Here is an 81,116-nt window from a genome sequence, read left to right as displayed (position 1 = left end):
GGCCCGTACGGCGCACCGCCCAGCTACCCGGCAACACCCCCACAGGGAAACCCGGGCAGCCCGGGCCCGTACGGCCCGTACGGCTCGGCAGACCAGTACGGCCACTACGGCCCAGGCGGTCCGCCCGGCCCAGGCGGTCCGCCCGGCCCAGGCGGTCCGCCCGGCCCAGGCGGTCCGCCCGGCCCAGGCGGTCCGCCCGGCGGGGGCGGCCAGTACGGCCCCAACGGCCCCAACGGCCCCAACGGCCGGAAGCTCACCCCGAAGGCGCTCGGGATCGTAGCGGCGGTGGTCGCCGTCCTCCTGATAGCCGGCGGCATCTTCCTCTTCACCGGCGACGACGGAGGCGGCGGAGCCGGCGAGGACGAGGCCGGCGGAGGCTCCGGCGGCAGGGCCGCCGAACAGCTCTTCACGATCAAGAAGACCGACGCTCCGGCCAAGGACGTCCAGGGCGCAGACGGCAGCTGGTTCACGGAGAAGATCTACGCGAAGTCCACGATCAACGCGATCGAGGGCCACCGCGTCAACGGCGGCGAGCGCGCCTGGCGCATCCCGCTCGACGGCCCCGTGTGCGCCGCCTCGCCGCACATGACCGACGACAACCGCACAGCTGTCGCCTTCGAGAAGGGCAGCGACGGCTGCAACACCGTCGCCGTCTTCAACGTCGAGACCGGCAAGAAGCTGTGGCAGAAGCCCATCCCGAAGGGCGAGCAGATCTTCGGCGGCGGGATGACGAACCTGACCGTCGCCGAGAACACCGTGGCCATCTCGTGGAACGGCGGCTTCGTCGCGTACGGCATCGACGGCGGACCGCCGGTGTGGAAGAGCAAGGCGTCGGGGGAGACCTGCGAGCACTCGCGCTACGGGGGCGGCGCCAAGCTGCTCGTCGTCCTGGAGTGCGGCAACGAGTCGCTGACGCTCAACAGGCTCGACCCGAAGACCGGTCACAACACCTGGGACGTACGCCTCCCCGCCGGTCTGGACAGCGGCCACTCGGTCCGCGTCATCGACACCGACCCCGTCGTGCTCGTGCTGGGCACGGGCGACGAGTCGGCCTCGGAGATCATGACGATCGACGACAGCGGCAAGATCGAGACCACCATCGGCCTCGGCAAGAGGTACGAACCCGGCTGCGGCATCGGCAACGTGGGCAGCGAGGCATGCTTCAACGTCGTCGCCACCGACGACAACGTCTTCGTCTCCACGAAGGAGCACGGCAGCGCCCTGGAGGAGACCAACGAGGTCATGGCCTTCGACTTCCACACGGGCAAGCCACGGTGGAAGTCGGACGCCGGAGCGAAGCGCACCCTCTTCCCCATCACCACGGTCGGCAAGGACGCCATCGCCTACAGCCCGCCGTCCCTCGACAAGGGCGGCGAGGTCTCCCGGATCGAGCCGACCCGGGGCAAGCGGACCACCGTGATGCGGCTCCCCGACAAGAGCCGGGACCAGCAGAGCAAGTTCCTCGTACCAGGCATGGGATCAACGGCGCCGGCCACCTACAACAACGGCCGCCTGTTCCTCCAGACCGGCCTGGTCTCCGGCGAGGACTCAGCAGACACCCTGCTGGCCATGGGCTTCGCGGCTCCCTGAGCACGGGGGCGGCCTGGAGACGGCTCGGCACTGCGGCCGTCACGGCGGGGTCCCGGCTTGGCGGCCGTCGGGAACCAGACATGTGATGGCTTGTGTCCGATGGTAGAAAGAACTTCCGCTCAGTTGTCTGCCATCGGCGGGCCATACGTCCGATTCGCTCGGCCCTACGGGGGTTTGGGGGTGCCGGGCCTCGGTCTGCCCGTAACGAGGGATAGTTCATGTCGCAGCCGCCTCCGCCGCCCGGTCACCCGCCTCCCGGAGGCTTCGGCGCCCCACAGGAACCGCCGCGGGGTGAGCCGTCCTACGGCTATCCCCAGCAGCCGGGCGGGCCTCCCCCACAGCCGCCGCAGGCCCCCAGCTCCCCGCCGAACACCCCTCCGCCGCCCGGCGGTTACGGTTACCCGCCCCAGCAGCCGCCCGGTGGTTACGGCTACCCCCAGCAGCCTCCGCCTCCGGGCGGATACGGGTACCCGCAGCAGCAGCCGGGCCCGCCCGGCGCGCAGCCCGGTGGGTTCGGGGCTCCGACGCCGCCGCCGCAAGGTCCGTACGGTCAGCAGCAGATGCCCGGCGGATACGGAACGCCACCGCCGGGACCCGGCGGCCCCGGCGGCCCCGGCGGTCCCGGCGGCACAGGGGGGAAGAACAGCAAGGTCGTCATCATCGTCGCGGCCGTCGTCGCCGTGCTGCTCCTCGCGGGCGGCGGCGTCTTCTTCCTCACCAAGGACGACGGGAAGAGCGACGAGTCCAAGGGCGGCGACAAGAAGACGGGTCAGAGCGGGGACGGTCCGGAGACCAAGCCCAAGAGCACCAAGGGCGCGGAGCTGTTCAGCATCGACGCGCCGACGGTGAAGGACTACACCAAGGTCCCGGGCGCCTGGGCGACCGGCAGCGTCTTCGCCAAGACGGCCGTCGAGAAGCTTCTGGTCACGGACCTCAAGACCAACAAGCAGAAGGCTCCCGTTCCGCTCAAGGGCGAGGTCTGCTCGGCCTCGAACGGCATGACCAAGGGCCATGAAGTGGCCATGGTGGTCCGCGAGACGGTCTCCAGCGAGGCCGACTGCACCCGCATGGTCGTGGTGGACCTGGACGACTCCAAGATCGTCATGGACAAGACGATGCCGAACAGCAGGGGCGAGACCCTCAACGAGAACGTGGTCATCAGCGGCACCACCGCGGCCTCGACGTGGACGCACGGTTCCGCCGCCTACGACATCAGGACCGGCAAGAAGCTGTGGTCGGCCAAGCCGAGCACCTGCCGCGACATGGGCTACGCGGGCGGCAAGAACCTCTACGCGGTGGTCGAGTGCGGCGACTACGACGCTCCCCAGATCACCGTCCAGCGCCTCGACCCGGCCCAGAAGGGCAAGGCGGTCTGGAAGTTCGAGGTGCCCAAGGGCGCGAAGGACGTACGCGTGGCCTCCACCGATCCCCTGGTGCTGGTCTCCGGCGCCGGCGACGAACTGACCAGCGATGTCATGACGGTGGGCGAGGACAAGAAGCTCAAGGCCAAGATCACCCTGGGCGACAGGTACGAGCGGCCGTGCGACACGGAGGTCGACTCGTGCTTCAACATCGCCGCGAGCAAGGACTCCGTCTTCCTCACCACCAAGGAGCACCAGGGCACGTCGGAAGAGGCCGGGCGTACGAACGAGATCATGGCGCTCGACTTCGCCACGGGTAGCCCCAAGTGGAAGTCGGACGCGGGCGACGACCACTCCATCATGCCGATCCGGATGGACGGCGCGAACCTCCTCGCCTACAAGCTGCCGACGTACGAGGGCCATGGCGAGGTCGTCAGCATCGAACCCGCCAAGGGCAAGCAGACGCGCTTCCTCAGGCTCCCGGCCTCGGAACAGGGCCAGGGCGAGCAGGCGTTCAACATCAGCTCCTCCGACACGGAGGCCCCGCTGCTCTTCGAGAGCGGCAGGCTCTTTCTGCACACGGTGAGCCTCTCGGAGTCGGATTCCGACTACGACGACCCCTTCGACCAGTTGGCAGCCGCCTTCGGCCCGAAGTAACAGCTTGTCCCGGTTGGCCCGGCCCGGCACTGCCCCGGCCGGGCCAACTGCCGTGTGGTGACGTTGTGTTCAGGCCCTCTCGTGGGGATTTCGCCTCGTAAGGGGCGCGGAACCGCGAGTGAACGTGTAGCTTCCGACAGCAGGAGAAGGGCTGCGCCTGGGGGGTGCCGGCCCTTCGGGAGTGCGTGTGGGGGGAGCTCTATGAGCGTGCGGCTCATGGTGGTCGACGACCATCGTCTGCTCGCCGAGGCTTTGGCCTCGGCGCTGAAGTTACGCGGCCACCGCGTCCTCGCCGCAGCGGCGCCCAGCGGAGGCGCGGCCGAGCTGGTGATCAGCCGCGCACCCGAGGTGTGCCTGATGGGGACGGCAACACCGGCGGAACCAGGCGTTTTCGATCCCGTCGTGCGCATAAAGCGGGAGAAACCACAGATCGCCGTGGTCGTGCTCGGGCCCGTGCCCAGCCCGCGTGGAATCGCCTCCGCCTTTGCCGCGGGGGCGTCCGGCTATGTACGGCACGACGAGCGGATCGAGGGCGTCGAGCGCGCGATGGTGAAGGCACGCGCCGGTGAGGCCGCCGTCGCACCGCAGCTGCTCCAGCAGTCCTTCGCCGAACTGCTGAACCCGGCGGCCGAGCCGGACGACGAGGGCGCGCGGCTGTTGCAGATGCTGACACCGCGCGAGGTCGAGGTGCTCGTACGGGTCGCCGAGGGCGAGGACACCCGGCTGATCGCCGCGGGCATGGGCATCGCGCCGAGCACGGCCCGTACCCATGTGCAGCGCGTCCTCATGAAACTGGGCGTCGGCTCCCGCCTGGAGGCCGCCGCACTCGCGGCCCGCACAGGGCTGTTGGACCGGGCAGCGGGACCGGTGACCCGCGAGTGACCCCCGGGGCCCGGCGCGGCCCCCGTACGCACGAGGGCCGGACCCGACCCACGTACGAACGGGAGCCGGAGACGGGGCCCGCGTACGAACGGGCCGGCGACCGGGCGCCGGGCGGGGTCAGTCCGACTCCCGCTGTTCTCCGGAGGCTTCCGCCTCCTCCAGTGGCGGGGGCGGGATCGTCGGGCTCAGCCGGAGCCAGAGGAGGAAGGCCAGGCCCAGGATGAGCATGGCGATGCCCGTCCACAGGTTGATGTTGATGTCCTGGGCCTTCTTGAGGTCGGCGTCCGAGGTGAACAACCCCGCGATGGTGACGATCACGCCGTAGAGCACGAACAGGCCGCCGATGATCCGGCGTACGTCGAAGAGGCGGGCCGCGGTCTGCGACCGCTTCTCCAGTGTGTCGACGTGCTGTGCGGTCTCGCCGAGCGTGCTGTCGGCGCCGTCGGCGCCCTGCGGTGCGTTGCTGTTGTCGGTCATTGCGCTTCAGCTTCCTTCGCTGTTCAGAAGGAGAAGGGGACGTAGCAGACGGCGGCGAGGATGATCGCGCCCCAGCCCAGCACAGCGGGCTTGCGGTACCACGCGTCGTCACCCTTCGCGGGCGGCTCCTCCACTCCGGGCGAGGTCGTTCCGTAGACGAGACCGGCGAGTTGCTCGACCGGCTTCGGCTTGGTGAAGACCGTCACCACCACCATGACGACCGAGCCCACGACGAACGCCACGATCGAGGAGACGAAGTTGGCGCCCTGGTCGCTGGGGATCTCGACGATGCCCTGCTGGTAGAACCAGAAGTAGTTGATCATCGCGGCCACCGTGCCGGACAGCAGCCCCCAGAAACCGGCCGCCGGGGTGGTCCGCTTCCAGAACATGCCGATGATGAAGACCACGAAGAGCGGCACGTTGAAGAAGGAGAACAGCGTCTGGAGGTAGTTCATGATGTTGCTGAACGACGAGGCGATGAACGCGGTACCCATGCCGATCAGCACGCCGATCACGGTGACCCAGCGGGCCGTCTTCACGTAGTAGGCGTCGGGCATGTTCTTCTTCAGGTACGGCGCCCAGATGTCGTTGGTGAACACGGTGTTGAACGACGAGATGTTCGCCGCCATGCCCGCCATGAAGGCGGCCAGCAGGCCGGTGACCGCGATGCCCAGCACGCCGTTCGGCAGCAGGTCACGCATGAGGACGGGGATCGCGTGGTTGTAGTCGAGCCCGCTGCCCGGCTTGCCGATGGTCGGCTCCATGATCAGCGCGATCAGCCCCGGAACGACCACGACGGCGGGGATGAGGATCTTGGGGAACGCCGCGATGAGCGGGGTGCGCTGGGCCGCCGAGAGGTTCTTGGCCGACAGTGCGCGCTGCACCTCGGCGAAGTTGGTGGTCCAGTAGCCGAAGCCCATGACGAAGCCCAGACCGAGAACGATGGTCAGCCAGTTGGCGCCCAGGGGGTTGCCCGTACCGATGCCGGTACCGTCCCAGGCGGTCATGAACGCCTCGCCCTTCTTGCCCGACAGGGTGTCACTGACACCGCTCCAGCCGCCGACCCGCTTGAGGCCGAGGATGGTGAGCGGGATCAGCGCGGCGAGGATGACGAAGAACTGGAGCACCTCGGTGTAGATGGCCGAGGACAGCCCGCCCAGCGTGATGTACGCGAGGACGAAGAATCCCGCGACCACGATCGAGACCCACAGCTGCCAGCCGAGCAGCGCTTCGAGCACGATCGCCAGCGCGTAGAGGTTCACACCGGCGATGAGCACGGCGGAGACCGCGAAGATGACCGAGCTGAGCAGGTGCGAGGAGGGCCCGAACCTGTGGAGCAGGAACTCCGGTACGGAGCGGACCTTCGAGCGGTAGTAGAACGGCATCATCACCAGGCCGAGGAAGACCATGGCGGGCACGGCGCCGACCCAGTACCAGTGCACCGTGTAGACCCCGTACTGGGCGCCGTTGGCGGCCATGCCCAGGATCTCGGTGGCGCCGAGGTTGGCGGCCACGAAGGCCAGACCGGTGATCCACGCGGGGAGGGACCGGCCGGAGAGGAAGAAGTCGAGACTGGTCTTCACGCTTCGCTTGGCGGCGAAGCCGATGCCGAGCACGACGGCGAAGTAGATGCCGAGAAGTGTGTAATCGAGTCCGTTGGTGGGGAGTCGTAGCCCTTCGGCCAGGTGCAACATGGGGTTACTCGCTTCATTGCGCGAACGGAACGGTCGAGAACGTACCCGCAACAGTTCACATTCTGAAAGGACATGTTGCTGGAGTTTGTTTGATTGTGATGATTACGGCCGGGCGTGGTGGACGATCCATCCAAGATGTCCGTTTTGTAGCTTGGGGTCCACGGACCACGCTGCGCCAGCTGATCTGTTGGCTCATGGTTCCTTGTGTGTGATTATGTTGAGGTCCAGGAACGAGGAGCCCGCCAGGTGAAGAAGACGTCGAACCGCCTTGCCGACGGCCGCGAGATCATCTATTACGACCTGCGTGACGACGCCCTCCGTACGGCCACCGACCAGCGGCCGTTGCCGCCGATCGAGGCCCACTCGGAGATCCGTTACGACCCCCTGCTCGCCGAGTGGGTCGGCATCACGGCGCACCGCAACGCCCGCACCTACCACCCCCCGGCCGACGAATGCCCCCTGTGCCCCTCCAGGGAGGGGCGCATGAGCGAGATCCCGGAACCCGACTACGACGTCGCGGTCTTCGAGAACCGCTTCCCCTCCTTCCGGGGCGGCCCCGACAAGGCGACCTCCGAGACCGCCGTGAACGCGAACGAACTCTTCACCCACCGGCACGGCGCCGGGCGTTGCGAGGTCGTCAGCTTCACCTCCGACCACAACGCCTCCTTCGCCGACCTCAGTGAGGAACAGGCCCGCCTCGTCCTCGACGTGTGGACCGACCGCACGTCCGAGCTGTCCCAGGCACCCGGCGTCGAACAGGTCTACTGCTTCGAGAACAGGGGCGAGGAGATCGGCGTGACCCTCTCCCACCCCCACGGGCAGATCTACGCCTATCCCTTCACCACGCCCCGCACCGCGCGCATGCTGCGTTCCGTCGCCGCGTACGGCGAAGGGCCCGGCGGCGACAACCTCTTCGACGACCTCGTCGCGGCCGAAATCGCCGACGGCGAGCGGATCGTGCTCGACGGCGAGCACTGGACGGCCTTCGTCCCCTACGCCGCGCACTGGCCGTACGAGGTGCACCTGTACCCCAAGCCCCGTGTCCCCGACCTGCTCGCGCTCGACGAGCCGGCACGCGCCGAGTTCCCCGCGATCTACCTGGAGCTGCTGCGGCGCTTCGATCGCGTCTTCGGCGAGGGCGAGCCCCGCACCCCGTACATCGCCGCCTGGCACCAGGCGCCGTTCGTCCGCGGCCGGGGTCACGACTTCGCCGTCCGCGAGGAGTTCGCCCTCCACCTGGAGCTCTTCACCATCCGCCGGGCTCCCGGCAAGCTGAAGTTCCTCGCGGGTTCGGAGTCGGGCATGAACGTGTTCATCAACGACGTGCCGCCCGAGGTTGCGGCGCAGCGACTGCGAGAGGTGGCGTCCCCTTGAGTAAGTATCTGGTGACCGGTGGTGCGGGGTACGTCGGGAGCGTGGTCGCCGCACATCTGCTGGAGGCGGGGCACGCGGTGACCGTGCTCGACGATCTCGACACCGGGTTCGACGCCGGCGTACCCGGGGGAGCCGAGTTCGTGCGCGGCCGTATCCAGGACGCGGGGCGCGTGCTCGACCCCTCGTACGACGGTGTGCTGCACTTCGCGGCGCACTCGAAGGTGGGGGAGTCCGTCGAGAACCCCGAGAAGTACTGGCGCAACAACGTCGGGGGCACCACCGAACTGCTCGCCGCCATGCGGGAGTCGGGCGTGCGCAAGCTCGTCTTCTCCTCCACGGCCGCCGTCTACGGCGAGCCCGGGCGCAGCCCCATCGTGGAGAGCGACCCCACGGCGCCCACCAGCCCCTACGGCGCGTCCAAGCTGGCCGTCGACCACATGATCGGCGGCGAGTGCGTGGCGCACGGCCTCGCGGCGGCCTCCCTGCGCTACTTCAACGTCGCCGGGGCCTACGCGGCGGCCGACGGCGTCACCTACGGCGAGCGGCACGACCCCGAGTCCCATCTGATCCCGCTCGTCCTCCAGGTCGCACAGGGCAGGCGCGAGGCCATCTCCGTCTACGGCGACGACTACCCCACCCCCGACGGCACCTGCGTACGCGACTACATCCATGTCGCCGACCTCGCCCGCGCCCACCTGCTCGCACTGGACGCCGTCACCCCCGGCGAGCACCTGGTGTGCAACCTCGGCAACGGCAACGGCTTTTCCGTACGCGAGGTCATCGAGACCGTCCGCAAGGTCACAGGACACCCGATCCCCGAGACCGTCGCACCCCGCAGAGGCGGCGACCCCGCCGTGCTCGTCGCCTCGGCCGAACGCGCCCGCACCGCACTCGGCTGGAGCCCCGAACGCGCGGCGCTCCCCGGCATCGTCGAGGACGCCTGGCGCTTCGCACAGGAGACGGCGGGCGGACGATGAACTTCGAGGAGATCTACGACGCCACACCCGACGGCACCTGGGAGGCACCCGGACGCGTCAACCTCATCGGGGAACACACGGACTACAACGAGGGGTTCGTGATGCCCCTCGCCCTCCCGCACACCTGCCGCGTCGAGGCGGCACGCCGCGAGGACGGCGTACTGCGGCTGCACTCGGCCGACATCGGCAAGGGCGTCGTCCAGCTCCGCCTCGACGCGCTCGCGCCCGGCAGCCCCGAGGCCGGCAACTGGGCGGCCTACCCCGCCGGAGTCGCCTGGGCCCTGCGCGAGGCGGGACTCGGTGTCGGCGGCGCCGACCTGCACTTCACCTCCACGGTGCCCGTCGGCGCCGGCCTCTCCTCCTCCGCCGCGCTGGAGGTCTCCACGGCCCTCGCCCTCAACGACCTCTACGGGCTCGCGCTCAGGCCCGAGCAGCTCGCGCGCATCTCCCAGCGTGCCGAGAACGCCTTCGTCGGTGTACCCAGCGGGATCATGGACCAGATGGCCTCGGCGTGCTGCACCGCAGGTCACGCACTGCACCTGGACACCCGCGACCTCACCCAGCGCCAAGTGCCCTTCGACCTCGCGGCGCAAGGGCTGCGCCTCCTCGTCGTCGACACCCGCGTCAGCCACGCGCTCGGTGACGGCGAGTACGCCGCACGCCGCGCCGGCTGCGAGGAGGGGGCACGCGCGCTGGGCGTACAGGCGCTCCGTGACGTTTCCTTCGAAGGGCTGGACGCCGCGCTGGAACGCCTCGACGACCCCGTGGTACGCGGCTACGTACGGCACGTGGTGACCGAGGACCGCCGTGTCGAACGGGCCATCGGGCTCCTGGACGCGGGCGAGACGCGCGCCGTCGGGCCCGTCCTCACCGAGGGCCATGTCTCGCTGCGCGACGACTTCCAGGTCTCCAGCCCCGAACTCGACCTCGCCGTCGACACCGCCAACGGCGCGGGTGCCCTGGGGGCCAGGATGACGGGCGGCGGCTTCGGCGGCTCGGCCATCGTGCTGCTGGAGGAGTCGGAGACGGACAAGATCGGTGAGGCGGTCAACTCGGCCTTCGCCGCCGCCGGTTACCTCGCCCCGCACCTCTTCGAGGCCGTACCGAGCGCCGGCGCGCGACCGCTCTGAGCACGGCCAGGAGGCGGGCGCCGGGCGCCCGCAGGGCGGATCGGGTGCCGCCCGCGCGACAGCGCGAGCGGCGCCACAGGACAGGGCGAGCGCCGTCGTGAGGCGGCTTTGAGGCGGGAAGCGGCGGTTTGTGCCGTGGCGGGAAAACAGTTTCGTCATTTGTCTTCCGTTGACACACCCCAGCCGTACTCTGAACCTGATGCACAGCACCGGTGGGGGCCGGTGCTGATCAGGGGGCGAGACAGCCGGGTACGACGCCAGGGGCGGGGCAAGCAGCAACACGGCGGCGGTCGTGCGGCTGTGCGACCCCCGTGCCGGGCGCCGTGCTCGCACTGCCAGGGGGTGCCATGCAACGTATTCGTGTGCTGGTGGTCGACGACCACCGCATTTTCGCCGAGTCCTTGGCCGCCGCGCTCGCGGCGGAGCAGGACGTGGAGGTCGCCGCGGCAGGCAGCGGCGCTGCCGCACTGCGGCACCTGGAACGCGCCGCCGCCGAGGGGCGGCGCTTCGACGTACTCCTTGTCGACGCCGACCTCGGTGCGCCCCTGCACATGGGCACGGCGCCCGTGGGCTCCGTCGCGCCCTTCGGCGCCGGCGCGACCAACGGCGAGACACCCGCCAAGGCGACCGGAGCACACGACGACAACGGCTCCGGCGCCGCTGACCCCACGGGCGGACTGCCACTGGTGGCACGTGTGCGCTCGGACTACGCCCAGGTGCGCACCGTCGTCCTCGCCGAGCGCGACGACCCCCGGCACGCCGCAGCCGCGCTCCAGGCGGGCGCGGGCGGCTGGGTCGCCAAGGACTGCTCGCTCTCGCGGCTGCTCCAGGTCATCCGGGGCGTGCTCAAGGACGAGACGCACCTGCCGCCCGCACTGCTGACCGGCGTACTCAAGGAACTCACCGCCACGCGCAAGCACCGCACCGAGAGCGAGCGGCTGGTGGAGTCGCTGACCCCGCGCGAGCGCGAGGTCCTGCGCTGCATGGTGGCGGGCCTCGGCCGCAAGGCCGTGGCCGAACGCCTGTATCTCTCCCCGCACACCGTGCGGACCCATATGCAGAACGTTCTCGGCAAGCTCGGCGTCCACTCCACCCTCGCGGCCGTCGCCCTGGCCCGCCGCGCGGGCGTGGGCCCCGCCGAGCTGGAACCCGTCGGCGCGCGGTGAAGCACCGGAGGAGACCGGAGGAAGAGGCCCGGACCACAGCGCCGGGGCACGGGCGGAAGCGCACGCGGCGATGCGCCACGGGCCAGGCCGACGGGTAAGGCCACGACGGCCGTCACAGCCGGGACGGCCGGCCCGGCCAGGACGACCGGGCCGGCTAGGACGACTGCTTGTAGACGCTCCAGCCGCCGTCCACGACCAGGTTGGAGCCGGTCACGTACGAGGCGTCGTCGGAGAGCAGGAACGCGACCGAGGCGGCGACCTCTTCCGGGGTGCCGTGCCGCCGCGCGACGGTCTGTTCGGCGCTCCGCCTCACGTCGTCCTCCGCGATGCCCTCCCAGGCGCGCGTCATGATCGGCCCCGGCAGTACACAGTTGACGCGCACCTCCGGCCCGTAGTCGACGGCCAGTTGGCGCCCCAGGCCCGTGAGCCCGGCCTTGCTCGCCGCGTAGGCGGGGCGCCCCGGCAGGCCGACGAGCGCGTGCACGGACGAGGTCAGCACGATGGAGCCGCCCTGTTCGCGCAGGTCGTCGACGCAGGCGCGGACGCCGAGGAACGTACCGGTGAGGTTGACGGCGAGCTGCGACTCCCAGTCGCTGAGCGAAATCGCGTCGGCGGGGCCGCACTTGACGAGCGCCGCGTTGCTGACCAGCCCGTCGACGGGCCCGAATCCGGAACGCGCGGTCGCCACCGCTCTCGCCCACGCCGGTTCGTCGGTCACGTCCCCCAGAACGAAGGCGGCCCTGCCCCCTGAAGCGGTGATCTCGCGGGCCGTACGGTGCGCCCCGGCCTCCTCGTTGTCGAGGATCACCACCGCCGCGCCCTCGTCGGCCAGGCGGTGCGCTGTGGCGGCGCCGATGCCCGTCCCGCCACCGGTGACGATGACGGTACGTCCTACGAAGCGTGCACCCATGGCCATGCGCGTGATGGTACGGGCAGCGCGACACCACCTGCCAGGTCACCCACGGAGGGCGCCCCGGAGTGCCATGGGGTGCCATGCGGTGCCTTGCCATGCCACGGGGAGGGCGGGCATCACAAGAGGGCTGCCGTCAGGGGATGTTGTCGAACGGTGCGGTCAACTGCCGCAGCAGCGAGGCCAGTTCACCCCGTTGCAGAGGGGACAGCTCAACGAGGATCGCGCGTTCCTGGTCCAGGAGCCCGGCGAGCGCGCTGTCGCCCCTGTCACGCCCCTCCTCGGTCAGCCGTACGAGGACACCCCGCCGGTCACTGGGGTCGGGGAGGCGCTCGACGAGGCCCTTCTTGGCGAGCCTGTCGATGCGGTTGGTCATCGTGCCCGAGGTGACCAGCGTCTGCGTGAGAAGCTGGCCCGGCGAGAGCTGGTACGGCGTCCCCGCGCGCCGTAGCGCGGTCAGTACGTCGAACTCCCACGGTTCGAGACCGTGCTCGGTGAACGCGATGCGCCGCGCGCGGTCCAGGTGCCTGGCCAGTCTGCTGACCCGGCTGAGTACCTCCAAGGGCTCCACGTCGAGGTCAGGGCGCTCGCGGCGCCATGCTGTCACCAAACGGTCGACCTCGTCCTCCATGGGGTCAGTGTAGAGGTTGTGTCGACGTGAAGTCTCTTGACGTCAAGAGACTATGCGGGCAGGCTGCCTCCATGTGGAACCCGCAGCAGTATCTCCGTCACGCGGGGCACCGCCTCCGCCCCCTCCATGACCTCCTCGCCCATGTGCCGGCCGACCTCCCCGGTCAGCCGGGGCGGCCCCGCATCGCGGACCTCGGCTGCGGCCCCGGCGGGCCCAGTACCGTGCTCGCCGAGCGCTGGCCCGGTGCGCACATCACCGGTTACGACAACTCGGCCGCGATGCTCAAGGAGGCCGGCGCCCTGGCCCGCGAAGGGCTCGACTTCGCCCACGCCGACCTCGCCACCTGGCGCCCCGACCCCGCCGAAGAGTTCGGCCTCCTCTTCTCCAACGCGGCCCTCCACTGGGTGCCGGGGCACGCCGGGGCGTTCCCCGCCTGGATCGACGCGCTCCCCCCGGGCGGTGTCCTCGCCTTCCAGGTGCCCGGCAACTTCGGGGCGCCCAGCCACACACTCCTCGCCGAACTGCGCAACTCCCCGCGCTGGCGCGCCCGCCTGGGCACCGAGCCCCGCCCCGAACCGGTCCTCGACCCGGCCGGATACGCCGCCGTCCTGCGCCCCCTCGGCTGCGAGACCGACACCTGGGAGACCACCTACCTCCACCTCCTCACCGGCCCCGACCCCGTCCTCGACTGGGTCAAGGGCACGACCCTCCGCCCCGTCCTCACCCTCCTCAACGGCGACCCCGAGGCCCGCGACGCCTTCCTCGCCGACTACGCGGCGACCCTCCGCGCGGCCTACCCACCCGGCGACGACGGGGTGACGGCCTTCCCCTTCCGCCGCGTCTTCGCCGTGGCGACCAAGCGCTGAGTGGGCCGTCGGCAACACCCAACTCCGCTGCCCCCAGGGGGCGTTGGCGCGCGCATCGTAGTGCCACCCCCTGACAAGGTGCCGGTCACTCCGCCCCGTTCACACGTGTGGGTGTACGAGTGATGTGCGTCACGCTGCCCCTCCGTGATCCGTGTGAGCAGGCAGGATTCCCTCTGATTCCGTGTGGTGACGGTGACGAACCGGCATCTGGGCCCTCGCCAGAACCCCGGGGAGCAGGCAAAATGGAGCCGCTGTCGGCACGGTGGGGACCGTAAGCTGCGTCTTGGGTCACTCTGAGTGCCATGTGCACGGCACAACGTGCACAGCAGCGTGCGACAGCAGAGAGAGCCCCACCCTCGCCGTCTGGTGGACTTGAAGGTGAGGCTCCCGTGCCGCATCACAGGGTCTCGGCCGTTCCAGCGGCCGGGACTTCCTGTTTACAGGGGCGAGAACACCTCGCACACGATCTTGTAGATCGCGTAAAGCAGACTGAGGTGACCCAGCAGGTCCTCGATCCGCTTTCGCCTGTTGCGGCCTCCCTCGGGGTCGAGGTCGGCCGTCATGTCGCACCTTCTTTCCCGGGGTGCCTTACGTGGCTCCTGAACCCCGCGCGGAGGTCCCGAACCGCGGGCGGTGGGGAAGGACGTGCGACAGGCGAGCAGATTACAGGTACTTGTGTCCGACTCGGTGTCCGAACTGACCTATTGCGTCCGGGCGTTATGGCACTGCGTGCAGCGGCCTTTCTGATCGTTCCGCGAGCGCGCGTACGCACAGGCTGGTGACCAGCGGCCTTGTAAACGAAGGCCGTTGCATGGAGTGCCCGCACCTTTGTGTTCGCGTGCCGCAACTCACATGAAGAGATATGCCAACTCGGCGTCGTACGCAGGAAGTTTTCCGCTGTCGGAACTTCCATTCAAGATCCTTCGTTGCCCCGCATTCGAAGGCGGGCCACGCAACCGGCGGCCCTCGGAGCCCCGAAAATTACTTTCCGGTATCCGCGTCCCCGCCTTGAGCCTTGGAAACGAAGGGCCGGGTGCCGGGTCCGGGTCGTCGCCGGCCGCCCGGAGCCTATGCGGGTCGGGGGTGCCAACGGGCGAAGCCCGCCTCGGTGTTGAGGACCTGCCCGGTGATCCACCGAGCCTCGTCGGTGACCAGCCAGCCGATCAGGCGGGCGGGGTCGTCGGGCTCACCGTAGCGCCCAGCGGGGAACAGGGGGGCGACGGTCTCCCACATGCCCTCGGTGAGGTAACCGGTGTTCACCGGGCCCGGGTTGACGGCGTTGAGCCGGATCGCCTGATCGGCGAGCTGGTCGGCCAGTGTCGTCGTGATACCGGCCAGTGCGGCCTTGGCGGCGGCATAGGCCACCTCTCCCGGCAGCGGGCCGAGATGCTGGCCCGACGTCATGAAGATCACCGCACCGCCGGGGCGCCCGTCGTGCTGGTTGGCGAACGCCTGGGTGAGCAGGATGCAGGAGCGCGCGTCGACGGCCCAGTGACGGTCGAGTTCGGCCACGGTCAGTTCCCCCAGCGGGCCATCCTGTCCGCTCACCGCGTGGTTGCAGACCAGGATGTCGACGTGCCCGAACTCCGCGACGGCGGCGTCGAGTACACGCCGTGGGGCGTCCGGCTCGGCGAGGTCGGCATGGGCATCGGCGACTCTCGCCCCCGGGACGGCTCACCCCGGTGACGAGCGCGACCCGGCCACGCAGCGGATACGGGTCCCGCGCCAGGTGATCACCGGTTTCCTCGCCCATCCAGCGTGACATGCCCGCCGGCGGCCCCGGCACCCGGATTAGGGTGGGTGGGCGGGCGACCCGGTGTCGGGGGAGCCCCGTGGCACATATCCGACCGGGAAGGAATCCCGATGAGCACGCCGCCCCCGGCCTCCCCGTACGGGCCGTACAACCCGGATCCGAACACGCCCTACGGGCAGCAGCTCGCGCGGCGCAGGCGGCAGGGGGCCGGTGGGGTCGAGGGTGAGGCGGAGGCCGTCGCGGAGGCGGCGATGGGCCGGCCCGTGCCGCCGGGGAGCAGCCATCTCGTGGACGCGGGGCAGGACTTCTTCGGGAAGCTGGAGCGGGGCGTACGCGAGATCGTCGACGAGACGGAACGGTCGACCCGGGGATTCGGGCGCCGTAAGCGGGACGCGCGGAAGCTGCGGAAGAAGGGGCAGCAGTGAGGGCACGGCGGCTGGTCCGCGCCGTCAGGCGGGCCGCAGCTCACCTTCCAGCAGGCCCATCGTGAACATGTCGTACCACTGGCCATCCCGGCGGAAGACCTGGCGCAGGCGGCCCTCTTCCACGAAGCCGGCCTTCTGGTAGAGGTGGTGCGCGGCGTGGTTCTCCGTGACGACCGTCAGGGAGATCTTGTGCAGGCGCAGGGTGTCGAAGCCGTAGCGGCACATCGTGCGCAGCGCGTCGGTGGCGTAGCAGTGGTCCTTCTCGCCGATATAGAGGTCCAACTCCGCGCATCCGGTCTCGGGTTCGGCGTCACGCAGGCGTACGAGGCCGATGAGCGCGCCGCCCTCCCGGGTCTCGATGCCGTACAGCGTGTCCCCGTAGGTGTTGCGCGCCCGCTCCTCCAGGCGCCGGCGCACTCCGGCGAGGCTCTGGACGTAGTAGGTGTCCATCCAGCGCATGACGTCCGGGTCGTTGTTCCACCGCCACAGCGACTCCGCGTCGCACGGCTCCAACGCCCGCAGTTGCACCAGCTCTCCGAGGACCGTGCGGGCAGTCCTAGCACGCGAAGCGCCGGCCGCTCCACCGGAATTCGGGGGAGCGGCCGGCGTCGGGCGAGCTCTGTACGGGGCCCGTTCAGAGGGCGCGCAGGGCGTCCAGGGTGATGTCGATGCCCAGGTCGAACGGGACGGGGACCTTGAGCTGGTCGTGGTGGATGCCCGTGAGCGCGTACACGTGATTCACGGGGTCCAGCTCGTAGACACGGACCATGGGGTGCGCGTCGCCGTCGCCCATCTCCACGAGCCAGAAGTGAGGGATGCCGGCGGCGGCGTACTTGCGGGGCTTGGCATCACGGTCGCGAGCCTCGGAGTCCGGCGAGATGACCTCGACGACCAGCACAACGTCCTCGGCGGCGTACCGGGTCTGGTCGAGCCCACCGACGGCGTCGGCGCGGACGACACAGATGTCCGGTTCCGGAGCGTTACGCCGGTCGAGGACCACCGTCATCTCGCGGCGGACCTTCATCGACGTGGGCGCCGCACCGCGGAGTCCCGTTGCCAGAAGGTCAATCATTGTGCTGTGGAAATCCCGTTGCGGACTCACGAAGACCAAGCTCCCGTCGAGCAGTTCAGTGTGCGGCGGGAGGTCGGGCAGCGTGTACAGGTCGTCCACGGTGAACCCTTCCCGGGGCGGCACCGGCCAGCGGAAACCGGGCTGGGGCGCAGGCTTGGGCTCCGGGTCCGGCTCGTGCGCTGAGAGCGGCTCGGCGGTCATAGTTCCTCCCATGGGCGGGATTCTCGTCCTGCGCTTCCACGGTAGCCGCCGGATTCGGCGACGGTCATCACATCGGGTGACCGGCGGGGTGAGGGCTCAGCTGCGGCGGTGTCCTATGAGGCGGGGCTTCTGCTCCAGGCCGTCCAGGCCGTGCCAGGCGAGGTTGACGAGATGCGCGGCGACCTCGGCCTTCTTCGGCTTGCGGACGTTGAGCCACCACTGGCCGGTGAGGGCGACCATGCCGACCAGGGCCTGCGCGTAGAGCGGGGAGAGCTTGGGGTCGAAGCCGCGGGACTTGAACTCGCGGCCGAGGATGTCCTCGACCTGGGTGGCGATGTCGGAGATCAGCGAGGCGAACGTGCCCGTCGACTGGGCGACGGGCGAGTCACGGACGAGGATGCGGAAGCCGTCCGTGTACTGCTCGATGTAGTCGAGCAGGGCGAACGCGGCCTGTTCGAGCAGCTCACGCGGGTGGCCGCCGGTGAGCGCGCCGGTGACCATGTCGAGGAGACGGCGCATCTCCCGGTCGACCACCACGGCGTAGAGACCTTCCTTGCCGCCGAAGTGCTCGTAGACCACGGGCTTGGAGACCCCTGCCTTGTGCGCGATCTCCTCCACCGAGGTGCCCTCGAAGCCGCGTTCGGCGAAGAGGGTGCGGCCGATGTCCAGCAGTTGCTCGCGGCGTTCCTTGCCGGTCATCCGGCGGCGTGTGCGCTTCTTGGTGCTGCTGGCGGGGGGCGGCTCCGCACTGAATGCGGAGGCGCTCTCGTCGGTCGGCACGGGGTCCGGGGCCCTTCCCTCTTGTCTCACTGGCAGAACAGCATCATGCCGCCTGCGCCGGCTCCTTCTCGCGGCGGGATTCCTTCTGTCCCTTGGCGTCGGGGCGGCGCGGGGTGTCGCCGTCGGAACGGCGCGAGTCCAGCCGGTCCTGCTTGGGCCAGCGCACGTCGTACGCCCAGCCGGCCTTCTCGAACCAGCGGATGATGCGCGCGCTGGAGTCGATCTGCCAGCGCTCGACGCCGTGCCGGGCACAGGTCGGGTCCGCGTGGTGCAGGTTGTGCCACGACTCGCCGCAGGACAGGACCGCGAGCCACCACACGTTCCCGGACTTGTCACGGGACTTGAAGGGGCGCTTGCCGACGGCGTGACAGATCGAGTTGATCGACCACGTCACATGGTGCAGCAGGGCGACCCGCACCAGCGAGCCCCAGAAGAACGCGGTCGCCGCACCCTGCCACGACCAGGTCGCCAGGCCGCCGACCAGCGGCGGGATCAACAGCGAGATGACCGTCCACAGCACGAACTGCCGCGAGACGGCACGCAGCGCCGAGTCCTTGATCAGGTCGGGTGCGTACTTGTGCTGCGGCGTCTGCTCCTCGTCGAACATCCACGCCATGTGCGCCCACCACAGGCCCTTCATCAGGGCCGGGACCGTCTCCCCGTACTTCCACGGCGAGTGCGGGTCGCCGTCGGCGTCGGAGTACTTGTGGTGCTTGCGGTGGTCGGCGACCCAGCGCACCAGGGGTCCTTCGACCGCCATGGAACCCATGATCGCCAAAGCGATGCGCAACGGCCGCTTCGCCTTGAAGGCGCCGTGCGTGAAGTAACGGTGGAACCCGATGGTGATGCCGTGGCAGCCGATGTAATACATCGCGACCAGCAGACCCAGATCCAGCCAGCTCACACCCCAGCCCCACGCCAGCGGCACCGCGGCGACCAGCGCGATGAACGGGACGGCGATGAACGCGAGCAGCGCGATCTGCTCAACCGACCGCCGCTGCTCACCGCCCAGCGTGGCGGACGGGAGAGGGTTTCCGGATGTGTCTGCGCCTGCGGCCGAGCCGTCGGTGGTGGCAGCCTTCGGCGAACTGTCGAGCACGTCGGGGCTTGTCGTCATAGATGTCCCTCATTGGAACGATGGTTGGCTACGGTTCCGTAACCTACGGCGTCGTAAGTATGGCAGCCGTCCCGTACGGAACAAGAGGGGTACGGACCGCTCAGGGGTCAGCGCCCACCCTTCGGACTGAGTGCTGTACCACGCACAGCCCGACCTATCCTTGAAAGGTCGGACAGCGCGGTCCGCCACCTGCCCAGAAGCAAAGCCGCAAGGGAGCCGCACCTGTGAGCAGTGCCGACAGCAACCAGCATCAGACCGAGATCGCCACGGAAGAGGCCAGTACCGCCCTCCGCGCCGACATCCGACGCCTCGGCGACCTCCTCGGCGAGGCGCTGGTACGCCAGGAAGGTGCCGAGCTCCTCGACCTCGTGGAACGCGTACGCGCCCTGACCCGCAGCGACGGCGAAGCAGCGGCAGCCCTGCTCGGCAGGACCGACCTGGTCACCGCCACCAAGCTCGTACGCGCCTTCTCCACCTACTTCCACCTGGCCAACGTCACCGAGCAGGTCCACAGGGGCCGCGAGCTGCGGGCACGCCGCGCCACCGACGGCGGCATCCTGGCCCGCACTGCCGACATGCTCAAGGACGCCGACCCCACGCACCTCGCCGAGACCACCCGCAACCTGTCCGTGCGCCCCGTCTTCACCGCGCACCCCACCGAGGCGGCCCGCCGCTCGGTCCTCACCAAGCTCCGCCGGATCGCCGAGCTGCTGGAGGACACCGACCCGAGCGAGCGCCGCCGCACCGACCTGCGCCTCGCCGAGAACGTCGACCTCATCTGGCAGACCGACGAGCTGCGCGTCGCCCGCCCCGAGCCCGCCGACGAGGCGCGCAACGCCATCTACTACCTCGACGAGCTGCACCGCGGCGCCGTGGGCGACGTCCTCGAAGACCTCGCGGCCGAACTCGAACGCGCCGGAGCCCCGCTCCCCGCAGGCACCCGCCCCCTCACCTTCGGCACCTGGATCGGCGGCGACCGCGACGGCAACCCCAACGTCACCCCCGAGGTGACCTGGGACGTGCTGATCCTCCAGCACGAGCACGGCATCACCGACGCGCTCGCGCACATTGACGAGCTGCGCGGAGCCCTCTCCAACTCGATCCGCAACTGCGGCGCCACGCAGGAACTGCTGGACTCACTCGAAAGAGATCTGGCCCGCCTCCCCGACATCAGCCCCCGCTACAAGCGCCTCAACGCGGAAGAGCCCTACCGGCTCAAGGCCACATGTATCCGCCAGAAGCTGCTCAACACCCGCGCCCGGCTGGCCGACGGGCTTCCCCACGCCGAGGGCTGGGACTACCTCGGCACCGGCGAACTCCTCGACGACCTCGCCCTCATCCAGGAGTCGCTCCGCGAACACCGGGGCAGCCTCGTCGCCGACGGCCGCGTCGAGCGCGCTGTGCGTACGACGGCCGCCTTCGGCCTCCAGCTCGCGACCATGGACGTACGCGAACACGCCGAGGCGCACCACCACGCGCTCGGACAGCTCTTCGACCGGCTCGGCGAGGAGTCCTGGCGCTACGCCGACATGCCGCGCGAGTACCGCCAGCGCCTCCTCACCAAGGAACTGCGCTCCCGCCGGCCCCTCTCACCCAGCCCCGCGCCCCTGGACGCGGCGGGCGCCAAGACGCTCGGCGTCTTCGGCACCGTACGCAAGGCCCTGGAGACCTTCGGGCCGGAGGTCGTCGAGTCCTACATCATCTCCATGTGCCAGGGCGCCGACGACGTCTTCGCCGCCGCCGTCCTCGCCCGCGAGGCCGGGCTCATCGACCTGCACGCCGGCTGGGCCAAGATCGGCATCGTTCCGCTGCTGGAGACCACCGACGAGCTGCGCATCGCCGACAAGCTCCTCGACGCGATGCTCTCCGACCCCTCCTACCGCAAGCTCGTCGCACTGCGCGGCGACCTCCAGGAGGTCATGCTCGGCTACTCCGACTCCTCCAAGTTCGGCGGCATCACCACCAGCCAGTGGGAGATCCACCGCGCCCAGCGCCGCCTGCGCGACGTCGCACACCGCCACGGCGTACGGCTGCGGCTCTTCCACGGCAGGGGCGGCACCGTCGGCCGCGGCGGCGGCCCCACGCACGACGCGATCCTCGCCCAGCCCTGGGGCACCCTGGAGGGCGAGATCAAGGTGACCGAACAGGGCGAGGTCATCTCCGACAAGTACCTGGTCCCGTCGCTGGCGCGCGAGAACCTCGAACTCACCGTCTCCGCCACCCTCCAGGCATCGGCGCTGCACACCTCGCCCCGCCAGTCCGACGAGGCGCTCGCGCGCTGGGACGCGGCCATGGACACCGTCTCCGACGCGGCACACGGCGCCTACCGGCAGCTCGTCGAAGACCCCGACCTGCCCGCCTACTTCTTCGCCTCCACACCCGTCGACCAGCTCGCCGAACTCCACCTCGGCTCGCGGCCTTCCCGCCGCCCCGACACCGGCGCGGGACTCGACGGACTGCGCGCCATCCCCTGGGTGTTCGGCTGGACCCAGTCCCGCCAGATCGTCCCCGGCTGGTACGGCGTCGGAACCGGCCTGAAGGCCGCACGCGAGGCAGGGCTCGACGGCGTACTGGAAGAGGCACACGCGCACTGGCACTTCTTCCGCAACTTCCTCTCCAACGTGGAGATGACCCTCGCCAAGACGGACCTGCGGATCGCCAGGCACTACGTCGACACCCTCGTGCCCGAGAACCTCAAGCACGTCTTCTCCACCATCGAGGCCGAACACGCCCTCACCGTGGCGGAGATCCTGCGTATAACGGGAGAGGAGGAGCTGCTGGAGGCCGACCCCGTCCTCAAGCAGACCCTCAAGATCCGCGACGCCTACCTCGACCCGATCTCCTACCTCCAGGTCTCCCTTCTGCACCGCCAGCGGCAGGCGGCCGAAGCGGGCGAGGAGCCCGACGAGAACCTCGGCCGCGCCCTCCTGCTCACCGTCAACGGAGTGGCAGCAGGGCTGCGCAACACCGGCTGAGCAGGGCGCAGACCCGCAGGGCCCGGGAGGCCGCGGGGCCCGGGAGGCCGCAGCGGGGCCACGGGGTCACGGGGCCGCACGGCCCAGAGGCTCACGGTCAGCCCCGGGCCCGGCCCCCGGCACTCCGGCACGCGTGGGCGCCGCTCGCCGCTCAGAAGGCGAGCAGCGCCCACGCGCCGCCCATCACCAGCACCCCGGCCAGCCCCATCCCCACCGCCGTACGCCGCATCCGCAGGCCGCCCGCCACCACCAGCGACGCCAGCAGCAGCGCGCCGCCCAACGGCACCCAGGCATAAAGAATCCCGGCAGGCCCCGTCCTCACGACGTGGTCCGTACCGGGCTTCACCGCGACATCCAGCGTCTCGCCCCTCCCCCCGGAGACGGATCTCGCCAGCAGCACCTTCTCGGGCGCCGACGGCCCAGCGGGTCTGAACGTGCCCTCGCACTCGTCGTCACCGCACGTACGCACGGTCACCGTGCCCCGCTCCTTGCCCGTCATCGCGGGCCCCGCCGTCCCCCACGACGTCCACACCCCCGCCACCACCAGCACCAGCGCGATCAGCGCCATCAACCCCGTACGTGCCAGCAGCAGAACGCCGTACGCGCTCTCGCCCAAGCGGCGCGTACGGCTGCGTTTCGTACTTGTGCGGGTCCTGGGCGACATGGCGGCGATCCTTGGCCACGGAACGGCAGCCGGTCAACCTCTGAATCCCGCTTGTGTGCTTAGGAGTTGTATGCGCTCTGCGTCCGCTCCAGCCCGTCCACCAGAAGTGACTCAACGGAATCGGCCGCGCGGTCGACCAGATAGCCGAGCTCCTTGCGCTCCACCGTGGAGAAGTCCTTCAGCACGTAATCGGCCACCTGCATACGGCCCGGAGGGCGGCCCACACCGAAACGGACCCGGTGGTAGTCGGGACCGAGGGCCCTGGTGAGGGACTTGAGGCCGTTGTGGCCGTTGTCGCCACCACCCAGCTTCAGGCGCAGAGCACCGTAGTCGATGTCCAGTTCGTCGTGCACGGCCACCAGGCGCTCCACGGGAATCCCGTAGAAATCCAGCAGGGCCTTCACCGGGCCGCCCGAGACATTCATGAAAGACATCGGCTTCGCCAGCACCACCCGGTGACCTGAGACACCCGGAACCCCGATCCGGCCCTCCAGCACCTGGGCGCGGGCCGCCTTGTGCGTCTTGAACCTCGCGCCCATACGCGACGCGAGAAGGTCGGCGACCATGAAGCCGACATTGTGCCGGTTACCGGCATAACCGGGACCCGGGTTACCGAGCCCCGCGACGAGCCACACATCCTGGCCGGCCGACATGTCAGAATCCTCCGGTTCATCGGACACCGGGCGCCAGGCAGGCCACGACGACCCACCCGGCGCCCGGGAACAGCGAAAACAGCGTGCCGGCAACGGCAGGACGCTGCGGAGTACGGACCTACTCGGCCGCGCCCTCGGTACCGGCCGACTCGCCCTCACCCTCGGCAGCCGGCTCCTCCGCCTGCGCGGACAGGATCTGGACGACCGTCTCGTCGCCGTCGATCGCCAGCGACGTGCCCGTGGGCAGCTTGATGTCCTTCGCGGCGATCTGGTCGCCCGCGACCAGACCCTCGACCGAAACGGTCACGCTCTCCGGAATGTGCGTGGCCTCGGCCTCGACAGGCAGCGCGTTGTACACGTGCTCCACCAGGTGCTGGCCAGGGCCCAGCTCGCCGTCGACGTGGATCGGCACATCCACGTTGACCTTCTCGCCCTTGATCACCGTCAGCAGGTCGATGTGGACCAGGAAGCCACGGATCGCCTCACGCTGCACGGCCTTCGGGATGACCAGCTCGCGCTTGCCCTCGACATCCAGGTTGATCAGAACGTTCGAGTTCTTCAGCGCCATCATCATGTCGTAGCTCGGAAGCACGACATGGACGGGCTCGGCACCGTGGCCGTAGATGACCGCCGGAACCTTCTCCACCGCGCGCAGACGGCGCGAAGCGCCCTTGCCGAACTCGGTACGGATAGTGGCGGAAACGTTGACTTCAGCCATGACGGCGCTCCTCGTAGACGAAAGCGGAACAGAAACATGCGATGCCACTCGGTCCCGACGGACCTGCTACGGAGAGCGCGCGTCGATAACGGAACCCCCGAGCCTGAAAACGGCTCCGGCCTCCCTCGCCGAGCGACTCGCAGAGTCTACTCGTCAAGAGAGGCCGGTCGGAAATCGATCAGCGTGCCGATCGCACCACGCCGCCGTACGCCGTACCTACGCCTGCTCGTCGAACAGGCTGGTCACCGAGCCGTCCTCGAACACCTCACGCACCGCGCGGGCGATCGTCGGCGCCATCGACAGCACCGTGATCTTGTCCAGCTCCAGCTCACCCGGAGTCGGCAGCGTATTCGTGAACACGAACTCGCTCACCTTCGAATTCTTCAGACGGTCGGCCGCAGGACCCGACAGCACACCGTGCGTCGCCGTCACGATGACGTCCTCGGCACCGTTCGCGAACAGCGCGTCCGCCGCGGCACAGATCGTGCCACCCGTGTCGATCATGTCGTCGACCAGGACACACACGCGGCCCTCCACCACACCGACGACCTCATGCACGGTCACCTGGTTCGCCACATCCGGATCACGCCGCTTGTGCACGATCGCCAGCGGAGCACCCAGCCGGTCCGCCCAGCGGTCCGCCACCCGCACCCGGCCCGCGTCAGGAGACACGATCGTCAGCTTGTCCCGGTCCACCTTCGCGCCCACATAGTCCGCCAGCAGCGGCAGCGCGAACAAATGGTCCACAGGGCCGTCGAAGAACCCCTGGATCTGATCCGTGTGCAGATCCACGGTCAGGATGCGGTCAGCACCCGCCGTCTGGAACAGATCCGCCACCAAACGCGCCGAGATGGGTTCACGGCCCCGATGCTTCTTGTCCTGCCGCGCGTAACCGTAGAACGGCACGATGACAGTGATGCTCCGCGCGGACGCACGCTTCAGCGCATCGATCATGATGAGCTGCTCCATGACCCACTTGTTGATGGGAGCCGTGTGGCTCTGCATCAAAAAGCAGTCAGCGCCCCGCGCCGACTCCTGGAAACGGACGTAGATCTCGCCGTTGGCGAAGTCGAAAGCCTTGGTCGGGACCACGCCGATACCGAGCTGCTTCGCGACCTCTTCGGCGAGTTCGGGGTGGGCGCGGCCGGAGAAGAGCATGAGCTTCTTCTCGCCGGTCGTCTTGATCCCGGTCACTGCTGTTGTCTCCCTGTGTGGTGCGCCGCACAGCGGCTCGTCGGCGGCTCAGCGGCTCGTCGGGTTTCGGCCTGGTGGCCAGTCCGGCTCACCCCAACCGTACGCCTGGTCTCATACGACCGTGTACCCGGTCAACCGTTCCCCGGTGCCGCCCCACCGGGCGTTCCGGACTCCCCGCCCTCACCCTCAGTGGCCTCCGCCGCCTGCGCTGCCTGCGCCGCCGCACTGCCCGGACGCTTCCTCGCCACCCAGCCCGCGATGTTCCGCTGCTGGCCACGCGCCACCGCGAGCGAACCAGGCGGCACATCCTTCGTGATCACAGAACCGGCAGCCGTATAAGCACCGTCACCGACCGTGACAGGCGCCACAAACATGTTGTCCGCACCCGTACGGCAGTGGGACCCCACCGTCGTGCGGTGCTTGGCCTCACCGTCGTAGTTGACGAAAACACTGGCCGCACCGATGTTGCTGTGCTCACCGATCTCCGCATCACCCACATACGACAGATGCGGAACCTTCGTCCCCTCACCGATCTCCGAGTTCTTCATCTCCACGAAGCTGCCCGCCTTCACCCCGGCGCCCAGCCGCGTACCCGGACGCAGATACGTGTACGGACCGACAGAGGCACCCGCACCGATCTCCACACCCTTCGTGACGCTGTTGCTCACCGCCGCACCCTCACCGACCCGGGTGTCCGTGAGCCGCGAATTCGGGCCCACCTCACAACCGCCGGCGAGATGAGTGGCGCCCAGCAACTGCGAGTTGGGATGCACCATCGCATCCGGCTCATACGTCACACCCACGTCGAACCACGTCGTCGCCGGATCCACGACGGTGACACCCGCGAGCATCGCGTCCTCCACCAGCCTCGCGTTGAGCATCCCGCGCGCCTCGGACAACTGCACCCGGTTGTTGATCCCCGCGATCTCCCGGTGATCCGCCGCGACCGAAGCACCCACCCGATGCCCCGCCTCCCGCAGAATGCCGAGCACGTCCGTCAGATACTCCTCGCCCTGGCTGTTGTCCGTACGGACCTTGCCCAGCGCCTCCGTCAGCAGTCGCGCGTCGAACGCGAACACCCCCGAGTTGATCTCCCGGATCGCACGCTGCGCCTCGCTCGCGTCCTTGTGCTCGACGATCCCCGTCACCGCGCCGCCGTCGGCACGCGCACGCACGATCCGCCCGTAACCCGTCGCGTCGGGCACCTCGGCCGTCAGCACCGTCACGGCGTTGCCATCCGCCACATGCGTCTCGGCCAGCCGCTGGAGCGTGCCGCCCGTCAGCAGCGGGGTGTCACCGCACGTCACCAGGACGGTGCCGTCGAGCGCGACCCCGCTCCCCGACAGCTCCTCCAGGCCCATGCGGACGGCGTGCCCCGTCCCGTTCTGTTCGTACTGGATCGCGGTACGGGCCTCGCCCGCGCTCTCCGCGAGATGCGCGGTGACCTTCTCCCGCGCGTGCCCGACGACCACGACCAGATGCTCGGGATCGACGGCCCGCGCGGCGTTCACGACGTGACCGACCAAGGATCGGCCGCAGATCTCGTGCAGGACCTTCGGTGTCGCCGACTTCATGCGGGTGCCCTCACCCGCTGCGAGAACGACGACGGCTGCCGGGCGATTGGCGCTCACGGGGGTGCCCTTCGGCTTCGGGGGTGGGGTGCTGCTCGCAGAATACCGGGGGGTTTTCGCCCGGACATGAGCGCGGGTCCTGACCTGCGCGGTCAGGACCCGAATTGAGGTTCTGAGTGCTGTGAGCTCCCGGGGAGGGATTCGAACCCCCATCGACGGCACCAAAAACCGCTGACTTGCCCTTAGTCGACCCGGGATTACCCTTACGTCCGATTTGCCTCTTCGGCTGATCGGGCACCACATACTATGCCGTACCACCAGCCCTCGATGCGACGGTAAAGCTCGGCGCCTTGCAGGACGCGGACGGTCAGGCAGCCACGGTAGTCGTCTCCTACATTCTTGCGGGCGGTCTTGGGGTTGTGCTTCTTCAGGACCGTCTTCATCAGGGCACTCCTCGGCACCCCGGCGAGGTCTGCCCAGTAGTTCTCGGCAGCTTCCACGTCAGCGGACTCGTGGATCATGACGTGGAAGCGCCGGCGTTTGCTCTCCACCTCCAGCAGGTCCAGCCAGGCGAGATGGAGCCTGATCATGTCCGGGTCGCTGTTGACGAAGCTGACGTTCTCGGAGCGCCGATACGGCTTGCTCTTGGTCCCCTCAGCCCAGTACAGCCCCACCCCGATCAGGAACAGCTCGCGGTCGCTGACGGTGCCGATCTCGGCGGTCGCTGCGGACCTCGTGCGGTGGCGTTGCTCGTCGCGGAGTTCGAGCGTGCGCTCCCAGCCGCGGCGGGCGATGGCGGAGGCTTCCTCGGGGGTGCGGGGCGCGGGTTTCGGGAGGTCGCGGACCCAGAGGGAGATCGAGCTCTTGGAGACGCCGAGTTCCAGTTCGATCTGGTCGTAGGTCATGCCCGCGCGGCGCAGTTCGCGGGCTCGGGCGCGCTGGTCGTCCTTGGCGTTGGGGCGGCGGGTCCAGGCGGGGGCCGGCTCGCCGGTGACGAGGCGGTTGAGGAGGTCGTTGTTGCGGACTCCGAGGCGGTCGCGGATCTGGCGGCGGCTGAGGCCCTCGCGGCGGAGGGCCACGGCCTGGGCGCGTAGGTGTTCGTAGGTTTCGCTCATGGGGGCGAGTCTTCGGGGCGGGTCCGTACCGGTGTGGGGGAAGTCCTGTTCGTTCAGCAGATCGGGTGGGCGAACCCTCGTTTCCCTGCGGGGAGGAGCCCGCATGGGCAAGTGGCACGGAATGAGGGATTCCGTGGGTCTGGGGCCCGGGGTTCAGGCGCCCATGCTGAGGCCGCCGTCGACGGGGAGGACGGCGCCGGTGATGTAGCCGGCGGACTCGCCCGTGAGCAGGAGGGCGGCTGCGGTGAGGTCGTCGCAGGTTCCGATGCGGGGGACGGGGAGTGCGGCGGTGAGTTCCTCGCGGTGCCGGGGGCTGAGGTCGGCGGTCATGTCGGTGTCGATGAGGCCGGGTGCCAGGGTGTTGACGGTGACGCCGCGGCGGCCGAACTCCCGGGCGAGTGAGCGGGCCATGCCGACAAGGCCCGCCTTGCTGGCCGCGTAGTTGGCCTGTCCCGCGTTGCCTGTCAGGCCCGTGACGGAGCCGACGAACAGGATGCGGCCCCAGCGTCCGCGCAGCATGCGGGGTGCGGCGCGGGCGGCGCAGCGGTAGGCGCCGGTGAGGTTGGTGTCGAGGACGGCGGTGAACTGGTCCTCGGTCATGCCGATGAGGGGCCGGTCGTGCACGATTCCCGCCGAGGCGACCAGGATCTCGACGGTTCCGAGTTCCTCCTCGGTCCTGCGGAAGGCGTCGTCGATGTCGGCGGCCGAGGTGACGTCGCACCGCACGGGGTGGAGGCCGGTGGCGTCCTTCGGGGGCGAGTCACGGTATGTGACTGCTACTTGGTGGCCTGAGTCGGCGAGTGACTGGGCTATCGCCCTGCCTATGCCTCGATTTCCACCTGTGACAAGAGCGGTTCGTGCCGGGGTCATGACTGAACGATACTAGACTTGACTAAAGTTGACTCCTTGCTAGGGGGATCCCCATGACCCGTTCAGGAAGACTCCTCGACCCGGCGGAGGCGCCCGGCGCCGTCGGCATCACGCACCGCGTACTGAGCACGGCCGACGCGCTGCACGGCCTCGGCGTCCGCTCCTCGGACCGGGTGCTGATCCAGGGCGACAACTCGGCGCCCTACCTCGTCACCCTTCTGGCGCTGATGCGCCTGGGCACCTCGCTCGTGCCCGTCGACCACCGCCAGACCGTCCCCGCCGACCTGGAGCTGTCCGCGCGCCAGGCAGGTGCGGGCTGGCTGCTGACCAGTGGTGCGGTGGCGGATCTGCCCGGCGTCAAGACCGTCGACTACCGCGCGCTGCCCACCACCGACGCCGGGGCCGGTGCGGGAGCGGCACGGGGCGCCGGGGCCGACGCTCAGCTCGACCTCTCGGAGTGGTTCGCGCGCGACGACGCCGTGATCCTCTGGTCCTCGGGAACGACCGGGCGCCCCAAGGGAGTCGTCAGGTCGGGCCGGGCCGTGCGCGGCAACACGCTGCGCACGATCGAGGCGATGGGCTACGGCCCCGACGACGTACTCGCGCCGCTGCTGCCCTTCTCGCACCAGTACGGGCTGTCCGTCGTCCTGCTGTGGTGGATGGCGGGCTGCACGCTCCTGGTGACCCCGTATCAGCACATCGGTACCGCGGTGGAGCAGGCGGCCGAGTACGGGGCGACGGCCGTGGACGCGGCGCCCGTGACGTACCACACGCTGCTCGGGGTGCTGCGCCGCCGCCCCGCGCTGCGCGGGCCTCTCGCGAACGTGCGGATCTGGGGCGTGGGCGGTGCGCCGCTGGCAGCGCCGCTCGCGCGCGAGTTCGAGGAGACGCTGGGCAGGCCGCTGCTCGACGGCTACGGGATGACGGAGCTGGGCAACATCGCGCTGGCCACGCCCGGCGACCCGGTGCACTGCGGGCGTCCGCTGCCCGGTGTCCGGGTGCGCGTCGTCCGGGACGGAGCGGAGGCCGTCCCGGGGGAGAGCGGGCATGTCGAGGTCAGCTCGCCGGATCTGATGGAGGGGTACCTCCTGCCTGACGGCACGCTCGATCCGGCGCCGGCGGGGGAGTGGTACGCGACGGGTGACCTGGGTCTGCTGGATGCCGGGGGCAGGCTGACGGTGCTGGGGCGGGACCGCGCGGTCGACCGTATGGGGTTCACGCTGTATCCCGAGCGGCTGGAGCGCAAGGCGGAGGCGTGCGGGCGCGGTGTCAAGGTCGTCGCCGTGGAGGACGAACGGCGCGGCCACTCGCTGCACTTCGTCGTCGAGGACCCCGGGGGTGGGCTGCCGGAGGAGTGGCGGGCGCGGATCGTGGCGCATCTGGCGGAGTACGAGTGGCCCAACACGGTGCATGTCGTACGGGAGTTCCCGACGCGGGGGCCGGGGAAGGTCGATGTGGCGGCGCTTCGGGCGCTGCTCGGCTGAGGCCGGGCCCCGGTTGAGGGGCGGGGGCTGGGGCGGGGAGCCGGCGGGGTCCCGGCCCAGCCCCCGCCCCATCCCGCCCGGCACGGCGTGCGGCGCGTCACGCGTGAGGTGGGCCCGCGCATGGCGGAGGGCCGGGTGCGGGAGTCGTGGCCATCCCGTGTCCCGGCCCTCCTGTCGTGGTGCCCGCTCGCCACAGGACCCCGCGTGACAGGGCCCCGCGTGGTGCCCGCTCGCACAGGAGCGCGCGTCCGTGTGGTGCTCGCGCCTCACGTGCCGCGCGGTACCAGTTTCAGCGGCAGCTCCGGGTATCCGCGCAGCGCGGTGAGCCAACTGCGGGGCTGGGCGGGCCCGTTCGCGTGGACGATGTCCTCGAACCGTTCCAGGAGCCGGGGGAAGGCGATCTGCGCCTCCATCCGGGCCAGCGCGGCGCCGAGGCAGAAGTGCGCCCCGGCGCCGAACGTCAGCGAGGAGCCCTCGGACCTGCCGGGTACGAAGCTCTCCGGGTCGTCGAACCGCCTGGGGTCGCGGTTCCCGCTGGCGAGCAGCGCGATCACATAGGTGCCCTCGCCGACGGGCTCGCCGCCCAGTTCGGTGTCGGTTCCGGCCCAGCGTGAGGCGATCTGGACGGGCGGGTCGAAGCGCAGCATCTCCTCGATCCACGCGTCGATGCCGTCCGGTTCGGCCCGCAGCCGCGCCAGCAGCTCGGGCCGTTCCAGGAGCGCGACGAGTCCGTTGCCGATCAGGTTGCTCGTCGTCTCGTATCCGGCGGAGTACAACAGGACGAGGTTGGCGAGCAGTTCGCGTTCGCTGAGCCGGTCCCCGTCCTCGTCGCGTGCCTTGATGAGCGTGCTGAGCATGTCGTCGCGCGGTGCCGCGCGGCGGTCGGCCGCCAGCTTGCCCAGCCTGTCCCACAGTTCCCGCATGGCGGTGTCGCTCGCGGCGAGGTACGGCTCTGACAGGTCGCGTTCGATGGCGGCCGTCACCGTCTCGACCCGGGGGCCGAACCAGGCGCGTTCGTTCTCGGGGATGCCGAGCAGTTCGCCGATGACGGTCACCGGGAGCGGCAGCGCGAAGCGGGACATCAGGTCGACGGGTCCCTCGGCTGCCTCGGCCTGCATGCCGTCGAGGAGCTGGTCGACGAGGCGTTCGACGGCGGGCCTGAGCCCGGCGACACGGCGGGGTGTGAACGCCTTGCTGACCAGCCTGCGCAGCCGTTCGTGGTGCGGCGAGTTCTTGTTGACCATCTCGCCCATGAGGGAGACGACGGTGATGTTGTCCTTGCGCTCCGGGAGCGTACGGGCGACGAAGTCCTCGTCCTCGACGCGGAAGGTGGAGTCGCGCAGCACCCTGTCGCACTCGGTGAACCGGCTGACGATGACGGTGCCTTCGGGGGTGCGGTAGACGGGTGCCTCGTCCCGCAGCAGCGCGTAGAGCGGGTACGGGTCGGGGCAGCCGCGCGGGTCGAACAGGGTGAGTACGGCCCTGCGCAGCTCGGCGGCCGTGGCCGTCACGCCGCGGCGCCCAGTTGGCTCTCGACCTTGTCCACGATGTCGCCGACGGTGCGCAGGCTCTTCAGCTCGTCGTCGGGCAGGCTGATCGAGAAGACCTTCTCGATGGAGACGATGATCTCGATCATCGCGAGTGAGTCGACGTCGAGTTCGGCGAGTGTCTTCTCGTAGGCCACGTCGGAGGGTTCGACGTCGGCGACCTCGTTGAGGATGTCGGCGAGCGAGGAGACGATCGATTCCCGTGTCATGAGTGTGTGTTCCTCTCGGTTCCGTTGTCTTCGGTGGTGTGTGCCGGGGTGCCGGCGGGCGCGTTCTTGGTGGCGAGGCCGACGACGTGGTCGCCGAAGCTGCGCTCGATGCCGACCTGGCGCAGCTGGCGGTGCAGGCTGGCGATGCTGAGGTCGTGCAGGGACAGTCCGCGGGGTCCTTCGGCGGTGCCGCCGCCTTCGCCGATGCGCAGGGCGATGGGGCCCGCCTGTTCGACGATGTCGCGGATGTCGTCGCCGTATCCCTCGGCCACGCCCTGGCGCAGCGCGTGCAGGCCGTAGCTGACGTGGCGTGACTCGTCCCTGCACATGGCGGTGAAGCCGGCCTTGACGCCGGAGAGCAGCGGGATGTCGTAGAGCGCGTTGATGATGGCGCGCTGGCCGACGAGTGCGAGGACGCCCTCGGTGATGAGGTGGAAGAGGGCGACGGCGCGCAGCCAGCGGCGGTAGTCGGAGGGGTGTTCCTGGAGGTCGCGGATGACCTCGGTCTCCAGCCTGCTGAGGTCGCGGTGCGGCGGGGTCACCATGTTCCACGCCTGGACCAGCATGCGCTGCGGGTCGGGGTCCAGGCCGAGCAGTTCCTCGCCCAGGCGCAGCATCAGGCGGGTGTGGCGGGTCTCGTCGGCGACCTGGGTGCCGAGGTAGAGGTGGCCCTCTTCGTCGGGTGCGCCGGTGAGGATGGGCGCGAGCAGGTCGAGCCCGGTGTACTCGCCGATGATGAAGGTGGCGATGGCCTCTTCCACGAGCTTGCGGGCGTCTGTGGGCAGCCGGCGCTCGAAGTCTTCGCGGTCGGGGCCCAGTTCGATGGCCTGGGCCGACCACTGCTGGTCCTCCCAGCGCTCGTAGAGCGCCTTGGGGTGCGGCTTCTGCTCGGTGACGAGGTCCGCGTGGCGCAGTACGTCCGCCACCGGGAGCCGGGGCATCTCGCTCAGCGACGCGTCATCGAGCAGCAAGGTACTCCAACGACCCATGTCAATGCTCCATTACCAGCACGGGGTCTATATGACTGTTCATGACACTGACTCAACCGCACTATTGCCGGTTCGTCAATCTAAGATGGGGAGGGCGGCAGCGGTTGGTCGAAAGATGTCGGGTCAAGTTTCTTGACTATGATGTTGCGACCGTGTCAGGCTCTGGTTGTCCCCGCCGACGGAGCTGAGAACAGGAGGAACGTCATGCAGAACGCCAACGGCCCCCGCGTGGTGGTCACCGGCTGCGGGCTGATCTCTCCGCTCGGCTCCGGTGTCACCGACTTCTGGGCGGCGGCCACAGCGGGCCGCAGCGGCATCGACCGCATCTCGCGGTTCGGCACCGACGCGCTGCCCGTCAGGTTCGCCGGCGAGATCAAGGAGTTCGACGCGCGGGCCTACATGCCCAACAAGTTCGCCCGCAGGATCGACAGGCACGCCCAGTTCGCCATCGCGGCGGCGCAGCAGGCGGTCGACCAGGCGGGGCTCAAGGTGGATGAGGAACTGGCGCCGCGTACGGCGGTGCTGGTCGGATCCGGCTACGGCGCCGGGCAGTTCACCCACCAGGCGGTCCTGGACCTGCGCGACCACGGGGTGCGCGGCATGACCCCGTACCTCGCCTCCGGCGGCGGGCTCGACAGCTCCTCCACCGAGATCGCCACCCGGTTCGGCACCCGCGGCCTGTCGGCCGGTGTCGCCACCGCCTGCGCCACGGGTTCGACCTGTATCGGCGACGGCATGCGGCTGATCCGGCACGGATACGCCGATGTCGTCATCGCGGGCGGCGCCGACGACGCGGTCAACCCGGTCGATGTCGCGGCAGCCGCCAACGCCGGGGCTCTCTCCCGCCAGGAGGGGCCTGCCTCGTCCCGCCCGTTCGACAAGGACAGGGACGGCTTCGTCATCGCCTCGGGCGCCGGCGTCGTGGTCCTCGAATCCGCCGGACACGCCCGCAGGCGCGGTGCCGTCCCGCTCGCCGAGATCGCCGGATACGGGGCGACGACCGACGCGTTCCACGCCACGCAGCCGCACCCCGAAGGGCTCGGCGCCCGCGAGGCGATGGCGGGCGCGCTGGCCGACGCGGGGATCACACCCGCGGACGTCGACTACATCTGCGCACACGGTACGAGCACCCGGCTCAACGATGCCGTGGAGAGCCGCGCCATCCGCACCGTCTTCGGCGACCTGGCACCCCGCGTGCCCATCAGCTCCCTCAAGTCGATGACCGGCCACATGATCGGCGCCGCGGGCGCCGTGGAGGCCATCGCCTCCATCCAGGCCATCCGCACGGGAATCCTCCCGCCGACCGTCAACTGCGACGAACCCGAGGACACCGGCCTGGACTTCGTCCCGCACACCGCGCGCCACCGCTCCACCCGCACGGTGCTCAGCAACTCCTTCGGCTTCGGCGGGCACAACGCCGTACTGGTCATCCGGGCTGCCGACGCCGCCACCGGTACGGACGCTGCCGGCGCCGGTACGGGAACGGAGGTGCGGCGATGAGCGAGAGACCACCCGCCGAGCCCTACTGCCACGCCGACCCCGTCTTCTACGACCTGCCCGCCGGGGACAGCGCGAGCGAGTTCGCGCAGACCCGCGCCGAGGCCGCCGAGGGCTGGCGCCGCCGCGAGAACGACGTATGGATCGTGCACGTGCCCGAGGACCACCGCATGGCGGACCAGGGCTGGAAGATCCACATATCCGGCACCCCCGCCAACGCACGCCGGCTCGTCGGGACGGCCTGGGAGTACTGCGTACGGCACCGCGTCCCGTTCAAGTTCCTGCGCGGAACCGACGTACTGACGGCCCACAGCCTCAAGTACGCGCCCCGCTCCTCCAGCGGCAAGCTCGTCACGCTCTACCCCGAACCCGACCGGCTGCACGAGACCCTGACCGCGCTCGGCCAGCGGCTCAAGGGCGAAGAGGGCCCCTACATCCTCACCGACCTGCGCTGGGAGGACGGACCTCTCTACGTGCGGTACGGCGGCTTCAGGACCCGGTGGTGCCCCGACGACGACGGCACACCCGTACACGCCGTCGAACGCCCCGACGGCACCCTCGTACCCGACAGGCGCAGGCCCGTCTTCGAGGTACCCGACTGGGTCGAGGTGCCCGGCTTCCTCGCCCGGCAGCGCGCGGCGCACGAGGAGGAGAGCTCGGCGGCCGACTTCCCGTACCGCATCGAGAGTGCCCTGCACTTCTCCAACGGCGGCGGCGTCTACGCGGGGCGCGACAGCGCGGGACGCGAGACCGTGCTGAAGGAGGCCCGCCCGCACGCGGGGCTCGACGGCACAGGCGCCGACGCCGTGGCACGCCTCCAGCGGGAACGGCGGGCGCTGGAGCGCCTCGCCGGACTGCCGGGCATACCGGAGCTGTACGAGTACCGCACGGTGTGGGAGCACCACTTCCTCGCCGTGCGGAAGATGCCGGGCGAGACGCTCCAGACCTGGCTCGCCGCGCACTACCCGCTCACCCACCACGCGCCCGGCGAGAGCGCGACGGCCGCCTACGCCCGGCGCGCGCTGGCCCTCGTCGAGAAGATCGCCGGCATCGTCGCCGGTGTGCACGCCCGCGGCATGTCCTTCGGCGACCTGCACCCCGGCAACATCCTGGTGCACTCCGGCTCCGGGGCAGGAGAGGCAGGGGAGGGGGAGGAAGACACCGTCTCCCTGGTCGACTTCGAGCTGGCCGACGACGCGGACTCCCCGGCACGCAAGGGCCTGGGCAACCCCGGGTTCGCCGAACCGGACACCACCGGCACCGAGGCGGACCTCCAGGCGCTGGAAGCCCTGCGGATCTGGCTGCTCCTCCCGCTCACCAACCTGCGCGAGCTGGACCCCGACCGGCTCGCACAGCAGGCCCGTACCGCCGAGGAACGCTTCGCGCTGCCCGCAGGAACGCTGGGCGCACGGCTCGCACCCCCGTCCCGCCAGACCCCCGAACCGCTGCGCACACCCCGCACCGTCACCGCCGCGAGCGGCTGGCCCGAGCTGCGCGACTCCCTCGCACGGGGCATCGAACTGGCCGCCACACCCGAGCGCGAGGACCGGCTCTTCCCCGGCGACGTACGGCAGTTCACCGCCGACGGCCTCACCTTCGCGCACGGCGCTGCCGGTGTCCTCTGGGCCCTGCGCACCACGGGCGCCGGGCACAGCCCCGAGCACGAGGACTGGCTGCTGCGGGCCGCCGTACGGGAGCGGCCCGAGCGGGCCGGCTTCTACGACGGGGCGCACGGAGTCGCGTACGTACTGGAGGAGTTCGGGCACCGTGCGGCGGCGGAAGAGCTGATCGACGCAGCGCGGCCCGCCACCGGAGCGCTACGGGACGCGAGCCTCGCCAGGGGCATGGCCGGTATCGGCCTGAACCTCCTGCACTTCCACGCCCGTACGGGTACCGCCGCCTACCGCGACGAGGCCACAGCGCTGGCCGGCCGCGTCACCGAAGCCGTCGCCTCGGGCGAGGCCCCGGGCATCCGGGCGCCCCGGGGACACGGCAGCCGCGCCGGACTGCTGCGGGGCTGGAGCGGACCCGCGCTCTTCCTCCTGCGGCTGTACGAGGCCACGGGCCACGCGCCGCACCTGGACAGCGCGTTCCGCGCACTGCACCACGACCTCGACCTGTGCACCGAGGCACCGGACGGCACACTCCAGGCTGACGGCGGCTTCAGGACGCTGCCCTACCTGGAGACGGGGAGCGCCGGCATCGCCCTCGTCGCGGCCGAGGCGCTCGCACACCGCGAGGACGCCAGGCTGCGCACCGCACTCGGCAGGCTGCGCCAGGCACTCAGCGTCGAATTCACCCTGGAACCGCACCTGTTCAGCGGCAGAGCAGGGCTGATCGCCGCGCTCGCCCGGCTGCGGCGCGACGACGCGACGGGTGCGGGAGCCGGAGGGGACGACGCCCAAGACCCCGCGCTGCGCCACCACTTGTCCGCACTGCACTGGCACGCCATGTCCTACCGGGGGCAGCTCGCCTTCCCCGGGGAGCAGCTGCGCAGGCTCTCCATGGACCTGGCCACCGGCAGCGCCGGAATCCTGCTCGCCCTGTCGGCCGCGCTGGACGGCAACCGGGCGCCCCTGCCCTTCCTGGCCCCGGACCGCGCCCCATGAGCCGCGGCCCGGACAACGGACTCCCGCCGCACGTCGTGCGATCGGGTTCTTACGGAAAACCGGAGAGGAGGAAAACCACTATGTCGCAGATCCTGGACCTTCAGGGCCTGGAGGCTCCCGCCGAGGAGACCACCCGCCTGGTCAGCTCCGTCAGCAACGGCTGCTGACGCCCCGCGCTGGTGCCCCGTCCGATGCCGGGCGGGGCACCAGCCGGTCCCGGCACCGGCCAATGGGGAACGGCTCCGTGACGGGACGGCCCGACGAACAGCGGCACGAGCGGCCCCGCACAAAGCGCCAAGGGCGGCCCCAGCAACAGCTTCACGAACAGTTACAGCAACAGCTTCACCGGAGAAGAGGGGGACGGCCGATGAGTGGCCTGCTTGAGGGGAAGAGGCTGGTCATCACCGGTGTCATCACCCCGCGCTCCATCGCCTACGCCGTCGCCCGCGCCGCGCAGCGCGAGGGCGCCGAGATCGTGCTGACCGCGTACGGCAGGCCCAGCCTCGTACGCAGGCTGGCCGAGGGACTGCCGCAGCCGGCGCCCGTCGTCGACCTCGACGTCACCGACGAGGACCACCTCGCGACCCTCGCCGACCGGCTCGGCGAGCACACCGACCGCGTCGACGGCGTGCTGCACGCCATCGCGTACGCGCCGCCCAGCTGCCTGGACAAGGGGTTCCCGCACGCGCCCTGGCCCGATGTGGCCACGGCCATGCACACCTCCGTCTACTCCCTCACCGCCCTCGCCACCGCCTGCCGCCCGCTGCTGCGGGAGGGCTCCTCGATCGTCGGGCTCGGCTTCGACGGAAGCCGCACCTGGCCGGGGTACGGCTGGATGGGCGTGGCCAAGGCGGGCCTCGAAGCCTGCGCCCGCTACCTCGCACGCGAGCTGGGGCCCGAGCGCGTCCGCGTCAACCTCGTCGCCGCGGGACCGCTGCGCACGCTCGCCGCCGCGCACATCGACGACAACGGGCCCGCGTTCGAAGCGGGTTGGCACGCGCGCTCGCCGCTCGGCTGGGACCCGGACGACACCGGGCCCGTCGCCCGCACCTGCCTCGCCCTGCTGTCCGACTGGCTGCCCGTCACCACCGGGCAGATCGTGCACGCGGACGGCGGGCGCCATATGACCGGAGACTGACTGTGCGACACCTGGGACCCGCGTTCGGACCCGACATCACCTTTCTCGGCGTGCCCCGCCTCGACCTCGGCGACCCGTCCCAGGACGCGGGGGTCGTCATCCTCGGTGCGCCCTTCGACGGCGGCACCTCCTACCGCGCGGGGGCACGCTTCGGCCCCTCGGCGCTGCGCCAGGCGTGCTACATGCCGCACAACGGCACTCGTCGCAGCCTCGCCCTGGGCGTCGACGCGCTCACCGAGCTGCGGGTGCACGACGCGGGTGACCTCCCCTGCTACTCGGGAGAGATCGAGCAGAGCATCCAGCTGATCGAACGGTCCGTCCGCATGACCGCCTCCTCCGGCGCCATCCCCGTCGTCCTGGGCGGCGACCACACCATCGCGCTGGCCGACATGCGCGGTATCGCCGCACACCACGGCTTCGGGCGGATCGGGATGCTCCACTTCGACGCGCACCCCGACACCGGAGGCGAGGAGCGCGGCGGACCGCTGTACGGGCACGGCAAACCGATGCGGCAGCTGATCGAGTCGGGCGCCGTACGCGGCGACCGCTTCATCCAGTTCGGGCTGCGCGGGTACTGGCCGGGCCCCGAGACGCTGCGCTGGATGGCGGAGCGCGGCATGCGCTCGTACGAGATGAGCGAGATCGGGGCGCGCGGCCTGGGCGCCTGCCTCACCGAAGCGTTCGGCCTGGCCATGGACGACTGCGACGGGGTTTTCCTCTCCGTCGACATCGACGTCGTCGACCCCGGTCACGCGCCGGGCACCGGCACCCCCGAGCCGGGCGGCCTGACCGCACGCGAGCTGCTGGACGCCGTCCGGCGCGCCGCGTACGAACTGCCCGTGGTCGGCCTGGAGGTGGTGGAGGTCGCGCCGCCCTACGACCACGCCGACATCACCGCGATCCTGGGCAGCAGGGTCGTACTCGAAGCGCTCTCCGGCATCGCACGCCGCCGCCTCGACACGGCCGAGGGCCGCTGGGACCCGGCCGTCCCCCTCCTCCAGCGCGACCTCAACCGCTGAACCCCGCGCCTCGCGCGCCGCGTTGACCGGCGTCGGCGCGAAGAAGCCGCGCCGCGCGGGGCGCGGCGCGGCTTCGACGGGGAGCTGTTCGGCCTCGACGGGCCGTTCGACGGGCCGTCCAACCTGCGGTTCAACGGCCGTCCAACGGGCGTCCAACGAGGGTGCCCTACGGGCGTCCTACGGGCCGTCCAGCTCCAACGGGCCGTTCAGGACGGTTTCTTCGCCCGGGGCCAGATGGTGTAGGACCAGGAGACGAGGGCGTCGATGACCCAGATGATGAGCCAGATACGGCCCGCCGTCGTCGCCCAGCCGGTGTGCTCCTCGGGCACGTCGCCCTCGGTCAGCTTCCAGTAGACCCAGTTCTGTTCGAAGAAATAGAGGGCGGCCTGCGCGATCAGGAACGCGACCGTGTGGATGTACCAGCCCTGCCGTTCCCTCCGGGCACGCTCCTCGGCGGACAGCCCTTCCTCCGCCTTGCGCTTGCTCAGATCCACGCGGGTCTCCTTCTCCTCATTCGTGTCCGGCACGGTGTCCGGCTCCTGTGGGGGTGATGCCGGGGCTTCGGTCCCGGCGGGTCGGGTGCCGGCGGTTCGGGCGCCGGCTGGCGCCTCGTGGGGCGCTTCGACCGGTGGCGTCCCCGCCGGCTCCGGCAGGCCCGTGGCGCGCAGCGCGCGCGGTACGGCGAGGGCGCCGGCCAGGGACAGTACGGCCGCGAGGCCGCACGCAGCGGCCCAGCCGACCGCCTGGTAGAGCCCGCCCATCAGGAGCGGGCCCGCCATGACGCCGACGAGCCGCGCGCTCTCGTACAGGCCCATGCCGCGTCCGACGCTGCCTCCGGAAGCGGCGGCGATGGTGGCCTGTTCGACGGGGATCTGGGCCGCGTAGCACGCTGCGGCCAGCGCCCAGAGGCAGGCGATCACCACAGGTGTCGCCGCGACGGCCAGCCCGCCGGCGAAGAGCGCGGCTGCCGTGAAGGCGAGGACCATCGTGCGGGTGCGGCCCAGCCGTTCCGTGACGTGGTGGGCGTGCTCGGGCACCAGGATGAAGACGATGAAGCCGGGTGCGAAGACCATCGCGATCTCCACCGGTTCCATGCCCAGGTCCTCCTGGAGCCGCAGCAGAAGCAGCATCCACACGCCCGCCTCGGCCGCCGCCGTCAGCGCGGAGACGCCCATCAGAGGGCGCAGGCGCCGCCGGTCCAGCGGCCAGGGTCCCGCGTCCACCTCCGGTTTCGCCTCCGCATCCGGTCCGGCCCCCGGCTCCGTATCCGCTCCGGTCCCGGGCTCGGCCCCCGGCTCCGTGCCCGCTTCGGCCCCGGGCCCGGCCTCTGGGCCCTGCCGTGCGCGTGTGCGCTCGCCGTGCAGTCCGAGCAGGACGGCCGCCGTGGCGCAGGCGGCGGCGCCGACCCAGAACAGCAGGACGTAGCCGCCCTGGTCGAGCAGCGCGAAGGCCACGAGGTAGCCGACGAACGCGCCCTCGCCCTCGGCGGTGAGCAGCTTGCCGTACCCGCTGGAGCGCAGCCCGTCGCCCTCGCTCGCGGTGCGGGACCCGACCCAGGTGCGCAGGCCGACCCAGAACAGCGCGCCGCCGCAGCCGCCGAGCGCGGCGGCTGCGAACGCGACCGGGTAGCCGGTGGCGAGCGCGTACCCGGCGAAGGAGGCGGCGTAGAGCACGGCGCCAGCGGCGGCGACATGGCGCGGGTCGAAGCGGTCGGAGGCGCGGCCGGCCAGCGGGCGCACCACGAGCGAGAGCACGGACTCGACGGCGATGAGCGCGCCGATGACCGTGGCGCTCGCACCGAGCGAGGAACCTGCCCACAACGGCAGCAGGAAGTCCAGGACTTCGGAGGGTGCCGAGGCCAGCGTCGCCGCGCTCAGTACCCGCTTGCCCGCGGGGTCGCTCAGCGGCTTGGTCCCGGCCTTCACCCCGCCCCTCCGGGAGCCAGCGCCATCTTGGGCGTGATCAGCTCGGTGGGGAAGGACTTGTTGGTGATGCGCGCGAACATGTTCCGGGGACCCGGAATCCACACGCGGGCTGCCCCGGCGGTGTGCAGGCCGCGCAGGATGGTCTCCCAGTGGACGGGCGTGGTCCAGCCGTCCAGCAGGTCCTGCTTGATGTCCTCACCCTCGGTCAGCAGCCTGCCGTCCACATCGGAGACGACGGGTATTCGGGCCTGCTTCCAGGGGAAGGCGCCGTAGACCTCGTCGTGCAGGCGGGTGCGCAGCCCGGCGACGGCGGTGCAGTGCTCGGCGCGGTTCATGGTGTAGAAGGCGATGCCGCCCTCCTCCTTGACCCGCCTGGTGAACTCGGTGAGCGTGCGCTGGGAGGCCGAGACGGCGTGCACCTCTTCGTCGAGTACGACGCAGATCTCCGCCCACTCGCCGCGCGCGTGCACCTCCTCGACCAGCTTGGTGACCGTGTCGTAGGGCAGTTTGTGGAAGAAGTGGCAGCCGACGGGCTCGTCGAGGGAGGCGAAGTAGCCGTCCTCGACGGGCACGCTGCGGCGGACCAGCTGGAGCGCCTCGGGGTAGCTCAGGGCCCCCGCCCACACGGCCGCCATGAAGGCGCCGAAGCTCTGGCCGCCGCAGACTCCCGCGTGCACACCGCGCTCTTCGCTCGCCCAGTCGGCGAGCGCGAGGGAGACCGCCATGAAGCCGGCCTCGAAGACTTCCCAGTCGTAGATGTCGGCGGTGCGGTACGCGTCCGCCAGGTGGTACCCGAGTACGTCGTCGGCTGTGGCGAAACGGCGTATGGCGTGTTCGCTGTTCTCTACGAAGGGTCTGATGCGGCTGTAGGGAGTCGGAATCAGCCCAGGGAAGAAGAGCGCTTCTGTCATCGGTCGTAGTCACCCTCGTTTTTGTCGCGCGTGGGGAAGTCACCCGCGGGCTGGTCGACCCCGGGCGGAGTGTCCTCCAGCCCCACGCTCACTTCGACGATCGCGGACGTGCCGCTTTCGCACAGCCGCCATGCTTCCAGCAAGGCGGGGTCCAGGCCATCGAGTCGATCAACTCGGCGGTGTCCGAGGCCGTTCGCGCGTGCGATCCCCTCGGTCCCCGTGCCCAGGGCCGAGGTGAAGGCGAACCGTGAACCGGCGCCGGAGACCCGGTCCAGGTTCGACTGGAGCCATCCGTAACCCCCGTTGTCGAGGACGACGTACAGCACGGGCGCCGACGAGGCGGCCAGCGTGGGCAGTTCGGCCCGCATCAGATGGAAGGCGCCGTCCCCGACCAGCGCGGCGACGGGCCGCCCCGGTGCCGCGAGCGCGGCGCCCATGGCGGCGGCTGCGCCGAAGCCCAGCGGCGTCTGCTCGCTGGGAACCAGGGACCCCGCCTCCCGCCCGACGGTCCAGTGCGGGAAGAAGTACGACCACATGTCCTGCAGCCCGTTCTCCTGCACCAGGATCCGGTCCCCGGGCAGCGTCCTGTCGAGCGAGGCCAGCACCTGGGAGACCGGTACGGTTCCCTCGCGCACGGTCAGCAGCGCGGCGCCCGTACGTGCGGCGGCGCCCTCGGCCAGCCCCTGCCGCACGGCCCGCACGCGCCCACGCCAGCCGTCGCTGTCCCCGTCCCGGACTCCGTCCCCGGCTCCGTCCCGGACTCCGTCACCGTCCCCGGCTCCGTCACCGGCCGCCTCCGCCTTCCCGGGCCCCCGCTCCGGAAGGGCGTGCAGCCAGCCTTCGACGGTGTGCGCGACATCGGCCAGCACATGGTGCCCGTGCCCGTCCGTGACCACGCTCTCCTCGCCCAACGTGACCTGGACGACCGTCGGTTGGCGGTCCTGGCCGCCCTGGCCGCGCGGGGGCCAGCCGAAGGTCGCGGTCTCCTCCAGGCGGCTGCCCAGCGCGAGGACCAGATCGCAGTCCTGCCACAGCGTGTCCGCCGGCGGCACGCAGTACAGGCCGGAGACCCCGCAGCTGAGCGGGTGGTTCTCGTCGACGCTGCCGCGCCCCGAAGCGGTGGTGAAGATGCCGGCGCCGATCCGTTCGGCCAGCAGCTCGACGGCGTGCCCCGCACCGCTGTGCCGTGCGCCGCCGCCGACGAGGAGCAGCGGGCGGCGGGCCCGCGCGATGACCCCTGCCGTCTCCGCGAGCACCGCGGGATCGGGTGCGGGGCGCTGCCGCGTCGCGGGGCGCCACGCGGTACGGGGCACGGGTGACTGCGCGAGCTGTTCGGCGACCTCCACGTACACGGGCCCCGGGGTGCCGTTGACGGCGACGGCGGCGGCCTTGTCGAGCAGCCGGGGCAGTTGTTCCGGCAGGTCGGCGCGTGCGGCCCACTTCACGTGCGGGCGTACGGCGGCGAGCTGGTCCACTTCCTGGAAGGCCCCGGTGCCGACCCGGCCGAGCGCGGTGCCCTCGGCGACGAGCAGCACGGGCGCCGCCGCCGAACGTGCCTCCAGCAGTCCGGTGAGCGTGTTCGTCAGCGCGGGGCCCTTGCCGATGACGCAGACGGCGGGGCGCCCTGAGGTGAGCGCGTGGCCCGTCGCCATGAACGCGGCGTTGCGCTGGTCCCGGCAGAGCACGACGGGCAGCGCGGACTTCTCCAGCGCCGCCAGCGGCCCCATGTCGTCGCCCGGCAGCCCGAAGACGGCGCTCACGCCCAGGTGGTGGAGGTGGTCGGCGACGGCGTCCCAGGCGGTCGGGTACGCGTCGTCACCGGCGTCGGCGTGGGTGTCGGCGCTCACCGTGCACCTGCTTCCGGGGCGTGTTCGGCGACGGCCTTGGAGACGAGGAGGGGCTCGGCCCACATCTCGTGCCCGTCGGTGACGTAGTTGGCCATCCGGCCGTGGCCGCCGAAGGGCGCGTTGCCGTCGTCGATGGACAGCAGGCTGGTGTTGACGGTCACGGTGGTCCTGCGGGACAGCGCGGCGGCCAGTTCGGGCGCGTCACCGTAGACGCTGGAGCCCATGGCCTTCTCGGTGAACTGCCCGGTGGTGAGCGTGGCGGCCAGCCGGTGCGGGTCGCGGTAGGGCACGACGTGGAAGACCGGCGCGAAGAACTCGGGTACCTGGGTGCGCGCCGTGACCTCCTCGCCGACCACGATGGTCGGCTCCATACGGCTCTCGCCCAGGTCGACCCGGCCGCCGTGCACGATGCGCTGCCGGTTGCGGGCGAGGAACTGGATGGCCTCCTCCATGGCCCCGTCGTAGACCAGCGGGCCGTAGTCGGCCTCGGGGTCGTCGTAGGAGCCGTAGCGCAGCAGCGCGAGTTCGTCGAGCAGCGCGGCGGTGAAGCCGGCCATGAGGTCCTCGTGCACGCAGAACAGGTCGGGGCCCAGGCAGTCCTGGCCCGAGTTGTGCACACGGATGGTGACGGCGTCGCGCGCGGTGTGCGCGAGGTCGGCGCCGGGGTGGACGACGAACGGGTTGACGCCGCCGCCGAAGTAGAGGAGGAGCTGTCCGGGGAAGAGCTGGGAGCGGATCTGTTCGGCGTTGTGGTACGCGCCGGTGAAGATGACCGCGTCGGCCGAGTGCACGTGGTCGCGGAGGAACGCGCGCTGGCTGACGCCGGTCAGGTCGACGGGCAGCCCGTGCACCGGCGCGAGGATCTCGTGCAGCCGCGCCGTCTGGGAGCCGACGCGGCTGGAGGGGCGGAAGGCGACGCGCGAGGAGTACAGGGAGGGGACGAGCAGGTACAGGACGTAGGAGTAGAGCAGGACGTTGGACGGCATGTAGACGGCGAGCTGGTCGAGTTGCCGCGGCCGGTACTTGTCCACCTCGGCCTGCGCGCCGTCGAGCGTGGCGATGGCGGCCTCGATCTCGTACCCGGCCGCGCGGTGGGTGGAGATCTCACACAGCACCCTGCGTACGGGCTCGGGATCGTTCGCCAGGTGCTCCCTGACAGCGCGCAGGGCGGCCGTACGCCGGGCCTCGCTTCCTGCGTGTCTGTAGGACGCGACGGTTGTCATGGGTTCCCCCAGTCGAGAGCGGTGGAGTCGAGACGAACTGTCAGCCTCACTCGCGTGTCATGTTCTGTCAATGTTAGTCAAGTTGAACGATGTGAGGCGCGTGCGGGGCCTGCCGGGGTCACAGCTTCCGGAGCGCGGGCGCTGCCCAGCAGGCGGCGACGACGACGAGATAGGCGATCCCGATCACGAAGATCGCCGGTTGCAGCCCGAGGGCGCCGACCATGAACACGGTGACCATGGCGCCCAGCGGGGCCGCCGTGATCCCCACCGTGTCCACGGCGGTCTTGACCTGCCCGTACTGCCCGGCCGGCGTCTGCTCCTGGAGCACGCTGACCCGCAGCGGACCCACCGGCGCGGCCACGGCACCCAGCGCGGCCAGCACCCCGGCGCTCACCAGCAGCGGGGGCATCGCGGCCAGCGAGACGATCAGTGCGGCGACCGCGAACCCCGTGGTGAGGAAGGTCCTCCGTCTGCCGATCCGGTGGCCGACGGCGGCGTAGCCGAGCGTCCCCGCCAGGGAGCCGAGGCCGAAGGCGGACAGCAGGAAGCCGAGGCTGGATGCGCTGTCGAGGTGCTGGTAGGCGTAGGTGACCAGGACGACGCCCGACAGGCCGCTGTCCAGCGTGTTGAAGGCGGTGCCTGAGAGGGTGAGGGTGCGCACCAGCCGGTTGCGCCACAGCGTCCTGACGCCGTTGAGCAGCTCGCTCCGGTAGCTCTGCTGCCCGCCTCCGTGCGCCCCGTCTTCCGCTTCCCCCTCCTCCGTCCTGTCGGGGACCACGGCGACCACGCTCAGCAGGCCGGCCGCGATGAGCCCGCCCCCCGCGTTGAGCAGCAGCACGCCGGGCGCACCGATGACGGCCAGCAACAGCCCGCCCAGCGGTGGTCCGACGAGGGTGGCGACCTGGTGGATACCGGTCAGCAGCGCGTTGCCGCGCTCCAGCGGCATCCGCATGCCCCTGGCCAGCCCCGGGACCAGGCCGGTCACGGAGGCGACGGCGGGGATGTCGAGCACGTAGGCGGCGGCGACCACCGCGATGAGCGTGGCGAAGTCGAGCATGCCGAGCGCGTGCAGCAGCGGGATGCACGCCGCTCCCGTGCCGGAGACCAGGTGGGAGACGACCGCCATCCTCCGGAAACCCCAGCGGTCCACAAGCGGCCCCGTCAGGGCTCCCGCGAGGGCCGAGACGACGGTGCCGACGGCGATGATCACGCCGGTCCTGACCACGCTGCCCGTGGTCTCCAGGACGAACCAGGGGATCGCCACGATCATCATGGCCTCGCCCAGCGAGCTGACCGCTGTCGCCACCAGCAGGGTCACCAGACCTCTGCGGCTCTTGGCGCGGGTCCGCCGCTGGGCCAGGGCCCGCGTCCTGGGGCCCACGTACAGAGTCATGGAACTTGACTCTAGCATTACAGTCTCTTGCTGAACATCCCGGAACGGTGCCAACGGGCAGGCCCGCAGGGCCTTCTGCGCCGCCGCGAGGACCTGCGGCGGCGCAGCGCAGGGCGGGGGAGCGGGCCCGTACCGCGGGCCGCGGGAGCGGTGAGCGCCGGACCTTGAGACAACATGGCTCTCGCGAACAGGCGGGGAGTAAGCTCAGCGGTCAGGAGCTTTTACCCACCACGACTCACGGGCGATACCTCTTCATGATCGAACAGCCGGCGTTCGGACAGCGGGCGAAGGAGATCCGTCGCTCACGCAGCCTCTCCCAGGAAGATGTGGCGGGCGGGGACATCTCCCCCAGTTACGTGTCCCTGGTGGAGAGCGGACGCCGGATCCCGAGCGTCCGCGCCGCCGGTGTCATCGCCGAGCGGCTCGGCGTCGCGCTGGACGAACTCTGCGCACCCGAGCCCCGGGAACAGGCACGGTCCAACCGCATCGAGCTGGTCGGCCAGCTGGTCGCCGCACGCTCCTGCCACCTCGCGGGCGATCTGCGGCTCGCCCGCGCCCAGTTGGAGACGTTCCTGGAGAACGCCGTCGGTACGGGCGTCGAGGAGCTGCGCTGGGAAGCGCTCTGGGAACTGGCCACCGTGCTGGGCAAGTTGCACGAGGCAGAGGGCCACGAACGGATGCTCAAGGCCCTGCTGGCCGACCAGATCACAGTCTCCGCACCCCTGTTGCGTGCCCGTGTGAACACCGAGCTGGCCGTCATGCTCAAGAACACCGGCCGCCTCACCGAGGCCGTCGCCCCGGCCGAGGAGGCCGTGCGCGACACCGGCGGCCTGGAAGGTACCCGCGCCGAACACATCCAGGCCCGCGTCACGTTGCTGTCCGTCTACACCGACACCGGCGAGTGGCACCGCAACCACGAACTCGGCGAAGAGCTGTACCGGCACGCGGACGGCCTCCCCGAAGGGCGCCTCAAGGCCACGCTGTTCTGGGCCGTCGGCGGGTCCCGCTATCTCGAACGGCACCCCGACGACGCGCGCGGTCTGCTCGCACGCGCCGCCGAATCGCTCGGCACCCAGGCCGACCCCGCCACCCGTACCCGCCTCACCAGCGCCCGCGTCCTGCTCGCGCACGCCACCGGGCACACCGGCGAGGCACGGGAGCTGCTGGAGGCGCACCGGCACGACATGGAGAGCACGGACCCCACGGACCGCGCCTGGCTCACCGTTCTCGGCCTCACCCTCGGCGTCCCGGTGCCGGGCGCCGACGGGCGGACGGACAGCGACCCGCGCGAGGACTGGTCCGTGCTGCCCCCGCTCGACCGGGCACGCTGCACGATGCTGCTCGCCCGCGCCCGCCGCACGGCGGGGACAGCGGACACCGCCGTCACCGCCGAGGCCGCCTTCCGCGACGCCGCCGCACGCTACGAGAAGGCGGGCGCCTACCGCCTCGCCATGGCGGCCTGGCGCGAGCTGGAGGACGGCACGGACGCGTCCGGCACGGACGCCGGCGGCGAGCCCGTCACCGGCAAGGCGACGGAGCCGGACGCGCACTCCCTCCTCATGCCCTGAGGGCCCCCTTGCCGTGGGGGACTCCCTTGCCGTCCGGGTCCCTCTTGCCGTGAGGACTCCTGATTCCGCGAGGGCTCCTCATGCCCGGGAAGTCCTCATGCCCGGGGCCCCTCATGCTCAGGGGAGAGGCCGCCGCCTCCTTGCCGTGAGGCGGTACGTACGTGCCGCACGGCAAGGAGGCGGTACGTGCAGGCCCCGCATGCGGCATTCAATGGCGCGCCGCCGCTGCGCCCCGGAGTACGACGGTGGCGTTGTTGCCGCCGAAGCCCAGGCTGTTGACGGCGCAGGTGCGCAGGCCCGGCACCGGCAGCGGTGCGGTCGCCAGCCGTACGCGGTCGACGGGCTCGGGCGAGGAGAGCCCGGCCGACGGGGGCACGATGCCGGTGCGCAGCGTCATCGCGGCGGCCACCAGCGCCGGAACGCCGGAGGCGTGGAGCAGATGGCCGATGGCTCCCTTGTGAGAGGTGAGGGCGAGCCGCTCGCCGCCCCGTTCCCGCGCGATCGTCTCGACGGCCTCCAGTTCGGCGGCGTCGCCCTGCGGGGTGCCGGTCGCGTGCGCGTGCACATGACCGAGGCCGTCGGCCGAGGCGTCGTCCAGCGCGCCCCGCATGCCCGAGGCGATCACTGCGGCGTCGGAGGCGGCGCCCTTGCCGCCCGCGACCCGGCAGGCGACGCCCGCGACCACGGGCCCCCGCAGGTCCGTGCCCGGCGCGGCCGGCTCCAGGACCAGCGCACCGCCGCCCTCGCCCAGTGAGATGCCGGAGCGCCCCGTGTCGAAGGGCCGCGCGGCCTCGCCACTGATGGCGCGTACGACCTCCATGCTGGCGTATTCGTACGGGTTGAGGACCGAGGAGGCCGCCACAACGGCCAGCGGCGCCTGGCCCGCACGCAGCATGTCCCGCGCGAAGCCGACAGCGAAGAGCGCCGAGGCACACGCGTGCGAGAGGTGCACCACACGCAGGCCGCCGGGCCCCGGCACGCCGTCGGCCAGGGGCGCGGCGACGGAAGCGGGAGGCCCGAGAACCTCGGCAGCCGCGCCGCCTTCCACCCCGTGAGTTCCTTCGACCCTGTGAGCGCCTTCACGCCCGTTCCCTGCGGGCTCTTCCCCTTCCCCTTCTCCGGCCCCGCCGGGTGCGGGCGCCTGACCCGCGAGGACGAGCAGGGTGCCGGCGGGCAGCCGGTCCCTGCCCGTGGCGGCCAGCGCCTCGGCGACGGCCGCCCGCGCATAGGCGCGCTTACGGTTCCCCGGCGCCGGCCCGCCGCCCGGCACCTCGCCGACGGGTGCGCCGTCGTACGACTCCGAGAAGGCACGGCCGGCCGGGCGCAGCGCGCTGCGCCCGCCGGTGAGCCCGTCCCAGAAGGCGGGAACGCCGTGCCCGAACGGGGTGACGAGCCCGGTCCCGCTGATCACGATGTCGCCGGTCACCCGTCCCCCCTCCCGCCGTCTCCGCCGCGCCCGCCACTCCTGTCCGCGCCACTTCTGTCTGCCTCGTCGGCACCGTCGGCCCTGGTCCACGCGGTGGCGACCGCCCGGAGGCCGCCCTCGTCGCCGGTCAGCTCACAGACCACGGCCGCCGTGCCCCCGGGCACGCAGGGGCCGGCGTCCTGAAGCGGGCCGTGGGAGGTCCAGCGGTCCAGGACGTAGCAGCTGCCCCGGTGTCCTGACGCGGTGGTGAAGGGGCGGATCAGCTCCGAGGTCTCCAGTGCGAGGGAGTCCGAGGGGCGCAGCCGCCGCTCCGAGTCGTGGCAGCGCCGGGTGAACCGCCGGACGGCGAGCGTGCTGTAGTCCCCGGCGAGGACATAGAGCGTCGCCGTTGCCCGTACCCGCTCGGGGAGCGCGGCGAAGGCTTCTTCCAGCGTGGCGGTGACCTCCGCCGTCAGCCTCCTGTGGTCCGCGGGGGTGTCCCCGGCCGGCAGTTCCGCCTCGACGCGGGTGAGCGGGACCACCGGTGGCGTGGTCGGCGTGGTCGGTGCGGGTGCGGCGGGGGTGCTCATGAGCCGACGACCGGCTGCGGCTGTGGCTGCGGTTGTGCGTGGGGCTGCGGCTGTGACACCGGGTGTGTTTCCGCTGCCTGTGTTTCCTGTGCCTCCTGTGATTCCTCTGTGTGGGCCGGGTGGGGCGCCACCTGGTCGAGGAGGAGGCGGACGGAGGTCTCGCTTTCCGGGCGCCGCAGATGTGCGCGCAGGATGTCCAGAGCCTCCTGCTTCTCTTCCTCCGGAATGACGTCCGGGCCGACGAAATTGTGGGAGGTGCGGGTGAGGATGTCGACGGCTTCGTAGTACTCGCGTCTGACGATGGCCCAGATCGCGGCGTGGTGATGGCGTCCGTCGAAGAATATGTAATCCCGCAGGATTCCTTCGAGTACGAATCCGGCACGCGTGGCCAGTTTGATCATTGCTTTGTTGTAGAGCGCGGTGGTGAATTGGACCCGGTGCGCGCCCATGGTGTGGAAGAGATGGTCGATGAGGAGGTCGAATGCCTCGGTCCCCATTCCCTGGTTCCACAGTTCGGGGTCGCCGATTGCTCCGCCGAGCGCGTATCCGCCCGAGGCGCCCGCCTTGCGGTAGTTCACCATGCCGACGGTCGTGCCGCTCTGGTCGCGCACGGCGAACTGTCTGACCTCGCCGCTGTGGTTCAGCCGCTTGATGTCCTCGGGAGTTATCAGCCCGCCGAAGTCGGCGGTCAGCGCTGAGACGGGCGCGTCGGGACCCAGCCAGTCCGCCATGCGTTCGTAGTCCCGGTCGCTGGGGCGGCCGAGGGATACCAGTCTGCCCTTCACGGAAAAGGCTCCTTGCTTCAGTTGTGGGAAGGAATGTGGTGCACCGTTCCGGTCCTGTTCGGATACCAGGCGTAGACGGTGCTGATATGGGTGTCGACGGCCGCCGCTATCGGCTCGGGGTGGCTGGCGATGTCGTGGACGTACGCCGTGCTCACACCGTTCAGCCCCGAGGGTGCGGGCGGCAGCGTGACGGTGCCGTCCAGCGCGCCGCCGAGCAGGGTGTTCGTCTCGGCTGCCAGGCCGAGGCTGCCGGGTCCGTCCAGCCGGAGCGCGGCTTCCTTGCGGGCCCACAGCCGGGCGACCCAGCGGGCGCGGCACCGCAGGGAGACGGTGTCGATGAAGTCGCGTTCCTCCTGTGAGAAAGGGAGGAGAATGTCGTCCGTCACCCGGGAGGGAACGGGGTGCGCACCGACGGCGATGTTTGTGCTGCGAGCCAGTACGGTGATGAGGGTGTCGTGGCTCCGGTACATGGCGAGCCCGACGGTGCCGCGCTGGAAGAAGGGGCGCCCGAAACCATCGCGTTCGTAGATCGTAGAATTCTCGGGGTGATCGAATATATCGTCCAGAAGTTCCTGGACCGATGAGAAGTCCCCGCTTTTTGGTGCCTCTGCAAAGACTACGTGGAGTTCAGAGTCTTTGATTGTCCGGGAATGGTCGTAAACCCGGACGAATTTATCCCCGTTATGTGTCAATTTGAGTTGACCTTTCCGGCCACAAAAGCAGTTTTCAGGGTGACTGCTTTGATGTGTCGAACGTTACTCAGTCAGCGAGGGAATGGTGCCCTACCCTCCCGGCACGACAGGCTATTGCCCCTCCAGTGCGACTGTCAATGTTCGGTTGTGTGCGAGTAAAGTCCTTGTCATGCAGGTCAGGGCGGGAAGTGGGACTCAGAATTCCGCTTGTGAACTCTCCGGCTTTATGTCCCGTGCTTTCGTTCTGAATGCCGGATGGGTCCCTTTGGTGCGTACCGGTATGGGGTAAGCGTGAGCGGGAGAAGAAGTGGAACGTTCAACGGCCTATCGACGCGTAACGGACCGCATACGGAAAGCGATCAATGGAGGCGCGGGCGGAATCGGATGTTCCGGGGCTCGCGCGGAAAAGCGGTGGGATGCGGTCGTAGGCTGGGCGGTATGACCGAGACGGGGGAAAACCGCGCCAGGGGCGGGCCGTGGTGGTGGAATCGGCCCAGAAGCGCGGTGCTGGACATCACGCTGGGTGTGCTGTCCGCGATGGAGTGCGCTGTCCAGGGGGAGAGCTTCGCGAGGGACGCGGGTATCCCGGTGGCTTTCGCGCTGGTGCTGGGCGTGGTCGCGGGCGGCGCTCTTGTGCTGCGCCGCCGCTGGCCGATCGCCGTGGTGATGGTCGCCATCGCCGTGATACCTGCCGAGATGGGCACCATGCTCGGCGTCGTCGGCCTCTACACCCTTGCCGCAACCGAGGTACCGCGCCGCATCACCGCACTGCTGGCCGCTATGGCAGCCGCCGGCACGCTGGTGATGGCCGTCGTACGGCTCCAGCAGGACATCGGGAGCGACCCTGACTTCAATCCGTCCAGCTGGTTCGTCCCGCTCGTCGCTGTCCTGATGTCGATCGGTATGACCGCGCCGCCCGTACTGCTCGGCCTGTACGTCGGGGCACGGCGCCGCCTGGTGGAGTCGCTGCGCGAGCGTGCCGACGGCCTGGAGAGGGAGCTGTCCCTCCTCGCCGACCGCGCGGAGGAGCGCGCGGAGTGGGCGCGCAACGAGGAGCGGACCCGTATCGCGCGGGAGATGCACGACGTGGTCGCGCACCGGGTGAGCCTGATGGTGGTGCACGCCGCCGCGCTCCAGGCCGTCGCGCTCAAGGACCCGGAGAAGGCCGCGAAGAACGCAGCCCTTGTGGGGGACATGGGGCGGCAGGCGCTCAACGAGCTGCGCACGATGCTCGGCGTGCTGCGCGCGGGCGACAGCAAGAGTGACAAGAACGACAGGAACGGCAGGAGCGGCACCGAAGACAGCGGACGGGTCGGCGGTGCGCAGCTTTCGCCGGGTTCCGGCGACGACGGCGGCGCCAGCGGGACCAGCCGGACCGACGGGGCAGGTCAGGTGCGGCAGGGCCCGGCACCGGATTCAGCTCCGGCGGACGGGTCCGCATCCGCGCCCGCGCCGGATGCCGTGGCCGGTGCGGGCGCCGGTTCAGGACCGGGTTCGGTCCCTGCCCCGGGAACGGCGGCGTCCGGACCGGGAGAAGGCCGTGGCCAGGAGGCCGTGTCCACCGGGGACCCGGTGACCGTGCCCGGACCGTCCGCGGCCGGGCGGTCCCCCTCGGGAGCCGCGCCACCGTCCCCCGCCCCTTCCCCTTCTTCTGCGCCCCCTGCGCCCCCTGCGTCTCCTTCGTCCCCCTCGGCCGCGGCCTCCTCTTCCTCGCACGCTCCCGCATCCTCGTCGGCGGCCGGCCCGGCCGGTGCGGCGGAGGTGCCCGCGCGGCTCGCGGAGTTCGCGTCCGCCGCCGCCGGGGTCGCGACCGGGGCCCGGCGTTCCGAGGTGCCGGAGGCGCCCTCGCTCGTCGAGCTGGAGGTGCTGGTCGGGCAGTCACGTACGGCCGGAATGGCCGTCGAGCTGAGCGTGGAGGGTGAGCCTGGCGCGGGGTGCACGCGGCCGGTGGAGCAGACCGCGTACCGGGTGGTGCAGGAGGCGCTGACCAACGTGCACAAGCACGCGGCGGGCGCCAGGACCCGGGTGCGGCTGGCGCACCGCGAGGCGGAGGTCGCGCTTCAGGTCGAGAACGAGCCTCCGGCGGCCGGCGCGGCCGACGCGCGGCTGCCCAGCGGCGGCAACGGCCTGGTGGGGATGCGCGAGCGCGTGATGGCGCTGGGCGGCGGGTTCGTCTCGGGTCCGACGGACGCCGGGGGCTTCCGGGTCTCCGCCGTCATTCCGTACGAAGGCCGCTGAGCCGTACCGCCCCTGACCCGTCGCCGCGCACCGTCTCCCCTTCGGGCTCTGCCCCGTCCCCCGTGGCCGTCCCTTCGCCGTCGTCCGGCTCCCCGTCCGCTGCCCCGCCCTCGGCGGCGAGGGCTTCGGCGGCGCGGGAACCGGGCACGTGGGCGTTGGCCGAGTCGGGGCCGTGCACGCTGAGCCGGGCCGGTGTGAGGCCCATCATGAGCGCGGAGAGCGCGGAGTCGAAGTCGGGGCCGAGGTACCAGTCGCCGGTCGGGTCGAGGCTGTAGACGCGGCGCTCGGCGTCGATGACGAGGAGTGCCTCACCCTCTCCCTCGGTGCCCAGGGGGCAGATCTCGGTGCCGAGCGCCCGGCCGAGGTCGGAGAGCGTACGGGCCGCGTGCAGCCCCGGCAGCGGGTCGATGTGGACGGGTGCGGGCGCGATGTGGCGGCCGGGGCCCGTGGGGGTGATGTGGAGGGTGCCGAACTCGGCCCAGACCTCGACGGCGGCGGGAAAGACCGCGTGCCGGTGGCCTGCGGGGGAGAGGTGGGCGCGCAGGGTGTCTGCCCACTGCTCGGCCTGCCGGATGTCCCAGCGCCCGGGCTGCCAGCCGGCGTTGCGCAGGGAGTCGTCGACGGCGACGGGGAATCGGGTGGTCACTGCGTGCGCTCCTGGGCCGGGTCGACCGCCCGTACGCCGAAATGGGTGAGCAGCGCGGCGCAGGAACGGCAGGGAGGGGCGTAGGTGCCGTGGAGGGGGTCGCCGTCCTCGCGGATGCGGCGTGCGGTCAGCTTGGCGTGCTTGAGGGCACGCTTGGCCTCGCTGAGCGTGAGGGGCTTGGGGGCTTTGGTGGGCTTTTGCGCCTTGGGGGTTCGGGTGGTCTTGCTGCTCTTCGCGGGTTTGCGCGAGGTGCGTTTGGCGGCCCGTGAACTCTCGGTGGCGAGCAGATACCGGGAGAGCAGGACGGCCTCGGGGCAGCGGCCGGTGTGACGTGCCCGGCGTTCGGTGGTGAGCGTGTCGAGGAAGTCCTGCACGAGTGGGTGATGCGTGGGCGGCCTGTCTCCCCTGCTGCCCGTGCACGTGAGGGTCTCGCCGCGGATGGACAGGGCTGCGGCGACGGCGGGGAGGATGCCGTCGCGGCGCTCACGCAGGATGGGCACGGTGGCGTTGACCGTGTTCGTGGCGTACTGGCCTGCCGTCCACCCCACGCGTGGATCGTTGTGTGGCACGTGCTGTCCGTGCGCTTGTTGTGCGGTGTGCATGATGGAGCTTCCTCCCCGTGCGTCCCCCTCTGTGCCGGGGATCAGCGCCAAGTATGCAGTGTCACGCATGAGTCGATCATTCCGCCGTTCATGTCATGGCCTTGTGACGGTTCCGCGTACGGGATGCGACAGGGGTGGTCAGCTCTTGCGCAGGCAGCGAACATCTGCCGTATGCAACAGCGAACGATTCAGTTCCCAAGGGGGAGTTTCACGATGCGTTCCCGGACCCTGCGCCGTACGGTGGCCGCCGCCGTCGCGGTGCCAGCGCTGGTGTTCTCGATGGCCGCGTGCAGCGACGACAGCGGCGGTGGCAAGAAGGGCGGCGGCAAGAGCGAGCAGGACGGCGGCGGTTCCGGTGGCGGGAGCGGCGAGGAGAAGCCGGGGCCGCTCAGCAAGGCGCAGTTGAGCACGGCACTGCTGAAGAACGGCGACGTGCCCGGCTACAAGGTGCGCAAGAGCGCGGAGCCGCTGAAGAACGAGAACCTGCCGCCCGCGCAGGCACAGTGCAAGCCGGTACTGGACGCGTTCACCGCGGACTCGAAGCAGAAGCGCAAGGCATATGTCGGGGGTTCGGTCGCCAAGGGCGAAATGACCACGGGCCAGACCATCAACCAGGTGCTGCTGTCCGCCTACGGGTCGGGCGATGCCGAGACGGTGATGAGCGAGCTGAAGTCCGGCCTGAAGACCTGCAAGGAGATCGCGGGCGAGGGCAAGGGCGGCAAGACGGAGAAGGTGGCGATCCAGGAGAGCCAGGCCCCCGACCTGGGCGACGACTCCGTCCGTTTCCTGCTGAAGAACACCACGTCCAAGAGCGCGTCCCTGTCCATGACGGTCATCCGTTCCGGCGCCAACACCACGAGCTTCATGTCGCTCTCGCTGGGCGGCAAGGAAGCGAACGTTCCGGACGCGGTGGCCAAGAAGCAGGTCGCCAAGGTGGAGGCGGCACAGAGCTGATCGCCGGTGCGTGCCGGTCGCGGGCGCACCGCACCGTGCGCCGGCGGCACACGTCCCGGTCACCAGGTGCACCAGGGCCGATGAGTTCCTGTTGCCGTACCGCATAGGCTGTTCGGTACAAGCCATAAGCAGCAGGGGGCTACCGCGATGACGACAGGACGGCTCGGGCTGGGTGCACCTCCTGGTCCCCAGGGCCGGGGGAACGCCGTGCCACCGAACCGGGCGTACGCCGGGCAGGTCGTGAACTTCCCGGATCCGGTCAGGGCCGCCCGCCACCCCCGAGGGGTGCGGGTCGGCCAGGACGGGTTCCCGGACTTCTCGGCGTACGCGCGGGCCACGGCCGAGATCGCCGAGCCCCCCGAGGGGTTCGGCGGCGACGAACTCCGGCTGACGGACTACGTTTCGGCCAACGCCGCGCTGCACGCGGCCGGCCATGAACTGTGGGCCGAGCTGCCCGCCGTGGCGACCCCGCACGGCTGGACCTGGCACCACGTGGCGAACAGCCGCCGTATGCAGCTGGTGCCCGTCGAGGTGAAGGCGCTGCTGCGGCACCACGGCGGGCTCACCACGGCGGCCGTCGACCACGCGAAGACGGGGACGCGCCCCTTGCAGGACACCAGACCGGTGCACTTCAAGGTGCCGCACGGCCCCGAACCCGTGGTGGGGGAGCAGCAGATCCTCGATGTGGAGGAGAAGCTGGGCTACCGCCTGCCGGGTGCCTACCGCACGTTCCTGAAGGCGGCGGGCGGTTGCGCGCCCAGCGGCGTGGCGCTCGACGCCGAGCTGGGCCTGCTGGTGGACCAGCCGTTCTTCACGGTGCGCGACGAGGCGGCGGTCAACGACCTCGTCTACATCAACAAATGTCTGCGCGACCACATGACCAAGGACTTCCTGGGCGTCTCGTTCGTCCAGGGCGGGCTGATCGCGGTGAAGGTACGGGGCGAGGCGACGGGCTCGGTGTGGTTCTGCGCGTACGACGACGCGCGGGACGCCGACGGCCTCGGCGTGCAGGAGCGGGTCGAACGCCTGCTGCGGCCGTGCGGTGCCGACTTCGACGAGTTCCTGCTGCGGCTCGCCGGCAGTCCGCCGGAACTGGAGACCGTGGCGAACCTGATGGTGGACGGCGGCTTCGCGCGCGACGTCCCTGTGGAGAGGTGAGGCGCGATGGTGACCTTCGCGCAGGCCCAGGAGCGCGCTGAGCGCTGGGTCAACGGCGATGTGCCCGTACACCGGCACCGGGAGGTGCGGGTACGGGAGTTCGACCTCGGTTTCGTGGCGTGGGCGGAGGCTCCTCCGGGAGCCGCCGGTCAGGAAGGCGCCCCGGGTGAGGGGCCCGACGGCGGGAACGCGCGTCTGGTCATCGCCCGCGACAGCGGCGAAACGACACTGTGGCCCGGTCTGCCGGTGGGCGAGGTCATCCGGCGCTACGAGGAGGAGTACGGCGGCCCGTCAGCCGAGCCACCGCCCGTGGCGCCCAAGCAGCGCCTCGACCTGGAGGCGACGTCGTTCCTGCTGACGCCCCCCGAGTGGCTTCAGCAGGCCGCCGACCAGATGGGCATCCCGGACCGGCGCGCTGACGCGCCCGCGGCACCCGTACCGCCGCCTCCCGCCGCACCGGCACCGCCGCCCCCTTCCCCGGTCGGTTCCGCTCCCGGCGCTCCGGCCGCGCCGGGGGCGCCCGCCGGTGCGAGCCCGTGGGAAGGCGCGGACACCGGGGGTGCGGCCAGCGGTGAGGCGCAGCGTCCCCCGGCGACGGTCTTCGCACCGCCGATCAGCGGCAGCGACACGGACGACGCCCCGCCGCCGAACACGGAGGCGCGTACGGAACTGATGCCGGAGGGCAGCTCGCTGCCCAGCACGTCGGTCGTGCCCGGGCTCGAAGGGCCGGAGGGCAGGCCGCAGCCGCCCCAGGGCGTTCCCCAGGCACCGCCTCCGCCCCAGGCCCCGCACACTGCTCAGGCCCCGCACGCCCCGCAGACGCCCCAGCCGCCGAACGGGCCTGGTGATGGCGCGGGTTCGGGCGGTACGGCGGGCGGTGACGGCGGGATGCACCACGCCGCGACGGTGCTGGCCGACCCCTCGGAGGGCGGCCTGCAGATGCCGCGCGCTCCGGGCGCCCCCGGCGCCGACGACATCGCCGACGCCGACACCAGCCGTGCGCCCCGCGGTTCGATGCCCGCCCGGCCTTCCCGCCCCTCGCGGGGTTCGGGCCCGTCCGTACCGCCGCCGCCCGGTGCGCCCGGCACCCCGGGCGCGCGGTCGGCGCCCGCAGCGGGTCCCGGCGGTCAGGGCCCCTCTTCGGCGCCCTCGGCCCCGTCCGCTCCCGCTGCTCCGGGTACGCCGGGCGCCGGGTACGTACCGACGCAGATGGTGTCGGCCGACGACCTCGCCGACCAGATCAGGGAGAGCGGCCAGCAGCCCAAGGTGGACATGCCCGGCGCGCCCGAAGCGCCGGGCGGTACCGGCGGCGGGGTGCACCAGGCGGCGACGATGCTGGCCGAGCCAGGGCCGGGCGGCGCCTCGAAGCCCGCGCCTCCCGGCGCCCCGCCGGCCGCACCCGGCCCTCCCCCCGCCCCGCCCGGCCGTCCTCCCGCCCGGCCCGGTGTACCCGGCACGCCCCTTCCCGGTGCGCCTCAGGGTGCACCGGCACCCGGAACTCCCGCGCCCGGCGGCCCCGTTGGCGGCCCTGGCGGCGGCCCCGTGCCGGGCGCACCGGCACCCTCGTACGGCTATCCGCAGCCGGGCGGGCCGCCGACCGTCGGCCCCGGTTACATGGCGGTGCTGCGCTACCGGGCGCCCGACGGCTCCGAGCAGCAGCTCATCCGGCGCTCGGCGCCGGGGACTCCGCACCCCGAGTGGCAGATCCTGCACGAGCTGCGCGGCATGAACATTCCGCCGCAGCAAGTGGTCGAGCTGCACACGGAGTTGGAGTCCTGCGATCTGCCGGGCGGCTACTGCACCCGTATGATCCGCGAGACCTGGCCGCAGGTGCGGGTCAGCCACACGGCCTCGTACGGCACGGACCACGCCTCGCGGCAGCAGGGCATGCGGCATCTGATCGAGCACCAGGGCGAGCTGCACCAGGTCGCCGACGGGCCCGCGCGCCCGGCGCCGAACCGTGTGCCGCTGCCGCCCCCGCACCAGATCCAGCCCACACCGCCGATCCCGCCCGACGCCATAGGGCAGGAGCTTATGCAGGCGTTCGGGCCGCAAGGCGTCTTCCGCTTCGACCAGCGGGCCGTCTCCCGGCAGGGCGTACCGGACATCGTGGCGCAGACCCTCGTGTGGGCCGGTGTCCCGATCGACATGGGCCCCTTCTTCTGGGGCCAGGCCCAGCCGGGCCGCCCCGTGCCGACGCTCGCCGAGATGGCACAGGAGCGCGGGGTGCAGCCGGCCGCCGACGCGGGCTCCTACCTCGTGATGGGGACGGACTTCGGGCGGCAGCTGTGCGTGCAGTACGGCACGGCGCACATCGTCGCCGTGCCGCTGGAGGCGGGCCCCGGCGGGCAGCCGGTCACGCCGCAGTTCGTGAACACCGGGCTGCCGGAGTTCGTGCGGTGCATGGCGATGCTCGGGCGGATGTGGCGGCTGCGCTACGGCCTGACGCAGGAGCAGGCGGGACGCTGGACCGTCGACTTCCAGGCCCAGCTGGCGTCCCTGGACGCCGCGGCGCTGTCCTCTCCGGACACGTGGTGGTCGGTACTGCTGGAACAGATGTGGGACGGGCTCTTCTGAGCCGTGCCGGTCCGCCGGACTTCTGAGCCGTGCCGGGCTCCTGAGCCGTGCCGGGTTCCTGAGCCGGAGCCGGTCAGGAGCCGTGCGGGGCCCCTGGCCCGTTCCTCGGGCCGGTCGTCCGGCCGCCGCAGCCGCCCACCGGCGGGCGGCTGCGGCGTCCGGATGGCGCAGCCGGGCGCGCGGAGGCCGCCTCGCGGGGTGACCGTCGGGGCATGGGTGAGCCCGTGCCGTACGGCGAGAGCAGCAGCACGCTCTACCGCGCCGCGCGCAGGAAGCCCCGGCGCAGCGGGAGGCCCCGGCGCGACCGGCCCGGAAGGCGCTGGTGGCGCGCCCTCCTCCTCGTGCTGCTGGTCCTCGTGGTCCTCGCCGTCGCCGCCGTCGCCGTGACGTACTTCTGGGCCGGTTCGCGGCTCAAGGACACGGAGGCGCTGGCCGACTACCCCGGGCGCCCCGGGCAAGGCAAGGGCACCAACTGGCTCATCATCGGCTCCGACACCCGTTCCGACCTGTCCGGGAAGGAGCGCAAGGAGCTGCACGTGGGCGGTGGCGGCCAGCGCAACACGGACACCGTGATGGTGCTGCACCACGGCGAGGCGGGCCCGTATCTGGTGAGCATCCCGCGCGACTCGTACGTCACCGTTCCCGGGCACGGCCGGGGGAAGATCAACTCGGCGTACGCGCAGGGCGGTCCGAAGCTGCTCACCCGCACCGTCGAGCAGGCGACCGGGCTGCGCCTCGACCACTACGCCGAGGTCGACTTCCTCGGCTTCACCCATGTCGTCGACGCGCTCGACGGCGTACGGATCTGTCTGGACGAGCCACTGCACGACAAGAAGTCGGGCGCGGATCTGCGCGCCGGCTGCCAGACGCTCGACGGGAAGCAGGCCCTCGCGTTCGTACGGGCCCGCTACAGCGACCCGAGGGGCGACCTCGGCCGCGTCACACGGCAGCGGCAACTGCTCAGCGCGCTCGTACGGGAGGGCACGGGAGCCTCCGTCGTGCTCGACCCGTTCCGGCTCTATCCGTTCCTCGCCGCCTCCCTCGACGCGGTCACCGTCGACAACGGGACCGGTGTCGGGTCACTCACACGGATGGCCTGGAACGTCAGGGGACTGACGGGTGGCAAGGGGGGTACGACGACCGTTCCCGTGACGAATGCGGGGCTCAACGTGCCGGGTGTCGGGTCCGTCGTCGTGTGGAAGCCGAGGGGTGCGCGAACGCTTTTTAAACAGTTGCGCCGAGATGTTCCGATTACGGCATCCACGGTGAAGTAGCGCATCCTTGGAGTACAGGCTCGGGCGGAGTGTGGCGTTATGGCTCATACGCTCGGATTCCCTCGAATGTGTCGCTGAGGTAAGGGGCTCGATATGAGTGCGTCGTCGCCGCACGGCTTCGTTGTCGTGAGGGGTCGCGGATACCGGACCGACCAGGTCGACGGCCGCGTCTCCGACCTGGGCGAGGAACGTGACGGGGCGTGGGAACGCGCCGCGAAGCTCACCGTGCTCGCGAAGGAGATGGCCGCCGAGGCGGAACGGCTGCAGGGCGTTGCCGCCGCACTGCCCCCGCAGACCTACGAGGTGCTCGGCGCCCGCGCCCAGGGCCTGCTCGCGACGGCCGAGGCCGAGGCGGCGGACGTACGCGCTTCGGCCGAGGCGGCGGCGCAGGAGATCAGCGAGACGGCCGCTGCCGAAGCACAGAGCGTCCGCGACGCGGCCCGCGACCAGTCGGCCCGGCTGCGCGCCGACGCGGAGGCCGAGGCCGAGCACACCGTCGACACCGCGCAGGAACGTGCCGACGCGCTGCGCGCCGGAGCCAGGGCCCAGGCGGAGAAGGTGATCCGCGAGGCCACCGAGGCGCTCCAGGAGATGTCACGCCGCTGCGCCTCCCTCCTCGCCGAACAGGAGAAGCAGCAGACCGCCGAGGCCGAGGCCGCTGACCTGGAACTCGCCCAGCAGGAGGCGGCGGCCGAAGCCCGGATCGCGGAGATGGAGGAGCGGGGCGAACGCCTGCTCGCCGACGCCAAGCGTGCGCGCGCGCAGGCCGAGGAGACGGCACGGCACCGCAACGAGGACGCGCAGGCGCAGGGTGACGAACTGGTCGCCGCCGCGCGGATGCGCGAGGAGGGCATCCAGCGCGAGACGGACCGGGTGCTGCGCGAGCACGAGGAACGGACCGAGGAACTGCGCCAGCACATGGCCCATGTCCGCTCCTCCCTCGCCACCCTGACGGGCCGGAACGCCGAGGAGGCCGGCACCCTCCCGGCCCCCGAGCCTGCCGCTGCCTCGGCGCCTGCCGGTTCCTCCCCGCCTGCCGCCTCCTCCGCTTCCGCTTCTGCCTCGGCGGGAGGCCGGGCCCAGGAGTGACGCGAGAGGGCGCCTCGGTGTGCCGGTCGCTGAGGGGCCGGGGCCGGGGGGTCTGTGGCGCGGGGGCTGCGGGTCTGGTCCGGGGTTCGCGGGCCCGGGGGGCCGAGGGTGTGCGGCTCGGGTCTGTGGCCCAGGGGCCTGTGGCCCGGCGTCAGTGCGTGGCGGTCAGCGGTTCGCGGCGGCGGATCACGCGTACGCCCAACTTGTCCTCCGGGGGCCTCCCTTCGCTCCCGATGAGGGAGAGGAACGGCTGCTTGAGCCGGTAGAGCAGCCCGTCCGCCCAGTGCCCCGCCGTCTGCCAGCGCCCCGCCGTCCGTCAGAACCCCGTCCGCCAGAACTCCGGGCGCCGGAAGCCGCCCGCAGGGAGTCGGCCGTCATCGGGTCGCCGACCGCCCGTCCGCCCGATCGCCGGGCAACACATGGCGCAGGCGCGGCTCGCGGCGTGGCTCGCGCGTGGTTCGCGGCGGGACTTAGGTGTGGGTCGTGGCGCGGCTCACGGGTGGCCAGTGGCGCGGCCCTTAAGGGGTACCCCGGGCGGGACCCTGGGGGCGGCTCGTCCCGATGCAGGACGGCGGGCCCAACTGGCCTTCTCTAGCGTGTGGTTGAGCAGGTGTGTACGGGACACCGCACCGTGCGGGTGGGGCTGGCCCCACCGCACAGACACGTACGAGCACCATCGCAGCGGGCGCCCCGGTCCGCGAAGCTCGACGTACCCAGACAGGGAACTCACCCACCACAGGCCGACATGGGAGTCGTATCGTGACAACGGCTGTAGCAAATGCCAGTACTGGGGGCAATGGGGCACTTACGGCCGTTGCCGCGTCGGCGCGGCAGGTCGTCAAGGCGTACGGGGTGGGGGAGACCCGCGTCGTCGCGCTGGACAGGGTCGACGTGGACATCGCACGGGGCGCCTTCACCGCGATCATGGGCCCCTCGGGGTCCGGCAAGTCGACGCTGATGCACTGCCTGGCCGGGCTCGACACCGTCACCGAGGGGCACATCAGCATCGGTGAGCACGAGATCACCCGCCTCAAGGACAAGAAGCTGACCCAACTGCGGCGCGACCGCATCGGGTTCATCTTCCAGGCGTTCAACCTGCTTCCCACCCTGAACGCCTACGAGAACATCACGCTCCCCATGGACATCGCGGGTCGCAAGCCCGACCGCGCCTGGGTCGAGCAGGTCATCGGGACCGTCGGGCTCGCCGACCGGCTCACGCACCGGCCCAACCAGCTCTCCGGCGGCCAGCAGCAGGGGGCACCTCCCAGCGGTAGCTGGGGGAGGGTAGCCGTGGCGCGGGCGCTGGCGGCGCGGCCCGAGATCATCTTCGGGGACGAGCCGACGGGCAACCTGGATTCGCGCGCGGGCGCCGAGCTGCTGGGCTTCCTGCGCCGCTCCGTCGACGAGCTGGGCCAGACCATCGTCATGGTCACCCACGACCCCGTCGCCGCCGCCTACGCCGACCGCGTCCTCTACCTCGCCGACGGCCGCCTGGTGGACGAGATGCACCGGCCGACCGCCGAGCAGGTCCTCGACCGGATGCGCCGCTTCGTGGGCGACGCATCCCACGCCCAGCAGCCGCACACCCCGGAGTCGCACGCCCCGGGCCACGGCTACCCGCCGCGCTCTGTGGACGACCCGCGCTCTGTGAGCGGTCCGTACTCCCCGGACGACCCGCACATCGCGGCCCCGGGGCACCACGGCACCTCCGGGCGGGCGTCATGACGATGTTCAAGACCTCGCTGCGCAGCTTCTTCGCGCACAAGGGCCGGATGGCGCTCAGCGCCGTCGCGGTCATGCTGTCGGTCGCGTTCGTCTCCGGGACGCTCGTCTTCACCGACACCATGGGGGCCACGTTCGACAAGCTGTTCGCCGCGACCGCTGCCGATGTCACCGTCTCCCCGAAGGGCGCCGACGACGAGGCGCCGCAGACCGGCAGACCCGAGTCGCTGCCCGCCTCCGACCTGGCCCGGGTGCGCCGGGCCGACGGCGTCAAGAACGCGGAGGGCGTCGTCACGAGCCCCGGCGTCACCGTCGTCGACAGAGACAACAAGAACGTGGGCGCCGCCTCGGGAGCCCCCACCCTCGCGGGAAACTGGACCTCCAACGACCGCTCGTCGATGGACATCACCTCGGGGCACCCGCCGCGCGGCCCCACCGAGATCATGGTCGACGCCGACACGGCCGACAAACACGGACTCCGGCTCGGGGAGAAGCTGCGCACGATCACGGCGGCGGGCGAGAACGTCGCGAAGATCTCCGGCATCGCCACCTTCCGCGTCACCAACCCGGGCGCCGCGCTCGTCTACTTCGACACGGCCACGGCGCAGCGCGAACTCCTGGGCACCCAGGGCAGGTTCACGCACATAGCGGTCTCGGCCCAGGACGGGTTCACCCACGGACTGCTCAAGAAGAACGTCGGCGCCGCGCTCGGCGACTCCCCGTACAAGCTGGCGACACAGAAGGAGGCCGCCGACGACGGCAGGAAGCAGATGGGTTCGCTTCTGGACGTCATGAAGTACGCGATGCTCGGGTTCGCGGGGATCGCGCTGCTCGTCGGCATCTTCCTGATCGTCAACACTTTCTCCATGCTGGTCGCCCAGCGCACCCGCGAGATCGGCCTCATGCGGGCCATCGGCTCCAGCCGCAAGCAGGTCAACAGGTCGGTGCTGACCGAGGCGTCGATGCTGGGCGTGCTCGGCTCCGTACTCGGCGTCGGCGCGGGCGTGGGGCTCGCCGTCGGGCTGATGCGGCTCATGGGCGTCCTGGGCATGAAGCTGGACACCTCCGAACTGACCGTCGCCTGGACCACACCCGTGATCGGCCTGGTCCTCGGCATCGCCGTCACCGTCCTCGCCGCCTGGCTGCCGGCCCGCCGCGCGGGCAAGGTCTCGCCCATGGCCGCGCTCCGCGACGCCGGTACCCCCGCCGACACCCGGGCCGGCGCCGTACGCGGTGTCATCGGCGCCCTCCTCACCGCGGGCGGCGGCGCCTGCCTCTACGCGGCTGCGCAGGCAGGCGAGGCGGGGCCCGGATCGATGTATCTGGGCGGCGGCGTGCTGCTCAGCCTGCTGGGCTTCGTGGCCGTCGGGCCCATGCTCGCCGGGTTCTTCGTCCGGGCGCTCTCGCTGGTCATCACCCGCCCCTTCGGCAGCGTCGGCCGCCTCTCGGAGCGCAACGCGCTGCGCAACCCCCGCCGTACGGGTGCGACGGGCGCCGCGCTGATGATCGGCCTCGCGCTCGTCGCCTCGCTGTCGGTCGTCGGCTCCTCCATGGTCGCCTCGGCCACGGATCAGCTCGACAAATCGGTCGGAGCGGACTTCATCATCGAGGCCGAGGGGCCGCAGCCGATCACGCCTGCCGTGCGCGAGAAGCTCAAGAAGTCGCCGGACCTGGAGACCGTCACGTCGTACAAGAGGGTCGAGGCCACGCTGACCTCGCCCGGCGGCAAGCGTGAGTCCAAGGAACTGGCGGCCACCGACCCTTCCTACCGGACCGCCCTGCACCGCGAGACCGCCTCGGGCGACCTCGGGGCCGCCTACGGGAAGAACGCCATGTCGGTCGGCGACCGCTACGCCAAGAAGAACGGCGTCACGGTGGGCGACACGCTCACGGTCGCCTTCGAGCACGGCGAGACGGCGAGGCTGAAGGTCGCCGCGATCACCAAGGACGACACCCCCGTCGACAACGGCGCGATGTACATCAACGTGGCGACGGCGAAGCGGTATCTGCCCGCCGACAGGCTGCCCCTGGACTCGATGATGCTCGGCACGGCCAAGGACGGCCAGGAGAAGGAGGCGTACGCGTCGCTCAAGAAGACCCTGGAGCCCTACCCGGTCTACAAGGTCCGCGACCAGGCCGACTACAAGCAGACCCTCCAGGACCAGATCGGCCAGCTGCTCAACATGGTCTACGGGCTGCTCGGGCTGGCGATAGTGGTGGCGGTCCTCGGCGTCGTGAACACCCTGGCGCTCTCCGTCGTCGAGCGGACCCGCGAGATCGGCCTGATGCGCGCCATCGGCCTCTCGCGCCGCCAGATGCGGCGCATGATCAGGCTCGAATCCGTGGTCATCGCCCTGTTCGGCGCGCTGCTAGGTCTCGGCCTCGGCATGGCCTGGGGCGCCGCGGCCCAGCGCCTGCTGGCCCTCCAGGGGCTCAACGTGCTGGAGATCCCCTGGACCACGATCGGCGCCGTCTTCGTGGGCTCCGCCCTGGTCGGACTGATAGCGGCGCTCGTCCCCGCATTCCGGGCGGGCCGGATGAACGTCCTGAACGCCATCGCCACGGACTGAGCGCCACGGGCTGACCGCCATGGACCGGCGGACCGGACGGACCGCCCGGATAGGAGGCCCGCCCGGACCGGCGGACTGTACGGACCGGACCGTATGGCCGCCTCGCGGTGAGCGGACCGTGAGGGGCGGGCCGGGACGCGGGACGGGGCGTGGGGCGCGGGGGGCTCCACGCCCCGGCACCGTGTGCGGGCGCCGGTGCGGGCTTTGTGGCCCGCGTACCAGTACGGGGCGTGCCGCGTACTGGCACGGGGCAGTCCGGGTACCCGCGCGGACCGGCGGCATTCCCCGGACGGGTGGACGGGGGTGGACGGGGTGGACAGGGTGGACGGCCGGCCGGGTGTCCGGGCGCACCGCGTACTGGTTACGGCCGGGCGCACCGTGTACCGGTTACGGCCGGTCGACCGTGTACGGGCCGGAGTCGCGGTGCGTGCCGTTCGCGGGGCCGTCGCGTACCCGTACGGGCCTGCCCATACGGGTGCGTATCCGTCAGGGCGTGCCGCGTACTCCCGCGGCGGAGGCGCGGCTCGCGCGCCCGGACGGGCGCCGGGTCGGCTCCGGCCGCGCGTGTCGCCGCCGCGTCGTACGCTGGGAGACCCCCGGTCCGCACCGCGTGCCGGGCGGTTCGCGTTGCCCACGCCCCCCGGATGGAAGCCCATGAGTCTGCACGGTCTGCTGGACGCCGTCACCAACGACCCCGCACTGGACGAGGCCATCAGGGCCGCGGCCGACGGCAACAGGCACCACGTCGACCTCGTGGGCCCACCTGCGGCGCGGCCGTTCGCCGTCGCGGCGATGGCCAGGTCGGCGGAGCGGCCGGTGCTCGCCGTGACAGCGACGGGCCGCGAGGCGGAGGACCTGGCCGCCGCGCTGCGCTCGCTGCTGCCCGAAGAGGGCATCGTGGAGTACCCCTCGTGGGAGACGCTGCCGCACGAGCGCCTCAGCCCGCGCTCCGACACGGTCGGGCGCCGCCTGGCCGTGCTGCGCCGCCTGGCGCATCCGGAGCCGGGCGACCCGGCGACGGGCCCGGTCTCGGTGGTGGTCGCGCCCATCAGGTCGGTGCTTCAGCCGCAGGTCAAGGGGCTGGGTGACCTCGTTCCCGTGGCACTGAAGCAGGGGCAGACCGTCGATCTGGAAGAGACCGTCGACGCACTGGCTGCCGCCGCCTACGCACGGGTTGAGCTGGTGGAGAAGCGCGGCGACTTCGCTGTGCGCGGCGGCATCCTCGATGTGTTCCCGCCCACGGAGGAACACCCCCTGCGCGTGGAGTTCTGGGGCGACGAGGTCGAGGAGATCCGCTACTTCAAGGTCGCCGACCAGCGCTCGCTGGAGATCGCCCAGCACGGCCTGTGGGCGCCCCCGTGCCGCGAGCTGCTGCTCACCCGGGATGTGCGCGAGCGCGCGGCGGCGCTGGTCGAGGAGCACCCCGAGCTGCACGAGATGCTCGGCAAGATCGCCGAGGGGATCGCCGTCGACGGCATGGAGTCCCTGGCGCCCGTGCTCGTGGACGACATGGAACTGCTGCTGGACGTGCTGCCCGCCGGCTCGATGGCCGTGGTGTGCGACCCGGAGCGGGTCCGTACGCGTGCCTCGGACCTGGTGGCCACCAGCCAGGAGTTCCTCCAGGCTTCCTGGGCGGCGACGGCGGGCGCGGGTTCCGGCGGCGAGGGCGACGGGGCGAAGGCGCCGATCGACGTGGGCGCCGCGTCCCTGCGCGGTATCGCCGAGGTACGGGAACGCGCGCGCGAGCTGGGCGTGATGTGGTGGACGGTCAGCCAGTTCGCCGCCGACGCCGAGCTGGACCCGGGTGCGGGGGAGGCGGGCGAGGGCGGCGACGACACCCTCCAGCTGGGCATGCGCGCGCCGGAGAGCTATCGGGGCGACACGGCACGCGCGCTGGCCGACACCAAGGGCTGGCTGTCGGAGGGCTGGCGCTGCGTCTACCTCACCGAGGGCCACGGACCCGCGGCCCGTACGGTCGAGGTGCTGGGCGGCGAGGGCGTGCCCGCGCGGCTGGCGGGGCCCGAACTGGCCGCGCTGGAGCCCGCGTTGGTGCATGTGGCGTGCGGATCGCTCGACCACGGGTTCGTGGCGCCCGCGCTGAAGCTCGCCGTGCTGACGGAGACCGACCTGTCGGGCCAGAAGGCGGCGGGCAAGGACGCGGCGCGCATGCCGGCGCGGCGCCGTAAGCAGATCGACCCGCTCACGCTCCAGACGGGCGACTACATCGTGCACGAGCAGCACGGTGTGGGCCGCTACATCGAGATGGTGCAGCGCACGGTGCAGGGTGCGACGCGCGAGTACCTGCTGGTCGAGTACGCGCCCGCCAAGCGCGGCCAGCCCGGCGACCGGCTGTTCGTGCCGACCGACCAGCTGGAGCAGATCACCAAGTACGTCGGCGGCGAGCAGCCCACCCTGCACCGGCTGGGCGGCGCCGACTGGACGAAGACGAAGGCGCGCGCGAAGAAGGCCGTCAAGGAGATCGCCGCCGACCTGATCCAGCTCTACAGCGCCCGTATGGCGGCACCCGGGCACGCCTTCGGCGCCGACACGCCCTGGCAGCGTGAGCTGGAGGACGCGTTCCCCTATGTGGAGACCCCCGACCAGCTGACGACGATCGGCGAGGTCAAGGAGGACATGGAGAAGACGGTCCCGATGGACCGGCTGATCTGCGGCGACGTCGGTTACGGCAAGACGGAGATCGCCGTGCGGGCCGCCTTCAAGGCCGTACAGGACGGCAAGCAGGTGGCGGTCCTGGTGCCCACCACCCTGCTGGTGCAGCAGCACTACAGCACCTTCACCGAGCGCTACGGCCAGTTCCCCGTCAACGTACGGGCGCTCTCCCGCTTCCAGAGCGACACCGACGCGCGCGCGACGCTGGACGGGCTGCGTGAGGGCTCGGTCGACATCGTCATCGGCACGCACCGGCTCTTCTCCTCGGAGACGAAGTTCAAGGAGCTGGGCCTCGTGATCGTGGACGAGGAGCAGCGCTTCGGCGTCGAGCACAAGGAGCAGCTGAAGAAGCTGCGCGCCAACGTGGACGTGCTCACGATGTCGGCCACGCCCATTCCCCGGACGCTGGAGATGGCGGTGACCGGCATCCGCGAGATGTCGACGATCACCACGCCGCCCGAGGAGCGGCACCCGGTGCTGACGTTCGTCGGGCCCTACGAGGAGCGGCAGATCGGCGCCGCGATCCGGCGCGAACTGCTGCGCGAGGGGCAGGTCTTCTACATCCACAACCGCGTCGAGTCCATCGACCGCGCGACGGCCAGGCTGCGCCAGATCGTGCCGGAGGCCCGTGTCGCCACGGCGCACGGGCAGATGTCCGAACAGGCGCTGGAGCAGGTCGTGGTCGACTTCTGGGAGAAGAAGGCCGATGTGCTGGTCGCCACGACGATCGTGGAGTCCGGTATCGACATCGCCAACGCCAACACCCTGATCGTCGAGCGGGGCGACAACTTCGGCCTCAGCCAGCTGCACCAGCTGCGCGGCCGGGTGGGCCGCAGCCGCGAGCGCGGTTACGCGTACTTCCTCTATCCGCCGGAGAAGCCGCTGACCGAGACGGCGCACGAGCGGCTGGCGACCATCGCGCAGCACACCGAGATGGGCGCCGGCATGTACGTGGCGATGAAGGACCTGGAGATCCGCGGCGCGGGCAACCTGCTCGGCGGCGAACAGTCGGGCCACATCGCGGGCGTCGGCTTCGACCTGTACGTGCGGATGGTGGGCGAGGCCGTGGCCGACTACCGCGCGGCACTGGAGTCCGGCGAGCAGCCGGAGGCGGCACCGGCCGAGGTGAAGATCGAGCTGCCGGTCGACGCGCACGTACCGCACGACTACGCGCCGGGGGAGCGGCTGCGCCTCCAGGCGTACCGTTCGATCGCCACGGCGACCTCCGAGGACGACATCGTCGCCGTACGGGAGGAACTGGCCGACCGCTACGGGCCGTTGCCCGAGCCGGTGGAGAACCTGCTGCTGGTGGCGGGCCTGCGGATGCTGGCCCGTACGACGGGCGTCACCGACATCACACTCCAGGGCAACAACGTCCGCTTCAGCCCCCTGGAGCTGCGCGAGTCGCAGGAGCTGCGGCTCAAGCGGCTGTACCCGGGCTCGGTCATCAAGACGGCGGCCCACCAGGTCCTCGTGCCCCGCCCCAAGCCTCAGACCATCGGCGGCAAGCCGGTGACGGGCCGCGAACTGCTCGCCTGGGTGGGCGAGTTCCTGACCACGATCCCGGGCTGAGGGCCGGTTCGGTTCGTCCGGCCCGGGTCGGTCCGGGTCCGATTATGGTCCGGTCCGGTCCGTTTCTGGTCCGGTCCGGGCCGAGCTGACGCGGCGTAAGGCGAGAGCCCCGTCCGGTGCGTGACCGGCGGGGCCCTCGGCGTTCAGCGGCCGGGGAGGTGGAGGACGGCGGCGGGGTGTGCGGCGCCGTTCAGCTCCTTGTCCATCTCGTTGACGGCGTCGTCAACGGCGGTGAAGACCACGACCATGCCGTAGATGCCCAGGCCGAAGGCCAGGAGCGAGAGCAGCACTCCGGAGAGCGCGGTCTTCCCGTTGGTGGCGAGGCCCTTCTTCGCGCGGGAGCGTCCTACGAGGCCGAGGATGAGTCCGATCAGGCCGAGGGTGCCGCCGAGCCAGAAGAGGAACGGTATGAGCCCGCACAGGGCGCCGACGAGGCCGAGGATGAGCGCGGTGATGCCCAGCCCGTTACGGGGCTGCTGGGCGGCCGGACCCTGACCGTGCGCCGGGTACGGAGGCTGCTGCGGATACGGGTTGCCGGAGGCGTGAGACATGGGTGATCCCCCCTGGGAACGGTGAGCGGTGAGCGGTGTGAGTGATGAGCGGTGGCGCCGTGAGCGGTGGCGCCGTGAGCCGTGAGCCGTGAGCCGTGAGCGGTGTGGTGCGCTGGGCGCCGGAGCTGATCCGGCGGGGACTCGGCGGGCTGATCCGGCGGGCTGATCCCGTGAGGGCTCAGAGGGTGAGGCTCCACTGCGCCGGCTCGGTCTCGAAGTCGTTCACGCTGACCTCGATGTCGAGGTTCTTCGCGGCCTTCGTGGCGTCGAAGCCGTAGGTCGCCGTGGCCTTCCTGCCGGGCAGGAGCTTGCCGCTGAAGCCCGCTCCGACGTTCTCGCCGTCGAAGATGCCGGCCGTCGTCTCGCCGGCCTCGCCCTGCCGGGCGCCGACGGAGACCAGTTCGGTGTCCAGCTTCCCCGAGCCCGTGTTCTCCAGGGTCACCTTCACCTTGTACGCCTGGTTGGCCTGCTTGTGGCCCGCGGCGTAGGCGCCGGGTGTGAACGGTGCGGGTGCGGCGACCGTGACCTTCAGCCCTTTGTCGCCGTACACGGCGGTGTCGCCCGCCGCGCGGGGGCCCTTTTCGGCCTGGCCCCCGCCCTTGCCCTTGCCGCCGCCCGAACCCTTCGCCTCGGCGCCGCTGGAGGAGGACGCCTTTTCGGTGGTGGGTTCGTCCAGTTCGCAGGCGCTGAGCCCGCCCATGGCGAGCAGGGCCGTTGCGGTGGCGGCGACGAGACGAACGCGCGGGGACGGACGGCGTGTGCGCGGGGACAGGCGGATGGACATGGCTCGGACCCTTTCCGGTCGGCGATACCGGTTCACAACGTGTCGCGAACCGATGGGTCAATAACAGCATTGCTTGTGAACCGAGTCAACAAGAAAGCATGAACGATGCGGATTCACGCTGTGAACGGGGTGGAGGGTGAGATGGGTATGCTCGACCCTCAGCAGCGCGCGACGGAAACGGCGGGAGGCCCTCGGTGTCGGACGGCACGGAAGTCACGGCAGCGGCGATCGCTCGGCTGGCGGGAGTCGGCAGAGCGGCGGTCAGCAACTGGCGCCGCCGGTACGCCGACTTCCCCCGCCCCGTCGGCGGCACCGAGACGAGCCCCTCCTTCGCACTCGACGAGGTCGAGAACTGGCTCAGCGCACAGGGCAAGCTCGCCGAACTCCCGCTCCGCGAACGGGTCTGGCGGCACATCGAGGGAGCGCCCGAAGGTGCGGCCCCGGCGCTCCTCGCCGCCGGCGAGACACTGCTCGGCGGAGGCACGTCTGCCACTGGTGCGGGTCCGCGCGACCGGGGTGAGGGCGCGCTCGGCACGGGCGGGGGCCCACGTGACACGGGTGAGGGTTCGCTCGGCACGGGCGGGGGCCCGCGTGACACGGGTGAGGCCGATGGTGCGGCGGGCCACGGCGGCCACGGGCCGGCCGGTGGTGCCGTATCGGGTGCCGCTGACGCGTCCGCTGACGCGACCGGCGACTTGTCCGGCGACGCGTCCGCCGCCTCGACCAGCGCCTCGCCCCCCGCCTCGACCGGCGACGCTTCCGCCTCCGCTCCCGCCCCCGCGACCGGCACCGCTTCCGGGGCCACGTCCCGTTCCGCCGCCAACGCCTCCCGTGCCGCACGCGCGTCCGGAACGGCTCGCCCCGATGCGCGCGACGCCGAACTCGCCCAGCTCGCACGGGAGATGGGCCCCGATGAGGCGTACGGGTTCCTGCTCGGCCGGTACTTCGACGCCAACCCCCGCCAGTACACGCTCACGCCGCCCGAGACCGCCGCGCTCATGGCCGGCCTGGCGGGCCCGGCCGACTCCTTCCTCGACCCCGCGTGCGGCTCGGGCGAACTGCTCGCCGCAGCACTGGATTCGGCCGCAGAACCGGACTCCACCGCACGACTGGACTTCGCCGCCCGGCGCGAGACCCCCGCCGCAGAACCGGACTCCGCCGCAGAACGGGACTCCGCCGCCCGGCGTGAGCGCGAGGCGCCCGCCGTGCTGCACGGTCAGGAGAGCGATCCGGTGCTCGCCCGGCTCACGGCCCTGCGGCTCACCCTCCGGGTGGCGGCACGTGCCCGTGCCGCCTCGTCCGGTGCGCTCAGTACAGCCGTTCACATCCGGAGCGAGGACGCGCTGCGCACCGAACCGGGCTCCGAGGCGCCGTCCGTCGACGCCGTCCTGTGCCACCCGCCCTTCAACGAGCGCAACTGGGGTCACGAGGAGCTGGCCTACGACCCCCGCTGGGCCTACGGCCTCCCCGCGCGTACCGAGTCCGAACTCGCCTGGGTGCAGCACGCGCTGGCCCGGCTTCGTCCCGGCGGCACCGCCGTCATGCTGCTGCCGCCCGCCGTGGCCTCCCGCCGTACGGGGCGCAGGGTGCGGGCAGCGCTGTTGCGCAAGGGCGTGCTGCGTGCCGTCGTCGCGCTGCCGCCAGGCGCCGCCGCGCCGCACAGCCTGCCGCTGCACCTGTGGGTGCTGCGCAAGCCCGACGGGTCGGCGCCCTCCGAGCCCCGGCTGCTGGTGATGGACACCGGCGACAAGTGGCAGGCCGGGGCCCGCGAACCGCTGCCGTGGCGGGAGTTGGGGCAGGCCGTGCTGGCGGCCTGGCGTGCCTACGACGCGGGTGGCGACGTCCCCGCTGAGCCCGGCGTGTGCGGCACCCTCGCCGCCATTGACCTGCTGGACGACGAGGTGGACCTCACCCCCGCGCGCCACCTGCTGCCGGGCGGGGGCAGGGGTGACGCCGCAGCGCTCGCCACCGTGCGCGCCGAGCTGGAGGGCACCCTGCGCCGCACCCTCGACCTCGCCCGCGCCACGGCGGCTGAGGAGCAGGGGACCGGGGAAGCCGGGCAGGCCGGGGGCGGCGGGTCCGGGAGCGGCGAGGGTGGCGGGGAAGCGCGGAGCGGCGCCGAGACGCACTGGCCGGAGGCCACCGTCGGCGAACTGGCGCGCGGCGGCGCCCTGGAGGTGCACACCGCAGGCGCCGAGACCGTCACCACGGCGCCGGGCGACGTCGTCATTCCCGTACAGGGCAGAGGCGCCGCCTACGTCGTCGCGCCGGACGAGGGCGGCGAGGCGCTCGGCAAGCCACTCAGTCTGCTGCGCCCGGACCCGGCCGCGCTGGACCCCTGGTTCATCGCCGGGTTCCTGCGCTCCACCGCCAACACCCGCCAGGCCAGCAGCTATGCCTCCAGCGCCTCCCGCATCGACGTACGCCGCCTGCGGCTGCCCCGGCTGCCCCTGGAGCGGCAGCGGCGCTACGGGGAGACGTTCCGCAGGCTCGCGACGTTCGAGAGCGGGCTGCGCCGCGTGGGGGAACTGGGCGAGGAGTTCGTACAGGGCATGTTCGACGGCCTCGCCGACGGCACCCTGCCGCCTGGCTGACGACGCTGCCCGGTTGACGCTCCGTACGGATGTCGCCGGGGCACGGATGACGCCTGGACACGGCCGAGCCCGCGAAACGGATGACGCTGCGGTACGCCCGCAGAACGTTGCCCGGCAAACCGCCCTGCGGCCAGCGTCCGGCCAACGCCTCCGCCTATGTCGCGTTCAACGTCCCGGCCAACGCCGCCCGGATAACAACGATTCCGCTTCCAAACGGCTCCCGGCACGCCCGTGTCCGTACCGCTGTATACGCTCACCTCCTGGAATATCCGCTCGAAACGCCTGGAGGGAAGATGTACGGGCAGACTGCGCCGCCGTACCCGCCGTCCCCCCGCGGCTCCACCGGCCGCGCGGGACAGCTCGCGGTGCGGATCGTGTTCGCGACGTTTCCCGTGTGGTCCCTGGGCCTGCTCTGCTGGGTTCCCTCCCTGCGCTTCGCGATCCTGCGCAAACGCCCCCGGGACTGGGTGGTGTTCGCCGCGAGCGTCGGTCTGACGGTGATCTACGTCGTCATGCTGGTCAAGGTCCCGGAGGTCCCGGCGGACGGTGCCGAGGGCACCATGCAGTTCGTGGGCGGGCTCTTCGCGATCCTGCTGATGGCGGGCGCCGTCGTGCACGCGGTCCTCGCCGACCGCTTCCCGCGCCCTGCCTCGTCGCCGATACAGGCGACGGGGTCGCCGGGGCCCTACGCGTACGCGCCCGGTTCCTACACCGGCCCGCAGCACGCGAGCCCCACTCACGCCGGCCCCACTCACACGGGCCCGCCGCACGTGAACGTGCCCCAGGGACACGCGCCTTACGTGAACGCGCCCGCGCCAATGTCCCCGCCCGCACCCGCACCGATGGCGACACCGCCGCCGGACCCGTACGCGCCGACCGTCTCCGCCACACCGCCGCCGGCGCCGCCCTTCAACCCGTATCCGCAGCAGGCCCCCCAGGCGCCGCGACCCCCGTTGTCCCCGCACTCCCCGCGCCACGCGGCGCCCGTCGCCCCGGTGGCCGCGCCGCCCGCCGCCTCGCCCCGTATGCGCCAGGTCGCCTCCGAGCTGGACGACCTCGACGAGCTGCTCCGCCGGCGCAACCCGCAGGACGACCGCAATCCGCAGGACGACCGCAACTCGCAGGACGAGCGTGACGAGCGGGGCCGAGGTGACCAGCAGGGCCGACGTGACCAGTGGGACCGGCGAGGGGAGCCGTGAGGGCCGGGCGGCTCATCGCGGGCCGTTACGAACTCTCCGAACCGCTCGGCAAAGGCGGCATGGGCCAGGTGTGGGGCGCACATGACACCGGCCTCGGCGGTCGGCCCGTGGCGGTCAAGCTGACCCACTCAGCGCAGATGTCCGCACCCGGCGCCGACAGCCTCGACCCCGAGGAGCTGCGCCGCCGCTTCGCGCGCGAGTGCCGTGTGACGGCGCAGCTCGACCACCCCGGTCTCGTGACCGTCTACGACGCGGGCCAGGACGGCGGCGAACTCTTTCTGGTCATGCAGCGCCTCGACGGCAGCGACCTGGGCGACCACCTCGCGGAGAACGCCCCCTACCCCTGGCAGTGGGCCGTCTGCGTCGCCGCTCAACTGTGCTCGGCGCTCGTCGCCGTGCACGGCGTCGGCGTCGTCCACCGCGACCTCAAGCCCGCCAACGTCATGGTCAGGCCCGACGGCCGCGTCGTGATCCTCGACCTGGGCATCGCCTCCGTCGGCGCCTCCGACGTCACCCGGCTCACCCGCACGGGCGCGCTCGTCGGCACACCCGTGTACATGGCGCCCGAACAGGCGACGGGCGGTGCGACCGTCGGCCCTGCGGCCGACCTGTACGCGCTCGGCGTCGTGCTCTACGAACTGCTCGCCGGACACGCGCCGTTCGAGGCACCGGAGGCCACCGGGCTCCTCTACAAGAAGCTGCACGAGCAGCCCCAGCCGCTGGAGAGCGTGGCACCCGGTGTGCCCGCACCGCTGCCCGCGCTCGTGCGGCGGCTGCTGGACCGGGATCCAGCGCACCGTCCCGCCGACGCGCACGAGGTGCACGCCGCTCTCGCCCCGCTGCTGCCCGTACCGGGCGCACGCGAGCCCGGCGCCCCGCTGGACCCGACCAGGCCGTTCCTGCGCCCCATGTCCCCCTGGCCGCCGCCCCGGCGCGGCGGCGCCACGGCCGCGGGGGACCTCAACGCGGTACTGGAACAGATCCGCCGCCTCCTCGCCACGGGCCGCTACACCGAGGTCGCCGTCCTCCTCGGCCACGCCCTTCCCCTGGCCGTCGCCGAGCACGGCGAGCACTCCCCGGTCGTGCGCACCCTGCGCAAGCAGTACGCCGCGACCCTCGTCGACATCGGCCAGTACGGTCAGGCGCTGCCCGAACTCGCGCGCCTCATCCGCGACCTGACCCCCGAGCGCGGCCTCCACGACCCCACGGTCGCGCAGCTGCTCCAGGACGAGTCCCTGTGCCGTCAGCGCCTCGCGGCGGGCTGACCGCCGGGGCGCTGACGGGCCAGGCAGCGGTGGGGCGGCGTACGGGACGGCGGTCAGCCGGCGAAGGGCCGCTTCTCGCGGGCGTCGCGCAAGGCGTGGCCCCACCAGACCAGTTGGTCCAGCATGGCCTTGGCCGCCGTGTCGCTGCCCGCCGGGCAGACCTCCTCGCCGTCCGCCCCGAAGTCCGTCCAGGCGTGGTGGAAGCTGACCGTGTCGCGCAGGGTGACGCTGTTCAGCTCGGCGAAGATCTGCCGCAGATGCTCGACCGCACGGAGTCCGCCCGCGAGCCCCCCGTATGAGACGAGACCGACCGGCTTGGCCTTCCACTCGTCGATGTACCAGTCGAGCACGTTCTTCAGGGAGGCGGGCACCGAGTGGTTGTACTCCGGTGTCACGACCACGAACGCGTCGGCCTCCCCGAGCAGTTGACCGAGCCGCTCGGCCACGACCCGCGTGGCACCCTGTGCCTGCGCACCGGCCGAGACATCGGGCATGACCAGCGGCAGGGGGTGATCCAGCAGGTCGATGGGGGTCACCTTCACCCCGTCGTGCTTCGCCGCCTGGCCGGTGAACCACCGCGCCACCGTCGGCCCGAACCGTCCGTCACGGACGCTTCCGGTGATGATCGCCAGCTTGAGAGGGCTGTCGGACATGGAGGACTCCAAGGTGTCTGGTGGGCAAGGGCACTGGTGGACGAGGACAGGGGCGAAGGGCACGGGCGTGCGCGCTCTTCCACCGTCGGCCTGCCGCCGGAGTTCACCGAGGAAGTTGACAAAGACTTGTCATGAGTTCCGAGTCCCTGTGGCGGGTTGGGGGTGAACGGACGTTCTAAGATCGTGCGGGGCGGTGATGGGCTGTCCCGTTTCGTCCGTGAACGTGAACTCCCGGAGTGGATCCCGCCTTGCCCCGCAGCACCCGCACCACCCGTAGCCCCCGCAGTACCCGTACCCGCATACGGAGGACCGGCCTGCCCGTTGCCGCGGGGGTCGCCGCCGCCGTCGTCCTGCTGGGCGGGTGTGACGGACTCCCCGGCGAGAAGGACGACAGGGCAGCTGGCTCCGGCAGCAGCGGCGGTACGGGAGGGGCGGTACGGGGCGGGCGTGCCGTGTCGCCGCTGGAGAACCCGGACGGCACCAAGCCGGGCCTGGCGCCCATCGGTTCGGAAGCCGAGAAGGCGAGGGCCCGCGCGCTGATCGGGAAGCTGGTGACCAAGGGCCGCGGGCCCAGGACGGGTTACGAGCGGGAGAAGTTCGGCTACGCGTGGATGGACACGGCGCACGGCGTGCCCCTGGCCGGCAACGGCTGCGACACCCGTAACGACCTGCTCGCCAGGGACGGCGCCAAGCTCCGCCACCGCGACGGGTCGGACTGCGTCGTGCAGTCCATGACGCTGGACGACCCGTACACCGGCAAGCGCCTCACCTGGAACAAGCGGCACGCCATCGCGGTGCAGATCGACCACGTCATCCCGCTGTCGTACAACTGGCAGATGGGCGCGTCACGTTGGAGCGAGGACAAGCGCAAGCGGGTCGCCAACGATCCCCTCAACCTTCTCCCCGTCGACGGGCCGGCGAACGCCTCCAAGAGCGACTCCGGCCCCGCCTCCTGGCTGCCGCCGTCCAAGCCGGTGCGCTGCGCGTACGCGGTCCGCTTCGCGCAGGTCGCCCAGAAGTACGCCCTCGCGGTCACCGCTCCCGACAAGCGGACGATGCTCGCCCAGTGCGGCGGCTGACGGCCGCCGGCGCCCGCGTGGACGGAAGCGGCCAGTACGGAGGCGTCGCGTCCTGCGCCGCGCCGGGCCGCCTGCGCGTCCCGCGCGTACCGCGCCCCAGTGCTCGGTGCGGCCGACGCGGCAGCGCGCGCGGCCCGGGTCGGCTGCCGCGGACGGCGTAGCCGCGACACAACTGACCCCGAATCGTTGGTCGATTTGGTGTCGAAGCGGTGGTCACGGTGCCCTTCGACTCCTTACCATCGATCACCGCCAGGTCATGTGGGTCATGCCGTACCAGCACGACCCTCCGCCGCCGCCCGGGAGGCCGCATGGAACGCCAGTACCGCAGGTCCGCGCTCACTCTCTCCTCACTCGCCGCGCTCGTCGTCGCCGCGCCCCTGCTCACCGCGTGCGGCAACGACGCACACCCGGGAGCCGCGGCCGTCATCGAGGGTGACCGGATCAGCATGGCGCAGCTCCAGTCGAGAGCCGGCGCCGTTCGGGACGCGCAGCGCGCCGCGCCCCAGGGCGAGCAGATGATCAAGCAGAGCGGCCAGCTCACCCGCGCCACGCTCGACGGCATGATCCGCGAACGCATCGTCAAGCAGGCGGCGAAGGACGCCGGCGTGGGCGTCAGCCGCCGCGAGGTCCAGCAGGCACGCGCCCGGATCGAGCAACAGGCGGGCGGGCGCAAGCAGTTGGAGTCCTCGCTGCTGCGTCAGCAGGCCATCGCGCCCGACGAGATCGACGGCCGCCTGCGTATGCAGCTGCAGGTCGAGAAGATCGCGAAGGCCGAGGGCATCAACCCCAGCTCACCGCAGGGCAACCAGAAGCTCAACGCGAAGCTGGGCGAGGTCTCCAAGGCCATGAAGATCGATGTCAACCCGCGCTACGGGAAGTGGGACGAGGCCAAGTCGACGCTCGCCCACACGAAGACGCCCTGGCTGCGTGACCTCACGGGAGACGCGGCCGACCGCAAGCAGCGTGCATGAGGTTTGCCTGCGGCGGTGTGCGGATGCGGGGTGACCGTGCGTAGTGGGGGAACCGGGGCGAGGTGAGGGCGCGTTCCGGGTTACGTTCGTGGAGTGAACGAGATCCCCGCGACCGGCCGTATCGTCCTGCTCACCACCAGCCACCGCGTGGCGCCCGGACTGCTGTCCTGGCCCGCGTGGCAGGCCCTGCGCACCGCCGACCGCGTGCTGTGCGCCGACGCGGCGCACCCGCAGCTCCCGTACGTACGTGACGCGGGAGTCAAGGTGGAGGCCGGGGCGGCGGCCGACGCGCCCTCCCTCGTCGACGAGTGCGCCGCCGAAGGGGGCCGTACCGTCGTGGTCCTCGCCACGGCGGAGGGCGAGCCCGCGCTCACCGACGGCCTCGCCCGCCTCGCGGGCTCCGGCCGCACCTCCATGCCCGAACTCGAACTCCTCCCCGCCTCCTACGACCTGCCCGGCGCGCGACTCCTCGACGTGGTGCAGGTCATGGACCGTATCCGCGCCGAATGCCCCTGGAGCGCCGAGCGCACCCACGAGGATCTGCTCAAGTACGGCGTCGAGGAGATCTACGAACTCGTCGAGGCGGTGGAGGAAGGGGACCGGGCCGCGCTCGCCGAGGAACTGGGTGACGTGCTGCTTCAGGTCGTCTTCCACGCCCGGATCGCGGAGGACGACCCCGACGAACCGTTCGCCGTCGACGATGTCGCGGGCGGGCTCGTCGCCAAGCTTGTGCATCGCCATCCGCATGTGTTCGGCGACGAGGTCGCCTCGGACGCGGCGGATGTCGAGGCGCATTGGGCGGAGCGTAAGGCCGTTGAGAAGCATGCGCGTACGTCGGTGACGGAGGGGGTGCCGTTGGGGCAGCCGGCGTTGGCTCTCGCTGCGAAGCTTGGGGGGCGCGCTCGGGGGGCTGGGCTTGATATCGCCCTGCCCGATGCGCTGGGTGCGCCTGACGCGCCTGCCGCGGTTGATGCGCCTGACGCGCCCGCTGCCATTGATGTGCCTTCGCCTGATGCGGCGGGGGTTGGGTACGCGTTGTTGCGGATTGCTGTGTGGGCTGAGGCCGGTGGGGTGGATCCGGAGGTGGCTTTGCGGGGGGCCGCGCGGGTGTATCGCGACGCGATCCGGGCCCAGGAGGGATGAATCCCTCCCCGTCCCTTCGGGGCTGCGCCCCGTGCCCCCCTGTTGTTGTTCCTGTGATGTGAAGCCCCTTCCCGTTCGATATGGGGGCTTCGCCCCCTGGCCCCCGTTGGCCTCGCCGGCCGGGCGTTGAGGGGCGCTGCCCCCCAACAGC

General features: G+C 71.3%; 64 protein-coding genes, 1 tRNA gene and 2 pseudogenes. 32 read left to right on the top strand and 35 right to left on the bottom strand.

Annotated features, from left to right (window positions below; translation table 11 throughout):
* From NMN56_RS32490 to NMN56_RS32480, 3 genes are all read left to right on the top strand, one after another.
* Positions 1-1,590 (top strand): outer membrane protein assembly factor BamB family protein (locus NMN56_RS32490; RefSeq protein WP_283742530.1); only part of this gene is annotated, 1,590 nt, incomplete at its 5' end.
* Positions 1,591-1,808: 218 nt separating this feature from the next.
* Entirely contained in the window at positions 1,809-3,608 is a 1,800-nt protein-coding gene (locus tag NMN56_RS32485) for an outer membrane protein assembly factor BamB family protein (RefSeq protein ID WP_274046846.1), read from the top strand.
* A gap of 201 nt (positions 3,609-3,809) precedes the next feature.
* The gene (locus tag NMN56_RS32480; RefSeq protein WP_274046844.1) at positions 3,810-4,490 is read left to right on the top strand and encodes a helix-turn-helix transcriptional regulator; all 681 of its coding nucleotides are present in this window, start codon (positions 3,810-3,812) and stop codon (positions 4,488-4,490) included.
* A 117-nt stretch (positions 4,491-4,607) separates the two neighbouring features.
* Here NMN56_RS32480 and NMN56_RS32475 read toward each other — a convergent pair whose 3' ends face one another.
* Positions 4,608-4,967 (bottom strand): hypothetical protein, encoded by a 360-nt coding sequence (locus NMN56_RS32475; protein ID WP_274046843.1) that lies wholly within the window; start codon positions 4,965-4,967, stop codon positions 4,608-4,610.
* Positions 4,968-4,990: 23 nt separating this feature from the next.
* Positions 4,991-6,661, bottom strand: a complete 1,671-nt coding sequence (locus NMN56_RS32470; protein WP_274046842.1) for a sodium:solute symporter family protein — start codon at positions 6,659-6,661, stop codon at positions 4,991-4,993.
* Between the two features lie 246 nt (positions 6,662-6,907).
* On the opposite strand from NMN56_RS32470, the gene galT reads away from it, so the two are divergent.
* From galT to NMN56_RS32450, 4 genes are all read left to right on the top strand, one after another.
* Positions 6,908-8,035: a galactose-1-phosphate uridylyltransferase gene (gene galT, locus NMN56_RS32465; RefSeq protein WP_274046840.1), complete on the top strand. Its 1,128-nt coding sequence runs from the start codon at positions 6,908-6,910 to the stop codon at positions 8,033-8,035.
* Positions 8,032-9,012, top strand: coding sequence for a UDP-glucose 4-epimerase GalE (gene galE, locus NMN56_RS32460; RefSeq protein WP_274046839.1), 981 nt, complete (start codon positions 8,032-8,034; stop codon positions 9,010-9,012). Before galT ends, galE begins: the two co-directional genes overlap by 4 nt.
* A complete protein-coding gene (gene galK, locus NMN56_RS32455) occupies positions 9,009-10,142 on the top strand; it encodes a galactokinase (RefSeq protein ID WP_274046837.1) in 1,134 nt (377 codons plus the stop codon). Before galE ends, galK begins: the two co-directional genes overlap by 4 nt.
* A gap of 347 nt (positions 10,143-10,489) precedes the next feature.
* Positions 10,490-11,308: a helix-turn-helix transcriptional regulator gene (locus NMN56_RS32450; protein ID WP_274046835.1), complete on the top strand. Its 819-nt coding sequence runs from the start codon at positions 10,490-10,492 to the stop codon at positions 11,306-11,308.
* Between the two features lie 154 nt (positions 11,309-11,462).
* On the opposite strand, the gene NMN56_RS32445 is transcribed toward NMN56_RS32450, so the two are convergent.
* A complete protein-coding gene (locus NMN56_RS32445) occupies positions 11,463-12,218 on the bottom strand; it encodes an SDR family NAD(P)-dependent oxidoreductase (RefSeq protein ID WP_274046858.1) in 756 nt (251 codons plus the stop codon).
* Positions 12,219-12,354: 136 nt separating this feature from the next.
* Entirely contained in the window at positions 12,355-12,849 is a 495-nt protein-coding gene (locus NMN56_RS32440; RefSeq protein WP_274046834.1) for a MarR family winged helix-turn-helix transcriptional regulator, read from the bottom strand.
* A 71-nt stretch (positions 12,850-12,920) separates the two neighbouring features.
* Here NMN56_RS32440 and NMN56_RS32435 point away from each other — a divergent pair, with 71 nt between their 5' ends.
* On the top strand, positions 12,921-13,715 hold the full coding sequence (locus NMN56_RS32435) for a trans-aconitate 2-methyltransferase (RefSeq protein WP_274046832.1): 795 nt from the start codon (positions 12,921-12,923) through the stop codon (positions 13,713-13,715).
* A gap of 437 nt (positions 13,716-14,152) precedes the next feature.
* Here the strand turns inward: NMN56_RS32435 and NMN56_RS32430 are convergent, their stop codons facing one another.
* Both NMN56_RS32430 and NMN56_RS32425 read right to left on the bottom strand, forming a co-directional pair.
* Entirely contained in the window at positions 14,153-14,278 is a 126-nt protein-coding gene (locus NMN56_RS32430) for a hypothetical protein (protein WP_274046830.1), read from the bottom strand.
* A gap of 505 nt (positions 14,279-14,783) precedes the next feature.
* A pseudogene (locus NMN56_RS32425) lies at positions 14,784-15,320 on the bottom strand (SDR family oxidoreductase); the annotation flags it as partial.
* Here NMN56_RS32425 and NMN56_RS43125 point away from each other — a divergent pair.
* Both NMN56_RS43125 and NMN56_RS32420 read left to right on the top strand, forming a co-directional pair.
* Complete coding sequence (locus tag NMN56_RS43125; protein WP_347178689.1) at positions 15,267-15,401, top strand: hypothetical protein; 135 nt, start codon at positions 15,267-15,269, stop codon at positions 15,399-15,401. The pseudogene NMN56_RS32425 and the gene NMN56_RS43125 sit on opposite strands and share 54 nt — an antisense overlap.
* A 177-nt stretch (positions 15,402-15,578) precedes the next feature.
* A complete protein-coding gene (locus NMN56_RS32420; protein WP_274046828.1) occupies positions 15,579-15,893 on the top strand; it encodes a hypothetical protein in 315 nt (104 codons plus the stop codon).
* Between the two features lie 24 nt (positions 15,894-15,917).
* Here NMN56_RS32420 and NMN56_RS32415 read toward each other — a convergent pair whose 3' ends face one another.
* The 4 genes from NMN56_RS32415 to NMN56_RS32400 all read right to left on the bottom strand — a co-directional run bounded on the left by NMN56_RS32415 (position 15,918) and on the right by NMN56_RS32400 (position 19,063).
* Positions 15,918-16,421 (bottom strand): GNAT family N-acetyltransferase, encoded by a 504-nt coding sequence (locus NMN56_RS32415; RefSeq protein ID WP_274046827.1) that lies wholly within the window; start codon positions 16,419-16,421, stop codon positions 15,918-15,920.
* Between the two features lie 106 nt (positions 16,422-16,527).
* Entirely contained in the window at positions 16,528-17,166 is a 639-nt protein-coding gene (locus NMN56_RS32410; RefSeq protein WP_430542768.1) for a Uma2 family endonuclease, read from the bottom strand.
* Positions 17,167-17,262: 96 nt separating this feature from the next.
* Positions 17,263-17,946 carry a TetR family transcriptional regulator gene (locus NMN56_RS32405; protein WP_274046824.1) on the bottom strand — a complete coding sequence of 228 codons (684 nt, stop codon included), beginning with the start codon at positions 17,944-17,946 and terminating at the stop codon, positions 17,263-17,265.
* Between the two features lie 43 nt (positions 17,947-17,989).
* A complete protein-coding gene (locus tag NMN56_RS32400; protein ID WP_274046823.1) occupies positions 17,990-19,063 on the bottom strand; it encodes an acyl-CoA desaturase in 1,074 nt (357 codons plus the stop codon).
* Between the two features lie 224 nt (positions 19,064-19,287).
* Between NMN56_RS32400 and ppc the strand changes: the two genes are divergently transcribed.
* A complete protein-coding gene (gene ppc / locus NMN56_RS32395; RefSeq protein WP_274046822.1) occupies positions 19,288-22,038 on the top strand; it encodes a phosphoenolpyruvate carboxylase in 2,751 nt (916 codons plus the stop codon).
* Positions 22,039-22,189: 151 nt separating this feature from the next.
* Here the strand turns inward: ppc and NMN56_RS32390 are convergent, their stop codons facing one another.
* The 8 genes from NMN56_RS32390 to fabG all read right to left on the bottom strand — a co-directional run bounded on the left by NMN56_RS32390 (position 22,190) and on the right by fabG (position 28,823).
* Complete coding sequence (locus NMN56_RS32390; protein ID WP_274046821.1) at positions 22,190-22,702, bottom strand: hypothetical protein; 513 nt, start codon at positions 22,700-22,702, stop codon at positions 22,190-22,192.
* A gap of 59 nt (positions 22,703-22,761) precedes the next feature.
* On the bottom strand, positions 22,762-23,355 hold the full coding sequence (gene pth, locus NMN56_RS32385; RefSeq protein WP_274046820.1) for an aminoacyl-tRNA hydrolase: 594 nt from the start codon (positions 23,353-23,355) through the stop codon (positions 22,762-22,764).
* Positions 23,356-23,473: 118 nt separating this feature from the next.
* Positions 23,474-24,073, bottom strand: coding sequence for a 50S ribosomal protein L25/general stress protein Ctc (locus tag NMN56_RS32380; RefSeq protein WP_274046819.1), 600 nt, complete (start codon positions 24,071-24,073; stop codon positions 23,474-23,476).
* A gap of 216 nt (positions 24,074-24,289) precedes the next feature.
* The gene (locus NMN56_RS32375; RefSeq protein ID WP_274046818.1) at positions 24,290-25,267 is read right to left on the bottom strand and encodes a ribose-phosphate diphosphokinase; all 978 of its coding nucleotides are present in this window, start codon (positions 25,265-25,267) and stop codon (positions 24,290-24,292) included.
* Positions 25,268-25,398: 131 nt separating this feature from the next.
* The gene (gene glmU / locus NMN56_RS32370) at positions 25,399-26,898 is read right to left on the bottom strand and encodes a bifunctional UDP-N-acetylglucosamine diphosphorylase/glucosamine-1-phosphate N-acetyltransferase GlmU (RefSeq protein ID WP_274046817.1); all 1,500 of its coding nucleotides are present in this window, start codon (positions 26,896-26,898) and stop codon (positions 25,399-25,401) included.
* Between the two features lie 126 nt (positions 26,899-27,024).
* Positions 27,025-27,095 (bottom strand) — tRNA-Gln (locus tag NMN56_RS32365).
* A 6-nt stretch (positions 27,096-27,101) separates the two neighbouring features.
* A complete protein-coding gene (locus NMN56_RS32360; protein WP_274046815.1) occupies positions 27,102-27,953 on the bottom strand; it encodes a hypothetical protein in 852 nt (283 codons plus the stop codon).
* Positions 27,954-28,106: 153 nt separating this feature from the next.
* Entirely contained in the window at positions 28,107-28,823 is a 717-nt protein-coding gene (fabG, locus tag NMN56_RS32355) for a 3-oxoacyl-ACP reductase FabG (RefSeq protein ID WP_274046814.1), read from the bottom strand.
* Between the two features lie 53 nt (positions 28,824-28,876).
* Between fabG and NMN56_RS32350 the strand changes: the two genes are divergently transcribed.
* Positions 28,877-30,307 (top strand): class I adenylate-forming enzyme family protein, encoded by a 1,431-nt coding sequence (locus tag NMN56_RS32350; RefSeq protein WP_274046813.1) that lies wholly within the window; start codon positions 28,877-28,879, stop codon positions 30,305-30,307.
* Between the two features lie 266 nt (positions 30,308-30,573).
* Here the strand turns inward: NMN56_RS32350 and NMN56_RS32345 are convergent, their stop codons facing one another.
* From NMN56_RS32345 to NMN56_RS32335, 3 genes are read right to left on the bottom strand one after another with little or no spacing between them, the layout of a single operon-like run.
* Positions 30,574-31,818 (bottom strand): cytochrome P450, encoded by a 1,245-nt coding sequence (locus tag NMN56_RS32345; RefSeq protein ID WP_274046812.1) that lies wholly within the window; start codon positions 31,816-31,818, stop codon positions 30,574-30,576.
* Positions 31,815-32,063 carry an acyl carrier protein gene (locus NMN56_RS32340; RefSeq protein ID WP_274046811.1) on the bottom strand — a complete coding sequence of 83 codons (249 nt, stop codon included), beginning with the start codon at positions 32,061-32,063 and terminating at the stop codon, positions 31,815-31,817. The genes NMN56_RS32345 and NMN56_RS32340 overlap by 4 nt, the downstream gene beginning before the upstream one ends.
* A complete protein-coding gene (locus NMN56_RS32335) occupies positions 32,060-33,052 on the bottom strand; it encodes a ribonucleotide-diphosphate reductase subunit beta (RefSeq protein ID WP_274046810.1) in 993 nt (330 codons plus the stop codon). Before NMN56_RS32335 ends, NMN56_RS32340 begins: the two co-directional genes overlap by 4 nt.
* Positions 33,053-33,256: 204 nt before the next feature.
* On the opposite strand from NMN56_RS32335, the gene NMN56_RS32330 reads away from it, so the two are divergent.
* The 4 genes from NMN56_RS32330 to speB all read left to right on the top strand — a co-directional run bounded on the left by NMN56_RS32330 (position 33,257) and on the right by speB (position 39,315).
* The gene (locus NMN56_RS32330; protein ID WP_274046808.1) at positions 33,257-34,552 is read left to right on the top strand and encodes a beta-ketoacyl-[acyl-carrier-protein] synthase family protein; all 1,296 of its coding nucleotides are present in this window, start codon (positions 33,257-33,259) and stop codon (positions 34,550-34,552) included.
* A complete protein-coding gene (lanKC, locus tag NMN56_RS32325) occupies positions 34,549-37,158 on the top strand; it encodes a class III lanthionine synthetase LanKC (RefSeq protein ID WP_274046807.1) in 2,610 nt (869 codons plus the stop codon). The genes NMN56_RS32330 and lanKC overlap by 4 nt, the downstream gene beginning before the upstream one ends.
* 367 nt (positions 37,159-37,525) lie before the next feature.
* Positions 37,526-38,296: an enoyl-ACP reductase FabI gene (fabI, locus tag NMN56_RS32320; RefSeq protein ID WP_274046806.1), complete on the top strand. Its 771-nt coding sequence runs from the start codon at positions 37,526-37,528 to the stop codon at positions 38,294-38,296.
* Between the two features lie 2 nt (positions 38,297-38,298).
* Entirely contained in the window at positions 38,299-39,315 is a 1,017-nt protein-coding gene (gene speB, locus NMN56_RS32315) for an agmatinase (RefSeq protein WP_274046805.1), read from the top strand.
* Between the two features lie 206 nt (positions 39,316-39,521).
* On the opposite strand, the gene NMN56_RS32310 is transcribed toward speB, so the two are convergent.
* From NMN56_RS32310 to NMN56_RS32290, 5 genes are all read right to left on the bottom strand, one after another.
* Entirely contained in the window at positions 39,522-41,240 is a 1,719-nt protein-coding gene (locus NMN56_RS32310) for an MFS transporter (protein ID WP_274046804.1), read from the bottom strand.
* Complete coding sequence (locus NMN56_RS32305; protein ID WP_274046803.1) at positions 41,237-42,151, bottom strand: ACP S-malonyltransferase; 915 nt, start codon at positions 42,149-42,151, stop codon at positions 41,237-41,239. Before NMN56_RS32305 ends, NMN56_RS32310 begins: the two co-directional genes overlap by 4 nt.
* On the bottom strand, positions 42,148-43,998 hold the full coding sequence (locus NMN56_RS32300) for a thiamine pyrophosphate-binding protein (protein WP_274046802.1): 1,851 nt from the start codon (positions 43,996-43,998) through the stop codon (positions 42,148-42,150). Before NMN56_RS32300 ends, NMN56_RS32305 begins: the two co-directional genes overlap by 4 nt.
* Complete coding sequence (locus NMN56_RS32295; RefSeq protein ID WP_274046801.1) at positions 43,995-45,221, bottom strand: aldehyde dehydrogenase family protein; 1,227 nt, start codon at positions 45,219-45,221, stop codon at positions 43,995-43,997. Before NMN56_RS32295 ends, NMN56_RS32300 begins: the two co-directional genes overlap by 4 nt.
* A gap of 118 nt (positions 45,222-45,339) precedes the next feature.
* Complete coding sequence (locus NMN56_RS32290) at positions 45,340-46,614, bottom strand: MFS transporter (protein ID WP_274046800.1); 1,275 nt, start codon at positions 46,612-46,614, stop codon at positions 45,340-45,342.
* A gap of 254 nt (positions 46,615-46,868) precedes the next feature.
* On the opposite strand from NMN56_RS32290, the gene NMN56_RS32285 reads away from it, so the two are divergent.
* A complete protein-coding gene (locus tag NMN56_RS32285; RefSeq protein WP_274046799.1) occupies positions 46,869-48,182 on the top strand; it encodes a helix-turn-helix transcriptional regulator in 1,314 nt (437 codons plus the stop codon).
* A 208-nt stretch (positions 48,183-48,390) separates the two neighbouring features.
* On the opposite strand, the gene NMN56_RS32280 is transcribed toward NMN56_RS32285, so the two are convergent.
* From NMN56_RS32280 to NMN56_RS32265, 4 genes are read right to left on the bottom strand one after another with little or no spacing between them, the layout of a single operon-like run.
* Positions 48,391-49,608 carry a beta-ketoacyl synthase N-terminal-like domain-containing protein gene (locus NMN56_RS32280; protein WP_274046798.1) on the bottom strand — a complete coding sequence of 406 codons (1,218 nt, stop codon included), beginning with the start codon at positions 49,606-49,608 and terminating at the stop codon, positions 48,391-48,393.
* Positions 49,605-50,177 carry a hypothetical protein gene (locus NMN56_RS32275; RefSeq protein WP_274046797.1) on the bottom strand — a complete coding sequence of 191 codons (573 nt, stop codon included), beginning with the start codon at positions 50,175-50,177 and terminating at the stop codon, positions 49,605-49,607. The genes NMN56_RS32280 and NMN56_RS32275 overlap by 4 nt, the downstream gene beginning before the upstream one ends.
* Entirely contained in the window at positions 50,174-50,962 is a 789-nt protein-coding gene (locus NMN56_RS32270; RefSeq protein WP_274046796.1) for a GNAT family N-acetyltransferase, read from the bottom strand. Before NMN56_RS32270 ends, NMN56_RS32275 begins: the two co-directional genes overlap by 4 nt.
* A gap of 17 nt (positions 50,963-50,979) precedes the next feature.
* The gene (locus tag NMN56_RS32265) at positions 50,980-51,432 is read right to left on the bottom strand and encodes a 4'-phosphopantetheinyl transferase superfamily protein (RefSeq protein ID WP_280842918.1); all 453 of its coding nucleotides are present in this window, start codon (positions 51,430-51,432) and stop codon (positions 50,980-50,982) included.
* Positions 51,433-52,092: 660 nt separating this feature from the next.
* Here NMN56_RS32265 and NMN56_RS32260 point away from each other — a divergent pair.
* A complete protein-coding gene (locus NMN56_RS32260) occupies positions 52,093-53,892 on the top strand; it encodes a histidine kinase (RefSeq protein ID WP_274046794.1) in 1,800 nt (599 codons plus the stop codon).
* A 178-nt stretch (positions 53,893-54,070) separates the two neighbouring features.
* On the opposite strand, the pseudogene NMN56_RS32255 reads toward NMN56_RS32260, so the two are convergent.
* Both NMN56_RS32255 and NMN56_RS32250 read right to left on the bottom strand, forming a co-directional pair.
* Positions 54,071-54,538: pseudogene (locus NMN56_RS32255) on the bottom strand (SUKH-3 domain-containing protein); the annotation flags it as partial.
* Positions 54,535-55,140, bottom strand: a complete 606-nt coding sequence (locus NMN56_RS32250; protein ID WP_274046857.1) for a YwqJ-related putative deaminase — start codon at positions 55,138-55,140, stop codon at positions 54,535-54,537. The pseudogene NMN56_RS32255 and the gene NMN56_RS32250, both read right to left, overlap by 4 nt.
* A gap of 213 nt (positions 55,141-55,353) precedes the next feature.
* Here NMN56_RS32250 and NMN56_RS32245 point away from each other — a divergent pair, with 213 nt between their 5' ends.
* The 8 genes from NMN56_RS32245 (at position 55,354) to mfd (ending at position 70,726) form a co-directional block, all read left to right on the top strand.
* Entirely contained in the window at positions 55,354-56,094 is a 741-nt protein-coding gene (locus NMN56_RS32245; protein WP_274046793.1) for a hypothetical protein, read from the top strand.
* Positions 56,095-56,241: 147 nt separating this feature from the next.
* Positions 56,242-57,252, top strand: coding sequence for an SMI1/KNR4 family protein (locus NMN56_RS32240; RefSeq protein ID WP_274046792.1), 1,011 nt, complete (start codon positions 56,242-56,244; stop codon positions 57,250-57,252).
* A gap of 6 nt (positions 57,253-57,258) precedes the next feature.
* Complete coding sequence (locus NMN56_RS32235; protein WP_274046791.1) at positions 57,259-59,829, top strand: SUKH-4 family immunity protein; 2,571 nt, start codon at positions 57,259-57,261, stop codon at positions 59,827-59,829.
* Positions 59,830-60,041: 212 nt separating this feature from the next.
* On the top strand, positions 60,042-61,103 hold the full coding sequence (locus NMN56_RS32230; RefSeq protein WP_274046790.1) for an LCP family protein: 1,062 nt from the start codon (positions 60,042-60,044) through the stop codon (positions 61,101-61,103).
* Between the two features lie 93 nt (positions 61,104-61,196).
* Entirely contained in the window at positions 61,197-62,192 is a 996-nt protein-coding gene (locus NMN56_RS32225) for a coiled-coil domain-containing protein (RefSeq protein WP_274046789.1), read from the top strand.
* 759 nt (positions 62,193-62,951) lie between these two features.
* Positions 62,952-63,917 (top strand): ABC transporter ATP-binding protein, encoded by a 966-nt coding sequence (locus NMN56_RS32220; RefSeq protein WP_274046788.1) that lies wholly within the window; start codon positions 62,952-62,954, stop codon positions 63,915-63,917.
* Positions 63,914-66,484, top strand: coding sequence for an ABC transporter permease (locus NMN56_RS32215; RefSeq protein ID WP_274046787.1), 2,571 nt, complete (start codon positions 63,914-63,916; stop codon positions 66,482-66,484). Before NMN56_RS32220 ends, NMN56_RS32215 begins: the two co-directional genes overlap by 4 nt.
* A gap of 654 nt (positions 66,485-67,138) precedes the next feature.
* A complete protein-coding gene (gene mfd, locus NMN56_RS32210; protein ID WP_274046786.1) occupies positions 67,139-70,726 on the top strand; it encodes a transcription-repair coupling factor in 3,588 nt (1,195 codons plus the stop codon).
* Between the two features lie 143 nt (positions 70,727-70,869).
* Here mfd and NMN56_RS32205 read toward each other — a convergent pair whose 3' ends face one another.
* Positions 70,870-71,277 (bottom strand): hypothetical protein, encoded by a 408-nt coding sequence (locus NMN56_RS32205; protein ID WP_274046785.1) that lies wholly within the window; start codon positions 71,275-71,277, stop codon positions 70,870-70,872.
* 178 nt (positions 71,278-71,455) lie between these two features.
* Positions 71,456-72,061, bottom strand: coding sequence for a DUF4352 domain-containing protein (locus tag NMN56_RS32200; protein WP_274046784.1), 606 nt, complete (start codon positions 72,059-72,061; stop codon positions 71,456-71,458).
* Positions 72,062-72,255: 194 nt separating this feature from the next.
* Here NMN56_RS32200 and NMN56_RS32195 point away from each other — a divergent pair, with 194 nt between their 5' ends.
* The 3 genes from NMN56_RS32195 (at position 72,256) to NMN56_RS32185 (ending at position 77,119) form a co-directional block, all read left to right on the top strand.
* On the top strand, positions 72,256-74,655 hold the full coding sequence (locus NMN56_RS32195) for an HsdM family class I SAM-dependent methyltransferase (RefSeq protein WP_274046783.1): 2,400 nt from the start codon (positions 72,256-72,258) through the stop codon (positions 74,653-74,655).
* A gap of 293 nt (positions 74,656-74,948) precedes the next feature.
* A complete protein-coding gene (locus tag NMN56_RS32190) occupies positions 74,949-75,854 on the top strand; it encodes a hypothetical protein (RefSeq protein ID WP_274046782.1) in 906 nt (301 codons plus the stop codon).
* Positions 75,851-77,119, top strand: a complete 1,269-nt coding sequence (locus tag NMN56_RS32185; protein WP_274046781.1) for a serine/threonine-protein kinase — start codon at positions 75,851-75,853, stop codon at positions 77,117-77,119. Before NMN56_RS32190 ends, NMN56_RS32185 begins: the two co-directional genes overlap by 4 nt.
* A 53-nt stretch (positions 77,120-77,172) precedes the next feature.
* Here NMN56_RS32185 and NMN56_RS32180 read toward each other — a convergent pair whose 3' ends face one another.
* Complete coding sequence (locus NMN56_RS32180) at positions 77,173-77,772, bottom strand: NADPH-dependent FMN reductase (protein ID WP_274046780.1); 600 nt, start codon at positions 77,770-77,772, stop codon at positions 77,173-77,175.
* 248 nt (positions 77,773-78,020) lie between these two features.
* Here NMN56_RS32180 and NMN56_RS32175 point away from each other — a divergent pair, with 248 nt between their 5' ends.
* The 3 genes from NMN56_RS32175 (at position 78,021) to NMN56_RS32165 (ending at position 80,965) form a co-directional block, all read left to right on the top strand.
* Positions 78,021-78,851 carry an HNH endonuclease family protein gene (locus NMN56_RS32175; RefSeq protein ID WP_430542767.1) on the top strand — a complete coding sequence of 277 codons (831 nt, stop codon included), beginning with the start codon at positions 78,021-78,023 and terminating at the stop codon, positions 78,849-78,851.
* Between the two features lie 308 nt (positions 78,852-79,159).
* A complete protein-coding gene (locus tag NMN56_RS32170) occupies positions 79,160-79,822 on the top strand; it encodes a SurA N-terminal domain-containing protein (RefSeq protein ID WP_274046779.1) in 663 nt (220 codons plus the stop codon).
* Positions 79,823-79,915: 93 nt separating this feature from the next.
* The gene (locus NMN56_RS32165) at positions 79,916-80,965 is read left to right on the top strand and encodes a nucleoside triphosphate pyrophosphohydrolase (RefSeq protein WP_274046778.1); all 1,050 of its coding nucleotides are present in this window, start codon (positions 79,916-79,918) and stop codon (positions 80,963-80,965) included.
* The last annotated feature ends 151 nt before the right edge of the window (positions 80,966-81,116 follow it).

Origin of the sequence: Streptomyces iconiensis (genome assembly GCF_028657195.3) — a bacterium.
GTDB classification, from domain to species: domain Bacteria; phylum Actinomycetota; class Actinomycetes; order Streptomycetales; family Streptomycetaceae; genus Streptomyces; species Streptomyces iconiensis.
This window is presented reverse-complemented; position numbering and strand designations above follow the sequence as displayed.

What these genes read in the sequence shown, in the direction of transcription:
- galK (WP_274046837.1), top strand. Translation starts at nt 9,009, where the DNA reads ATGAACTTCGAGGAGATCTACGACGCCACACCCGACGGCACCTGGGAG.
- NMN56_RS32200 (WP_274046784.1), bottom strand. Translation starts at nt 72,061, where the DNA reads ATGTCCATCCGCCTGTCCCCGCGCACACGCCGTCCGTCCCCGCGCGTT.
- NMN56_RS32450 (WP_274046835.1), top strand. Translation starts at nt 10,490, where the DNA reads ATGCAACGTATTCGTGTGCTGGTGGTCGACGACCACCGCATTTTCGCC.
- NMN56_RS32330 (WP_274046808.1), top strand. Translation starts at nt 33,257, where the DNA reads ATGCAGAACGCCAACGGCCCCCGCGTGGTGGTCACCGGCTGCGGGCTG.
- NMN56_RS32440 (WP_274046834.1), bottom strand. Translation starts at nt 12,849, where the DNA reads ATGGAGGACGAGGTCGACCGTTTGGTGACAGCATGGCGCCGCGAGCGC.
- NMN56_RS32190 (WP_274046782.1), top strand. Translation starts at nt 74,949, where the DNA reads ATGTACGGGCAGACTGCGCCGCCGTACCCGCCGTCCCCCCGCGGCTCC.
- NMN56_RS32260 (WP_274046794.1), top strand. Translation starts at nt 52,093, where the DNA reads ATGACCGAGACGGGGGAAAACCGCGCCAGGGGCGGGCCGTGGTGGTGG.
- NMN56_RS32225 (WP_274046789.1), top strand. Translation starts at nt 61,197, where the DNA reads ATGAGTGCGTCGTCGCCGCACGGCTTCGTTGTCGTGAGGGGTCGCGGA.
- NMN56_RS32435 (WP_274046832.1), top strand. Translation starts at nt 12,921, where the DNA reads ATGTGGAACCCGCAGCAGTATCTCCGTCACGCGGGGCACCGCCTCCGC.
- NMN56_RS32285 (WP_274046799.1), top strand. Translation starts at nt 46,869, where the DNA reads ATGATCGAACAGCCGGCGTTCGGACAGCGGGCGAAGGAGATCCGTCGC.
- NMN56_RS32430 (WP_274046830.1), bottom strand. Translation starts at nt 14,278, where the DNA reads ATGACGGCCGACCTCGACCCCGAGGGAGGCCGCAACAGGCGAAAGCGG.
- NMN56_RS32335 (WP_274046810.1), bottom strand. Translation starts at nt 33,052, where the DNA reads ATGGGTCGTTGGAGTACCTTGCTGCTCGATGACGCGTCGCTGAGCGAG.
- NMN56_RS32240 (WP_274046792.1), top strand. Translation starts at nt 56,242, where the DNA reads ATGACGACAGGACGGCTCGGGCTGGGTGCACCTCCTGGTCCCCAGGGC.
- NMN56_RS32400 (WP_274046823.1), bottom strand. Translation starts at nt 19,063, where the DNA reads ATGACGACAAGCCCCGACGTGCTCGACAGTTCGCCGAAGGCTGCCACC.
- NMN56_RS32350 (WP_274046813.1), top strand. Translation starts at nt 28,877, where the DNA reads ATGACCCGTTCAGGAAGACTCCTCGACCCGGCGGAGGCGCCCGGCGCC.
- NMN56_RS32390 (WP_274046821.1), bottom strand. Translation starts at nt 22,702, where the DNA reads ATGTCGCCCAGGACCCGCACAAGTACGAAACGCAGCCGTACGCGCCGC.
- NMN56_RS32170 (WP_274046779.1), top strand. Translation starts at nt 79,160, where the DNA reads ATGGAACGCCAGTACCGCAGGTCCGCGCTCACTCTCTCCTCACTCGCC.
- fabI (WP_274046806.1), top strand. Translation starts at nt 37,526, where the DNA reads ATGAGTGGCCTGCTTGAGGGGAAGAGGCTGGTCATCACCGGTGTCATC.
- NMN56_RS32305 (WP_274046803.1), bottom strand. Translation starts at nt 42,151, where the DNA reads ATGACAGAAGCGCTCTTCTTCCCTGGGCTGATTCCGACTCCCTACAGC.
- lanKC (WP_274046807.1), top strand. Translation starts at nt 34,549, where the DNA reads ATGAGCGAGAGACCACCCGCCGAGCCCTACTGCCACGCCGACCCCGTC.
- NMN56_RS32380 (WP_274046819.1), bottom strand. Translation starts at nt 24,073, where the DNA reads ATGGCTGAAGTCAACGTTTCCGCCACTATCCGTACCGAGTTCGGCAAG.
- pth (WP_274046820.1), bottom strand. Translation starts at nt 23,355, where the DNA reads ATGTCGGCCGGCCAGGATGTGTGGCTCGTCGCGGGGCTCGGTAACCCG.
- fabG (WP_274046814.1), bottom strand. Translation starts at nt 28,823, where the DNA reads ATGACCCCGGCACGAACCGCTCTTGTCACAGGTGGAAATCGAGGCATA.
- NMN56_RS32485 (WP_274046846.1), top strand. Translation starts at nt 1,809, where the DNA reads ATGTCGCAGCCGCCTCCGCCGCCCGGTCACCCGCCTCCCGGAGGCTTC.
- NMN56_RS32290 (WP_274046800.1), bottom strand. Translation starts at nt 46,614, where the DNA reads ATGACTCTGTACGTGGGCCCCAGGACGCGGGCCCTGGCCCAGCGGCGG.
- NMN56_RS32410 (WP_430542768.1), bottom strand. Translation starts at nt 17,166, where the DNA reads ATGACCGCCGAGCCGCTCTCAGCGCACGAGCCGGACCCGGAGCCCAAG.
- NMN56_RS32420 (WP_274046828.1), top strand. Translation starts at nt 15,579, where the DNA reads ATGAGCACGCCGCCCCCGGCCTCCCCGTACGGGCCGTACAACCCGGAT.
- mfd (WP_274046786.1), top strand. Translation starts at nt 67,139, where the DNA reads ATGAGTCTGCACGGTCTGCTGGACGCCGTCACCAACGACCCCGCACTG.
- NMN56_RS32205 (WP_274046785.1), bottom strand. Translation starts at nt 71,277, where the DNA reads ATGTCTCACGCCTCCGGCAACCCGTATCCGCAGCAGCCTCCGTACCCG.
- NMN56_RS32470 (WP_274046842.1), bottom strand. Translation starts at nt 6,661, where the DNA reads ATGTTGCACCTGGCCGAAGGGCTACGACTCCCCACCAACGGACTCGAT.
- NMN56_RS32360 (WP_274046815.1), bottom strand. Translation starts at nt 27,953, where the DNA reads ATGAGCGAAACCTACGAACACCTACGCGCCCAGGCCGTGGCCCTCCGC.
- NMN56_RS32445 (WP_274046858.1), bottom strand. Translation starts at nt 12,218, where the DNA reads ATGGGTGCACGCTTCGTAGGACGTACCGTCATCGTCACCGGTGGCGGG.
- NMN56_RS32245 (WP_274046793.1), top strand. Translation starts at nt 55,354, where the DNA reads ATGCGTTCCCGGACCCTGCGCCGTACGGTGGCCGCCGCCGTCGCGGTG.
- NMN56_RS32475 (WP_274046843.1), bottom strand. Translation starts at nt 4,967, where the DNA reads ATGACCGACAACAGCAACGCACCGCAGGGCGCCGACGGCGCCGACAGC.
- NMN56_RS32275 (WP_274046797.1), bottom strand. Translation starts at nt 50,177, where the DNA reads ATGAGCACCCCCGCCGCACCCGCACCGACCACGCCGACCACGCCACCG.
- NMN56_RS32480 (WP_274046844.1), top strand. Translation starts at nt 3,810, where the DNA reads ATGAGCGTGCGGCTCATGGTGGTCGACGACCATCGTCTGCTCGCCGAG.
- NMN56_RS32230 (WP_274046790.1), top strand. Translation starts at nt 60,042, where the DNA reads ATGGGTGAGCCCGTGCCGTACGGCGAGAGCAGCAGCACGCTCTACCGC.
- NMN56_RS32180 (WP_274046780.1), bottom strand. Translation starts at nt 77,772, where the DNA reads ATGTCCGACAGCCCTCTCAAGCTGGCGATCATCACCGGAAGCGTCCGT.
- NMN56_RS32250 (WP_274046857.1), bottom strand. Translation starts at nt 55,140, where the DNA reads ATGCACACCGCACAACAAGCGCACGGACAGCACGTGCCACACAACGAT.
- NMN56_RS32295 (WP_274046801.1), bottom strand. Translation starts at nt 45,221, where the DNA reads ATGACAACCGTCGCGTCCTACAGACACGCAGGAAGCGAGGCCCGGCGT.
- NMN56_RS32265 (WP_280842918.1), bottom strand. Translation starts at nt 51,432, where the DNA reads ATGTACCGGAGCCACGACACCCTCATCACCGTACTGGCTCGCAGCACA.
- NMN56_RS32215 (WP_274046787.1), top strand. Translation starts at nt 63,914, where the DNA reads ATGACGATGTTCAAGACCTCGCTGCGCAGCTTCTTCGCGCACAAGGGC.
- NMN56_RS32235 (WP_274046791.1), top strand. Translation starts at nt 57,259, where the DNA reads ATGGTGACCTTCGCGCAGGCCCAGGAGCGCGCTGAGCGCTGGGTCAAC.
- NMN56_RS32340 (WP_274046811.1), bottom strand. Translation starts at nt 32,063, where the DNA reads ATGACACGGGAATCGATCGTCTCCTCGCTCGCCGACATCCTCAACGAG.